This window comes from Rhizobium johnstonii 3841 (assembly GCF_000009265.1).
Classification (GTDB): Bacteria; Pseudomonadota; Alphaproteobacteria; order Rhizobiales; family Rhizobiaceae; genus Rhizobium; species Rhizobium acaciae.
This window is the reverse complement of the sequence record NC_008380.1, coordinates 4149817-4260397: the sequence shown is the minus strand read 5'-3', so window position 1 is coordinate 4260397 and position 110581 is coordinate 4149817. Positions and strand designations below refer to the sequence as shown.

The following is a 110581-nucleotide window of genomic DNA, read 5'->3' as shown; positions in this document are numbered from 1 at the left end:
CGCTTCACAATCAAACTTAAACTGAGCCTGGTGTTCGGTTTCATCGTTCTCCTGACCTGCGCCATGGCTGGTCTTTCGATCTACAATCTCTCGTCGCTGAACAGCGACATTTCGGTCATGGTTGCCGGTCCGGTTACCAACCTGCGCGATTCCGGCGATCTTTCCGACGCCGTGATGCGCTCCATTCGCGCCGAAAAGGACGCGATCATCAATACCGACGCCAGCAAGATCACCGGCTATGTCGACGAGATCTCGCAGCAGCGCGAGCTCATCAAGACGCTCCAGGGCCGCCTCGCCGCCTCCGACGATCCGGAGATCAAGACCGGCATGGCACAATTCGGCGAACTCTACGGCAAGTGGACGGCGCTGCAGGATCGTGTCGCCGATCTCGCCAAGCAGAACACGACGGAATCCAACGCCCAGGCCGGCATCATTTCGATGGGCGAAGGCCAGTTGGTGACGACCCAGCTGCTCGGCATTCTCACCAAGCTGAACGACACGGTGACCGGCAACGTCGCCGAAACCGACGCCGCCACCAACGATCAATATGCCCAGTCGCGCAATCTGCTTGTCATGATGACGATCGGCCTGATCATCGTCTCGTCGGCGGCGGCGATCTGGATCCTACTCAATATCTCGCGCGGCCTGAAGCGCGCCGTCAGTCTTGCCGATGCCGTCAGCATCGGCGATCTCGAACAGAACATCGAGCACAAGAGCAACGACGAAATCCGCGATCTCGTCCATTCGATGAGCCGGATGACGGCGAACCTGCGCAATACCGCGACGATCGCCAGCCAGATCTCGAACGGCGACCTGACGGTTTCTCCGAAGCCGCTGTCGGAGAAAGATACGCTGGGTATCGCGCTCGAGCAGATGGTCGAACGCCTGCGCGGCGTTGTCGCCGACGCCATCGCAGCCGCCGAGAATGTCTCGGCCGGCAGCCAGGAACTGTCGTCGAGCTCCGAACAGGTGTCGCAGGGCGCCACCGAACAGGCGGCTTCCGCCGAAGAAGCTTCGGCTTCGATGGAAGAGATGGCCGCCAATATCAAGCAGAATGCCGACAACGCTTCCCAGACCGAGAAGATCGCCCGCCAGTCGGCCAAGGATGCCGAAGCCAGCGGCGAAGCGGTGACGCGTGCCGTGCAGGCGATGCGGACCATCGCCGAAAAGATCGGCATCGTCCAGGAAATTGCCCGTCAGACCGATCTGCTGGCTCTCAACGCGGCCGTCGAAGCGGCACGTGCCGGCGAACACGGCAAGGGTTTTGCGGTCGTTGCCTCCGAGGTGCGCAAGCTGGCCGAACGCAGCCAGTCGGCCGCTGCCGAAATCAGCTCGATGTCGGGCGATACGGTCAAGGCGGCCCAGGAAGCCGGCGACATGCTTGGTCGCCTAGTGCCCGACATCCGCAAGACGGCGGAGCTTGTCTCCGAGATCAGTGCCGCTTGCCGCGAACAGGATGTCGGTGCGGCGCAGATCAACGAGGCGATCCAGCAGCTCGACAAGGTGACGCAGCAGAATGCCGGCGCCTCCGAGCAGATGTCCGCGACTTCGGAAGAACTCGCTTCTCAGGCTGAGGAACTTCAGACGTCGATCGCCTTCTTCAAGGTCGATACGGCGGGCGGGCGCCGCGAGCGCGCACCGGCCGCCAGGATGACGGTCCGCAGCCCGGCTCCTACCACCGCCCGCAAGCCTGCGCCCAAGAAGCCGGCAGCCAACAGCGTCGCCGGCCAGCAGGCGCGGGTGAAAGGCTTCGCTCTCGATCTCTCGATGGGCGGTCCCGATGATGGGGACGCCGAATTCAAGGAAAGCGCATGATCATGGCCACCACATCTCTGGAAGCGCAATTCGTGACCTTCAGCCTCGGCGAGGAGATTTTCGCCGTGCCGGTTGAAGTGGTACGGGAAATCCTCGACTATGCGGAAGCTTTCAAGATTCCGAATGGTCCCGACTATCTGCTCGGCCTGCGCGACGTGCGCGGGCAGGGCGTGCCGACGATCGACCTTCGATTGAAGCTCGGCATGACGAAGACCGTGCCGACGCCGCACACGCGGGTGCTTGTCCTCGACGTTCCTATGGAAAGCCGGCTGCTGACGCTCGGCCTCGTCGCCGACCGCGTCTTCGAGGTCACGCCGTTCCGGCGCGAGCAGATCGAGGCGGCGCCCGATATCGGCGTGCGCTGGCGCTCGGACTATATCGCCGGCGTCGTTCGCCGTGAGAACGGCTTCGTCGTCATCATCGATCTTGCACGCTTACTGTCGCGCGAGGACGCCTCGGTACTGCAATCGGCGGCCTGACCGCGCATCAACTCGGAGACCTGCATTCTATGAGTATGGCAGCAGCGGTGGAAACCCAATTGCCGGGTGACCGGATCAGCAAGCGCAATTTCGACAAGCTTGCCCGGTTCATCTACGACTATAGCGGCATCAAGATGCCGCCGACCAAGCTGACGATGCTCGAAGGGCGGTTGAGGCGCCGCCTTCGCGCAACCAACCACGGCACCTTCGACGATTATTGCGACTTCCTGTTCAATGAGGATGGCCTCGCCCAGGAAACCGTCTACCTGATCGACGTGGTGACGACGAACAAGACCGACTTCTTCCGCGAAGCCAAGCATTTCGACTATCTGCAGAGCGTGGCGTTGCCGGCGATCTCCAATAGCGGCGTGCGGACCATCCGCACCTGGAGTTCGGCTTGCTCGACGGGGGCGGAACCCTACACGATGGCGATGGTGCTGGCGGAATTTACCGAAGGCCGCAACGACGTCTCCTACAGTGTACTGGCGACGGATCTTTCCACCGACGTGCTGCAGACGGCGCGCCGCGGCATCTATCCGGAGGACTTGATCGCACCCGTGCCGCGCGACCTGCAGCGCAAATACGTGCTGACGGCCAAGCAGCCGGGTCGGCGGGAGGTGCGCATCACGCCGAAACTGCGTAGCAAGATCGGCTTTGCCCGTATGAACCTGATGGACGAGAAATACGCGATCGGCGAACCGATGCACGTCATCTTCTGCCGCAACGTGCTAATCTACTTCGACAAGCAGACCCAGGCCGGTGTGCTCAACCGCCTCTGCGCCTGCCTGGCCAAGGGCGGCTACATGTTCATCGGTCACTCCGAATCGATCACCGGCTTCGATCTGCCGTTGAAGCAGGTCTCGAATACGGTGTTTCAGCGTATCTAAAGCGCATCGCGTCATCCCAAAACCGCTGCGCACTTCTGGACGGCATGCATTAGGGGCACTCATGGCTAAGAAAATTCGCGTTCTCATCATCGACGATTCCGCCAGCATCCGCCAGACGCTGACGCATGTGCTGGAGCAGGATCCCGATATCGAGATCATGGCGGTCGCATCCGACCCGTTCATGGCGGCGCGGAAGTTGCAGGAAGAGATCCCCGATGTCATCACGCTCGACGTCGAGATGCCGCGCATGGATGGCATCACCTTCCTGCGCAAGCTGATGTCGCAGCGGCCGATCCCTGTCGTGATGTGTTCGTCGCTGACGGAGGCGGGATCGGAAACGCTGCTCCAGGCGCTGGAGGCCGGTGCCGTTGACGTCATCCTGAAGTCGAAGATCGGCGCCGCCGACAGCCTTTCCGACGACGCGATGCGTATTCGCGAAGTCGTCAAGAGCGCTTCGCATGCACGGCTTTCCAACGTCCGCCGCGCCGCCGGAACCATCCGCTCGGCCTCAGTGGAAGGGCCGGCCAAGAAGCTGACGGCGGATGTGATGCTGCCGCCGCCGACGGGGCGGGCCATGGCGAAGACGACGGAGATGGTCGTCTGCGTCGGCGCCTCCACCGGCGGCACGGAAGCGCTGCGCGAGTTCCTGGAGGAACTGCCGGCCAATGCACCTGGCATGGTGATCGTCCAGCATATGCCGGAGAAATTCACCGCCGCCTTCGCCAAGCGGCTGAACGGGCTCTGCGAGGTTGAGGTCAAGGAAGCCGTCGATGGCGATCCGGTGCTGCGCGGCCATGTGCTGATCGCGCCAGGCGACAAGCACATGCTGCTCGAGCGCCAGGGTGCGCGCTACTATGTGAGCGTCAAGACCGGGCCGCTGGTGTCGCGCCACCGGCCTTCCGTCGACGTGCTCTTCCGCTCGGCGGCGCGCTCGGCCGGCTCGAACGCCATGGGAATCATCATGACCGGCATGGGCGATGACGGCGCGCGCGGCATGCTGGAAATGCATCAGGCCGGCGCCTACACGGTGGCGCAGGACGAGGCGAGTTCTGTTGTTTTCGGCATGCCGAAGGAGGCGATCGCCAAAGGCGGCGTCGATCGGATCCTGCCGCTCGACCAGATCGCCCGCGAAGTACTGATAACGCAGCAGAAGTTTTAAATCGGTTTCAACGGAACCGACTGAAGCCGGCGGTATCGCAGGATGCCGCCGGCTTTTGATCATAGCCGTGCAGGTTCGGTATTCAGGCGAGATAACCGCCGTCGATCGTCAGGCTGGCGCCGGTGACGAAGGCGGCCTCGGCACTGGCGAGATAGGCGGCGAGGCCGGCGATCTCGCGGTCCTCACCCAGGCGGCCAAGCGCCATCAGCGGCTTGAGGCGCTCATGATCGTCCTCATTGGGGTTCATGTCGGTCGCCGTCGGGCCGGGCTGGACGTTGTTGATGGTGATGCCGCGTGGGCCGAGATCGCGGGCGAGGCCGCGGGTCATCGAGGCGATCGCGCCCTTCGTCATGCTGTAGACCGCGGAGGTCGGAAAGCCGCTGCGATCGGCGGTGACGCTGCCGATGGTGATGATGCGGCCGCCTTCCTTCATATGTCTTGCCGCTGCCTGGATGCCGACGAAGGCAGCGCGGACATTAACGGCGAACATCCGGTCGAAATCTTCGAGCGAATAGTCGTCGAGCGGGTTGAGGATGAGAATCCCGGCATTGCTGACGAGAATGTCGAGACCGCCAAAGGTCTCGGCTGTCAGCGCGACGGCATCCTGTACGGCTTTCGCATCGGCACTGTCGGCCCGGATCGCCAGCGCCCTGCCGCCGGCAGCCTCCAATTCGGCGACGATCGCCTTCGCCTTGTGCTCCGAGCTGGAATAGGTGAAGGCAACGGCGGCGCCGTCAGCGGCGAGCCTTCGGACGATGGCGGCACCGATGCCGCGCGAGCCGCCGGTGACGAGGGCGATCTTGGTGGAATGGGGTTGAGACATGTAGGTTTCCTTTGTTTTGGATTGATCAGTCTAGAATTGCCCATGGAAAGGCCACTTCGGAGTTGTCCCTTCGTCAGCGGAGGCTTCTGATCGCCATGCGTGCGATACCGCGGAGCGTCGCAGGTGGGGCGCCGTTTCGGGCGCTGACTTTCATGCCCGACAGGGCAGCGCCGAGAAACGGAATGGCGTCGGCGATATCGATATCTGTTGCGAGATCTCCGGTCCTGCGAGCCTCACCGAGAAGGCTCTCGATCGCCGCGTGAAGCGCGTGGCCGGCGCTGTCGGTAAGAGCTGCGACCTCGGCATCGGTGCGGCCGAATTCACAGATGGCGCTGACACCGAGGCAGCCGCGCCGCGCCTCGGCAGCGGGACGCGAGGCGAAGGCGACAAGAGCGCCTTCCAGCGCCTCGATCGGCCGGCCTTCCCGGCGAAGATCCGCGATGATCTTGTCGATGCTCTCCACATTGTAGCGCTTCAGCGCTTCCAGATAGAGGCCGCGCTTGTCGCCGAAGGTGTCGTACATGCTTTGCCGGCTGATCTTCATCGCCGTCAGCAATTCCTCGGTCGAGGTGCCTTCATAGCCGTGCTCGGAAAATACGCCGATGGCGGCATGAAGGGCGGTGTCGCGATCGAATTCCTTGTGTCGTGCCATGACGAGGCTTCTACTCTTATTGGACTGATCTGTCCAGAATAAAATTAATGGTTTCTGGCGCCGCAGGGCAGCCATGCGTGCCTCCCCTTGAAATTTCCCTGATTTTGTGGTCTTGAGGCCGCCAATCTTCGCAGTGCTGCCTGTCATGCATGTTCAGGGACAATTCCCGCCCCTGGCAGCGCGCGCGCCCCGTATCAGTCCCAAGGAAAAATGCGCCGATGGCCCGTTCAGCTCTTCTCAATGTCATGGTTCAGGCTGCCCTCAAGGCAGGAAAGTCGCTGGGACGTGATTTCGGCGAAGTGCAGAACCTGCAGGTTTCCGTGAAGGGACCGGGCGATTTCGTTTCCACCGCCGACCGCAAGGCCGAAAAGATCGTCAGGGAAGAGCTGCTCAAGGCGCGTCCGACCTATGGCTTCCTCGGTGAGGAAAGCGAGGAAATCAACGGCACCGACGGCGCGCATCGCTGGATCGTCGACCCGCTCGACGGCACGACCAACTTTTTGCACGGCATCCCGGCCTTCGCGGTCTCGATCGCGCTCGAACGCAATGGCGAGATCGTTGCCGCCGTCGTCTTCAATCCGGCGACCGACGAACTCTATACCGCCGAGCGCGGCGGCGGCGCCTTCCTCAACGACCGGCGCCTGCGCGTCGCCGCGCGTCGGGCGCTGTCGGATAGCGTCATCGGCTGTGGCGTGCCGGCGCTCGGCAAGCGCAATCACGGCAAGTTCCTGGTCGAGCTTCGCCACGTGATGGGCGAAGTGGCGGGCATCCGGCGCCTGGGCTCGCCGACCCTCGACCTCGCCTATGTCGCGGCCGGGCGTTTCGACGGTTTCTGGGAGGCCGAGCTTGCGCCGTGGGACATGGCGGCCGGCATCCTGCTCATCCGCGAAGCCGGCGGTTTCGCCACCGACTGGGACGGTGGCGCAACGATGCTGGAGAGCGGCGCGATCGTCGCCGGCAACGAGATTATCCACAAGGCGCTGATCGAAGTCGTCAAGCGGCCGGTTCCCGCCAAGTGACCGAACGAAAATCTGGCTGTTGTAAAGTCACGGTTTTCGCCCCGGCATACTTCAATTCGGCACAATGTTGCTCTAGTCTCCGCCAGCAATGACTCCGGAGGCAGCGACCCTATGGAAAATGTGAATGTGGCGGAGATCGGCTCCACCGAAAAGACGGCGGGCATTTATGCCAACAGGCTTTCGAGCCCCATGCCCTTCCTCTGGACGATGCTGCTTTTCCTCGTCATCGTCGGTTTTATCGCCGCTATCCTCTTCCGCCAGACGCAGACCGCCTTCATGCACAATCCGGGCCTCAACGGCCTGATCGTCGGCGTTCTCGCGGTCGGAATCATCCTTGTTTTCAACCATGTACTGGCGCTTCGCCCCGAGGTGCGCTGGTTTAATTCCTTCCGCGCCGCCGGCAGCGTCGACAAGGTCAACCGCAATCCGCGGCTGCTTGCGCCAATGCGGGCGCTGCTCGGCAGCCGCAAGTCCGCAGTGTCGCTGTCGACGACGGCGCTGCGCTCGATCCTCGATTCGATTGCCAGCCGCCTCGACGAATCGCGCGACGTTTCACGCTACCTGATCGGCCTCTTAGTCTTCCTCGGCCTGCTCGGCACCTTCTGGGGCCTCATCGGCACGATTGGTTCGATCAGCATTGTCATCCAGTCGCTCGATGCCGGCTCGAACGGCACCGGGGACGTGCTCTCGGCGCTGAAGGAAGGGCTTTCCACGCCGCTTTCGGGCATGGGCCAGGCCTTCTCTTCCTCGTTGCTCGGCCTTTCCGGCTCGCTCATTCTCGGCTTCCTCGACCTGCAGGCAGGCCGCGCGCAAAACCGCTTCTATATGGAACTGGAAAACTGGCTCTCCTCGGTCACGGATGTCGGCTCCGATCATCTTGCCCCCGCTCTCGACGCTGTTTCCGGCGCTTCGTCGGACGACATGCGCGCGCTCTCCGATTATCTGCGCAAGGTCTCTGAAGAGGGTGGTGCGGGCAGCCAGCGCTCCGTCGCCGCCATGGCAAGCCTTGCCGAGGGTATTCAGGGCCTCGTCAAGAACATGCGCAACGAGCAGCAGATGCTGCGCGACTGGATCGAGGCACAGCAGGACGAGGCCAAGGCGATGCGTCGCACGCTCGACCGGCTTGCCGAACGCATCGGCGTGCAGGAGCGCGCAGGAGAGAGGGGCGAGCGCGTGCGCGACCGCGCCGGCCAGGCAGAAAAGAGCGAGGGCAAGTAAGCCATGGCTCTAGCCCGCAACCGGCGCCGCGAACGCACGGTGGATTATTGGCCGGGTTTCGTCGACGCGCTGTCGACGCTGCTCATCTCCATTATGTTCCTGCTGACGGTCTTCGTCGTCGGGCAGTTCATCCTCAGCCGCGAGATCACCGGACGCGATGAGGTGCTCAGTCGCCTCAACAGCCAGATCAACGAATTGACACAGCTTCTCGCGCTCGAAAAGGGCAGCAACCAGGATCTCCAGGATTCGGTCGCCAATCTGCAGGCTTCGCTTGCCAGCGCCGAAGGTGACCGTTCGCGGCTGCAGGCGCTGCTGAATGCCGGTTCGGGCGGTCAGGATGCGGCGCAGAAGCGGATCGGCTCGATGACGCAGGAGCTCGACGAGCAGAAGCAGGTGAGCGAACGGGCGCTCAGCCAGGTCGAACTGCTGAACCAGCAGATCGCAGCGCTTCGCAGACAGATTGCCGCGGTCGAAGCAGCCCTTCAGGCGTCGGAGGAGAAAGACCGGGTCTCGCAGACCAAGATCGCCGACCTCGGCAGCCGCCTCAACGTGGCGCTCGCCGCGCGCGTACAGGAGCTGAACCGCTACCGGTCCGACTTCTTCGGTCGTCTGCGCGAGATCCTATCGGACCGCGAGAATATCCGCATCGTCGGCGACCGGTTCGTCTTCCAGTCGGAAGTGCTGTTTCCCTCGGGCGGCGCCGATCTCAACCCGGAGGGGCAGACCGAGATGGCGAAGCTTGCCGCCGCCCTTCTCGATCTCGCCAAGGAAATTCCGCCGGAGATCAACTGGGTGCTGCGGGTCGACGGCCATACCGACAATGTGCCGCTTGGCGGGACGGGCCGCTATCGCGACAATTGGGAACTCTCCTCGGCACGTGCGATTTCGGTCGTCAAATTCCTGATTGCACAGGGCGTGCCGGCCGACCGGCTGGTTGCCGCCGGCTTCGGCGAGTTCCAACCGATCGCGCCTGGCGATACGCCGGATGCGCGCTCTACCAACCGCCGCATCGAGCTGAAGCTGACCGAGAAGTGATTAACTTGATATCGCCTGTCTCGCGTCCTTTAGTCGGCCGCCAAGAAAATCGCGCACGGCAGGGCTGTCGCTGAGGCCGATCGCTGTCATATAGGCACCGGCTGCCGCGGTATCATCGCCGGCCTGGGTCAGGAGAAAGGCACGCACCGCCCAGTACGGCTGGTAGCTTGCGATGTCGCGCGGATCGAGCTTGTCGAGCCGCTCCAGGCCGGCAGTGGCGCTCAAGGCCCTGCCGATCACCGCAGCCTGGCTGACGTGTGCACCCAGCGTCGGCTTCATCATCACCAGCGCTGCGTAGAGTGTCGTCAGCGCCTGCCAGTCGGTCGTTCCCGACAGCCGGCGCGCTGCATGCACGGACTGGATCGCTGCCTGGCACTGGAAGGGACCGAAACGGTCGAAGCTGCTGGCCTTGCGCAGCAGCGCATCCGCCTCGGCAATCATGATCGCGTTCCACGCGGTCGTATCCTGCTCGTCCAGCGGCACATATCGGCCGCTGTCGTCGCGCCGGGCGCTGCGGCGGGCTTCGCAGTGAAGCATCAGCGACAGCAGGCCAATCGCTTCCGGTTCGTCCGGCAGCACTGCCAGAAGCGCGCGGCCGAGCCAGATCGCCTCGCCGGCGAGTGAATGGCGCTCTTCCTCGCCGTCGAGACCGTCCCAGCCAAGACCGTAAGCCGCATAGATCGCCGAAAGCACCGCGGCGAGCCGCCCGGGCAAGGCGGGGCGAGGCGGGACGGCGAAGGGAATGCCGGCATCCCGGATCTTCACCTTGGCCCGCACCAGCCGCTGGCTCATCGCCTCTGGTGAGACGACGAACGATCGGGCGATGGTCTTTGCCTCGATGCCGAGAACGGTCTGCAACATCAGCGCCGTATGCACGGAGCTGTCGATGGCGGGATGGGTGCAGGCGAAGAGCAGTTTGAGCCGCTCATCGGGAAAGACGGCGTTGCCGGCCGCGTTCATGCGTTCCTCCGCCTCCTCGAAGGCGACCGATATCGTCGTTTGTGCATTGGCCTCGACAGTGCGGTGGCGGGCAGCCTGCATGAGGTTGCGGCGGGCAGCCACCAACAGCCAGGCCTCCGGATTGCCGGGAATGCCGCGTTCCGGCCAGACGCGAAGGGCCGAAGCCAGCGCTTCCGACAATGCATCCTCTGCCGCCGGCACGTCGCGCGAGCGGGCGGCGAGGAAGGCGATCAGTTTGCCGTAGGATTGACGCGCCACCTTTTCGGCAGCGCGTCCGGCATCGGGCGGCATGACCGCCTCACATCTGCAGACGCGGGCGCACCTCGACCGAACCCTTGTCGGAGATCGGAACACGGGTTGCCCATTCGAGCGCGGTGTCCATGTCGGGGACGTCGATCAGATAGAAGCCGCCGAGCTGTTCCTTGCCGTCCGGATAGGGGCCGTCCTGGACATCGTGGTCCTCGCCTTTGCGGCGCACGATCGTGCCGGTCTCCGGGCCTGTCAGCCCGGCGCCGCCAGTCATGATCCCGGCCTGAGCGAGCGCCTGGCTGTAGGCGACCCAGCCGTCGCGATAGACGGGATCGCCGCGGCGGGCGAAATCCTCGGCGGCTTCGCGAATGATAAGAGCATATTGCATGGAAAACTCCTGATCTCGTTGCTGACGTGGATCCGGGCGTGCCGATATCGGGGACAGACATCCCGAAAGCCGTGAAGCCCGGCGGAGCGGCGGAGCCGTTCCGAAACAATGAGGCGCGGCCACCGGTCGTTTCGACATGGCTTTCAAAAAATATGCGAAAAAGAAAAATGGCGCCGGAAATCGCAAGCAAGCGGGCCGGGCTCAAGGGCACCGGCGCTGCTTACGGGCGCGAAAGGGCAGGGCGGCAATCACGCCGCCGCTGCCGGTCTGCTCAGGACTCGGCCTTCGTCTGATCGACGATCTCGGCGCTTGGCGTGTTCTTCTTGATGGATTCGATGGCACTCATGGCGGACGCCTTCGCCTTGTAGCCCTCCGACGAGAACATGGCTTCCCCGTTCGATGCTTTGAAGCGGAAGCGGAACTCTCCGCCCTTATCCTTATAGACTTCGAATTTATACATAGATGTCTCCCGAAATCCCAAAACGCTGAATTGCAACCATCAGCTTAGCGGAAGCTAGATCAAAATGGCGAGCTTTTCCACTGCCTTAATCAGGATTGGGTTGCTTAGCGTCCAATTGTCACCGTTTCCATTGGGCGCAAGCGAATGAGGGCGCCAACGCCCATGCCCCAGAACAGGATGATTTCAGGCCGGGTCGGCCTAAAACCTGAATCCTGTTCTCAATCAAAGAGTAGAGCATGATGTCATCCGAAAACCGCTCACACTTTTCGGCATGATGCTCCGGCATCACTCCATCTGGATATTCGCGCCCTTGACGACCGGTCCCCATTTGGAGAGTTCGGCCTTCACATGGGCGGCGAGTTCCTCCGGCGTCGAGCCGACGATGGTGGCGCTGAATTCTTTCATCCGTTCCGCGACGGCTGGGTCGGCGAGCGCCTTTTTAGCCGAGGCGTTGAGGCGCGTCACGACCTCGCTCGGCGTCTTGGCCGGGGCGAAAAGCGCGTTCCAGGTGTAGGTCTCGTAACCTGGAATCCCTGACTCGGCGACGGTCGGTACGTCGGGGAAGGAGGGCGCGCGCTCGGCCGTGGTCACCGCCAGCGCTCGCAAAGTGCCGGCCTTGATGTGGCTCGACGAGGAGGGCAGGTTGTCGAACATGATCGGCACCTGGTTGCCGATGACGTCGTTCAATGCCGGGCCGGCGCCCTTATAGGGGATGTGCTGCATGCTGACACCGGCCATGGACTTGAAGAGTTCGCCGGAAAGATGCAACGGCGTGCCGTTGCCCGATGAGGCGTAGCTGTATTTGTCGGGCTCGGCCTTCAGCAGGGCGACCAGTTCCTGCACGGTCTTTGCCGGTAGTTCCGGGTTGACGACCAGCACATTCGGTACGACAACGAGCAGCGAGATCGGTGCGAAATCCTTTTCGGCGTCATAAGGCGTCGATTTCAGGATCAGCGGATTGAGGGCGTGGGTCGCGACCGTGCCCATCAGGATGGTGTAGCCGTCCGGTTCGGCGCGGGCGACGTTACCAGCGCCGAGATTGCCGCCGGCGCCGGCGACGTTCTGGACGATCACCTGCTGGCCGAGATCCTCCGACATCTTCTGCGCGACGATGCGGGCGACGACATCGGTCGAGCCGCCGGCGGCGAAGGGCACGACCATGGTGATCGTGCGATCGGGAAAATCTGCAGCAGCGGCAGACGCGCCGACGGCAAGGGCCGCAAGCGCACCGAAACCGAGCGCAAGGCCCGTACGTCGCGTCATATCGAAAAGCGCCATTCCTATCTCCTCCCAAGGATTTCAGCAGTAATATCCCCACCCCGGGGAATGAAGAGGTTAGGGCAGGACGCGCGAAAGACAACCGCAGAGAAGCGCGGCGGGTTCAGACTTTAGTCGCTGTTGGCGGGAGAAGTGCACGCCGGCTATTTCGCGGCGGCGAGCACATCCTCATTGGCGGCGTCGAATTGCAGCCGCGCCAGCCGCGCATAGATGCCGCCGTGGCGGATCAGGCTCTGATGCGTGCCCTCCTCGACGACCCGGCCCTGGTCCATGACGAGAATGCGGTCGGCCTTCAGCACAGTTGCCAGGCGGTGGGCGATGACGAGCGTTGTGCGGCCGTCCACCAGGCCGTCGAGCGCCTTCTGCACCAGTGTTTCGCTTTCGGCGTCAAGCGCGGAGGTTGCCTCGTCGAGCAGTAGCACGGGGGCATTCTTCAGGATGGCGCGGGCAATGGCGATGCGTTGGCGCTGGCCGCCTGACAGAGTGATGCCGCGTTCGCCGACCTCGGTCTCATAACCCTGGTCCAGCCGAGCGATGAATTCGTCGGCCTGCGCGGCAAGGGCTGCGGCGCGGACCTCGTCACGCGAGGCGCCCGGACGGCCGAAGGCGATGTTGTCATGGATCGACGCGGCAAAGATGGTGACGTCCTGCGGCACGATGGCGATGCGTTGGCGCAGCTCGTCCGGCGTCGTCAGCTGCGCATCGACACCATCGATCTTCACGCTGCCCTGCTGCGGATCGTAGAAGCGCAGCAGCAGCGAAAAGACGGTGCTCTTGCCGGCACCGGAAGGGCCGACGATGGCGACGGTCTCACCTGGCGTGATCGCGAAGCTTAAGCCATGCAGCGCCGATTTGCCGGGGCGCGAGGGATAGGCAAAGTGCACGCCTGAGAATTCGACACGGCCGCGGCTGGGCGAAGGAAGCGGCTCAGGGCTGGCGGGAGCGGTGATCGGCGAGACCTCGTCGAGAATCTCGGTCAGCCGGTCTGCGGCACCGGCTGCCTGCGAGAGTTCACCCCAGACCTCCGACAGCGCGCCCAGCGAACCGGCGGAGATGACGGCATAGAGCAGGAACTGGCCGAGCGTGCCCGCCGAAAGCGTGCCGGCAAGCACGCTGTGGGCGCCGAACCAGAGCACGGCAACGACGCTGCCGAAGATCAGCGTGATGGCGATCCCGGTCAGCAGCGCGCGCGAGCGGATGGCGGCGCGGGCGGCCTCGTAGGCGGATTCGACGGCGGTGCCGTAACGCGTCGCTGCGGCATCCTCGCCGTTGAAGGCCTGGACGGTGCGGGTCGCGGCGATCGTCTCGTTGGCGAAGGCGGAAGCATCGGCGAGCGTATCCTGCGCGGCGCGTGAGCGCTTGCGCACCGAGCGGCCGAAGGCGACGAGCGGGAAGACGATGAGCGGGATCGCTCCGATGACGAGGCTCGAAAGCTTCGGCGAGGTGACGATCATCATGCCCATGGCGCCGATACAGAGGATGAGGTTCCTCAGCGCCACCGAGGCGGTGGCGCCGACGGCGGACTTGATCTGCGTCGTATCGGCGGTCAGCCGCGAGACGATCTCACCGGATTGATTGACGTCGAAAAAGGAGGGCGACAGCCGGGTCACATGCGAAAAGACATCGCGGCGAAGATCGGCGACAATGCGCTCGCCGATGGTGATGACGAAATAATAGCGCAGCGCGCTGGCGACCGCGAGCACGATGGCCATGACCATCAGCATGGCGAAGTAGCTGTTGATGAAGCGGCCGTCGGACTGGGTGAAGCCGTGATCGATCATGCGACGCACGGCGAGCGGCAGCGCCAGCGAGGTGATGGCGGCAAGCGCCAGCGACATCAGCGCACCGGCCACCAGGCCGCGATAACGCATGACATAGGGCGTCAGCCTGCCGAGCGGTCGTAGCGATCGCTTCTTGTTTTCCTCAGCCCGTGCCTGCTCTGCCAAATCGTCTCCGATCGCCCGCAGGACCCGCGCAATGCGGCCTGTTGGCTCTTGTTATCTAGGCGTCCTTCATGTATAGGCACCGCATCCTAATGGGAAGCCGTAGCCATCCGACTGCGGCTTCATTTATTCAATCGGTTCGTTGGCCGCAACTGCATGCGGCAAATTGAACTCCGGTATCGCAGGAAGATTGTTATGAAGGCAGGCATCCATCCCGAATATCACATGATCAAGGTGGTCATGACCGATGGCACTGAGTACGAAACCCGCTCGACCTGGGGTTCGGAAGGCGCTGTCATGAACCTCGAAATTGATTCCAAGTCGCATCCGGCCTGGACCGGCGGCAACCAGCAGCTCATGGACCGCGGTGGCCGCGTCTCCAAGTTCAACAAGCGCTTCGGCGGTCTCGGCCTCTAATCGCTTTTGCTCGACGGAATTCGAAGAGCCCGGTTTCGCCGGGCTTTTTTGCGTTCGCAATGGCTTACAGCACCGCGCGTCTTTTCAGACGCGCAAAGGACGCTGTAGGATGCCGGTGTTATGCGGCAAACAAAAAACCGGCCGCGTAAGACGCAGCCGGTTTGTATTCGAATTCTTGCGGATCCGGTCAGTTGTTGCCGAAGGCAGTCTGCAGCAGGGAAAGCTGGGCCTGAACGCTGTTCTGATTATCATGAACGATCACTGCTTCGGACGGGCGGTAGATCTCGCGGTCGAGCAGGGCAATGCGGTTCTGCAGACGCAGCGAGCGTTCGACGAGGTCGCGGAAGGATTCCGGCAAGTCGCCCCAGCCGGGTGCGGCGCGGTCGACGTTGAAGCCGTCGAGGCGAACCTTGTTCTTTTCGGCCAGCACCTGGTCACGTGACATTTCGCCATTGTTGACGGCGCGCTGCAACAGCAGCCAGGAAGCCATCTGCATCAGGCGGGTGGTGAGACGCATCGATTCCGCGGCGTAGAGAACCGAGGCCATCCGCGGCAGAACCTTGGAAGCGGCGCGGCCCTGACCGTCGAGATAGGCGGCAGTCTCTTCGACCAGCGACATGCCTTCCGCATAAAGTGCCTTGAACTGCGAGGATGCAGCGGCGCGGCCTGCAAAACTGATCGTGTTCAATCCAACTTCCGACATCGCTATAGTCCCTGTTCGCACGCAGCTACATATATTCAGGTAACGCCGGCACCGACGGAAAAGTTTCCGGGCCCGGTCTTTATGACTTTAAGATGGTATCATTAGCCCAAATGCGCAAGCCGTTTCTTAAGAAAGGGTTAATCTCCACAGTTTCGTGGAAGTGCGCCGGCCATAGGAAAAAGAAGAGCCGCAAACGCGGCTCTCAAGGTAAAACAGGGAGAAAAATCAGACCAATTCACCGCTTGGAAAACTGTCTGAGATCCAGAGGAAATCCGGATGAATACAGTAATACCTTATAAAGCTTAATATTTTATTAACATTGTGCCGAATTAAGACTTGAGGCGGGCTATTTTAGCGGCCTATAGCCTTGTTTTTCGGTGGTTTTATCGGATCACGAGCGGAAGAAGCTTTCCGCCGCCTGCCGCCCGGAGGCTTTGCGGGCGGCCTCGGCCTCGAGACGGGCGATCTCCGTCTTCAGCAATTCCACCCGCGCCTTCAATTCGTCGACCGAAAGCATGGAGAGATCGGCGCCGATCTCGTGGGCGACTTTCTTCTGCGGCCGGTCATCATCGATGAAGCTCATGGTTCTTCCTCCGTTCGCTGCCTAACCAAACTTTACAGCAGGATCGTCGCTTTCGGGAGACTTTCCGGTTTCGGGAGGTTTGCCGGCGCCGCGATCGGCAAGCGACATGCTTTGCGGTGTCAGGATCGCCGAGGTGCCGGTCGGGATCGTCGTGTAGGCGTCGCGGTCGCTGGCGGGGACCGCGGCCCGGATGCGGCTCCTGATGATGGCATAAACGGTGATCAGCACATGGGCGATGGCGGTGACGAGGAAAAGCGCATGCGGCGTGATCGCCGACATGACGGGACCGCTGAGCGTCGGGCCGATCACCGTGCCGATGCCATAGAGCAGCAGCAAGCCGCCGGAGACCTTGACGAAATCCTCCGACGCCGCGAAGTCGTTCGCGTGGGCGACGGCAATCGGATAGAGCGTATTCGCCACTGCGCCGTAAAGGACGACGAGGCCGATCAGCAAGGCGGGAGACGTCGGGTGGAGCAGGAAGATCAGCAGGCCGGCAAGGGCGGCGATCCCCGACATGGCGGCAAGCACGTAACGCCGGTCGATGCGATCGGAAAGCCGGCCAGCCGGCAGTTGCATCACCGCCCCGGCGAAGATGGTGGCGCTCATCATGACGGCGATACTGGTGTCGGAGAGGCCGGCGCCGGCGCCGAAGACGGCGCCGAGCGTACCGTAGGCACCGTTGGCGATGCCGACGAGCAGGATGCCGAGGCAGGAGACCGGCGAGTTGCGATAGAGCGCCGGCAGATCAAGGCGGACCGCCTTCAGCGGCTGCGGCGAAGCGGCGGTCGACAGCGTCGTCGGCAGCATGGCGATGCAATAGAAGATGCCGCAGATCATGAACAGCACCGGTGTGCGCACATCCTCGAGCGGGATCATCATCTGGCCGCCGACGACGCCGATGAGTGTGATGCCGATATAGAGCGAGAAGATCATGCCGCGGCTCTCGTTGCTGGCACGCTCGTTCAGCCAGCTTTCAATGATCATCGACGTACCGGCGGTGGAGAAGCCGGTGACGGCGCGCAGGACCACCCACCAGACCGGATCGATGATGATGCCGCTGACCAGCGCAATGATGGCGATGATCGAGATGAACCCCGAAAAGGCACGCACGTGGCCGACGCGGCGCACAATCTTCGGCGCAATCAGGCAGCCGATGACGAAGCCCCCCGCCCACGAAGTGCCGAGCAGGCCGAGCGTCGTCGTTGCGTAGCCTTCGAGATTGCCGCGCACGGGAAGCAGGATGCCCTGCAGGCCGTTGCCCATGAAAAGGAAGAGCGTGCCAAAGAGCAGCGCAGCGACGGACAGCAGATTTCTCTTCATTTCCCCAGACTCGGTCTTAGCGATTTGCAATGAGATAAGGCAGGACCTGCTTCAGCCCAGCCTCAAGATGATTGATTGTGCCCCGGAATGTCTTTACGGCGTGTCGAGATCCTGTGTTCGCGCGGAAAAATGTCCGTCCTGTGACATTCCGAAAAACGGAAAAAATAAAGCATGACAAAGCTGATAGCCTTGCTGCTCATCCTTGCCATGGCGATACAGGTGATCAAGCCGCTTGGGTTTCCCGGCCTCAGGCGGCGGATGGATTTCTGGAAGCTCGCGCTGATCGCTTTCGCCGTCTGGGCAGTGGTTCTGCTTTCGCGCGATTTCCTGATGTAGCGCCGGATTACGTGTAACGCAGGGGTACGGTCGAGCTGCGACCGTCAGTCTTGCAAGCTAATTTCTCCGCGCATGACGGAAACGCAGTCTCCCGAGATGACGACATCGGTAACGATGCCGTTGGATTTCACGACATCAAGGGTGATGACGCTGCGGCGGCCCATTTCGACGCCCTGTTCGATGGTGATGCGGGCGTTCATATCGGCCTCCGGCGCAAGCGAGACGAGATAGGCGCCAAGCGCGGCTGAAGCGCTGCCCGTTGCCGGATCCTCGGGCACATTGTCGAGGGGCGCGAACATGCGGGCGCGAATATTCCATGGTCTTTCGGCGGTCCTCACATAGAGGAAGAGCGAGAAGTCGTGGCCGCTCGTCGTCTGGCGGCCGGCCGCTGCCTGGAATCCGGCAAGGTTCGGGCGGGCGGCGGCCAGCGCTTCGAGCCCGTTCAGCTCTGCGATGGCGAAGTTCAGCCCGACCGAGGCAAAGACCGGGGCATGGCTGGTGTCGACGATGACGCCTGGGTCGAGCGAGACGCAGCCGGCGATGGTTTGCGCGGCGATGGTGTCGCCGATCGTCAGCGGCTGCGGCGCGCGGATGGCGGCAGCAGAAACCTTTCCGCCGCTGCGTTTCAGGCTGACTTCGACGATGCCGGCCTTTTCCTCGAAACGCAGCTTATAGCCGACCGGCTTGCCGAAAATCTCCGCCTGCTGGCCGAGCACATAGGCGGTGCCGACATTCGGATGGCCGGCAAAGGGTATTTCCATCGTCGGGGTGAAGATGCGCACGCGGGCGGAATTTTGAGGGTCTTCCGGGGGCAGGACGAAGGTGACTTCGGAATAATTGAACTCGGTTGCGATCTTTTGCATCGCCGCATCGCTCAGGCCGCGCGCATCGGAGATGACGCCAAGCGGATTGCCCTCGAAGCGGGTGGAGGTGAAGACATCGACGGTGACGTAGGAGAGGGTGTTCATGGCAGCTCCTGTTGTGACAGGGCGCTATGAGTAATCACGGTTTTTCGCGGAACGAAGCGGTTTCTTGTCGCCGTGACAATGAGAGGCAGGAGAGAGGGATGGCAGGGGCGGCTACGCTGCGCTTGCCATCCCTGCCCAAGTCCTAAGCGTTAATACTCAGGCGGCCTTTTCCAGGTCCTTCTTCCAGTTGCCCTTGGCGGCGAGGCTGTTCATCTCGGCGCGGTGGGTGAATTCGCGCTGGCCGGCGGCGACATTTTCCTGCTTGCCGTTCCAGGCCTTGAGCGAGCTGTCCTGCAGGGCGCGACCGTAGGAGAAGGTGACGAACCAGGGCAGGTGGCCGATGGCATTGATCGCCGAAAGGTGGGCTGTCGCTTCTTCGGTCGTCTGGCCGCCGGAGAGGAAGGCGATGCCGGGAACGGCAGGCGGAACGGTCGCCTTCAGCACCTTGACGGTGCGTTCGGCAACTTCCGCGACCGAGGCCTTGCGGGCGTTCCTGCCGTCGATCACCATGTTCGGCTTCAGGATCATGCCTTCGAGATTGACGCGGGCGTCGGCGAGTTCCTCGAAGACGATGCGCAGCGTGAACTCGGTCACTTCGGCGCAGCGGTCGATATTATGGTCGCCCGGTTTGCCGTCCATCAGGCATTCCGGCTCGACGATCGGAACGATCCCGGCCTCCTGGCAGAGTGCGGCATAACGAGCAAGCGCCTGAGCGTTGGCGCGGACGGAACCGCGGGTCGGCAAGGTCGATGAGATGGCGATGACGCCGCGCCACTTGGCGAAGCGGGCGCCGGCTTCATAATATCTGGCAAGTCGCTCGCCGAGGCCATCGAGGCCTTCGGTGATGGTTTCAGCGGGATATTTAGCCATCGGCTTGGCGCCGGTATCGACCTTGATGCCTGGAATGGCGCCGGCTGCGCGGATGATATCGACGAACGGCGTGCCGTCCGCGGCCTTCTGGAACAACGTCTCTTCGAAGAGGATGACGCCGGAGATATATTTCTTCATCGCCTCGTCGGAGCGGAAGAGCATTTCGCGATAGTCGCGCCGGCTGGTTTCGGTCGATTCGAGATTGATCGCGTCGAAACGCTTCTTGATGGTGGAGGTCGATTCATCGGCGGCGAGCAACCCCCGGCCGCCCGTAACCATCTGCATTGCAATGTCTTCCAGTCGTTCGCTCATTTCGTTCTCTCCACAACAATAAACATCGGCATTTGAGGAATATAGAACGCGGATAACAGAAGTTTATAGGGAGGAAAATGGAAGGCTAAGTCATTGAAACGATTGAATTCAATTCAATCGTTTGAAAGTTGGGATTTTTTTCATCGTCTGGGCAAAAGACCGCGGAAGCAGCTTTTCTTCCGCGGTCTATCCACATGTAAAATCTGCGAAATCAGTCTTGCCGGTTACCTACAGCGTCCTTTGAATCGCTGCACCATCATGACCTTAAATCGGTTCCAATTTAAGGAATTATGCAGCAGCGGCGTTGAGGACGGCGACGCCGGGAAGCTCCTTGCCTTCCATCCATTCGAGGAAGGCGCCGCCGGCGGTCGAGACATAGGTGAAATCATCGGCAACGCCGGCGTGGTTGAGCGCCGAGACGGTATCGCCGCCGCCGGCAACGGAGGTGAGCTTGCCGGCTATAGTGCGCCCAGCGGCGTATTTTGCAGCAGCGACCGTCGCGGCATCAAAAGGTCCGATCTCGAAGGCGCCGAGCGGGCCGTTCCAGACCAGGGTTGCGGCGCGTTCGATCCAGGCGTTGATGGCCTCGACCGATTTCGGGCCGACATCGAGCACCATGGCATCGGCGGGAATGGCGTTGATATCGACCGTCTCATTGGCGGCACCCGCCTTGAACTCCCGGGCGATCACGCCATCCTCCGGCAGGATGATGGCGCAGCCGGCAGTGGCCGCCTCGATCATGATCTGCTTGGCGGTTTCGGCGAGATCATGTTCGCAGAGCGACTTGCCGACATTGGTGCCGCGGGCGGCGATGAAGGTATTGGCCATGCCACCACCGATGACGAGCGCATCGACCTTCTTCACGAGGTTCATCAACAGGTCGATCTTGGTGGAGACCTTGGCGCCGCCGACGATCGCGACGACAGGGCGAGCGGGATCACCGAGGCCCTTTTCCAGTGCTTCCAGCTCGGCCTGCATGGTGCGGCCGGCATAGGCCGGCAGGTGGTGGGCAAGCCCCTCGGTCGAAGCATGGGCGCGGTGGGCGGCCGAAAAGGCATCGTTGACATAGATGTCGCCGTTGGCGGCAAGCGCCTTGGTGAAGTCGGAGTCGTTGTTTTCCTCGCCCTTGTGGAAGCGGGTGTTTTCCAGAAGCAGGATATCGCCGTCATTCATCGCGGCGACGGCGGAGGCGGCGGCTTCGCCGATGCAGTCGGAGGCCGTCAGCACGGCATGATCAAGCACTTCCTCGACGGAAGGGGCGATCAGTGACAGCGACAGATCCGAAGAAGGGCCATCCTTCGGCCGGCCGAAATGGGCCAGCAGGATCACCTTGGCACCTTTTTCGGACAATTCGAGAATCGTCGGCGCCACACGCTCGATGCGCGTCACATCGGTGACCTTGCCGTCTTTCACCGGGACGTTGAGGTCGACGCGGACGAGAACGCGCTTACCGCGGATGTCGGAAAGATCGTCGAGGGTCTTGAAAGAAGGCATGGGGAGGATCCTGTCGTGGTTGGCGAAAGTTGCGCCGAACATAGCAAGGATCATTCGAGACGCAAGGCGTTCAGCGGCCGTTTTCGCGTGTGCCTTCGTCGCGTCCGACCGGCGCTTTCGGCGTACTTTCGGAGGCTGCGGTTTCCCGGTTCCGGCGTCCGTTCAACCGGTCGCGGATGCGCTGGATGATGTCCTTGAGATTGAGGAAGATCGGCAGCGTAATTGCCGGTTCGACCGCCTCAAGCGACATGCCGACGGAGGTGATGTGATCGTGCTCGTCGAGATCTCGGACGATGAGGATGATCGAGCCGAGGCGGACGCGGTCGGCATAGTCGGCCTTGCCGCCGAGACGCTGCCGCATCAATTCGGCGATCGTCAGGCCCTTTTCGGATTCGTTGAGCAGGCCGGGGCCATAGGCGGCGTCGAGATCGGCGGCGGGGCGGGCGGGAGAGAGCGCGAAGGCCCCGAAGAATTCGGCATCGTCGTCATCGACAGGCGCCCGGCTGGCAAAGAGCCGGTCGAGCAGGCGGGAATAGCTCGGCACGATGAAGAGATAGACGAGATCGTGCTCGCGCAGCCGCCCGGCATATTGATAGCGCATCGACTTGCCGTCGCGGATAACGAGCGACGGGGTCGCCCAGCGCGGAATGCGCTCGCCGCGCAGCACCGGGCTATCCTTGATGACGCGGTAGGAGAGCAGTTCGTGGTTGGCCGCGCCCGGCAGGTCGACCTCGACCTTGTCGACGGCGCCGATGCGCGGCGGAATGATCAGCCCGAGCTTCTTGGCGACGGGTTTGATCGTCCAGCCCTGGAGGAGCAGCGAGACCAGCACGATGATGAAGGCGGTGTTGAAATAGATCTGGCCGTTCTCAAGCCCGCCGAGGATCGGCATGATGGCAAGCAGGATGGAGACGGCGCCGCGCAGGCCGACCCAGGCAACGAAGCCGATTTCCTGCTGCGTGTAATCGAAGGGAAGCAGCGACAGCCAGATCGCCAACGGCCGGGCGACGAAGATCAGGAAGAGGGCGAGCAGGATGGCCGGCACGATGATGACAGGGAATTGCGACGGCGTGGCGAGCAGGCCGAGCACCAGGAACATGATGATCTGCGCCAGCCAGGTCATGCCGTCCTGGAAGCGCTTGATGGTGCCGATCGCCTGCATCTTGCGGTTTCCGGCGTAGATGCCGGCGACATAGACGGCGAGGAAGCCGCTGCCGCCAACCGCGCCGGTGAAGGAAAAGACGAGAAGAGCGAGCGCCAGCACGAAGATCGGCGTCAGGCCGCGATCGGTATCGAGCTTGCTGACGATCAGCACGATCATCATGCCGCCGAGCAGGCCGAGAATGACGCCGAGGCCCATCTGCTGCACGAACATGGCGAGCATGCCGATATTGATACCGGCATAACGCTCGCCGCTCGCCAGCACCTCGACGAGGGCGATGGTGAGGAAGATCGCCATCGGGTCGTTGGTGCCGGATTCGACTTCCAGCGTCGAGCGCACCTTGTCGCGGATGTTGATGCCGCCAATGCGCAACAGGAAGAAGACGGCGGCGGCATCCGTCGATGCGACGATCGAGCCGAGCAGCAGTCCTTCCAGCCAGGTGAAGTTCAAAAGCCACATGGCGGCGAAGGCAAAGAGCGAGGCGGTGATCAGCACGCCGACCGAGGCGAGCGCCAGAGAGGGCACGGCCGCCAGCCGGAAGGCCTGCATCGGCGTGCCGAAGCCGGAATCGAACAGGATGATGGCCAGCGCGATGGAGCCGAGAATATAGGCGAGGTAATTGTTGCTGAACTCGATGCCGAGGCCATCGACGCCGGCAGCAAGGCCGATCATCAGGAAGAGCAGCAGCAGGGGGGCGCCGAAGCGGAAGGCGAGCAGGCTCGAAAAAGCGGCTAGAAGCACGAGCGCCGTCGAAACCAGCACCACGATATAAAACGCTTCCATGCCCACCCCTTTCCATCGACTGCTTCGCGAACACAGCCGCCCCGGCCGATCCGCCTTTATTTAACCCCTCCGTCACGCGCGGCGATCCGTCAGTAAACGGCAAAACGTCAGAGAAGGGTAGGCCTTGCGGCTTAACCTCGTCGTGATGCTGCTTCATGCTGCTGAACGGCTGCCGGACGGCCAACCGACACGGAATGCTACGGGAGAAATTCTCTATAAAGAATGTATAGGAAAATCAGGCGAGAGCAGGGCAAAAAAGACAGGCACGGATTTTTCCTGCCGGTATCTGCGAATGGCAACAGAATTGGACACGCTCCCTTTCACGCGGCCCCGTTTGCCTTGTCCAATGACAGGAAGACTGGATTCCAGGCGCCGATGCGGAAAGCGGGGAAAATGAACGCTGAGATTTTTCGATAGCGGGTAGGAAAATGCCGGCCGCCCAGCGAGAGCAGCCGGCTGTCGTTTTGTGCCAGAAGCGGCCGGCCCTTGCTCTGCTATCCCAACACTGCCTGAAGTTTGATGATGGCGAGAAACAAGAGGCCAATGAACGCGGCAGCCCAGATGACCAGACGATTAGCCTTTGCCAGCACGGCAGGCCTGACGTCCCGCTTGGGGTGAAACCGTTGCCGCCGTTTGAGGGTGGTGTGGGACAAGCGTTTTTGTGCCTCTGCCATTTATCACCTCCACTTGGCTCATTTTAGCCATTGTGCAGCGTTGCGCATTTCCTCAACCTAGCACGCTTGCCCAGCGGATTGCCAACCCGTGCAGGGACGCCTATCGAATTCGAACCCGAGGCAGCTTAACTGCACCGCCGTCCTGTCCTGCGAACGGCGGCGCTTCTATAAGGCTTCAAAACCGGAAAAAATGCGGATCGGAGGTCAGTCTTCTGTATCCTCGCCCTCGTCGGTCAGATCCGCGACCGGGACCAGGAAAACGACGAACTCGTCCTCGATGGTCCGTTCGGGATCGTCGTCGAATTCATAGGCGTGCTCGACTTCGCTTGCTTCCTCGGTTGTTGCCTTGCGCAGGCTCAGGGCCGCTTTGCGGTCCCAAAGAGGCTTGCCTTCGGATTCCAGGACGGTCAGATCGTCGCGAAAGTCTTCCGCCTCGAAGAAATGCGTCGCTTCCTCGTGATTTTCCGAGCGAAAACTGGCAACGGCGCGGCCGGCGATTTCAACGGTAAAATAATCCATCCATCTCTCTCATTTTCATGCGGGCGACAGCGCTACCGCATGGGTATTGGCGTTCCGCGCCTGGCCGGCGGCCGATGCGGCGCGAGGAAACTGGGCATTTTGCAATGTCCAGCTGAGTTATCCTAACAGATCCCATCCCGACAATGGACGAAAAGATACCAGAGCAGGGAAGGCTGGTGTCGTTCGGAAGGCGTGGCAACAAAAAGCGGCCCGGTTTCCCGGGCCGCTTGCATGTCGATGCCTCGAGAGAGCTCAGATGAGCTTGGCGAAAGCGACTGCCGTGTCGGACATGCGGCTGGAGAAGCCCCACTCGTTGTCGTACCAGGACAGGACGCGCACGAAGTTGCCTTCCATGACCTTGGTCTGATCGGTTGCGAGGATCGAGGAGTGGCTGTCGTGGTTGAAGTCACGGGAGACGAGCGGCTCGTCGGTGTAGCCGAGGATGCCCTTCAGCTTGCCGTTGGCAGCGGCCATGACGGCTTCATTGATTTCGCCAACGGTGGTCGCCTTCTTGGCGACGAACTTGAAGTCGACGACCGAAACATTCGGGGTCGGAACGCGGATCGAGGTGCCGTCGAGTTTGCCTTTCAGATGCGGCAGAACGAGGCCGACTGCCTTGGCTGCACCAGTCGAGGTCGGGATCATCGAGAGGGCGGCCGCACGGGCGCGATACAGGTCCTTGTGCATCGTGTCGAGCGTCGGCTGGTCGCCGGTGTAGGAGTGGATGGTCGTCATGAAGCCGTGGTCGATGCCGACGGCGTCATCGAGAACCTTCACGACCGGCACCAGGCAGTTGGTGGTGCAGGACGCGTTGGAGATGACCAAGTGCTCCTTGGTGAGCTGGTCATGGTTGACGCCGAAGACGACCGTCAGGTCGGCACCATCGGCAGGTGCCGAGACGATGACGCGCTTGGCGCCGGCCGTCAGGTGGGCGGCAGCCTTGTCGCGGGCGGTGAAGATGCCGGTGCATTCCATCGCGATGTCGACGCCGAGTTCGCGGTGCGGGAGCGTTGCCGGATCCTTGATCGCTGTGACCTTGATCGGCTTGCCGTTGCCGACGATGATCGTGTCACCCTCGACCTTCACCGTTGCCGGGAAGCGGCCGTGGATCGAGTCGTAGCGCAGCAGGTGGGCGTTGGTTTCAACCGGGCCGAGATCGTTGATGGCGACGACTTCGATGTCGGTGCGGCCGGATTCGACGATGGCGCGAAGGACGTTGCGGCCGATGCGGCCGAAACCGTTGATGGCAACCTTGACTGTCATGTTCATTCACTCCCGATAGAGTAGGGCCCGATAGCGAGGGCCTGGAATTGAGGAGATGGAGAGCGCCTCAAGGCGCCCTCATTAAAGCTTTGCTTCGGCGGCCGCAACGACGGCGTCGGCGGTGATGCCGAAATGCTTGTAAACTTCCTTGACCGGGCCGGAAGCACCGAAGCTCTTCATGCCGATGAAGGTGCCTTCCGGTCCGATGAACGCATCCCAGCCTTCGCGAACGGCGGCTTCGACGGCGATCTTGACCGGCGAGTTGCCGAGGATTCCCTTGCGATAGGCTTCCGGCTGCTCGAAGAACAGTTCCGTGCAGGGAACCGACACGACGCGGACGGTGACGCCCTTGGCTTCGAGTGCCGTACGGGCTGCAACGGCGATTTCGACTTCGGAGCCGGAGGCGAAGATCGTCACCTTGGCGTCGGCATTGCCGGCGAGCACATAGGCGCCCTGTTCGCAAAGGTTCTTTTCGCTGTATTCGGTGCGGGCTGCGAGCAGGTTCTGACGCGTCAGAGCAAGGCCCGAGGGACGGTTGTGCGTCTTGATGGCGATCTGCCAGCATTCCGCCGTTTCCGTAGCGTCGGCCGGACGAAAGACCATCAGGTTCGGGATGGCGCGCAGACCGGCGAGCTGTTCGACCGGCTGGTGCGTCGGACCGTCTTCGCCGACGCCGATCGAGTCATGCGTCAGGACGTGAATGACGCGGATGCCCATCAGCGAAGCAAGGCGGATCGGCGGGCGGCAATAATCCGAGAAGATCAGGAAGCCGCCGCTATAGGGGATGAGGCCGCCATGCAGCGCAATGCCGTTCATGGCAGACGCCATGCCATGCTCGCGAATGCCCCAATGCATATAACGACCGGCGAAATCCGTCGGGGTGATCGAATGCATCTGGCTGGTCTTGGTGTTGTTCGACGGCGTCAGGTCGGCGGAGCCGCCGAGCGTTTCCGGCAGGAAGCCGTTGATGACCTCGAGCGCGTCTTCCGAAGCCTTGCGGGTCGCAACAGTCGGCTTGGTCTCGGCGAGCTTCTTTTTGTATGTGCTGATCGCGGCGTCGAAGCCTTCCGGCAACTCGCCTGCCATGCGGCGGGTGAACTCGGCCTTGGCCGGAGCCTTGGCGAGGCCGTCTTCCCAAGCCTTGACGAGCTCGACGGAGCGGGCGCCGGCTACACGCCAGCTGTCGAGCACGTCCGACGGGATGACGAAGGCTTCGGCTTCCCAGTTCAACGCCTTGCGGGTGGCCGCGATTTCCTCGGCGCCGAGTGGGTTGCCGTGGACCTTGTGCGTGCCCTGCTTGTTCGGGGCGCCGAAGCCGATGATCGTCTTGCAGGCGATGAAGGTCGGGCGGTCGGACTTGTGGGCAGCTTCGATCGCGGCGGCGATGGCAGCCTGATCGTGACCGTCGATCTCGATCGTGTTCCAGTGAACGGCCTTGAAGCGGGCGATTTGATCGGTGGAATCCGACAGCGACACGGCGCCGTCGATGGTGATCGAGTTATTGTCCCAGAACAGGATGAGCTTGTTGAGCTTCAGGTGGCCGGCGAGCGCGATGGCTTCGTGGCTGATGCCCTCCATCAGGCAGCCGTCGCCGCAGATCGCATAGGTATAGTGATCCTGGAGATCGGAGCCGAACTCCTCGCGCAGCTTGCGTTCGGCAATCGCCATGCCGACGGAATTGGCAATGCCCTGGCCGAGCGGACCCGTCGTCGTTTCGATGCCGGTCGCGTGACCGTATTCCGGATGGCCGGCGGTCTTCGAGCCGAGCTGACGGAACTGCTTCAGATCCTCGATCGTCATGTCAGGATAGCCGGTCAGATACAGCAGCGAATAGAGCAGCATCGAGCCATGGCCGGCCGACAGCACGAAGCGATCGCGGTTAGGCCAGTGCGGCTTCTTCGGATCGAACTTCAGATATTTGGTGAACAGGACCGTTGCCACGTCAGCCATGCCCATCGGCATGCCCGGGTGGCCGGAGTTCGCCTTTTCGACGGCGTCCATGGCGAGAAAACGGATCGCATTCGCCATCCGGTCGTGTTGTTCGGGAGAGGTCATGGCTTTTCCGCAAGTTCCGGGTGTCGGGGGATGGCCTCGAGCCTCCAAGACCATCGAGTGAAAGCGGCAGAGACATAGCAGTTGGGGCGGGCAAGTCAATAAATGGCAGGTCAAATCCGGGCGCGCAGCGGCGATTTTTGACATTTGATCGCGCGATTGTACAAATGACGAATCTGGTGTGGCGAGCCTATGTAAAACGCTCATCCACAGGATAGGCCGGTGGGCAAGTGACAGGATTTATTGACGGGCCGTCGGCGAGCTGCATATCCTTTTGAAATCGTAGGGTCGGCGCGGCGTGCCGATTCGCGGATCCTGCGCGGGAATCGGAAAGACATGATGCCCACAGGCAAAACCATGGAAGCAGCGCTCAACGAATTGAGACAGGCGATATCGAGCCTCGAAAACGCCGTCGACATGCGCGTCGAGCGGCAGCGCGAGCAGGGCGAGATCGAGGGCGAGGTGCGGCGTGTGCACGCCGATCGTTCGCGGCTCGCGCAGGAACTCGACCAGGCCGAATTCCGCGCCAACCGGCTCGAAGAGGTTAATCGCGAGGTGTCGCGGCGGCTGGTGACGGCCATGGAAACGATCCGCGCGGTTCTGGATCGCTGATAGAAAGAGTTTGGCATGGCGCAGGTGACGGTAACGATCGACGGCAAGGCCTATCGCATGGCCTGCGAGGAAGGCCAGGAGGATCACCTGACCGATCTCGCCACCCGCTTCGACCGCTATGTCGGCCATCTCAAGGATCAGTTCGGGGAAATCGGCGATCTCAGGATCACCGTCATGGCCGGCATCATGATCACGGACGAGATTGCCGAGCTGACGCGCCGCGTCGCCGGATTGGAATCCGAGCTGGAGTCGCTGCGCGGCAATCGCGATACGGTGCTTGCCGCGACCGCCCGGACCGAAGAAAATCTTGCGGCAGCGCTGAGCGAGGTGTCGAGCCGCATCCGCGGCATCACTGACAAGCTGAATGGCCGGTCCGCCCCCGAACTCAATTGATCTCAATTAAATAGGGGCCGCCTTCCGTCGCCACTGGCGCGCCGGCACAAACGACCTTATATATCGCCATGCGGTCTGCGCCTCTCGACAGGAACCACAATCCCTGGGGCCATACTCGATCCAAAGGGAGCTGTCCCTGGCCAGGCCCGTGGGCCTGGACACACGGCGCCCACCTACGTTTGTAGGCACCCAGGATCGTAAACATCCATCGGTGGTCGTGGATCGCACCCTTCCTTCCATTTTCAGCGAAGACGCCGGATGGCGGGCGAACGTGGGTTACCCGTTCGCCCTTCTTCAGCGCGTCCGTTACTTCTTCAGACCTGGAAGGGTGACCTGGAAGACCTGGAGCATGGTGTCGACGTCGGGACCGCCGTCCGCCTTGTAGGCGGCGCCCACCTGGAATCCATCCTGCGTCAAGAAGTCGTTGTCATTGGCGACGAACAGGAAGTAGTCGTCCGGCAGGTTCGGGTCGAGAACGCTCGCCAGACCCATGGCTTCCCATTTTTCCGACAGATTGTTCTTGTCGTTCGGCGCGCCGTTGTGCAGGCCGAAGCGGGCGAGGTCGGCCTTGTCGTTGAGGTCGATGAAGGGTGTCAGCGTCGCCGGCGTCAGCGAGGGATCGACGACGCCCTTCGGTGCGATCGGCTTGCCGTCATCGAAATCGCTGCCGGCGATGTCGGTCGCGGCGGAAATGTCGACGATGTCGACCTTGCGGTAGAGCGAGGTGTCGCCTTTCAGGCCCTGGCCGTTGCCGCTGTCACGGGCGAGCATCAGGAAAGTCTTGTCGGAAAGAGCGACGATTTCGCTCTCAGCGGCGATCGTCGTCTTGTCCTTGGCGTCCTTGAAGACCGGCAGCGGCACGACATATTCGTGCACCAGTTTCAGGTGATCGGGATCGGCGGCGTCATAGATCATGGCGCGGGTATTCTGGCGGGTCGAGCCGGAATCGCCGCCGTCCTGGCGGGCAGCCGATTGCAGCACAGCGATGATGAACTTACCATCAGGCGTCATCGCCATGCCTTCGAGACCCTGGTTGTTCTGGCGGCCGGTCTCCGGATCTTTCGGGTCCGGAGCGGAGGCGCCGGGACCGGGATTGTTGGAGGCAAAGCTCAACGCGCCCTTGCGCATCGGCAAAAGCGCCTTCGGCGGCTGGGTGGCAGAGAGCAGGTGGCCGTCAGCGGAGAAGTGATAGATATAAGGACCATATTCGTCGCTGACGAACATGGTGCCGTCGGCCATGCGGATGATGGCTTCATTGTCGAGCGCGATCTTGCCGTTCGTCGCCTGCGGCAGCGCGGGAAAACTACCGGCAGCAGGGCGGACGCCGGATTCCGGGTCGAGACCGGTCATGTCGCCGCCCTTGTCGTCGACGAAGAGTGTGGAATCGACGAGCTTTGCGTCGACGCCCGACTGTTCCTTGCCGGCCTCGGGTGCAGCACCCGGAGCGGTCGGCGTCAGGCCGATCGAGATGGTGTTCAGGCGTGGCCGGTAATCAACGGTGCCGAGGGCGTTGTAACCGCGGTCGGGCAACAGGTAGAGCGTGCCCCTGTAGCCGGCGCCGTCGCGGCTCCAGGCGGCGGGATCGATCGCCATGCCCGAGCCGGAACCGAAGGTCTCGCCGAATTTGTCACGCTGGTTGGCCGGAATGCGGCCGATGCCCACCAGGCCCTTGTTGACGAAGGTGAGGCCGCCGACGGTGGCGGAATTCTCGGCCATTGCGACAACTGGCACGGCGGCGGATGCCGCGAGAACCGCGGCGAATAGCCGCGCTGTGTAAAGTCTGACATTCTTCATGGAAATACCCTCTCGGTCAAAAGCGCTCTCGAAACGGCTTCCGCCCGCAGGCTGGACACCGCTTCAAATGACACCCCGGCCTGGATTCGATTTCCCGATGGCGCAACACGCCCTGGATTTCGTCGCCCCATATCCCCGGCAGACGGTCTATGACGGGATCGTGATATCTGGATGACACTTCTCAGCGAAAGCGTCATGCTGGAGATGAAGTCGGGCTTTCGCGTGTCCGCATTCCAGCTCGCTGCTCTATCCGACCGGGTAAGGCCCTTCGGCGAAGACCTCATCGTGGTAGCCCTTGGAGCCGACATTCAGCGCCAAAGGGCTTCGCCATTCCCTGTTGTCGCGCAGGCAATCGAGCACGAAACGGAAATCATATCGCGGCTGCCAGCCGAGTTCCCGCCTTGCGCGTTCGTTGACATAGACACGGTCGAGCGAAGGAAACATCTTCCAGCTGCGGGATGCGTAAAGGGCGCCTGCACCCGGGAACAGTCGTTCGACGACGTGAGGCGCGTCGCGCCGGATTGCGGCAAGATCGCTCGCCGAAAACGGCGTCGTGGCGGAGATGATGTAGCGGCCAAAGCCGATTGCCGGCGCCTTTTCGAGCGCCAGCAGATGGGCGCCGACCACGTCGCTGATATCGACGCGGCGGTGAAGAAGCTCGTTGGCCTGGGCGTTCTCTGCCGAATAGCCGTTGCGAATATCAGGATCGTCGTCATTTTCGGGAAAGAAACGCGCCGTCCTGAGAATGACAACCGGCAAGCCGGACTTGCGGGCGAAGAGTTCGCACAGACCTTCGGCGGCGAGTTTCGTCACGCCGTAAATGTTTTTCGCGACGGGAAGTACGTCCTCGGTCACCCATGCCGCCGGTTCGCCGGCAGCCGGCGTCAATGCTGCACCGAAGGTGCTGGTGGTGCTGGTGAAGACGAAGCTTGCAACGCCTGCGCCGACCGCTTCTTCGAGCAGGTTGAGCGTGCCGGCGGCATTGGTGTCGAGGAAATGGCGATTGTCGTGGGTTGCCACATGCGGTTTGTGCAGCGTTGCGGCATGGATGACGTGGCTGATGCCTGACATCGCCTGCCGGACGAAGGCGGGATCACTGATCGAGCCGACCATGTCGGTAAAAGCCGAGGGCTTGATATCGATGCCGCGCACCCACCGGCTTTCTGCCCTCAAGGTTCGCATCAGCGCTTCGCCGAGATGGCCGGCACTTCCCGTTACCAATATCGTCACCACATCGTCTCCTGACCGTTCGGCGGCGGACGCTATAAAGACTAAGGTTTCCAGACAACGCATAAATTATGCAGGGGAATGCAGGAAAGCTTGAGGCTCAGCCGATGGTCGTGACGAGGCGGCCGGTGCTGCCGTCGGAAAGCATGATCCGTTCCCAGGTCACGCGGCCGGCGGCGATCGGCAGCAGCGCATTGCCGTTGGCGCCGGTATCGAGGGTCAACGACGAGAGCCTGCCCTCATGCCAGCCGCGCTCCTCCAGCGACTGCTCGGCGGCGGCGATTTCGGCGGAGGCGTAGGAGAACAGAGAACGGCCGAGAAAGGCGCCGAGCGGCGCTCGCCACTCCGCCTGCCGCGGGCGAGAGGCGGAGAGCAGCCGGTGGGTGCGGTCGCAGATCAGATGCACCGGCCGGACGGAATCCTCGACCAGCCGCTTCAACGCCGCATCGGCTGCCGCATGTCGCGGCGCGGCGAAAATCCGTTCCAGCTTGGCAGCCTGTTCGCCCGACAGGGCGAGCTGATCGCGCTCCCAGCGTGAGACCGTCGCCTGGTTGACGCCGAGGAGTTCGGCGAGATGTTCCTGCTTCATGCTGCGCAGCAGCCGCATGCGGCGTATGCCGGCTCCCGATATCGTCATCTGCCTGATCCCGTGCGTTTTGGCCAGCATAAGGCTTCGGCTGGCCGGCCTGCAAGCTGTTGGGCGGCTGGATCATTATTCGGGCTGGCCCTCGAGGTCGCCCTTCAGCCGATCGAGGATCGACAGGGAATGACCGGCATAGGTGCTGATCCAGCGGTCATAAATGTGCTTGATCGGCAGGCTGTTCAGGTGGTTCCAGCGTTCGCGGCCTTCCTTCCTGGCGATGACCAGGTCAGCCTCCTCCAGTACCTTCAGATGCTGCATCACCGTACAGCGATCCATCTCCGGAAACATCTCGCAAAGGGTCCCCGTGGTTCGGGGGGCATCCTTGAGCAGATCGAGGATTTCGCGGCGGCGATGATGCGCCAGCGCCTTGAAAACGGGGTCGTCGGTTGATTCGCTTGACATGTTATATTTTTATAACATAATGGCACCAAGGACAATGGAACAGACACACTGGAGAAGAGGAGAAGTGTCATGTCTCTCGGAATCCGCATTTCCGGCCGTGTCGGCCGCCCCGTTGCAGAGGTGTTCGATGCCGTCGTCAACCCGAAGAAACTCAGCAGTTATTTCACCACGATCGGCGGAGCGAGCGCACCGCTCGTGAAGGGCACGACGGTGACCTGGTGGAAGGATGCGCCGGTCGAGGTCGTCGAACTGGTGCCGGAAAGCAGCATCGTACTGCGCTGGGATGGCGGCACCGGCGAAGACAAGACGACCTATAAGACGCTGGTGGAGATGAACTTCAAGCCGCTGGAAGACGGCGGCACGCTGGTGACCATCGCCGAGACCGGCTGGCGCGAAGACGATGCCGGCCGGCGCGGCACCTATCTCAACTGCGAAGGCTGGACGCAGATGCTTTGCTGCATGAAGGCCTTCGTCGAATACGGCATCAATCTGCGCGAAGGCATGTTCCTCAGCGAAATGAAGGGTGAGCCGGCCAGCGCGCCTGATGTTTGAACGAGTGCGTCGGTGTCAAGACGATCGGCGGCGCAATCGTCGCATTCGCCAATATCACCGAGACTTCGCTTGCCTGTCGCACTGCGGGTGCTAATTTCCGGATTCGATACTTCATTTCGGTTTCCAGGAGATTCATTATGCAGCTTGGCATGGTTGGTTTGGGCCGCATGGGCAATTATATGGTCCAGCGCTTGATGCGAGGCGGTCACGAATGCGTTGTCTACGACGCCAGGCCGGAAAGCGTTGCCGAGCTCGCAGGCCTCGGTGCGACCGGCAGTGCCTCGCTCGCAGATTTCGTCTCGAAGCTCGCCCATCCGCGCGCGATCTGGCTGATGCTGCCGGCAGCGATCGTCGACAAGGTGCTGGCGAGCCTGGTGCCGCTGCTTGAGAACGGCGATATCGTCATCGACGGCGGCAACTCCTATTATCATGACGATATCCGCCGCGGCGCCGACCTTATCACCAAGGGCATCCACTATGTCGATGTCGGCACAAGTGGCGGCGTCTTCGGCCTCGAGCGCGGTTATTGCCTGATGATCGGCGGCGAGAAGGGCATCGTCGAACACCTGTCCCCGATCTTCGCGACGCTGGCGCCCGGCGTCGGCAAGACCGAAGCCTCGCCGAACCGGAGCGCCGAAGCGGCTGCGGTCAGCACAGCGGAACAGGGTTACCTGCATTGCGGCCCGCATGGCGCCGGTCATTTCGTCAAGATGGTGCATAACGGCATCGAATACGGCCTTATGGCCGCCTATGCCGAAGGTATCAATATTCTGAAACATGCCAATATCGGCGCCGCCTCGCACGAGGCCGATGCGGAGACCGCGCCACTCGCCCATCCGGAATATTTCCAATATGATTTCAACCTGCAGGATGTCGCCGAAGTCTGGCGCCGCGGTAGCGTCATCACCTCCTGGCTGCTCGATCTCACGGCCGATGCGCTGCATGCCGATCCCGCACTTTCGAAATATGCCGGCCGCGTCTCGGACAGCGGCGAAGGCCGCTGGACGATCATGGCGGCAATCGACGAGAGCGTGCCGACGCCGGTGCTGAGCGCTGCGCTCTACGGTCGCTTCTCCTCGCGCGACAATGACGAATTCGCCAATAAGGTGCTGTCGGCGATGCGCGCGGGCTTCGGCGGCCACGTGGAAAAACCGGCCGCGAAATCCTGAAACAATTGAAAGCGCTACAGCGCCCGGCGGCTCTCGAAAAGACACGTGGCGCTGTAGCGCGCGCCGTCATAGCCGAGGCCGTCAGTCCCTGAATCGAGGCCCGAATTGGGACCCTGAATTTGGGATCGACGGTCCGGCTTCTCCGCCTGCCTTCCCGAATGATCTTCGTCTCCATCCTCCTTGCTGGCGGCAGCGGTCGAGGCTATCGATGCTGTCGAAAGACGTTGGCCTTGCATCGGCGGTCGGCGACCCATCGGAGGACGGCAATGAAGCGTGGCATGGCAGGGATCTCCAGGATCGTCCTATTCTGCATAGTGGCGCTGTCGGCGCTTTCTTCGGCAGTCTCGCCGGGTGTCGCGCAGACCCCGCCAGCCGCTCCTGTTACAGCAGGTCCGCCGGCCGAGGTGCGTCAGATGATGGAGCTGATGCAGACGCCTCAGGTCAAACAATGGATGTCGACGCAGATGACGGCGGCACCTGCGAGCGATGCGGCGGCCGGTGACCAGATTTCGGTGCTCTCAGGTCTGCTCCAGCATGCCCGCCGGCACGTCTCGATGGTCTCCGATGCGGCGATGATGCTGCCCTCGCAGGTCGGCCATGCTTCTTCGCTGTTTTTCGGCGAGATCGCCGCCGCCGGCTGGCCGCGCATGGTGGCGCAGTTTCTGGCGATTTTCCTGCTTGGCACCATCGTCGAGCGCATTGCCCGTTATGCCTTTCGCCGCCGCCGCCAGGCGGCGCAGATGGCGGGCATGCATCTCGCCCCGCGCGTCATCCCGGCGCTGATCTTCGCCATGGCGACGGCGCTTGCTCTTCTCAGCGTCAGCTGGCCGCCGGTCAGCCAGAGCATCGCGATCGTTTGCGTTGTCGCGCTCGTGGTCCAGCGCTTCACGATTTGCCTCGGCGGCGTGCTGGTCGATCTCATCGGGCTGGCGCGGGTGGAGGAAGAACGGCAGGGTAACACCGCTGCGATCATGCCGGTGCCGGCGGTTGCATTCTTCTGGTACCGGCGCTGTGCAACCTTCGTCATCTATTTCATTTTCGGCTGGGCGGTGATCCAGTCGATGGAGCCGCTCCGTTATTCCTCAAGCGTGCGGCTCCTCGTCGGCTATATTCTCGGCATCGGCCTGTTGCTGATTGCGATCGAGGCGGTCTGGTCTCGGCCGCACAAGGACGAGAAGCGCGGTCACGGGACATCCTGGTCGCTCACCGTCTATTTCCTCTTGCTCTGGAGCCTTTGGGTCGCAGGCTTCAACTGGCTGCTCTGGCTCGGCATTTACGTGCTGCTGCTGCCGCGCGTGCTTGCCGTCTCGACGATTGCGGTAAAATCGTTGCAGCAGACCGAAGCGAGCTTCCTTGCCACGCGCCGCATTGCAGCCGTGCTGCTCGACCGCGGCGTGCGGGCGCTGATCATTGCCGTTGCCGCCATCTGGCTTGGGCATATGCTCGGCGTCGGCGCCGATACGATGGCCGCCGGCGAAACGATGATCGACAAGATCGCGCGCGGCGTGATCGGCGGCATCGTCATCCTGCTTGCCGCCGATCTGCTCTGGCACGTCATCAAGGCCTATATCGACGGCAAGCTGTTCGAATCATCCGTGGATGGCGGAGCAACGGATGAGGAGAAGGCCAAACGCGCGCGGATACAGACGCTGTTGCCGATCTTCCGCAATATCCTTGCCGTCGTCATTGCCGTCATCGCCGTTCTGATGGTGCTCTCCGGCCTCGGTATCGAAATCGGGCCGCTGATCGCCGGCGCCGGCGTCGTCGGCGTCGCGGTCGGTTTCGGCGCGCAGACGATCGTCAAGGACGTCATCAGCGGCATGTTCTATCTCTGGGACGATGCCTTTCGCATCGGCGAATATATCGAAAGCGGCAGCCACAAGGGCGTGGTCGAGGCCTTCAGCCTGCGCTCGGTCAAGCTCAGGCACCATCGCGGGCCGCTGACGACGGTGCCGTTCGGCGAACTCGGCGCCGTGAAGAACCTCAATCGCGACTGGACGATCGACAAGATCAGCCTCAACGTCAAATACGACACCGATCTCGTCAAGGCGAAGAAGGTGATCAAGCAGATCGGCCAGACGCTGCTCGAAAATCCGGAATTCGGCCCTCATATCATCGAGACGCTGAAGATGAAGGGTGTCGAGCAGTTCGGCGAATTCGCCATCGAAATCCGGCTGTCGATGATGACGAAGCCCGGCGAGCAATTCGTCATCCGCCGCAATGCGCTGGCGATGATCCGCAATGCCTTCCAGGAAAACGGTATCGAATTCGCCGTGCCGACGGTGCAAGTAGCGGGCGACCGCGACGCGGAGGTGGATGCTGCCGTCGCGCGCTATGCCGCGCATGCGCGGGCGAGCGCCGAGCCGGCGGCATGAACCGCTTCACATCGCGCCGGCTGCTGCGATCAGCAGGCCGCCGATGATTGCCATGTTGGTTTTCCAGGTATTGATCGCGCTGTCGCGCGCCGTTCCCTGCATGTCCCAGAAGTTCAGCAGCATGGTGGTGGCGGCCAGCGTGAAGACGATGAGACCGAATGCCGCTGCCGCGACGAACAGGCCGAGCATCAGCAGGATGCCGGCGACGATCTGGAACAGGCTGCCCAAGATCAGCACCCATTTCGCAAAAGGAACGCCGCGGGCTTCGATCGCCTCGGTCAGCGGCACGATGACGAAAAAATGATGAATGCCGCCAGCGACATAGAGGCCGCCGAGCAGCAGGCGGCCGAGGGCAAGCATCACGAAGGCCGAACCATCCTGCATATCGAACCTTTCTCCCGCGTCTCAACTCTCCATCGAGCGCAAGGCTCTGCCGAAGCTTACGAAAATGCAATGTGCTGCGGCGCCCGCCTGCGCAAATTCGCCCCAATTGAGGATGATTGAGGCGCAGGCGGCGGGGCTGGGGTAGCGGCGGCATGGCTTCATAGAGCTTATATGCCTCTCATGTTACGTCATCTGAAATGATTCCCGCCAAGCTGGCAGGTGCAGCAGGGTACGAGAATGTCGGGGCACGGCAATTTGGAAGAGATGGAAGAAACGGGCGGGTTTTCTTTTGGCGGGCTATTCAGACGGTACAGAACGCCGCTGCTGGCAGCCGCGTCACTGGTGGTCTTCTGCCTCGTCGGTTACGCGATCATGCAGCTCACCAACGAGGTGCGCTATGACGACGTCGTCGGTGCGCTGGCCGCCACCAGGCCGAGCGCGATCCTGCTTGCGTTGTTCTTCACGGCGCTCAGTTTCCTCGCACTGATCTTCTATGATCTCAACGCCATCGAATACATCGGCAAGAAGCTGCCCTTTCCGCATGTGGCGCTGACGGCGTTCAGTGCCTATGCCGTCGGCAATACAGCCGGTTTCGGCGCGCTTTCGGGTGGTGCGATCCGCTACCGCGCCTATACCCGCCTCGGGCTCTCGCCGGAGGATATCGGCCGCATCATCGCCTTCGTCACGCTGTCCTTCGGTCTCGGGCTTGCGGGTGTCGCAGCAATCGCCCTCATCGTCATCGCCGACGAGATCGGCCCGCTGATCGGGGTCAGCGCCTTCCTCCTGCGGCTGATCGCCGGTTCGATCGTCGCCATTCTGGCCGCGGTGATGATCATCGGCCGTGACGGGCGCGTGCTCGATCTCGGGCCTGTGGCAATCCGCCTGCCGGATTCGCGCACATGGTCGCGGCAATTCCTCGTCACAGCCTTCGATATCGCCGCCTCGGCGTCGGTACTCTATGTGCTGCTGCCGCAGACGGCCATCGGCTGGCCGGTCTTCCTCGCCGTCTATGCGATCGCTGTCGGTCTCGGCGTGCTCAGTCACGTTCCGGCCGGGCTTGGCGTGTTCGAGACCGTGATCATCGCCTCGCTCGGCAGCGCGGTGAACATCGATGCCGTGCTCGGATCGCTGGTGCTCTACCGGCTGGTCTACCATGTGCTGCCGCTGCTGATCGCCGTGCTCGCGGTCTCGGCGGCGGAGCTGCGTCGTTTCGTCGATCATCCGGCCGCCTCCAGCATGCGGCGCATCGGCGGACGGCTGATGCCGCAGCTGCTGTCGGCTCTCGCACTGCTGCTCGGCGTCATGCTGGTGTTTTCAAGCGTCACGCCGACGCCGGACCAGAACCTCGAATTCCTCTCCAACTATCTGCCACTGCCGATGGTCGAAGGAGCGCATTTTCTCTCCAGCCTGCTGGGGCTGGCCCTCGTCGTCGCCGCGCGCGGTCTCGGCCAGCGGCTCGACGGCGCCTGGTGGGTGGCCGTGTTCTCGGCGCTTGCCGCGTTGACTTTGTCGCTGCTGAAGGCGATCGCGCTCGTCGAAGCCGCTTTTCTCGCCTTCCTCATCTTCGGGCTTTTCGCCAGCCGCCGGCTCTTTACCCGCCAGGCCTCGCTGCTCAACCAGGCGCTGACGGCGTCCTGGCTGATGGCGATCGCCGTGATCGTCGTCGGCGCCGTCGTCATCCTGCTCTTCGTCTATCGCGACGTTGAATACAGCAACCAGCTCTGGTGGCAGTTCGAATTCACCGCCGAGGCCCCGCGCGGGCTGCGCGCCGTCCTCGGCATCACCATCATCTCGTCGGCGATTGCCGTCTTCAGCCTGCTCCGGCCGGCGAGCTTCCGGCCGGAGCAGGCGACGGACGAGGCGCTGGCGCGTGCCGTCGAGATCGTCATGAAGCAGGGCAATGCCGACGCTAATCTGGTGCGCATGGGCGACAAGAGCATCATGTTCTCGGAAAACGGCGATGCCTTCATCATGTATGGCCGGCAGGGCCGCTCCTGGATCGCGCTGTTCGATCCGGTCGGCGACCATCGCGCCGTGCAGGAACTCGTCTGGCGTTTCGTCGAAGCGGCGCGTGCCGCCGGCTGCCGGGCCGTGTTCTACCAGATATCGCCGGCGCTGCTGTCCCATTGCGCCGATGCCGGCCTTCGCGCCTTCAAGCTCGGCGAACTGGCGGTGGCCGATCTCAGGACCTTCGAGATGAAGGGCGGCAAATGGGCGAACCTTCGCCAGACGGCAAGCCGCGCCCAGCGCGACGGGCTGGAATTCGCCGTCGTCGAACCGCAGGACCTGTCTTCGGTCATCGATGATCTAGCCGCCGTTTCCACGGCCTGGCTCGAGCATCACAATGCCAAGGAAAAGGGCTTCTCGCTCGGCGCCTTCGATTCCGATTATGTCTCCTCGCAGCCGGTCGGCATCCTGAAAAAGGACGGCAGGATCGTTGCTTTCGCCAATATCCTCGTGACCGAATCCAGACAGGAGGGCACGATCGATCTCATGCGCTTCTCGCCGGACGCGCCGAAGGGCTCGATGGACTTTCTCTTCGTGCAGATCATGGAATATCTGCGCGGGCAGGGTTTCACTCACTTCAATCTCGGCATGGCGCCTCTCTCCGGCATGTCGAAGCGCGAGGCGGCGCCCGTCTGGGACCGCATCGGCAGCACCGTCTTCGAACACGGCGAGCGCTTCTATAACTTCAAAGGCCTTCGGGCATTCAAATCCAAGTTTCATCCGCACTGGCAACCGCGCTATCTTGCGGTCTCAGGAGGGGGCAATCCGATGATCGCGTTGATGGATGCGACATTTCTGATTGGGGGCGGATTGAAAGGGGTAGTGAGAAAATGATCAGGACAATCCTTCTTGCCACGGCATGCGCCTGCATGCTTGCGGCCGCACCGGCTGGTGCCGCCGAGGAAACCACGCAGAGCTTCGAAACCGGGCTCATCCCATCGCCGCACATCTTCCTGCCGGAAGGGGAGGTTAAGGGCACGGTGATGCTGATCTCGGATGCCGCCGGCTGGGGCGACTATGAGAAGGGCGAAGCCGACAGGTTGGTCGCAGAAGGCGCCGTCGTCATCGGCGTCGACTTTCCATCCTATATCCAGGCGCTCAACCAGTATGACGTCAGCCTTAACGACGGCTGCGTCTATATGGTCTCGGACATCGAATCGCTAAGCCAGCAGGTGCAGCGCGCGACCGGCAACAACGCCTATCACCTGCCGATCGTCGCCGGCATCGGCGAGGGTGGGGCCTTGGCGCTGGCGATCGCCGCGCAAACGCCGGATGCGACGATCGGCCAGACACTTGCCGTTAATCCGGTCGCCGGCATTCCGCTTGCCAAGGAGCTTTGCACGCCGGCATCCAAGCAGGTGGTTGGCGAACGCACCGTCTATGGCCTCAGCGACGGCGTCCTGCCGGACCCGATCATTACCGTCTTCACGCCTGATGCCAACAAGGATGGCCGGGCGCATGCCGAGGCGCTGAAGAAGGCCCATGACGAGATCGAGATCCGCGATTCCACCGACGATGCGCAGACGGCGTTTGCCGATACGCTCGACGATCTCGTCACCGCCTCCGGCGCCTTCGGCAACCCGCTTGGCCTGCCGCTGGCGGTGCTCGAGGCAACGCCGGCCTTCGATACGATGGCGGTGATCTATTCCGGCGACGGCGGCTGGCGCGACATCGACAAGGAGGTCGGCGGCACGCTGCAGAAGGAAGGTATTCCCGTTGTCGGCGTCGATTCGCTCCACTATTTCTGGTCGGAGCGCAAGCCGGAGGAGACCGCCGCCGATCTTTCGAAGATCATCGATTTCTACCGCAAGCAGTGGAAGGTGAAGCATGTGCTGCTCGTCGGTTATTCCTTCGGTGCCGATGTCGTGCCCGCCACCTACCAACTCCTCAAGCCAGCCGAAAAATCGGCGGTGGCGCAAATGTCGCTGCTGTCGCTTTCGCACCAAGTCGACTACGTCATCTCTGTTCTCGGCTGGCTCGGCCAGAAGACGGAAGGGGCGGGAGGCGATCCTGTCGGCGATCTGAAGAACATCGATCCGAAGCTCGTGCAATGCATCTATGGCAAGGACGACGATGACGATGTCGCCTGTCCGGCGCTGAAGGATAGCGGCGCCGAGGTCATCGAACTGCCCGGCGACCATCATTTTGACGAGAATTACGACCTGCTCACGAAGACGATCATCGACGGCCTGAAGAAGCGGCTGCAGAACTAATGCATGTCGCCCAAAACTATGCAGCGGTTTGCACGACAGGCATCAACTAGGGACTTAAAGCGTTTGCGCCCGCAGGACGCGCTAACGCATCAGCGTTTCTTCGCTCCAGCCGAGGGCGGCGAGTTCGCTGCCGCGGAACCGGGCATCGTCGGCAACGATGAATTCGTCGAGTTGCGGCGGAGCGACGCTGGTGCCGGAGAGCATTGCATGCACCTGTCCGCGATGATGGGTCTGATGCTGGAAGAGGTGGCCGAGCACGTCCTCCATCCGCTCCTCTTGGATGCGGTCGCCGCGATGGAGGCTGATGGTCGAGGTGAGTCTCTCCGGCGTCAGGGCCTCGCAAAGCCCCGTCAGGCGCTGATCGACCTTCGCCTGCGCTTCCGCCAGCGAGGAAACGTCATCGAATGGTTCGTCGACCTCGAAGGCCTTGAGCCCGAGCGTGCCGCCTTCCAGACCGTCGACATAGAACCAGTCGACCGTGACGATGTGGTTCAAGGTTTCCTTGATCGAGGGAAAGAAGCTTGTCCGTGGCGCTTCGAATTCGCCAGGCTTTAGAGTCGCGCAGGCCTGAAGCAGGCGGCGGTTGGCAAGAGCGTTGTTATAGGCAAGTTTGCGGAATGGCCTGACAGGATCGAAGGTCGGCATCGGCGCATCTCCTCTTTAGGCGCTTTTGGCTATAGCGCCGGCGCCTTTTGAGGCGCGCAATGGGCGCTGTAACACCTTGAATTGCTTGCGTCAGTCCTTGCCGTCGAGATCGCCGTCCCGCCAGACGAGATGACGTGGCGAGACGGGAAGGGTTTCGATTTCATCGGCGATGAAATAGGGCGGGATGTCGAGTGCGGTCAGGGCATCGCGCGTTGCCGGCACCCATTTGAACTCGAGATAGTTGTCGCCGTCCTCGACCCGATGGATGATCCCGCCCGGCCGGAAGGGGAATTCCGGCGGGATGTCCATCAGATAATAGAAGCCGAGTTCGTGCCAGTCGCGCTGTTCGTAGTGGAAGAAATTCTCGACGATCCACAGCAGGCGATGGACGGTGACCTCAACGCCCAGTTCCTCCACCATCTCGCGCTTCAGCGTCTCTTCCGACGTTTCGCCGATCTCCGCCCGACCGCCCGGAAAAGTCCAGAAGGGCTCGTGTACAGCGCGGTGAACGAGCACATGGCCATTGCGAAAACCGAGACCGGCGATGCGATAGTTGAAACGCCGACCGCCTGCATTCAGGCGGATGTGAATGCGTTTGGACATGCCATTCTTATCCAAGATCGATCACGACGATTTCCGGCGGCACGCCGAAGCGGACGGGTGCAATGGAGCAGCCAAGGCCGCCGGAAACGATGATATTACGCTCCCCTTCAACGATATGGCCATAGGCGTAGCGATTGCCGTAGCGCGAGGGCACGATCGGCGAACGGCCGAGGAAACGGATCTGTCCGCCATGAGTGTGGCCCGATAGCGTCAGCGAGACGCGCTCGGGCACGCGCGGAAAGATATCGGGCTCATGAGCGAGCAGGATGACCGGCGCATCGTCCGTAATCTGCGCCATCGTTCCCTCGAGATCGTCAAGGCCGAGCATCTGCGTGCGGCCCCACTTCCGGCCCGGCAGCAGCGCCAGCTGATCTTCGAGGCCTGCCAGCCAGAAGCCGCGGCCATCCTTTTCGAGCCGAACGGTGCGGTTGCCGTAGACCGGGATTCCGACGTCGGCGAGGGCCTGATGTCCGAATGTTTCCATCCCGCCGTTCTTCTGGGCGGTCCTGTCCTCCCACCAATCGTGGTTGCCCATGACCGCATGGATACCGAGAGGAGCCTGCAAGGTTGCGAGCGCCTTCGACCATTGGCTCGAATGCACGTACTGCGTCACCATATTCATTCCGGCGGCATAATCGCCAAGCAGGACGGTGACATCGCCTTCGAGTTCATTTGCCCTGCGGCAGATCGCGGCAATGCGGCTTGCCGACATCCAGGGTTCGCAGGCATGGAGATCGGCGAGCGCGACGATGCGGAGCTTGAGCCCGGGCGCCCATCCCGGCGGCGTCAGCCGGTAGCGGGTGATGGCGAGCCGCGCGAGTGGTTCATAGGCGAAGGCATAACCACCGAGCGACATGACGCCTGCGACACTGCCGCCGAGAACCTTGAAAAATCCGCGGCGGGTGATCACTCAGTTGTCCTCCTGGAACAGCCGGAATTGCGCAGCCTCCATATCCTTGGGTGGTTGCATTCCCAGATGTTTCCACGCGATTGCGGTCAGAACACGGCCGCGTGGCGTGCGCTGAATGAAACCCTGCTGGATCATGTAGGGCTCGATGATGTCCTCGATTGCGTCACGCGGCTCGGAAAGGCCGGCGGCAATGGTTTCGATGCCGACCGGGCCGCCGCCGAAATTGACGGCGATCATGTTGAGGTAACGTTTGTCGAGCTGGTCGAAGCCGACATTGTCGACCAGCAGGCGGGTCAGCGCCTCGTCGGCGATCTCGCGGGTGACGGCTTCTGCCCTTGCCACCTCGGCAAAGTCACGCACGCGCCGCAGCAGCCGGCCGGCGATGCGCGGGGTGCCGCGGGCGCGTCTTGCGATCTCGCGAGCGCCCTCCTCGGTGATCGGCAGGTTCATCAGCCGCGCGCCACGGCGCACGATCAGTTCCAGCTCCTCGACGGTGTAGAAGCTCAGGCGCACCGGAATACCAAAGCGGTCACGCAGCGGCGTCGTCAACAGGCCGAGGCGGGTGGTGGCCGCCACCAGGGTGAATTTCGACAGGTCGATCTTCACCGAGCGAGCGGCAGGACCTTCCCCGATGATGAGATCGAGCTGGAAATCTTCCATGGCCGGATAGAGGATTTCCTCGACGGCGGGATTGAGGCGATGGATTTCGTCGATGAAGAGCACGTCGCGCTCCTCGAGATTGGTGAGCAGGGCAGCGAGATCGCCGGCCTTGGCGATGACGGGACCCGACGTCGAGCGAAAGTTGACGCCGAGCTCTTTGGCCATGATCTGCGCCAGCGTCGTCTTGCCGAGGCCGGGCGGACCGACGAAGAGCACATGGTCCAGCGCTTCGCCGCGGTTTTTCGCCGCCTCGATGAAGACCTTGAGATTGGCGCGCGCTTCCGCCTGGCCGGTGAACTCGTCCAGCGATTGCGGGCGCAAGGTGATATCCAGGTCTTCGCCCCGCTTTTCCGGCGATATCAGGCGGGCGGGTTCGCTCATGCTCTCATTCCGGTTTGAATCCTGTCACACCAATACACCAAAAAACGGCTGCCTCGACATCCCATCATCGGTTTTCCAGCCTTTCACCGCGCCAGTTCCTTCAACCCCAGCCTGATCAGCTTGGCGCTGTCAGCACCTTCGCCTGCCGTCTTCATTGCCGCGGCAATCGCATTTGCCGCCTGGTCGCGGGAATAGCCGAGGTTGGTCAGCGCGGAAACCGCATCGGCGACCGGTGCTGCCGCGACACCTTCGCCGAGTTCCTGCTTGAGGCCGATATTGATCGCCTCACCGGCAAAGGCCGGCGCCCGGTTCTTGAGTTCGGTGACGAGGCGCATCGCCACCTTGGGACCGACGCCCGGGGCACGGGAGACGGCGGTGCGATCCTGCAGGGCGATCGCATTCGCCAGTTCGCCTGGGGGCAGCGTCGAGAGCACGGCGAGCGCTACCTTGGCGCCGACGCCCTGAACGCTCTGGAGCAGGTTGAACCATTCCCGCTCCAGCGCGGTCATGAAACCGAAGAGCTTCAGCTGATCCTCGCGCACATAGGTCTCGATGAACAGCACGCAGGCCTCACCAGTCGAGCCTAGCTTGGATAGGGTGCGGGCCGAACAATGGGCGACGTAGCAGACGCCGTGCACATCGACGAGCACATAGTCTTCGCCGATCTCGTCTATGGTGCCTTTCAGCTTGCCGATCATGGGTCGCGGTCTCTCAAGGATGCGTTTCGGGAGAAATGATGTCTAACTCAGGGAAATAGGAGCGGTAGCGCGCGCCATCGCGCGTCAGAAGGCGATGCGATCGAACGAGGGCGTGCGCCCCGATGAAAAAATCCGGCAGAGTGCGCTCGCGCAGGCCGCCGCTTCTCCGGTACTGCGCATGTGCCATGCCGGCCCGGTAAGCGGCGGGAAACGGCAGGGCCTCGCGGATCAGGTTTAGCCGCGACAGGAGAAATGCAAGGGTTTCCTCGCGCGGGGTCATGCTTGCCAACTCCGCCCAGACGACCGGTGTCATGATGAATTGCGAATCCGGACGCAATATGCTCAACGCCCGCGCGGACCATTCCCTGAAAGGATTATCCGGCCCGAAAATATCGATGAAGATGTTCGTATCAACGAGGACCGAGGTCATCACGTGGTCCCCTCAACCATTCCATGAATTCATCGGTCGTCATGCCGCTGGTGTCGAAGGTTCCGCTCATACTGCCGAGCCAGGATTCAAAATCGTCCTGTGATGGCTCTATCCTGCTGGATAGAACAACGAGGCGGGCACCTTTTTCATCGGCAACGAAATCCACCTCGGATCCGGGGCCGATCTTCAAACGGTCTCGGATGTCCTTGGGAATGGTCACCTGGCCTTTTTCCGTCACGCGCATGGTAATACCTCCGAGGTATTACTTATCATCGAATGGGAACAAGTCAAGAACGGATTAGCCGGCCAGCGCCTGCCGCATTCGGTTACTGCCGCGATTATGCGCATGGCAGATGGCGATCGCCAGGGCGTCGGCGGCGTCGTTACCCTTGAATTCGACCTTCGGCATCAGGATCTTCAACATCATGTGGATCTGCTGCTTTTCGCCGTGGCCGACGCCGATGACAGCCTTCTTCACGGCGTTCGGGGCATATTCGGAGACCGGCAGCCCGGCGCGCGCCGGCACCAGCATGGCGATGCCGCGGGCCTGGCCGAGCTTCAGGGTCGCCACCGCATCCTTGTTGACGAAGGTCTGTTCGACGGCGGCCTCATCCGGCTTATAGCTGTGGACGATCTCCGCCAGGCCGTCATGCAATTGGCAAAGACGGGAGGCAAGGTCCATGTCGCCATCAGAGGTCACGGTTCCGGATGCCACAAACCGCAGGGAATTGCCTGATGTCTCGATGATTCCCCAGCCGGTGCGGCGAAGCCCGGGATCGATGCCGACGATGCGAATCGTATTTTGCATGGTTCAACCTATAGCGATTGCGAAATAACTGCCATTGATATGTGAACAAAACAAAAACGTTCCCGGATTTCGGCCCCGCCATTTACCGCGAATTAAAACAGATGCCCGAATTCTAGTCATCGAATACGAGAGGGCTTCTTTTCGCGAAGATTTAAGCCCCCGATGTTGTGTTTATAGGTCAGTTGATCAGGCATGCGCTGCGTGCCCGCGCTTGGCAGGCGCGTTCAGAAGGGGTTCGTCGTACATGGCTCGGAGATTTCAATCCCTGTCCTTTAAGGTCATCGCCACATTCATTCTGCTGACCGTGCTGTCGATCGCGGTCATCGATGTGCTTGCCTATTTCGCCAGCAGCCGCATTTCCGACGAGCAGGCGCTGAAGGCCAAGGAAAGCGTGCTGATCTTTCGCGGCGACATGCTGCAGGACCAGCTGACGCAGCTTGAAAACCAGGCCAACTCCATCGCGCGCATCGAGGCGCTGCAGATGTCGATCACCAATCTGAAGAGCGGCTGGAAGACCATCGAGAAGACCGCGGGTGATGCCCGTGCCGAGCTGAAGAAGGTTTTCATAGCAGGCAACCCCAACCCCGCCGACCAGCGCGAGAAGCTCATCAAGCCGGAAGGGCCGAGCGGCTTTTATTATTCGAGCCACGAGAAGACGCAGGGCGAAGTCGCCCGCGACCTCGAGGATACCGCCTTCAGCGATCTGCTGATCGTCGATCTCGAGGGCACCGTGCTCTATTCCTATAAGAAGGAAGACGATTTCGCCGAAAATCTGAAGTCGGACGCCTGGAAGGCGACTGGCGCCGGCATCGCTTTCGCCAAGGCGATCGAGAATACAGCCAAGGCGACCGATGACGCCGCGCCGACAGGCTTTTCCGGCCTTCGCGTCGATGCCGGAAGCGGCAAGTCGGCGATCTTCTATGCCGTGCCGATCGTCAAGCTTGGGGCGGCCAAGGGCATCATCCTCTTCAAGGTGCGCGACGAGATCGTCACCGGCATCCTCGCCAAGGGCATCATCCAGGGTAGCACGGCGCGGGCGGCGATTGTCTCCGACGATGGTTCCGCAGTCGGCCTGGACGGAAGCGGCAAGCTTGCGACGCTCGATGCGACGCCTTTCACCTTCATCAAGAGCGCGCTTGCCAGTTCGGCGATGACGGTTGCCGATTTCGGCCGGGCGGATGGTGCGGCTCGTGCCTATGTCCGCGGTATCGACTATCGCGGCGACCGCTTCCTCGTGGTCGAGAGTGTGCTCTTGAGCGAGCTCAATGCCGGCTCGATCGAGATCGCCACCCTGCTGACGATGATCGGTATCGGCGTGCTCGTCGTCATGGCGATCACGACCGGGCTCGTCACCAATTTGCTGTTTTCGCCGCTTGCACGGCTTGCCGGCGTCACCCGCGAGGTCGCCGACGGCAAGCTCGACAGCGAGATCGGCAGCCTGAACCGCAAGGACGAGATCGGCACGATGGCCAACGCGCTCGACCGCTTTCGCCACTCGCTGATCGAAAGCCGCGAGCTCGAAGCCGCCAGCGAAGAGACCCGCATGCAGGCCGAGCAGGACCGCCAGCAGAATTTGGCCGAGCGTGAGGCCGAAGCGAAAACGCTGCAGCAGGTGGTCGAGGCGATTGACGAGGGCCTGCATCATCTGGCGAGCGGCGATCTCGCCTATCAGATCGATACCCGCTTCCCGAACGAGCTTGAAAGCCTGCGCGTCAATTTCAACGAGGCGCTGGCGACGCTCAGCGAAACCATGACGGCCATCGGCGGCAACTCGATGGCGGTGCGCGCCGGCTCCGAGGAGATGCGCACCGGCGCCGACGAACTTGCCGGGCGCACCGAGCGCCAGGCCGGCTCGATCACCGAGACGGCGAATGCGATCAGCGCCATCACACAGTCGGTCCGCCGGCAGATCGAGCGGGCCGAACAGGCCGAGCGCATCGCCCGCGACGCCAAGAAGGAGACGACCGGCTCAGGCCAGATCATGCGCGAGACCATCGCGGCGATGGAGGCAATCCAGGCCTCGTCGCGCCAGATCAACACGATCATCTCCGTCATCGACGACATCGCCTTCCAGACCAACCTCCTGGCGCTCAATGCCGGCGTCGAGGCGGCGCGCGCCGGTGAATCCGGCAAGGGCTTCGCCGTCGTCGCCATGGAAGTGCGCGAGTTGGCCCAGCGTTCGTCGAGTGCGGCCAAGGAGATCTCCAGCCTGCTGCAGAAGTCGACGCATGAGGTCGAAAGCGGCGTTACGCTTGTGGAAAAAGCGGGCGTCGCCCTGACGGGCATCGGCGCCCATGTCGAGGCGATCAACGGGCAGATCAACGAGATCATGAGTGCGACCCGCGAGGAGGCCAATACGCTGCGCGAGATCAATAGCGCCGTTGCCGAACTCGACGCGATTACGCAGCAGAACGCCTCGATGGTCGAAGAGACGACGGCGGCGATCCACCGGCTGGCGACGGAAGCCCTGGAAATGGACCGCCAGCTCGGCAATTTCACGCTGCCGCCCGGCCACCACCAGCCGAGCGCCGAGGTGCATGCGCTGCGCCGTCACCGATAAACGATCGCTTCTGACCTTGCAGAAAGGTCGCGCTCGCGCGGCCTTTTTGTTTGCGCGCATGGTTTGGAATGGCGCGGGCGCGAACCTACATAGACGGCATCGTTCAACTGCCCGGCAGGTTTCCCATGGTTCCCTTCTCCATACTCGACCTTTCCCCCGTTGCCGAAGGCAGCACCGTGCGCCAGTCCCTCGAGTCCTCGGCGCGGATGGCTGTAAAGGCCGAGGAATTCGGTTACAAGCGCTTCTGGCTTGCCGAACATCACGGCATGCCGGGGATCGCCAGCGCTGCCACATCAGTCGTCATCGGCCATGTCGGAGCTGCGACAAAGCGCATCCGCATCGGCTCCGGCGGCATCATGCTGCCCAATCATTCGCCGCTCGTCATCGCCGAGCAGTTCGGCACGCTGGAGGCGCTCTTCCCCGGCCGCATCGATCTCGGCCTCGGGCGCGCGCCGGGAACGGACATGCGCACGGCACAGGCGCTGCGGCGCAATCTCGAGGCCGGTGCAAACAGCTTTCCGAACGACGTGGTGGAACTGCAGCAACTTCTCGATACGCCGGTTGATAACCAGGCGATCCTCGCGGTTCCCGGCAATGGTTCACATATCCCGATCTGGCTGCTCGGCTCCAGCCTCTACAGCGCCCAGCTTGCCGGCATGCTGGGCCTTCCCTATGCCTTCGCTTCGCATTTCGCGCCCGACATGCTGCTCGATGCAATCGCGATCTACCGCGACCGCTTCCAACCCTCGGCGACGCTCGACAAACCCCATGTGATGGTCGGCGTCATGGGCGCGGTGGCGGCGACGGACGAGGAGGCTCGCTACCATTTCACTTCCGCAGAGCAGCAGTTCGTCAATCTGCGCCGCAATGTCCGCGGCCCGTTCCCACGTCCGGTGGCCGATATGGCGGACTTCTGGTCGCCGATGGAAAAGATGAATGTCGAACACACGCTGCGTTATGCCGTGGTCGGCTCGCCGAAGACGGCGGAGGCGAAACTGACGGAGTTTCTACAGGAAACGCAGGCCGACGAGGTGATCATCTCGATGCCGATCCACGACATCGAGGCACGGCTGACATCGGTGGAACTATTCGCGGGGCTAGGAAATTTCATGCGAGCCGCCGCTTAGGATCTACGCAAGGCGCACTCCGACGGCGCCATCTTTCCGGCAAGAAAAAACCCGGCGTTGCAGCCGGGTTTTTATTTGACACCTGCCTGAGGAGATCAGGCCGAGAGCTTCGCCAGCACTTCTTCCGAGACTTCGAAGTTGGAATAGACGTTCTGCACGTCGTCATCGTCTTCCAGGCTGTCGATGAGTTTCAGCAGCGACTGAGCTTTTTCCTCGTCTACCGGCACGTTGTTCTGCGCACGCCAGACGGCCTTGACGGTTTCGGCTTCGCCGAGGCTCGATTCCAGCGCTTTTGCCACTTCGCCGAGGGCTTCGAAGGCGCAGGTAATGTAGTGGCCGTCTTCGTCGGACTCGACGTCGTCGGCGCCGGCTTCGATCGCGGCTTCCATCACCTTGTCGCCATCGCCGACGGAAAGCTTGTAGGTGATTTCGCCGACATGGTCGAAGGAGAAGGAAACGGAGCCGGTTTCGCCAAGAGCGCCGCCGGCCTTGGTGAAGCTCGAGCGGACGTTGGAGGCAGTGCGGTTGCGATTGTCGGTCAGCGCCTCGACGATGATCGCCGTGCCGCCGGGGCCGTAGCCCTCATAGCGGACTTCATCATAGTTTTCGCCGTCCGCACCGGCTGCCTTCTTGATGGCGCGGTCGATATTGTCCTTCGGCATGGACTGGGCCTTGGCGTTCTGGATCGCCAGGCGAAGGCGGGCGTTCATCGTCGGGTCGGGCAGGCCGGCCTTGGCGGCAACGGTGATTTCGCGCGCAAGCTTGGAGAACATTTTCGACCGCACGGCATCCTGACGGCCTTTGCGGTGCATGATGTTTTTAAACTGTGAATGGCCAGCCATGGCACCCCTGTTCACGTCTCATTGTTCGGAATGGGCCGCCTTATAAGAGCGAAACGACACCCGTTCAAGGAAAAAGCACTTCGGAACAAAGGCGAGGGGATGACGTTTCAACCGAACTCCATCCAACGGAAAGGAACGATCATGGCAAGTCTCAGTGAGGCGCAGGAACATCCAGCACGTCAGCTCTGGGATCAGGTCAACGATGTTCATGCCGGCATGCTCGGAATTTCCGGACTGGACATGCACATGCAGCCGATGGCGCCGCATGCCGATCCCACCACCAACACCATCTGGTTCTACACCAAGACCGACGCCGACATCGTACGCGCCATCAAGCCCGGCAGCCGCGCGCATTTCTGCGTTATCGGCAAGGATCACGACTATCACGCCTGCCTTGCCGGTGTGATCGAGGTGCATCCTGACCCCTCCAAGATCGAGGAATATTGGAGCTCGATCGTCGCGGCCTGGTATGACGGCGGCAAGAAGGACCCCAAGCTCACCATGCTGTCCCTCCATGTCGACGATGCCGAGATCTGGGTTTCCACGGGCAACAAGCTGAAATTCGGCTGGGAGATCGCCAAGGCCAATCTCGACGACGACAAGATGCCGGATGTCGGCATCAAGCGCCATCTGCAGTTCGCTTGACGCGCAAAGCTCCTGCATAATTCCTTAAATCGGAATCGATTTAAGGACAAAATTATGCAGCAATTGAAAGTGCTACAGCGTCCTTTGCGCGTCTGAAAAGACGCGCGGCGCTGTAGAAGGAAAACCGCCGGGCCTTTTTACTGCACACCCTTCAACACATAGATCAGCGGCTTTTTCGGCAGCGTGCGCATCGAGACGGTGATGCTGTCATCGGGCGCATGGGCGACGTCGAAATCCTTGCCGAACATCGAGACGAAGGCTTCGACCGGCGGGCCGCGCCGGTGCATCGGCAGGATCAGCGACGAGCGCAGCCGCTTGATGACGCGGCTCATGCTGTCGGCGCCCATGGTCAGGCCGCCATCGACGGGGACCATGACGATGTCGAGCCGGCCGATCTCGGTATAATGGGTATCCGTCAGCTCGTAGTGCAGGTGGCCGAGATGGCCGATGCAGAGGCCGGCGATCTCGAAGATGAAGATGGAATTGCCGTTCTCATGCGCGCCGCCGAGGCCGTAGCTGAAGCGGATATCCGTGGGGACGTTGCGGATATAAGCATCGCCGACGACGAGATTGATATCGGCCTTCTCGCCCGGAATGTCGCTCCACCCATGCAGCACATGCTTGATGCCGGGATCGGGGGTCAGGGTATAGTGGGTCGTGTGAGCCTTGTTCATGGTCACGACATCGGGCGGCGTTGCCGGCCTGTACCAGCCATTATAGTCGGTTGCGATAACGATGCCGCCGGGCGTATCGATCTCGAAGGTCGAATGGCCGAGGAAGGTCAGTTTGACATCCTCGCCCTCGGAGACGGCAGGCACCAGCGGCGAGGCGCCGGAAAAGCTTGCGAAGGTCACCTTGGGGATGGATTGCGCGATCGCCTGGCACTGGCTGACCGGTGGCCGCTGCTCTTGCGCCCCGGCAAGATTCGGCGCGGCGAAGGCCGCAAGGCATGCGATAGCGAGGACAAGATATCGCGGCTTCATGCCACCCCTCCGGCGCTCTATCACCCTTAAATCGGCGCATAATCCTTTCCGAAAATCGATTCCGATTTTCGGGGTTATGCGCGAGTGGCGGGGAGGATGCGGCATGAGGCCGCAGGGGTCCAGACGGCGGGTTCTCACAATTGCGTGTTGAACGGCGCCCGTCGCCTGTTACCGCCAGAACTCCGGCACCGTTTCGGCCAGCCGGGGTCCGAGCCGGAGCGGCGCGATCTTTTCGGCAAGTCCGGTCGTATCCGAGATCTCCACGCCGACACCGCAGATCGTCGCGGGGCCGTTGGCGGCTTCCATGCGGCCCTTCGGCATCTTGGAGATGAAGCGGTTAAGCGGCTCCTCCTTGTCCATGCCGAGGGAGGAGTCGTAGTCGCCGCACATGCCGGCATCCGACATATAGGCGGTGCCGCCGTTCAGGATCTGCGCGTCGGCGGTCGGCACATGCGTGTGGGTGCCGACGACGAAGCTGGCGCGGCCGTCGACGAAATGGCCGAAACATTGCTTCTCGCTGGTCGCCTCCGCATGGAAATCGAAGATGATCGCATCGGCCTGTTCCTTCAGCGGGCAGGCGTCGAGGATGACCTCCGCCGATTTGAAGGGGTCGTCGAGTTCGGGATGCATGAACACCCGGCCCATGACGTTGGCGACGAGCACACGCGCGCCGTTCCTGGCATAGAAAAGGCCGGAGCCGCGGCCGGGCGTGCCTTGCGGGTAGTTGGCGGGGCGCAGGAACTGATCGTGGCGGCCGGCAAAAGCGACGGCTTCCTTCTGGTCCCAAACGTGATTGCCGGTCGTCACCACATCGGCGCCGGCATTGATCGTTTCTAGAAAGATGTCCTCGGTGATGCCGAAGCCGCCGGCGGCGTTCTCGCCGTTGACGATGACGAAATCGAGCTTGAGGTCGGAAACCAGGCCGGGGAGGCGGTCCCACACCGCCGTGCGTCCCGTCTTGCCGACCATGTCACCCAGAAAAAGCAGCCGCATTCCCTATCCAATCCAAGAGGCAAAAAAGCGAAGGCCGCTTTCTGTCAGGATGGCATCCAGGCTTATGTCGTGCGGCTCGTCGGGCACATGTGCCACTTCCTGGCAGTCGAATGCAATGCCGATCAGCTTCGGATGCAGGCCTTTTTGCCTTAGCCGGCTGATGGCGCGGTCGTAGTGGCCGGCGCCGTAGCCGATGCGGTGGCCGCGGGCATCGAAGGCCGAAAGCGGCACCAGCATGATTTCGGGATCAAGAATAGCGGCATCCGCGCTGGGGCCGACCGTGCCGAAACCGGTATCGACGAGGGGCGCACCTTCCGCCAGCTCGCGAAAGACGATCGTCTGCCGATCGAGGATCGCCGGCACGCAGAGCCGCGCGCCGCGCACGGCAAAGCGCGCCATCAGCGGCCTGAGATCGGGTTCCGAACGGATCGGCAGGAAGCCGGAGACGATCGTATCCAGCGCAAAACCGACGGCCTCACCGGCATGGTCGGCCATTGCTAGGCTTTTGGAAGCGCGTTTCTCGGCGGGGATGGCGTCGCGTGCGGACAGCCGTTCGTTGCGCAGCTGCGCTTTCAATTCTTTCGCGGTCATTGGATCTGCCGGTTCTGAGAGATTTACCCGAGCATAGACGGCGGGATGTCCGATGCAAATGCCGGATGCGACAGTATCACCTCCATTTCACGCTTCGGCCGCCGGCAGCAGCGGTCGTCAGACGACGATGCTTGTCGGTATTGTCGCCGTGGCGATGGAGAATCCTGCCATATTGGCCCCGGCCTGCCGGTCCTGCTGTCGCAACTCGCGCATCGCCTTTTCGAGCACTTGCTTGAGTTCGCGCACGACCGCCTTGAACTCTTCCATCGTTTCGCGATCATCGGCTGAAATGCCTGAAAATTTCGGGGCATCCTCGGCGACGCTTGCATAGGCGTTGCGGGCGTTGGCGGCGGCGTCCGGTTCCTGCGAGCCGGTCTCGCCGGCCGCAGTTTCTCCTGAAGTAGCCGTCAGCGCAGCAGCGGCCCCGCTTGTTGCGACGGCCGCAGCGCCCGTGGTTGCATCCACCGGAACAGCCGTTGCCGGGCTGCCGGTCGCGACTGATGATGCGAATTCGGAGGCGGCGGTGCCGACCTTGCGCGCCAGTTCGGCGGCCAGCCGGGCGACCACCTCAGGTGCCATGTTGGAGCTGCGCAGCATCTCCAACTGCTGTTTTGCCTCTTCGAGCTTGCGTTGCGCCTTCGCCTTGGCCTCGTCTCCCGAGTTTGCCAAGGTCTGGCGCATCTGCTGCAGCGCCTGGGTGGCGCGCTGCAGCTTCAGCACACCCTGATCGGTCTCGCTTCCAGCGGCTGTAATGGCTGCCGTCGAAGACGCGCCGCGCAAGATGATGGAGGCAGACGTGGTTGCGACCTGCATGAACAATCCCCGTTTTTAATTCGAGGCCCCGATTGCGATTCGGGCGCATTCTGCAACGTCAGACTTGCGTGGACCTGTGTCTTGGGGATTTAGGCAGCGCAGCGGCCAGCCGCTGCATCGTCTCCTCGAACAGAGGCGCGCCGCCGGGCGCCCAGCCGAGCGCACGGATTTTCGCAGTGTTCATGGGATTGAGTGCGGCGCTATCGGCAGGGGCCGGCAGCGCGTGCCGACAGCCCGTCTCGCGGCGGATGGGTGAAAGGATATCGCGCGTGTCGACTGACATGTCCGAGACGTTGAAGACCTCGCCGGAGATGCGGGTGCTTTCCGTCTCCAGCATCAGTCTCACCGCCCGACCGAGGTCGCGGCCATGGACTTCCGTTCCCACGCGGGCGGCAACCGGCCGGCCGGCGAGGTAATCGGCGATGAGGCCGTCCCATTTGTTCGGCGAGAGATCTCCATAGACGCCGGTCGCCCTCAGGCTTACGCCGGCAAAGCCCGGCGTGGAGAGATGGGCAAGCGCGCGTTCGGCATCGAGCTTGACCTGGCCGTAGAGTGTTTCGGGCTTGGCCAGCATCGTCTCCGCCAGTTCGGTTGCCTCGGGATGTTCGCCATAGGCGGCGCGGCTGGACAGGAAGACGCAGCGGCGCGTGCCGGCGCGTTTGGCGGCTTCGAAAAGCCGGACGGTGCCGTCGAGGTTCAACCTGTGGAAGGTCTTCGGATCGTCGCCCTCGCCGCCGCGATATTTGCCCGGAACATGACTGAAAGCGGCGTGGACGAAGAAATAGGCGTCATCGAAGACATCGATCTGATCCTTGTCGGGACCGAGCGAAAGCGCTGCGAACTCGACCGGGCGGGAGAAGAGGCGGGGCAGCGGCGCGCGGCGCCCGCCGACGATCACCTGATATCCGGCGGCCAGCAGTTCCTCGACGACATACCGGCCGACGAGACCCGTTCCACCCGATACCAGTACCTTCATGCTGCCCCTTCCGGATTGTCCAGCGCCGTGATCTCAGGCACGTCGTCGCCATCGTGGAAACGGTGCCACAAATCGATCAAAGGTTGTAGTCGCGCTGCCTTGGGATGATCCTTTTCCCACGGTTTTTCATACTGGTAGTGCAGGATCGAAATGCTCTTCCAGTCCCAAAGCTCCGGCATGGTGAACCATACATATTGCAGCAAGTTGAAATAAACCGGCAGGCCGTGCCAATCCGGGAAGAACGTCTCGAGAAAGGTCTGATCGGTGCGCCGCCAGAAGGCGTTCGGCCTGTCGAGCCTTTCGAGCATGTGCCGGAACGTGTCATGCGAGGGCGTGGCGACGAAGACGCCGGAATTCATCCGGCGGAAGTCGGCGAGGTTTTCGTAGACATTGGGGGCGGCGGAAAATTCCGGGTAGAGGAAGAGCCTGTCGACGTTCTTCAGCACAAGGGCGTCGGCGTCGATGAAGACGCAGCGCTGGTATTCGACGAGCTGCCAGAGCCTGAGCTTGCAGAAATTGTCGAGCGGCGAATGGAAATCCGGCTTGCGGCCCTTGGTGAAAGGAGCTGTCGAATGGAGCTGACCGCGGGCGTGACGCTCGTTGAAGGCGGCAGAGAGCGGCAGGTGCTCGACCTCGATCAAGCGGCAGCCGAGCGCTTTCAGGGGCAAAAGGGTGGCAGCATCGACGCCGCCGGTGTGGAGAATGACGATATCGGCCCTAGTTCCGGTTCGGTGCAGGGAGCGGGCGAGCGCGGTCGCGCCCATGGCGTAATCGGCATTGGTGACCAGTGTGACATAGGCGAAGACGGAGGAGGGGCTCATCGGATTCGGCTGCCCCGATATATCTTGCTCCGGCGAAGGAGAGATGGCAAAGCGTTGCTACACGTCTCTTCTCCCCAGCGGGGGTCCGAAGGACGGGTCGAGACCCGTGGCTCGACCCCGGTCGGTGCCGGCAGGCGGTTGAGGGGGTGAGCGACGACAGGAGCGAGTGCTCTGAGCGCAAGCGAAGGGCAATGAACGGCGTGCCGTGCGGCCCCCTCATCCGACCCTACGGGCCACCTTCTCCCCGCTGGGGAGAAGAGGGAGCAAGCCACGACCTTCTTAGCCTTCGTCATCTCTCAGCACTCACGACACCGACTTCAGCCGCTTGCCTTCCGGATCGTGATTGATCGTCGCGGCAATGTCCTTGGTCCAGGCGGAGACGGCCGGAACGCGCGAGCGGTCGACGCGATAGGCGAATTTCTTCGCGACGTCGACGATCTCGCCGAGCAGGCCGGCTTCCAGCGTGATCGGTTCGAGGCCGAGATCGCGGAATTTTTCGTTGCGGACGATCAGCTCGTTCTCCGCGGCCTCCTTGCGCGGGTTGGGCAGCCAGGCAATCTTGGCGCCGCTCATCCTGGCGATCATCTCGGCGAGGTCGCGCACCCGGTGGGTTTCCGTCATCTGGTTGAAGATCTCGACGCGGGCGCCGCGGGCCGGAGGGTTTTTCAGCGCCAGCTCGATGCAGCGCACCGAATCCTGGATGTGGATGAAGGCGCGGGTCTGGCCGCCGGTGCCGTGCACCGTCAGCGGATAGCCGATCGCCGCCTGGATGAGGAAGCGGTTCAGCACCGTGCCATAATCGCCGTCATAGTCGAAACGGTTGATCAGTTGCGTGTGGCGGCGCGTCTGCTCGGTATGCGTGCCCCAGACGATGCCCTGGTGCAGATCGGTGATCCTCAGGCCATCATTCCTCGCGTAGAACTGGAAGAGAAGCTGATCCAGGCACTTGGTCATATGATAGATCGAGCCGGGATTGGAAGGATAGAGGATCTCCTGGCTGACAGTCTCGCCGCCTGCGGTTTCGATGCCGACCGGCAGGTAACCTTCGGGAATCGCCGCGCCGACCGTCGAATAGCCATAGACGCCCATGGTGCCGAGATGGATGAGATGGGTATCGAGATTGAGCTCCGTCAACGCGTTCAGCAGGTTGTGCGTGGCGCTGACATTGTTGTTGACCGTGTAGTTCTTGTGGCGGTCGCTCTTCATCGAATAGGGCGCGGCCCGCTGCTCGGCGAAGTGGATGACGGCATCCGGCCGATGTTCGGAAAGCCAGTTCTTCAGGAGTTCGTAATCCTTGGCGAGATCGATCAGATTGAAGTGGATGCGGCGCCCGGTTTCGGCATGCCAGATGCGGGTGCGCTCCTGGATCGAATCCATCGGGGTCAGCGACTGCACGCCAAGTTCCGTGTCGATCCAGCGGCGCGAGAGATTGTCGAGAATATGGATGTCGTGCCCGGCATCGGAGAGATGCAGCGACGTTGGCCAACCAATGAAACCGTCTCCGCCCATAACCGCAATCTTCATCGCATCGTCTCCTGATTGGTCGCTCATTATCGGGAATAGTTAGGAATTGTGACAATCATTCAATGCTTGCCTGTCTGGAAGCGTTGCGCCAAACAGGGCACCTGAGTTTGGAGAAAATTATGACGGAACGCCCTTTTTCCATTTCGGGAGAGCTGACGGAGGCCGGACACCGGCTCGTCCAGCGGGTCTATTATGAAGATACGGACTTCTCCGGCCTGGTCTATCACGCCCGCTACCTGCATTTCCTGGAGCGCGGCCGCACCGATTATCTGCGCTGCCTTGGCGTCGAGCAGCGCGAACTCGTCAGCGCCGACGAGGAGGGGCTGGTTTTCGTCGTCCACCGCATGGAGATCGACTTCAAGAGCCCGGCGCGCATGGACGATGTGCTGACGATCCTGACGCATACGGAAAAAGCCGGCGGCGCCAAGATGGTGCTCAATCAGCAGATCCGCTCGGGCGAGACGCTGCTGATCGCCGCCAAGGTGATCATCGCCGTCATCAACGCCCGGGGGCGGCCGAGGCGGCTGCCGGAAACACTGGCGGTGAAATTCCTGGAAGGCAGCCAGCCGCTGTAGTCAAAATCGCTTGAAATTCAGGTCTTGTCAGAACTTGAGTTTTATGTGAAGGAATTCCCGCGCCGCAGGATGAGCGCTCTTTCGGCAGCCGGACCTTGCTCCGGTCAAGTAATCCATGGAACGAAATCTTCCAAACACAGGCTTACTGTCACAGTCCGGCACTAACGATCTATTAACCATAATAGTGTCTTACTGGGAAAGTCGGAGTTTGTGCGGTGCACGCCTTCCTTTGACCAAATTTGACGGCAAGAAGGCGGAAGATGAGCTTGGAAGTTTGACCAGGGCTTTGGGCGGCGGCCGCCGGACACTTCTTGCGAGATCAGTTTGTGCCGCCCGGTCCAGCACCGGGCGTTTGGATTCGGGGATTTTGGACCAATGGAACAAGTAGGATTGGCAGCAGCAACGACGGACGTCAGCCTCTGGTCGCTTTTCATGCAGGCCGGCATCGTCGTCAAGCTCGTCATGCTCGGGCTCATCGCAGCCTCGGTGTGGACGTGGGCGATCGTCATCGACAAATACCTGGCCTATGGCCGCGCACGGCGCCAGTTCGACAAGTTCGAACAGGTGTTCTGGTCGGGCCAGTCGCTGGAAGAACTCTACCGCTCGCTGTCGGAACGCAACAATACCGGGCTCGCGGCGATCTTCGTGGCCGCCATGCGTGAATGGAAGAAATCCTTCGAACGCGGCGCCCGCTCGCCGATCGGCTTGCAGATGCGTATCGACCGCGCGATGGACGTGACGCTCGCCCGTGAGACCGAATTTCTCGGCGCCCGCCTGGGATCGCTCGCGACCATCGGCTCGGCCGGGCCGTTCATCGGTCTGTTCGGCACGGTCGTCGGCATCATGACCTCGTTCCAGGCGATTGCCGGTTCGAAGTCGACCAACCTTGCGGTTGTCGCGCCCGGTATCGCCGAAGCGCTGCTTGCCACCGCGATCGGCCTCGTCGCCGCTATCCCGGCGGTCATCGCCTACAACAAGTTCTCTGCCGATGCCGGCAAGCTCTCGGGTCGCATGGAAGGTTTCGCGGATGAATTCTCCGCCATACTTTCGCGCCAGATCGACGAGAAACTGCAGCCTCGCGCTGCAGCTCAGTAACCAACGGAGTATTCTGACATGGGTATGGCTGTTGGAGGCAATGGCGGCGGAGGTGGCGGACGCCGTCGTCGCGGCGGTCGAAACAGGGCCGTGATTTCCGAAATCAACGTGACGCCGCTCGTCGACGTCATGCTGGTGCTTTTGATCATCTTCATGGTCGCGGCACCGATGATGACTGTCGGCGTGCCGATCGACCTGCCGGAAACGCAGGCCAAGGCGCTGAATTCCGAGACGCAGCCGATCACCATCTCCGTCAAGAATGACGGCGAGGTGTTCCTGCAGGAAACACCGATCCCGGCCGCAGAGATCGCCGCAAAGCTCGAGGCGATCGCCACTACCGGCTATAACGAACGTATCTTCGTGCGCGGCGACGCGACCGCGCCTTACGGCGTCATCGCCGATGTCATGGCCCGTATTCAGGGTGCAGGCTTCAAGAATATCGGCCTCGTGACGCAGCAGAAGAAGGACCAATAGCGCGCAAAATGAAGGCCAGTGTCATCACATCTGCTGTTTTGCACGGCCTGGTGCTCACCTGGGCGATGGTGTCGCTCGGCGCCCCGGAATCCTTCAAGGTAGAGGATTTCGAGGCGATGCCGGTCGATCTGGTGCCGGTGGAATCCATTACCCAGATGCAGCAGGGCGACAAGAAGGCTCCGAAGAAGGAGACTTCCGCGCCCGTGCCGACGACGCGGCCGCCGATCGCGCAACCGGCTGAGAACGCCGGCGACAACAATGTCGACCTGAAGACGCCGCCGGTGCCGAACGCCAAGCCGAGCAATAGCGAAGCTGCTGCGGCGAATTCGAGCGACAAGCCGCTGCCGAAGACTGATCCCAAGCCGAACGACGTCAAGGAGATCGTCAAGGAGGAAACGGAAGTCGAGCAGCCAAAGGAAGTCGCTTCCATTCCGCCGCCGAAGCCCGTCGAGGTGACGCCGCCGAAGCCGGAAGAAAAACCGACGGAAGAACAGGCCAAGCCTGAGGAGCCGCCGAAGCCGGACGCCGAGGCGCTGCCGGATAATGTGCCGACCCCAGTCGCCAAGCCACAGGTAAAGCCACCGGAACCGCAGAAGCCCGCCGAAAAGCCGCCGGAAAAGACCCCCGAGCAGCCGAAGACCGCCGACGTGCCGACCGACAAGAAGAAGGCGGACAAGAAGCAGGAAACGGCGAAATCCGCTTCATCGATGAAGAGCGACTTCAATGCCGACGAGATTTCGATCTTGCTGAACAAGACCGATCCTTCCGCCGGCGGCGCCAAGCGCTCGACGCAGGAAGCATCGCTGGGGGCTAAGAAGAGCAACGGTGGTTCCAAGCTCAGCCAGAGCGAAGAAGATGCGGTGCGCGGCTTGATCGAGGGCAATTGGCTTGTCACCCCGGGGATGGAAGGCCTTTCCGGCATGGTCATCAAGGTGCATATGAAACTCGACAAGGATGGTAATATTATTGGTCAGCCAGAAGTCGAGTCATCGGGCGGAAGTAGCAGCGATGCCACACGCCGTGCGTTGGAAGGCGGGGCCTATAGAGCTGTCATGAAGTCCGCCCCCTTCTCGATGCTTCCGAAGGACAAGTATGAGGCTTGGAATGAGTTCGACCTGAATTTCGATCCGAGTTCTATGGGAATCTAGATGCTGACGGATCTGTCCCATGGCAACAAGTCTTTTGCAGCCGCCATCATGCTTGGAGCAATTCTGGCTTGTGCGCCTGAGGCGTTGGCACAGTCGGTCGACGCGGCGACCTCCCAGAAGTCAGCCATGGATTTACAGCACGCAATTGCTTCCTCCTTCAATGTTCCTCCCGGGCAGGCGAGGGGCGGCAGAGTTGTGATCACCGTCCATCTGCGGCTCGACAAGAATGGGGCGATCGTTGGTTCACCCGAGGTAACGGCCTCGGGCGGCAACGAAGCTGCTCGAGAAGGCCTGTCGGCTGCGGCTCTCCGGGCGGTACAGCGCTCGTCGCCATTCCCGATGCCCCCGAAAGAAAAATACGAATCCTGGAACGAAGTCGTCCCGCACTTTGAATCCGGCGATCCGACTCCATAGATGCTGAAAGGCTGTTTGGTATGACAAAGTGTTCCTTTTTCCGCGCCATTTTGGTTGCAGTCGGTCTGATGACCGCTGCCGTCTTTGCAACGCCGGCCAACGCGCTGGTCACCCTCGACATCCGAAAAGGCAATGTCCAGCCGATGCCGATTGCGGTGACTGACTTCCAGGGCGACATAGGCGCGCAGGTCTCGCAAGTCATCGCCGCCGACCTGCAGCGTTCCGGCCTGTTTGCCCCGATCAACAAGACGGCCTTTATTGAAAAGATCTCCAATCCTGATGCCGCGCCGCGGTTCGAGGACTGGAAGGTCATCAATGCACAGGCGCTGGTCACCGGCCGGGTTAGCAAGGAAGCGGATGGCCGTCTTCGCGCCGAATTCCGGCTGTGGGACCCGTTCGCCGGACAGCAGATGACCGGTCAGCAGTTCTACACGCAGCCGGAGAACTGGCGCCGTGTGGCTCACATCATCGCCGATGCGATCTACAAGCAGATCACGGGCGAAGAGGGTTATTTCGACACCCGCGTCGTCTTCGTCTCCGAATCCGGCACCAAGCAGCAGCGCAAGCGCCAGCTGGCGATCATGGATCAGGATGGCTTCAACGTGCGCATGCTGACGGATGGCAGCGATCTCGTGCTGACGCCGCGCTTCTCGCCGAGCCGGCAGGAAGTGACCTACATGTCCTTTGCCAACCAGCAGCCGCGAGTCTATCTGCTGCAGCTCGAAACCGGGCAGCGCGAGGTCGTCGGCAATTTCCCCGGCATGACATTCTCGCCGCGCTTTTCGCCTGATGGTCAGAAGGTGATCATGAGCCTGCAGCAGGATGCCAATTCCAACATCTATACGATGGACCTGCGCTCGCGCACGACGACCCGGTTGACCTCGACGGCGGCGATCGACACGTCGCCCTCCTATTCGCCTGACGGCGCACGCGTCAGCTTCGAAAGCGACCGCGGCGGAAAGCCGCAGATCTACGTGATGAACGCCGATGGCTCCGGCCAGACCCGTATTTCCTTCGGCGACGGTTCCTATTCGACGCCGGTCTGGTCGCCGCGCGGCGATCTTATCGCCTTCACCAAACAGGCCGGCGGCAAGTTCTCGATCGGCGTGATGAAGCCGGATGGTTCCGGCGAGCGCATCCTGACGACCGGCTTCCATAATGAGGGCCCGACCTGGGCGCCGAACGGCCGCGTGCTGATGTTCTTCCGCCAGGCGGCGGGGTCGGGCGGTCCGCAGCTCTATTCGATCGATCTGACCGGTTACAACGAGCAGCTTGTGAAGACGCCGACCTACGGCTCCGACCCCGCTTGGTCGCCGCTTATGGAGTAGGCGATGCGCTGCTGCCTTCTTGTCGCCCCAAAGTCATGGAACCGAGCGGCCAAGGGACAAAGTAGCAAATTGTTAACCATAATCTTTGAGGGGCGGTTAACCGAGTGCGGTTACTGTCCGGAAACCCTGATGAAATCGCAAGGAGACCGGCCATGAGCCGAATTCATACCCCGGCAATGAGCCGCATGCAGAATTTCGCCCGCAACCCCGTCATGATCGCGCTTATCGCGGGCCTCGCGCTCGCAAGCTGCGCCAAGAAGAACGTACCGAACAGCGCCGGCGATCTCGGCCTCGGCGCCGGTGCTGGCGCGGCAACGCCGGGCTCGGCCCAGGACTTCACGGTCAATGTCGGCGACCGCATCTTCTTCGACACCGACTCCTCGTCGATCCGTGCCGATGCTTCGCAGACGCTCGACCGTCAGGCCCAGTGGCTCGGCCGCTACCCGAACTACCAGATCACCGTCGAAGGCCATGCCGACGAACGCGGCACGCGCGAATATAACCTCGCGCTCGGCGCCCGCCGTGCGGCTGCCGCCAAGGACTATCTCGCTTCGCGCGGCGTTCCGGCGCAGCGCCTGAAGACGATTTCCTACGGCAAGGAACGTCCGGTCGCCGTCTGCGACGATATTTCCTGCTGGTCGCAGAACCGCCGCGCGGTTACCGTGCTTGGCGGCGCCGGCATGTAATTGCCGAGCAACAATTCGCTTTTTCGAAAGGCGGTCCCCTCAGGGCCGCCTTTTCTTTTTGACCACACTTTGGCCAGACTCCGTTGCTTTTTGAAAGCAATTGGAAAAATCTCCTGTTCGTGCCATCGAGGTGCGAAGAATCACTGGGACAGGACGATACATATGAAGAAACTTGTCGTGGCAGGCATGCTGTGCCTCGCGGCTGTGACCGGAAGCGAACGGGCGGCCTATTCCGCCTCGTTCTTCGGGCTACATCTCGGCGGCCGATCCGCGGAAAACCAGGCGGCGCCGCCCGTCGTCAAGGTGCAGAGCGGCGATGCAGAGGTCCGTGTGCAGCAGCTCGAAGAGCAACTGCGGCAGTTGAACGGCCGGATCGAGGAGATGAGCTTTCAGCTTCTGCAGATGCAGGAGACGATCCGCAAGCAGCAGGAAGACAATGAATTCCGCTTCCAGCAGCTCGAAAAGACCGGCGCCGGCGGTGCCGTCAAGGCCCCTGTCAAGAAGAGCGAGACCGATGCCGCTCCGGCAGCCTCCGGCGGCGACGATATTGCCAAGGTGATCCAAGCACCGCAGGGAGCCGAAACGGCTCCCTCCACAAGCGTGCCTGAGAATAGCGGCCTCGGCCAGCCGCCGAAGGAGCTCGGCTCGATCGATTTCGATCAGAACGGCAATCCGATCGGCGGAAGCGTCGACGAAAATGCCACGATCGGTTCCGGGCCGATTCCCGATGCCAGCCCCAAAACGCCGCAGCAGACCGCCTCGCTCGGCAGCGAGGCCGACCAGTACAAAGCCGCCTATGGCCACGTGCTATCGGGCGATTACAGTACGGCCGAACTGGAATTCACGCAGTACATCACCCGCTACCCGAGCAGCGCGCGGGCGGCGGACGCCAATTTCTGGCTCGGCGAAGCGCTCTATTCGCAGGGCAAGTACAATGAGGCGGCCAAGACCTTCCTCAATGCGCATCAGAAATACGGCACATCGGAAAAGGCGCCGGAAATGCTGCTGAAGCTCGGCATGTCGCTTGCGGCCCTCGACAATAACGAGACGGCCTGTGCGACGCTGCGCGAAGTGTCGAAGCGTTATCCAAAGGCTTCGCGTGCCGTCATAAGCAAGGTTGCGAGCGAGCAGAAGCGCCTCTCCTGCTAAGGTCTTCCGCAATGTCTCCGGAAGCCGCATCGCCTCAACTGACGATCCTCCAGTTTCTAACGTCGCTTCAAAGCCCCGCGCGCATTCTCGCCGCGATATCAGGCGGCAGCGATTCCACCGGCCTGCTTCTTCTGCTCGATGAAGCCGTGAAGGCCGCGCCCCATCTCAAGATTTCCCTTTGTGCTGCAACCGTCGATCATGCGTTGCGCGCCGGCTCCGCAGACGAGGCGCGTGACGTCGCAGCCCTCTGCGCATCGCTCGGCATTCCCCACACCACCATGATCTGGGAGGGCGACAAGCCGAAGACCGGCATCATGGCGGCGGCCCGCGAGGCACGCTATGGCCTGCTGGAAACCGCCGCCGAAAGTTTCGAAGCCGATCTCATCGTCACTGGCCATACGTTCGACGACCAGCGCGAAACACTGCAGATGCGTGGGATGCGAACGGAGCAGATTTCGACCGGCATTGCGGATGCGGTCCTCTTCAACCGGCGCTTCTGGATTTTACGGCCGCTTCTCTTTTCCAGCCGGGCAGATATCCGAGCCTTCCTGAAGGAGCGGGGCGTGCCGTGGATCGACGATCCCAGCAACGAGGATATCAAGTACGAGCGCGTGCGGATGCGCCGGCAGCTTTCGGACGATGCAGGCATGGAGAAGGACATCGGCGCGGCCTGGGAGGAGCGGCTGGCCCTGTCGTCCAGAGGAGCCGAATGGCTGGATCGTCACTTCCGGCTTCACGGCGGCCTGCTCGGGCAGGTGATACCTGATGGGCTGCGGCAGGATCGCGCAGTCCTCGACTATGTACTCGCCCGTCTGGCAGCCGTTTGCGGTGGGCAGCCATTCGTGCCGGGCAGGGCGCAGATGGAGCGGGTTCTTACATTTGCCACCGGCACCGGGCTTGGGCGAATGACCGCCGGCAGGGTGGTGTTCGATCTCAGGCGCGACGGGCTTTATCTGGCGCGAGAGAGCCGGGGGATATTGCCCTTGGTTCTGCAGCCGGGAGAGGCTGGGGTTTGGGACGGCAGGTTTTATGCGCGCAATGGTTTGTCCACATCGATAGTGGTCGAGGCCGCTACTCTATACGCCCCCTCATTCCTGTGCTTGTCACAGGAATCCAGCGCGTCCAAGTCCTTGGGCGCGAAAGACACTTCACGCTTTATTGGGTCAATCACCGCGCAGACGCGCGGTGGCTGGATTCCTGTGACAAGCACAGGAATGAGGGAGCGTATGCATCACCTTCCCAAGGCGGCATGGAAGCGCGCTGTCGCCTCCGCGCCGGCTTTAACCTCCGAAGAGGCCCCTTTATTTGAGGAATCCGCTCGCATGGTCGAGCTGACACCCTATTTCGCACCCTTCGACCGCTTTTTGACACGATTTGACTTCATCTTTGCCAATAGGCTTTCGGCGGTTTTCGCGACGGCGCCCTATGCGAGGCTGCCTTTAAGAAGTATTGACGGAAAAACCATCTGACTTAGGGGATCGCCTTGGCAATCGCACGGCGCAACCCTATGTTAGAAACGAATAAGACGGTCGCCATGAGGCGGCTGTTCCATGCTGGGGAGTTCAATGAACCCTAACTTACGTAATTTCGCCTTGTGGGCGATCATAGCGCTTCTGCTGATCGCCCTTTTCAGTATGTTTCAGACGGCGCCGGCGCAAACGGGCTCCCGCGAAATCCCTTATTCGCAGTTTCTGCGTGAGGTCGATGCGGGCCGTGTGAAGGACGTCGTGGTCACGGGCAACCGTCTCTCCGGAAGCTATGTTGAAAATGGCACCACCTTCCAGACCTATTCGCCTGTGATCGACGACAGTCTGCTCGATCGCCTGCAGTCGAAGAATGTCCTGGTTTCCGCCCGTCCTGAAACGGACGGCTCTTCGGGTTTCCTCAGCTATCTCGGCACGCTTTTGCCGATGCTTCTGATTCTCGGCGTCTGGCTGTTCTTCATGCGGCAGATGCAGGGCGGCTCGCGCGGCGCGATGGGCTTCGGCAAATCCAAGGCCAAGCTGCTCACCGAAGCGCATGGCCGCGTGACGTTCGAAGACGTTGCCGGTGTTGACGAGGCCAAGCAGGATCTCGAGGAAATCGTCGAATTCCTGCGTGATCCGCAGAAGTTCCAGCGTCTCGGCGGCAAGATCCCGCGCGGCGTGCTGCTCGTCGGTCCTCCGGGCACCGGCAAGACGCTGCTCGCCCGCTCGGTTGCCGGCGAAGCCAACGTGCCCTTCTTCACAATTTCGGGCTCTGACTTCGTCGAGATGTTCGTCGGCGTCGGTGCAAGCCGTGTGCGCGATATGTTCGAGCAGGCGAAGAAGAATGCGCCCTGCATCATCTTCATCGACGAAATCGATGCCGTCGGCCGTCATCGCGGCGCCGGTCTCGGCGGCGGCAATGACGAACGCGAGCAGACGCTGAACCAGCTGCTGGTCGAAATGGACGGCTTCGAGGCGAATGAAGGCGTGATCCTGATCGCGGCCACCAACCGTCCCGACGTTCTTGACCCGGCGCTGCTGCGTCCCGGCCGTTTCGACCGTCAGGTCGTGGTGCCGAATCCCGACATCGTCGGCCGCGAGCGTATCCTCAAGGTGCACGCCCGCAACGTTCCGCTGGCGCCGAATGTCGATCTCAAGATCCTCGCCCGCGGTACGCCCGGTTTTTCCGGCGCCGACCTGATGAACCTCGTCAACGAAGCCGCCCTCATGGCCGCCCGCCGCAACAAGCGCGTCGTCACCATGCAGGAATTCGAGGACGCCAAGGACAAGATCATGATGGGCGCCGAGCGCCGTTCCTCGGCGATGACCGAGGCGGAAAAGAAGCTCACCGCTTACCATGAGGCCGGACACGCCATGACCGCGCTCAATGTCGCCGTCGCCGATCCGCTGCACAAGGCGACGATCATTCCGCGCGGCCGTGCACTCGGCATGGTCATGCAGCTTCCCGAGGGCGACCGCTACTCGATGAGCTACAAGTGGATGGTCTCGCGCCTCTGCATCATGATGGGCGGCCGCGTTGCCGAAGAGCTCACCTTCGGCAAGGAAAACATCACTTCGGGTGCCTCCTCCGACATCGAGCAGGCCACGAAGCTTGCCCGCGCCATGGTCACGCAGTGGGGCTTTTCCGATCAGCTCGGTCAGGTCGCCTATGGCGAGAACCAGCAGGAAGTCTTCCTCGGCCACTCGGTTTCGCAGTCGAAGAATGTTTCGGAAGCAACCGCGCAGAAGATCGACAATGAAGTGCGCCGCCTGATCGATGAAGCCTATACGCAGGCCCGCAAGATCCTGACGGAAAAGCATGACGAGTTCGTCGTGCTTGCCGAAGGTCTGCTCGAATACGAGACGCTGACCGGCGAAGAGATCAAGGCGCTGATCCGCGGCGAAAAGCCTTCCCGCGATCTCGGTGATGATTCGCCGCCAAGCCGCGGCTCAGCCGTTCCGAAGGCCGGCGCACGGCCTGCCACCAAGGGTGACGAGCCCGAAGGCGGCCTCGAACCGCAGCCGCATTGAACCGCGGCACTACCTTGAACAAGGCCGGATTTCCGAAGTGGGAGATCCGGCCTTTTCCATTGGTAACGGGATATAATCATTTTTCTTGCTAATTTACGTGCCGTTCGCCGCATTTTGTGGCATTCCGCTGAATTGAGGCAAGCATGAATCAGGCTCCTGGATTGACGACATTCCACTGAAGCCGGATTCGCTTGGAACGGTGCGCTGCCTTGAATGGCGCGCGGAAAGCACAGGAGTGCAGATGAAAAGACGCTATTTCGGTACCGACGGCATTCGCGGCCAATCCAACGTCTTCCCGATGACGCCGGATCTCGCCATGCGGGTCGGCATTGCCGCCGGTACGATCTTCCGCCGCGGCAATCACCGCCATCGCGTCGTCATCGGCAAGGATACGCGCCTTTCCGGCTATATGCTGGAGAATGCCATGGTCGCGGGCTTCACGGCCGCCGGTCTCGACGCCTTTATTCTCGGCCCGATCCCGACGCCGGCTGTTGCCATGCTGACGCGCTCGCTGCGTGCCGATCTCGGCGTGATGATCTCGGCGTCGCACAATCCTTACGAGGATAACGGCATCAAGCTCTTCGGCCCCGACGGCTACAAGCTGTCCGACGACATCGAGGCCGAGATCGAGGATCTACTCGAAAGAGACCTGAATGCGCAGCTTGCCAAGTCCGACGATATCGGCCGCGCCAAGCGTGTCGACGGCGTGCATGACCGCTATATCGAACATGCCAAGCGCACGCTGCCGCGCGACGTGACGCTGCAGGGCCTGAGGATCGCCATCGATTGCGCCAATGGGGCTGCCTATAAGGTGGCGCCGGCCGTGCTCTGGGAACTCGGCGCCGAGGTCGTCACGATCGGCAACGAGCCGAACGGCACCAACATCAATCTCAATTGCGGCTCCACCAGCCCCGTCGCGCTGCAGAAGAAGGTCGACGAGGTGCGCGCCGATATCGGCATCGCCCTCGATGGCGATGCGGATCGCGTCATCATCGTCGACGAGAACGGCTCGATCGTCGATGGAGACCAGCTGATGGCCGTGATCGCCGAAAGCTGGGCCGAGAGCCAGCAGCTGCGCGGCAATGGTATCGTTGCGACCGTCATGTCCAATCTCGGCCTCGAGCGTTTCCTCGATGACAAGGGCCTCGGCCTTGCCCGGACGAAGGTCGGTGACCGTTACGTCGTCGAGCATATGCGCCAGCATAATTACAATGTCGGCGGCGAGCAGTCCGGCCACATCGTGCTTTCGGATTACGGCACGACCGGCGACGGTCTCGTCGCGGCGCTGCAGATCCTGGCCGCAGTCAAGCGCACCGGACGGACCGTCAGCGAGGTCTGCCGTCGCTTCGAGCCGGTGCCGCAGCTCCTGCGCAATGTCCGCATCAGCGGTGGCAAGCCGCTGGAAGATATCCAGGTGCAGAAGGCGATCGCCGATGCCGAAGCCGAGCTTGCCAGGAACGGCCGCCTCGTCATCCGCCCCTCGGGCACCGAGCCGCTGATCCGCGTCATGGCCGAGGGTGACGACCGCGCCCAGATCGAGCGCATCGTCAACGAATTGATCGGCACGATCTCGAACGTCCGGACTGCCGCCTGATTTTTTCGGGGCGAGATGTCAAAAGCCGGACCGCAAGTGCCGGCTTTTTCGCTATTGGCGCCTTCGGATCGACTTCCCGCCGGAACCGTTTCTGCCCTTCCGAAGACAACATGTCAGTGATTTGCCAGCTTGGCTTCCGGTAGGGAGCAAGCCTCGCAGCTGCAGCATGTCGGGGCGCAGTGGGCACTGAGACGGCATCCACGGAAATTTGCCGATGTCTTGGTGACCGCGGCGTCAACCTCCACATGCGGATGCTATACGGCGGCGTTTGCATTCAAAGGAAATATCATGAAAAAATTGGTGCGCCTGCTGCTGACGATCGCTCTCGCATTCGTCGTCTTTACCGGTTTCCGCTGGTATCGCTACATCACCAACACCGACAGCCCTTACGATGAAATTGGCACCACGCTCAACAATGCCATGCCAGGCCCGATTAATGCCTGGGGCTGTGCCAAGCTCAAAACGAACTTTGGCACCTCCTTGCCGCCGTACGGCTGCGCCGCCGAAAACGCGACACAATGGAAGTAACGACAGGATTCGCCGAGTGGAGCCGACCGACTTGATGGCGAAGGAAACCAACTTACAGCGCCGCCCGTCTTTTCAGACGGGCAAAAGACGCTGTAACACTTTGGTTGCTGCATAATTTTATCCTTAAATCTATTCCGATTTAAGGAATTATGCAGGGGCGATTGGGCGGGGCGGGGTTCTTGACTTTGCGGCTGGCAATCTTCGGCAAGTCCGGGGCTGCCAGCCTTTGGCCGAATTTCACCACATCAAGTAACTTGCCCGCCAATCTCTCTCTTAACGTTTCTTCCCATTTATAGTTAAGCAGCTTTTAACGTTTCCAATTCATTATCCATACGAAGCGTACCAGATTGGCGGCGATTCAGCCTGCCGACGCAACGGGATTTTGGAGTGGGATCCATGAAAAGAAGCTTGTCCGGCATCTTCGCCGCATTGTTGATCGCGACAAACGCCTATTCCGCGGACCTGGCCCCCGCCGAGCCTATCCCGGAGCAGCCGCCTGAGGTGACGGTCACCGAAGCGACCGGCTGGTACCTGCGTGGCGATGTCGGCTATGCCTTCACCGATCTGCGCGGTGCCCGCTATTTCCAGGGCAGCAACGCCACGGAGGTCGATTTCGACGACGCCGATCTGGATGATACGTGGACCGTCGGCGGTGGTGTCGGCTATCAGATCAACAGCTATCTGCGCACCGATCTGACTTTCGACTACATGACTGAGGCGGATTTCAATGGCTCAACGGTCGGGCAGTGCGGCTTCCCGCTGGTGGACTGCACCTCGAGCGACCGCTCTTCGCTGACAGCCTATACGCTGCTCGCCAACGCCTATGTCGATCTCGGCACCTACGGCTACGTCACGCCCTATGTCGGCGCCGGTATCGGCGGTTCCTACGTAAAGTGGAAGAACCTCAGCAACGTCGCCTGCGCCGATGACGGTAGCTTCTGCGACGACGAGGTCAGCCACGGCGGCAAGGGCAACTGGCGCTTCACCTACGCCCTGATGGCCGGCGCTTCGATCGACGTGACCTGCAACATCAAGGCGGATGTCGGCTATCGTTACCTGCATATCGATGGCGGCAACATGTTCGGCTATGCCGACAATGGCGGCCCGGGCCGCGACAAGGGTCTGAGCGCCCACGAAGCTCGCGTCGGCGCCCGCTATCTCTTCGGCGGCTGCGCTCAGGCAAGCTACGAACCGCCGCCGGAAATCCCGCTGCAGCAGCCTGTCTACAAGTAAGCCCGATCTCCCTGACACCAGAAGCCGCCCCCAACCGGGCGGCTTTTCGTATTGCGGCCCTACCGCTCTGCGTCAAAATATGTTCCCCCCGCGACACTTCGATCTTGACTATGACGCGCCGGATCCATACACACGGCGGCGGGACACCCTTCCCCAACGAAGGGCTTTCTATCTGAGAGGATAGCATCATGGCGAAGACCGCAAAGCCGGACATCCGTCCGCACAATACCCATTTTTCTTCTGGCCCCTGCTCGAAGCGCCCCGGTTGGTCGCTCGAAGCCCTTTCCGACGCGGCCCTTGGCCGTTCGCACCGCGCGAAGGTCGGCAAGGCCAAGCTCAAGCAGGCCATCGACCTTACCCGTGAAATTCTCGAGGTGCCGGCGGATTACCGCATCGGCATCGTTCCTGCGTCCGACACCGGCGCCGTTGAAATGGCGCTCTGGTCGCTGCTCGGCGAACGCGGCGTCGACATGCTCGCCTGGGAAAGCTTCGGCGCAGGCTGGGTCACCGATGTCGTCAAGCAGCTGAAGCTCAAGGATGTGCGCAAGCTCGAAGCCGGTTACGGCGAGCTTCCCGATCTCTCCGCCGTCGATTTCGACCGCGACGTCGTCTTCACCTGGAACGGCACCACCTCGGGCGTGCGCGTGCCGAATGCCGATTTCATCCCTGATAACCGCAAGGGCCTGACGATCTGCGACGCCACCTCGGCGGCTTTCGCGCAGGCACTCGATTTCGCCAAGCTCGACGTCGTCACCTTCTCCTGGCAGAAGGTTCTGGGCGGCGAGGGTGCCCATGGCGTCATCATTCTTTCGCCGCGCGCCGTCGAGCGTCTGGTCACCTACACGCCGGCCTGGCCGCTGCCGAAGATCTTCCGCATGACCTCGGGCGGCAAGCTGACGGAAGGCATCTTCCAGGGCGAAACGATCAACACCCCGTCGATGCTCTGCGTCGAGGACTATATCGATGCGCTTGTCTGGGCGAAGGGTCTCGGCGGCCTCAAGGGGCTGATCGCGCGTGCCGATGCCAATGCCAAGGTCATCCACGATTTCGTGGCAGGAAACGACTGGATCGCCAATCTCGCCGTCAAGGCTGAGACGGCCTCCAACACCTCGGTCTGCCTGAAGATCGTCGACAAGGACATCGCAGCCCTTGACGACGACGGCCAGGCGAATTTCGCCAAGGGCCTGGTCGGCCTGCTGGAAAAGGAAGGTGTCGCTTATGACGTCGGCCACTACCGCGACGCCCCGTCGGGCCTGCGCATTTGGGCCGGCGCCACGATCGAGGCATCCGACATGCAGAAGCTGATGCCCTGGCTTTCCTGGGCCTTCGAAACACAGAAGGCGCAGCTTAATCAGGCCGCCGCCTGAGGTGATCGCATCCGGCTCCGCCACAGGGCGGAGCCAGCATTCCTGATTCATTCATCGCTGAACACTTTTGAAGGAGGCCCTCATGGCACCTCGCGTTCTCGTATCCGACGAATTGTCGGAAACCGCCGTCCAGATTTTTCGCGATCGCGGCGTCGAAGTCGATTTCGAACCGCAGCTCGGCAAGGACAAAGACCGTCTGCTCGAAGTCATCGGCAAGTATGATGGCCTCGCCATCCGCTCCGCCACCAAGGTGACGGAAAAGATCATCGAGGGGGCGACGAACCTCAAGGTCGTCGGCCGTGCCGGCATCGGCGTCGACAATGTCGATATCCCGGCCGCCTCGCGCCGCGGCATCATCGTCATGAACACGCCCTTCGGCAACTCGATCACGACAGCCGAACATGCGATCGCGCTGATGTTCGCCGTCGCCCGCCAGCTTCCGGCAGCCGATACTTCGACGCAGGCCGGCAAGTGGGAGAAGTCGAAGTTCATGGGCGTCGAGATCACCGGCAAGACGCTCGGCGTCATCGGCGCCGGTAATATCGGTTCGATCGTCTGCGCCCGGGCCATCGGCCTGAAGATGCACGTCGTCGCCTACGATCCGTTCCTTTCCAAGGAGCGCGCCGAAGAGATGGGCGTCACCAAGGTCGAACTGGAAGAGCTTTTCGCCCGCGCCGACTTCATCACGCTGCATGTGCCGATGACCGACAAGACGCGGGGTATCCTCAACAAGGAAGCGCTGGCGAAGACCAAGCCCGGCGTGCGCATCATCAACTGCGCCCGTGGCGGCCTGGTCGATGAAGCAGCCCTTGCCGAAGCGATCAAGTCGGGCCATGTCGCGGGCGCTGCCTTCGATGTGTTCGAGGTCGAGCCGGCCAAGGAAAGCCCGCTCTTCGGCCTGCCGAACGTCGTCTGCACGCCGCATCTCGGCGCCTCGACGACCGAGGCTCAGGAGAACGTCGCTTTGCAGGTCGCCGAACAGATGGCGGATTACCTTGTCAATGGTGCGGTCTCCAACGCCATCAACATGCCGTCGATCACGGCTGAGGAAGCGCCGATCCTGAAGCCCTTCATCCGGCTTGCCGACGTTCTTGGCGCCTTTGTCGGCCAGGTCACCGAAGAGCCGATCAAGGAAATCGAGATCCTCTATGACGGCCTCACCGCCAACATGAATACGCGGGCACTGACGAGTGCAGTGCTCGCCGGCCTCATCCGCCCGCAGGTCTCCGACGTCAACATGGTTTCGGCGCCGATCATGATCAAGGAAAAAGGTGTCGTGCTCTCCGAGGTCAAGCGCGACAAGACAGGCGTCTTCGACGGCTATATCAAGCTGACGGTCACCACCGACAGCATGACGCGCTCTGTCGCCGGCACGGTGTTTTCGGATGGCAAGCCGCGTTTCATCCAGATCAAGGGCATCAATCTCGATGCCGATGTCGGCTCGCACATGATCTATATTACCAATACCGACGTCCCTGGCATGATCGGCTTCATCGGCACGACGCTTGGTGCTGCCGGCGTCAACATCGCCAACTTCCAGCTCGGTCGTGACAAGCAGGGCGGCGACGCCATCGCGCTGCTCTATGTCGACGGCAAAGTTGATGACGCCGTGCTTGCTGAGTTGACCGCCCACCAGGCGGTTCGCCAGGCAAAGCCGCTGACCTTCAATATCGACTGAGTTTTTCCTCCCAAGGAAATGAAAAACCCGGCGCTGGAAACGGCGCCGGGTTTTTGCTGTGTCAGGAGCAAGTGAATCTCACAGCGCGTCGCGCTTTAAGTCTTTATTTCACGCATGTCGTGGTCCCAAAGCCGCTGCACACTTTTGGGCGACATGCATTAGTGGTGCCGTCGTTTCCGGCGGAGGATTTTGCCGAAACGGGCGACATCGTCTTCAGCCTTCGTGCGGTGGAGGAAGGCGAGCCTGCTGCCGTCGAGACCCTGGAAGAATTCGTCCCAGGAAATCTCTTCCTGCGTTTCAGAGGAAAAATCGACGCGGACGGTTTCGCTGTCCGGTGCGTTCTTGATCCGGGCGGGATGGCCGCCGCGCTCCTCGATCCAGTGTCTGATCCTGCTGTAATCCGTCGTCGTGCCGAACCTGCCCATGAAACCCTCCTCAGCAATTCGATTGCGACTTCGATGCCCAAGAACGTACGATCGAGCGAATTGTTCCATGGTGCCTCAAATATTCTATCGAGGACCGAGATCGCGATGGCAAGTCGCCGCTTTTGCACATTCTGAAGGCGAAAGCCTAAAGTTTAACCCTGAGTATGATTCTGATTTTATTTAACTTTTCCCAGTATATCCCTGTTATCGGCATCAACCGCACGCGAATTTCCATGGCCCCCTTGCAGAAGACCGAGCAGACCGAAGCACCGAATGACGACTTCCGGTCATTGTTTGCAACGCATCCGTCGCCGATGTGGGTCTATGATCCGATATCGCTGCGCTTTCTCATCGTCAACGAGGCGGCGGCAGCACTTTACGGCTATGGGGCGGACGAATACCGGCGCATGACGATTCTGGATATCCGCCCCGAGCATGAGCGGGAACGGATGATCGACGCCGTCAGCTGCCGTACCGACATGGAAAAGGCGGAACGCTGGGTTCACCTCAAGGCGAGCGGCGAGACCTTCGAAGTGCTGACCTATGGCCGAGAAGTGCGTTTCGAGGGCCGGGCCGCAATCCTGGCGATCGTGCAGGACCGCACCGAGGTCAACGCCGCCAGACGCCAGATGAGCGATACGCGCTCGCTTCTCGACAGCATCGTCGACAACCTGCCGGTCGGCGTCTTCGTCAAGGACATGGAAGCGGACGGGCTTTACGTTCTCTTCAACGAGGCCTGCGGCGACATCGTCGGCATGAGGGCGGAGCACGTGGTCGGCCAAACCGACCGGGCGCTGTTTCCTCCCAGTCAGACAGACGCCTTTCGCGAGCAGGATCGCCGGGCCTTCGAAGCCGATACGGCAATCAGCTTCGAGGAGACGATGCTGCGCGCCGATGGCGTGCCGCGCATCTTGCGCACCGTCAAACGCGCTCTGCCGACGCCCGAGGGCCATGCGCCGCGTTATCTGCTCGGCATCTCGCAGGACGTGACGGAGGAGCGGACCGTCGAGGCAAAGCTTGCTCATCTCGCCATGCACGATTCGCTCACAGGCCTGCCGAACCGGGCGGCATTTTCCAACCATATCAACCAGCGGGCAGTCGAAGCGACCGCCGACAGCGCGATCGCGCTGCTTTATATCGACGTCGATCACTTCAAGAATATCAACGACAGCAAGGGACATGCCGCCGGCGACGCGCTGCTTTGCCAGGTGTCGGAGCGGCTGCTGCAACTGGCGGAGGAGGGCGATCTCGTCGCCCGTCTCGGCGGCGACGAATTCGCCGTCGTGCTGGAACTCGACGAACCGGAGCGGGCCGGGCGTTTTGCGCAGCGGCTGCTCAAGGCGCTGAGCCGTGCCTTCGATCTCGACGGCGCCCGGGAGCATGTCACCTGCAGTATCGGCATCGCCTTGGCGCCCGATCATGCCGGCGATGCGGATGTGCTGATGCGGCACGCGGATCTGGCGCTCTATGCCGCCAAGGAGAGCGGACGCTCGACCTATCGCTTCTACGAGACGGAGATGCGGCTTGCCGCCGAGCGCCGGCACGTGATGACCGCCGAGCTGTGGGAGGCGCTGGAGAAGCGCCAGTTCGAGCTGCATTACCAGCCGATCGTGCAGCTCGACAATGACGGCATCGGCGGCTTCGAGGCGCTGATCCGCTGGCGCCATCCCAAACGCGGGCTGGTGGCGCCGATGGAATTCATTCCGCTCGCCGAGGAAACCGGCCTCATCGTTCCGATCGGCGACTGGGTGATCCGGGAAGCCTGCCGCGCGGCTGCCGGCTGGCCCGCCCATCTGAGGATCGCCGTCAATCTCTCCGTCAGCCAGTTTCGGCATGCAAACCTGCTTTCGACCGTGGTCGCGGCGCTCGACGAGACCGGCCTCAATGCCGACCGGCTTGAAATCGAAATCACCGAATCCGTATTCCTGACCGATGCCGACCAAAGCCTGCCGCGGCTGCGTGCATTGAAGGAACTCGGCCTCCGCATCGCCATCGACGACTTCGGCACCGGCTACTCGTCGCTGAGTTATCTCCGATCCTGCCCCTTCGACAAGATCAAGCTCGACCGCAGTTTCGTTTCGGGCATCGAGACGGATGCCGGCAATCTCGCCATCGTGCGCGCCGTCGTCGGCATCGGCTCCGGCTTCAACGCGACGACGCTGGCCGAAGGGATCGAGACGGAAGAGCAGTTGCAGAAGCTGCGCGCCGAGGGTTTCAGTGAGGTGCAGGGCTATTTGCTCGGCCGGCCGATGCCGCAGCACGAGGCGGAGGCGCTGATCCACGGCCGCGCGCTGAAGGCCGCTTCGTCTCGCAGATAGAGCGCTTGCGCCGGATGCCATCAAGCATTCGTCATTTTGAGAAAGCCGGCCGAAGCGGCATAATTGTCGTGGGCTGGAAAGGAGGATGTCTATGAAACGCTATTCATTATCGATGATCGGACTGGCGCTCGTAACCGCCATCATCGCCAATCCGAGCATCGCATTCGCCTGCAACAAGCTGATCGGCACTTGAGCCGCACCCCCCGCTCCAAGGCGCGGCTTCGGCTGCGCCCTTCTTTGTGGGAATGCGAAACTATCGGGTGCCGAAGGCCGCCCCTTGCGCCCAAGGGCAATCCTTTCTATATCGGTGCCTCATCGAGAGACGGCGGCCGATCCCGCCGGAGATCAGCAATCCGCCGCAATTGCAGCGCAAGGGCGGATCGTGACCCAAGCAGAATTGGCACCATCGTTGAACACACTGGATTTTGACAAGAAGCCGGAAGAGACCCGCGTCGTCGTCGCCATGTCGGGCGGCGTCGATTCATCCGTCGTCGCCGGCCTTCTCAAACAGCAGGGTTATGATGTGCTCGGCATCACGCTGCAGCTTTACGATCATGGCGCAGCCGTTCACCGCGCCGGCTCCTGCTGCGCCGGCCAGGATATCGACGATGCGCGCCGCGTCTGCGAAACGCTCGGCATTCCGCATTACGTGCTCGATTACGAAAAGCGCTTTCGCGAGACGGTGATCAACCCCTTCGCCGAAAGCTATGTGGCGGGCGAAACGCCGATCCCTTGCGTTTCCTGCAACCAGACCGTCAAATTCGCCGATCTTCTGGCGACCGCCAAGGAGCTTGGCGCCGATGCGCTGGCGACCGGCCATTATATCCGCTCGGGACGGAATCCTTCGCCTGAGAATCCCGGCCGCCGCGCGCTTTTCCGCCCGGCCGATGCCGACCGCGACCAGAGCTATTTCCTCTTCGCCACGACGCAGGAACAGATCGATTATCTCCGCTTTCCCCTGGGCGGCCTGCCGAAGGCCGAAACCCGCAGGCTGGCCGAAGAGATGGGCCTTGTCGTCGCCAAGAAGGCCGACAGCCAGGACATCTGCTTCGTGCCGCAGGGCAAATATTCCGATGTCATCACCAAGCTGAAGCCGAATGCGGCGCTCGCCGGCGAGATCGTCCATCTCGATGGCCGCGTGCTCGGCACCCATGAGGGCATCCTGCACTTCACGATCGGCCAGCGCCGCGGCATCGGCATCGCCACCGGCGAGCCGCTCTACGTCGTCTTTCTCGACGCCCGCTCGCGCCGCGTTATCGTCGGACCGAAGGAGGCGCTGGAAACGCACCGCGTCTACCTGCGCGACGTCAACTGGCTGGGCGACGAGACGCTTGCGGAAGCCGCCGCCGGCAAGGGCTTTGCCTGCTACGCCAAGGTCCGCTCGACAAGGGCGCCGGCGCCCGCCGTCCTGCATATCGATGCAACAGGCACCTATGTCGACCTGACGGTCGGCGAGGCGGGTATCGCGCCCGGCCAGGCCTGCGCGCTCTACTCGGCGCCCGGCGACAACGCCCGCGTCTTCGGTGGCGGTTTCATCGAACGCTCCGAGCGCGAACCTTCGGCGGAAGCCTGCCTGAAGGCCCTTTTGGCCAGCCCGGTCGCTGCCTGAAACCCATAGGTAACGACGGCCGGCAAAGCCCACCGTTTTTCTCGATCATGCGCTTGACACAAAGCCGAAGCGCACCTTATAAGCCGCTCATCCCACGAACCGGCATCGCTTCGCGAGCGGGTATCGTTGACCAGTGGCGGAGTAGCTCAGTAGGTCAGAGCAGAGGAATCATAATCCTTGTGTCGGGGGTTCAAATCCCTCCTCCGCTACCATCAAGACAGACGACAAGTCTGGTCCGGTGATTGCAGACAGCCATCCTTTGATCTCGTAATTGTAGGCGCCGCCCGGTTTTCTCGGGTGAACGATGATCCGCGAAATCACCTCCCTGAAAGCCTTTGCCATCTCCATCGTTGGCTCTGCCCCTCGCTCCTTGAGGATATCGGCCAGGCTTTCCACATCCTCCGGAAACTTCGTCAATGCCTTCGGCTTGATTTCGATCACATTAGTGGGCGGCTCCTGTGCGGCAAGTTCTGCTTTTAGCAGGCTGCGCTCGGCTTTGAGCTTGGCCATGATCGACGAGACATCGTCATCATCGATCGTCCCCTTAGCCACCTGTTCCAAAACGCGGGCAATCTGCTCCTGAACGTTGACCAGTGCGGCTTCCTTCGTCCCGCGGCTGTTGCGGCGCTCAGTGGCAAGTCGCTTGCTCTCGGCTTTGTATTCTTCGACATAGGCGTCGATGTAGGTTGTGGTCGCAAACATCCCCCGAAGCCGGTCGACGACGTCGCGCTCGATCTTTTCCACATAGTAGCGAGCACCGTTCGGGCAGCTCGCCGATTCTTTGTTCGTGCTACACTGGACGCGGGGGCCGCTGCGGTCAGCTCCGATCGTCGAGAGGCTACCGCCACACGCGGAGCATCGCAGAAGGCCAGATAGCAAGCGTTTACTTTTCGGATGTGTGTGAGCCTGAGTGCCGGTGCGCTCGTCCTTGCGCACTTTCACTTCCTGGAAAAGGTCATCGGTGATTATTCGAAGGTGACCGGCGTCGACGGTCTCGACAGCCGAGCGCTCATTCGGGCGCGATACCCGCCTGCCGGTCGAAGGGTCCTTCACCATGTGAACGCGGTTCCAGACGAGCTGGCCGACATAGAGCGGGTTTCGGAGAATACCGTTCCCCCGAATTCCATTCCCGTTGATCGTCGAGGCATTCCACTGCTGGCCGCGCGGAGCGGGTACGCCTTCTTTGTTCAGCGCCGCCGCGATCAGTCGAGCGCTGTAGCCTGCCGCATACATGTCGAAAATCCTGCGGATGATGCAAGCTTCTTCCTCGACAATCTCCAGTTCGCCCTTTCGCCCGTCGATCGGTCGATATCCGTAAGCCTTGCCCCCAGGATTACGACCAGAGCGCACAACGCCTGTCATGCCTCGCTTTACCTTGCGAGCACCTTCCTCTCGCTGCATTTGCCCGACAATGCCGTACATACCGATCTGAACGGTATCCATGAGGCCGCCGTTGACGCATTGCATTTCGATGTTGCGAAACTTCAGCACCTTGTGGACATGCGCCAGGTCGGCGATATCGCGCGACACACGATCGGTGGATTCGGTAATTAGAATTTCGAAATCGCCGCGCTCCGCGGCCGTCATCATATCCGCAAGGCCGGGCCGTCCGAACATCGACGCGCCCGACTTCGCCCGGTCGGAGAACTGTTTTACCACGTCAGCGCCCAGCCGCGCCGCGAAGTCGCGGCACAGGCTGAATTGATCCTCGACCGACTTGTCGTTTTGCAAATCGGTCGAGTAGCGAGCGTAGATCACCGCGCGTTTCATTGTTTTGTCGCCTGCTTTTCTTCTGAGAGGTTCTCATTAGCGGGCTTTGGTGGGACTGCGTCAAGCCGCGCCCGCCTCCTGGCGAGCGCCTTGACCAGTTCGATGAGGGGGCTTTCTGCCGCCATCGGCTATTTCCCCCCGCTATCCACAGGCTCTGGCTCTTCACCGAGGAGCGACCGGAGGAAGACCCGCAACGCGTGTTCGCTGCCGATCGTGCAGTTGGCGATGCTGTCGAAGACGTTTTCGTCGCGCAGTGCGATCTCTGCTTTCGCTCGGATGTCGTCCAGTGAACGGCACGGCTCTTTCAGCATTGCCGTTTCAGCGGCCTCCTTCGCTTGCCAGAGCTCGTCATGGTCGCTGCGAACATCCAGAGTCACTTCGTTGCTGAATTTCCTGTCGGCCTCGCGCCAGTCTTGGATGGCCTGAGAGATCGAACGGCTCGGTTGGCTGCTCGACGTCGTGGTGCCAGCTATAATTCGAGCAACGGTCATCGCATAGTCGTTGACCGCTGACATAAATCCGAGAACCAGACCCTTCGGAACCTGCTTCTGGATCATGTCAACCGTGATGCAGCCAAGCAGGGTGGCGTTCCCGGTGGTGGGATGCTTGCCTATGTATTTCAGGAATTCTTCAGCGATCTGGCGGCCGGTGTCGTAGTCCTGCGTATAATTGCTTGGTTCGGAATAAGGACCGGCTGTCACCACGTTCCAATGATCTACACCGCCGCGTTCCGCTTTAGTCTTTAACCGCATGAAAGAAAGGTCGATCGCATGGTGGGGAGACTTAAGCATCGGCGCGCTCCTCCAGTTCCCGCCGTGACACGTAGGCGCCGGGAACGTCAAAGTGGTTGATGCCCTTGGCAAGATACGCGACATGGAAATGCGCAATGTTGACGAGGCTGCTGACGCGATCAAGCGGGATATTTCGCGCGCCATCAGGAAGCCGATAATCGACGTCCTCGACCAGCAGGTTGCGGATGGTATCTAGCAGCCGTTCAAGGTCGGTAAGCTCATAAACTAGGTCGTTCGGTTCAAAGGTTTCAATCGGCTTCATCGGATCGTCTCCCCTTCACCGGCGGCATAAAATGCATCATGGACCCGCTTCGCCCGGAAGGTGACGTCGTTCCAGGCAAAGCTGAGAGTTTCAAGCTGGTGTTTAGTCAGCATGATCATCAGCGCTTCGTTGCCCCTGGTCTCCATGGGTACCAGTTGATCGTCGAGAAGGTCGGCAAGGATGTCGGCCATATAGTTGAGGCAGCAAATCTCGTGCTCGAGATTTCTGAAGGCGCCGATGAGCTCGGCGTCAGTAGGCGGTACTTTCGGCATAGCTTCGCCAGCGGCCGTTTTCATGTGCGGCATGATCGTATCTCCAGTGATGTTTGGGAGATCGGCGCGAAATTGCGCCGGTCGCTGGTTAGTTGCAGTTCCGGAAGTTGCGGACCGCGGTCTTGAGGCGCCGGCGAGCGTTGGCCTCATTCTTCTTGGCGTAGACGAGGTTCTGATAGGCGGCGTGGGTGTCGCTCATCATTGCTTTCCACTCGTCGCTGTCACGCTCGACGCGGTCGACGCTGTGCATTTCCTTCCAGTCGGCGTAGGCCTCGCGCAGCACCTGCTTCTTCGTGCCGGCATTTGCTTCGTAGGCGTCGAGTTCGATCGCGCTGTCTGCCACGGCCACCATCAGGTGGATTTTGCGGGCGGTAAGGGCGATTGAAGACGTCGCACTTTTTGTGCTATGACTTCCCATGTCCAAATCTCCAAAGGTGTGGACGTTGATTTCCGCTTCCAGGCGGCAGTCGTTTCTGCAGAGGCGGGGATAGGTCGCCAAACTTTGTCCCCGCCTGCTGCTACTTTCCGGCCGGAGCCGGCATTTCTCCGCGTTTCACACGATCCATTTTCTCCCGAATGCAGCGGATAATTTCGCTGTTTTGAGAGTTTCCGTTCCGTGCGGCCTCGGTCTCTACGAAGGATTTTATCTCTTCGGGCAGCCTCACCATTAATTTGGTAAATGCCGATTTCACGTTTTCCTCCGTCGTTAAGGTTAATATGTCATAGTGCTACCATTGCCGTCAATGCCGATGTAGCACTATGACATCATTAATTTAGAAATGTTGATTGGAGGCCGGCTATGGCCAAGAGCACGATTTCGAAAGACCCGGTTTCCGAGCAAGATAAGTTCATGCTGCGCCTGCCGGCCGGTATGCGCGATGCCATCCGAGAGGAGGCGGACGCCAATGGCCGCAGCATGAATGCTGAAATTGTCCACCGCCTCGAAAATTCGCTTGATCCCAGTTTTTTTGGATCCGAGTTCACAAGGGTCAGTCAGAATTACGAAGCGTCGACGTCCACAGTGAACCATTTCCTTCAGATGCTTGCCAAGAAGAATGTGCTGTACGTAGCGCTGGACGCTGAGGGTGTTCCAATTTCCTGGCCCGAAGTAATGACCAACCTGAACGCAATTGCGTCTGCCCTTAAGGAGCCAATTGAAAAAATCGACGCTGCGGTATTCACGCCCCAGGTGTCGTCGTCGCGAATCAGAGAAGACGCATGGTTCGCTCTCCTCGATTTCTTTCGAAAGCAACGGGGAGATTCGGACGACGAAAGCTGAGGCGCGGGGAGAGGTACGCAGATAGTGCGTACCGCTGTCCCACTCGCTCGACCTCGCCTTAGCAACAGGCGGTGCGACGGTTGCCATAGCTTCGCCGGCGCCTGGAATCAGTCGTTTCATCTCGGGTACCCCTCACATCCAGCACAATCGCGGCTGACCTGAAATAATGTCCTCAGGGCGGAAAACGTTCCAAAAGCCGTTTGAAAACAGTGTTTTATGGTTAATTTTTGCATAAGTCGCGCCGAACCATCTTGAAACGGCCCTCGATAAGCGGATGAGTGAAAAACTGGTCGGTGACGGCCTTGCATTCTCTGGTGAACACTTCAAAGACCTTCGTCACGTCTTTCTTCCAATACACCGCGTAGGTCGATCCCTCTGCCTCGGCACGATCGTTGCGGACCATGCCTGCTGGCCTGGGCGCGATAGGAGACTGACGCATCACGGCGTCAATCGTCTGTTCAGACAGACCAAACATGCCCCAGATGCGCTTGCGCAGGTGGACGATGCTCTCAGAGTTGGCAGGGCGTGCGCTCAAGACGGTCTGCGCGGTCTCGATGCGCTCGACCTTGGCGTCAATCAGGTTTAGTCGCCTGTCGCGCGCCGCATCCCGCTGTTCGGCATCTGCCAGCATCCGAAAGGCCTGGGCGAAGGCTTCGGCTGTTGTCGGGATCTGCGCCGGCTCGTTCTTGTGCTCCTGCCAATAGTCAACGAGGCGGGCTGTGAACTCCGGGGAGAGCTGCGCGACAACCACATAGCTGTCGCGCTCGTTGACGAGATATACCTCAACGGGACGCGATCCAGCGCCTTCATGAGAGGTTTCCACCGACGGTGTGAACCTGACCACGTCCTTTTCGGCGAGCCGCTCGATGGTTCGCTTGACGCTGTCGTGGCGGGTATCGAGGAGATCCGCGATCTCACGGCTCGACATGGCGGCAGGTCTGGAAGTGAGCTGTTGCATGTGCACTCCATCGGAAAGATGGGTGCATCATAATGAATGATTTTTCAGTCGTCAATTGTCGATGACTGAAATTTCAGTCATATAATGCTTATCTCACGTTGGATGCTTGTTACAATGGCGAAGATTGAAATCGATTCTCCTTCGCCAGAGCTGTAAGTGTTTTCCATTCCAATCGTCGCGGATGGAATTGCGTACGATCGGTAGACCGGGTCTTTTGATTTCGGCACTAGGCGGAAGCCCCCATCGGTTTCCTCGACAACACGAGCGAACCATTCATCCAACTTCTGAGAAGCCAAGGAGCGCTCGACTATTACAATTTGCCCATTTCGTAGATCGTACTGATCTCCGAAGCCGCTGGCGGCTATCAAGATATCGCCCTTAAAGATTCCGATGTTTTCTAGTGAGTGGTCGAGAAGCCGATAAGGCAAGACACTGAACTTCGGAAGACGAGGGTCTGTCGCAACCGGGTACTGCCGTTCCTCCAGGGTCTTATCCAATGCCCACTCTAGGTTTCTCTCAAATGAGCGGTACTCGAGGGGTATGCGGGCGCGAAAGACACCGCTCTCAAGATCTCGGACCGCTGGCATTAAGCTCAGGTCGCGAAATGGCTGTTTGGTATTTTTCGATGCCGTTGCGATTTCTGTGTCGCCGCCGACAAGATAGCTGAGTGAGCATTGCAAAGGGCCGGTTAGCTTCTGAATAGTGTCCAATCTCGGGCTAGCTGAATTTCCGGCCAGAATATCTTGAACAGCAGATCTGCCGAGGCCAGCCTCCAGGGAGACGGCCGCAGCACTTTTCCTAACGACTTCAAGGCGGTGCCTTATGCGGTCTGCGAGCGTGTCGGTTTCTTTTTCCATGACTGGAATATCAAACGGATCGAATGAAAAATCCAGAACGAAAAATCAGTCGCCAGCTTGAAGATGAATGATTTATCAGTTAACCTTAACGCATGGAAAACGAACTTCGCTTCACTTTGCTCGAAACAGCGTCCGCTTTCGCTAAGGCGTGCGGATGCGCGCTATCAACGGTTTCCCGCCGCGTTAAAAACGACGCGGCGTTTTTTTCGCGTATCAAAGACACTTCCAAAACATTCACGGCACGCACCTTTGATGAGGTCATGTTTTGGTTTGCAGAAAATTGGCCCGCCGAAAAGCAGATGCCTCTCGGCCTGATGAAATGGATGGCTGAGACTGGCCACCAACGGGCGGAGGTCGCATGACCGCGACACTCGAAGAGCAAGCCGCTGCCTGGGAAATCTACCGTCTGGCGAAGGTGAAGGCCGATAGCTCCCTTAATTTTCAGGACGGGCGCGCCGCGGCATTAGCTTGGCACGTGTTCATCGCGCTCTTCACAGGCCAGCCGGCGCGGGCGTCGGACCTGATACCTCACCGAAAGGTGGCGATCTTCCGCGGCAACATGTCCGCAGTTTCGGAGGGACGCCCATCCCATGAACGATGAGCTCGATGTGCAATGCCTTCCATACATGCCTCTGCAGATCGAGCGTCTTCGGAGGTCCAAGGCGTGGCTCCGCTGCAAACGGAATCCTGAGATCGCCTTCTATATGGTGAACCTCTGGATGCGGGCCTGGCACGAGGTACCGGCCGGCAGCATCGAGGACGACGACGACGTTTTGGCCGATGCCGCCATGTGTTCGCCGGAGAAGTGGGAAGAACTGAAGGATGACATCCTCAAGGGCTGGGATCGACGCGACGGGCGCGTCTGGCACAGCACTGTCATAGAGATTGCCACAGAGGCAGTCGGCAAGCTTCGCATGAACAAATCGCGCACTGCGGCAGCTCGCGAGGCGCGAGAACTTCAACGTCAGTCTTCTGTGGCAGAAACCGTGACAGAGAATGTCACTAACTCTGTAACAGAGCACGAAGGGAAGGGAAGGGAAGAGAAGGGAATAGAAGATAAAACAACATCTGACGATGTTGTTGCCGTCGCCCCTTCGATTTCTCAGGATTTTGCCTTCGAAGCGCAGTCGATCAGGCTGACCGCAGCTAATCTGGAGCAGTGGCGGAAGGCATTCCCGCATGTCGCGCTTGAGGCGGAGCTTTGGGCCCTGGACGAATGGGCGGGCACCAAGGGCAACAAGTGGTTCACTGCCGTCAGTGGGGCTTTGGCGAAAAAAGAACGAGCGGCGGTCGATCGCGTCAGCACTGCAGCAGCAGTTCGCGATCGAGGAGGCGGCCAACGGCGGGCTGATCCACGAATATGAAAACCGTCGATCAGATCCTTCGCGAAAACGGCATCCAGCTTAGGCGCGCCGCCGCCGGCAACCAAAAAACAACCTGCCCGAAATGCTCGTCAACCCGGCGCAACAAGCGTGAGCCTTGTCTCTCAGTCCGGATCGATGCTGAAGGCGTCCAGTTCAACTGTCACCATTGCGGCTTCCATGGAGGCGATTTCCTTGACCAACATTCTCGGCCCGGTGGGCGCACTGGCATTTCAAAACCGGCAGATCGACCCTCAGGTCGCCGTTCTTTCCGGAGCCTATACGGGTAAGGCTGTCACTGGCGCTGACGGTGTCACCACAGTTGAACCAGATGCTGCCGGCAACATCGTCGTCTTTCCGTTCATCGACGGCGGCCGGCCGGTCGGTGAGAAATACCGGGCGCCAGGGAAGAAGTTCTGGCAGCGTAAGGGCGGCCGGAAAACATTCTGGAACGCGGACTGCATGGATGATCCTGCGCTTGAGGAAGGGCACAAGGCGCTGATCATCACCGAGGGTGAGATCGACGGACTGACGGCGATCGACTGCGGATTCCATACGACGGTCAGCGTCCCGGACGGCGCGCCGCCTGTCAGGGACGGCGAGGATCCGGACCAGCTCGACGACGCTATTCCCGACGATGACAGCCGCGGGAAATTCGAGTTCGTCTACAACAACCGCCACCGGATCAAGCGCATCAAGCGGTTCATTCTGGCGGTCGACAACGATCCTCCCGGGCGCAGGCTGGCCGCAGAGTTGGTCAGGAGGCTGGGTGCAGCTCGATGCTCGTTCTTGACCTATCCAGAGGGCTGCAAAGACCTGAACGATGTGAAGATGCGGCATGGACCGGATGCGGTCGTTCGCGTCATCACGGAAGCAAAGCCGTATCCCGTCAAGGGGATCTATCTGCTCTCGGATTACCCGGAGCTCGACGAGCCGGCGACCTACTCGACAGGATGGCCGGACCTCGACGAGTATCTCCGCGTCTGGCTGGGCGAACTGATGGTGGTCACCGGCATTCCGGGCCACGGCAAATCCACGTGGACCATGAACCTTTGCGTCAACCTCGCCCGCAAGCACGGCTGGCGCGTCGGCGTTGCGTCGTTCGAAATCCCGACGGTGCCGGCGCTGCGCTTCAAGCTCCGGCTGGCTGCGTCGGGGCTCGGCACCAAGCAATGGACACGCGACGACGTGGCGGAAGCGGACGTCTTCATCCAGCAGCACTTCGTCTTCATCGATGCCGATCCGACTGGAGAGGCTGACGACGACATGACGCTGGAATGGCTTCTCGATCGCGCAGCGGACGCCGTCATGCGGCATTCGATCAAAGTGCTGGTCATCGATCCATGGAACGAGGTTGAGCACTATCGGCCGAAGGGTGAAAGCGAGACGCAGTACATAAATCGGGCGCTCCGCCAGATCCGTAAGTTTGCGCTTAGATATGGGGTGCTGGCGATCGTCGTCGCACATCCGACCAAGGAACTCGGCAAGGGCGGCGAATCCAGGACACCGACCCTGTACGACATCGAGGGGTCCGCAGCCTGGTACAACAAACCCGACCACGGCGTCGTCATCGATGTCCCTGATCCTGATCTTCACGAAACGGTGGTTTGGGTGAAGAAGGCCCGCTTTTCATGGTCAGGCCGCAAGGGGGACGTGACGCTGGAATACCTGCCGGAAACAGAGGGCTATCGGTCCCTGAACGGCTTTGCCCCGCTTTGGAAGTCTACCCACGGCGAGCAGGATTACCGGACAGCGAAACCACCGAGGTCCAACTCCTATCAAGGGAAGGACCAACATTGACGGCATCGTGGAACAGCAATTCATCTACGCACGAAGGTTTGAGCATGATGTGTGCAAAAGTCACGGTATTGATCGACCGCCTCTGCGGCCGGGCCTATCAGATTTGCGACGTCCTCTGGCTTCAACTGCGGCAAAGGCCAGCCAGGCACTTGACTTTGATCTCGGTAATTCGTGATGGCCTTGCCAAGCGCCTGTACATGCGTGTCGATTGTTGCAATGAGGCGATCGGTGTTGACGATGTTAAGGGAAAACTGGTCTCGAACAGGTTGCAGAATTGTATAGAGGCGACCAATAGCTTCGAGACAGTTCTCCATGCCTCGCCACTGCGTGCTCGTCCCCTCCAAAATCATTTGCTTGCCTGCCCGCAGGATCGCAGATTCTTCCTGAAGTGCCGTGCTGGCAACGATCACGCGCTCGCAGAGCAAATCAAGGGGCCGAAGCAGTCTTTTTGTTTCCTGCCTTTGCTGTCGGATCAGCACGAACAATGTGGCCAAGGTGACTGCAGCCCCCACCCAACCGCTCGAAGCTCCAAGCCAGCCTTGCAGCGTGCATTGCTCTTTCGAGCACGCCGCCCATCCAGCCGGCGTCTGCATGCCGGGAAGCAGCCACATAGCGATCACGAAGGCAACAAGTGCCAAAGCGGATACGACGACAACGCAGAAGTTCTTGTCGGACACGTTCATCCCCCTACACGGATCGAGAAGGCACGATTCGCGGTCGGGTATCAAGCAGCCAAACATGAGGGCTACACACTCAGGGAGATAGGGAGTTGAATCACGAAATGTCATCCGCGTTCAACGTGAATGAAACGGCGTTCCGCGAACTGCGAAATGGTGAAGGAGGTAGACGATGGAATCCGCCGCCAGAGACCTGGTACGGGATAAAGGCGGCGCCTGGTGCGCAACGCTGTCCCTCAATGAGAGATGGGCAGGACCGAAAGGGCGAGAGCATCATCGAGCGCAACCTTCGCAATGAGGGATTTGAGGCTTTCATGCCCAGCTACCGAATAGAGGTCCAGCATCATCGACAACGCCACTGGATCGAGCGTCGTTTCCCGACTTTCGTTGGATACCTGTTCGTCAACATCGGTCCAGACGATTTCCGAACAGTCGAGGAGGTGACGGGGGTAAGCAAGATCCTGCGCTTCACGCGGTCCAACGACGAAGGGTCTATGCCATTTGCATTCCCTCAGGAGACGATCGACCGGCTGCGTTACATCGCTTGGGAGCAGGAGCAGATATTTCTGGCTGCCCGAGCCCGCCGGCAGCGAGAGGAAGAGATCGAAGAGGAGCAACGCCGCCGCGGGAAACCGGTGAATGCCAGCAGCCGCAGGATTCGCCGGGCCCAGTTCACCGAGCTGGGCGGTGGCTTGTCTTTCAGTCTTTCTTCGGCATCATCACGAGCGTTCATAACCGAAACGCTGCAAACTCTTGGGAATATCGCCAACAAGCTTGATTAATCATAACTATCTGGTAATGTTTGCGCACTGATTTGTGGATGTACAGTGCGCAAACGGCGCCGGTCCACGCGGACAAGCAGCAATCCGCGCGATGGAAGAAATGCGTTCAGTCGTTAGACCAACTGACCTTTTTGAACGCAACAGCCCGATCAGAGTCTGCCATCGAGAGTGTCGTCCTTCCAACGTTGAAGGACATCCGGCTTCTCGATCCACGCTTTCACCTCGCCATCGTTGTCTATGGCGGCGGCAGTAAACAAGTGTGCGAGAGCGCCAACGACTTCACCCTTGTTGAATCCACCAGTCTTGTAGAGATCCAAAAACTCGCCGAGCAGTGCGTCGAGCTGCCTATGCTGAGTGCTACTGATGTCGAACGCCACAGCCAGACCCCTTCAAGCTAGTTTTCGAAGGGTTTTCGGCAGAAAGCTTTCAAACTTTGCTTCCCAATTATTTCCCGATCCGTTGAACCAGACGCAGATTACTGCGCCGCTATCTTTAAAGCTGTTGACCGTCATATCTGGACCACCAGATTTCAAGATGACCCGGTCTCCCACTTGAAACTCTCCAACGTTCCCGCTCATATTTCCTCCATCTCAAATTTAGGTTTTAAATCCGAATCCAGTTGCACTCTTCAGTAGCTTTCTATCTGCATTTTAAGCAAGAGGGTTTTACTCGACCCCCTTCAGCGTTTCGCTAAGGCTATCAAGCTGCAAATAACGGTAGGGCGTCACCGCCGCGGGGCTGTTAGCGCTGTGTTTTGATCGCGCTGATAAAGTGTTGGGACGTCACGTTGATGATCCGTCCGGGATGGGCCGGAGAATTGGGATCAGCTACCAAAGCAATGCTGGTTCCATCCTGCAGGACCTGCGTGGTCATTGCCGCGCTATCCTGCAACTTGATCAAGGGGTGCTCATAACTCTCAACGATGCCCCAGAACATAATTTCATCGCCTGCCTCTATCAATCGAAACTCGTAGTTTTCGCCCACTTCAAACATCTCGAACCTCCCAGGGATAAGCGCGCGCAATAGAACTCGCTCAGGCGCCCGTCAAAGGCAAGACACCAGAGCGAAACTATTGCTCTCCCCTAGAAATCACTCCCGCCAAACGGATACTCCAATGGACCCTTCGATTGCTCCCGCCTCGCGTGCCGCCGCGGTGACACCGAACGATACCGCCATTGTCGGTGCGCGCGCGCTCTATATCGGCACGGCGGGCGATGTTGCCATCGCGCCTCGTCGGGATATGGACCCGGTCATCTTCAAGAGCGTGCCGGCCGGGACGATCCTGCCGGTTCACGCCGCCATCGTGGCGCTGACCGGGACCACGGCCTCCAACATCATCGCGTTGTTCTAGATGGACGACGGCAAGAACGTCCCGCTGAACGAGATCGGGATACTGGGTAGCGCCGCCAAGGTGTCGCAGCCAACCTTCATCACCACCTATCCAGCCGATCAGAAGGCAGGGGACCATGACAGGCAGACCAACGAAATTCACCACGGCACTTGCCGACATCATCTGCGAACGGATCGCTGACGGCGAAAGCCTCCGATCGATCTGCAGGGATGACGCCATGCCCGCCAAGTCGACGGTGTTGGCCTGGCTGGCTGATGACGACAAGACCGCTTTTCGGACCAAGTATGCACAGGCGCGAGAGATCCAGGCCGACGGCTTCGTCGACGAGATGGTCGAGATTGCCGATGACGGCACGAACGACTGGATGGAGAAGAAGAACGCCGACGGCGAAACGACCGGCTGGCAGGAGAACGGGGAAGCCATCAGGCGCTCGCAACTCCGGATCGGAACCCGGCAGTGGATTGCCGAGAAGCTGAAGCCGAAAAAGTATGGCGCCAAGGTTGAGCTGGAACACGGCGTGACCGGCGAGGTGTCGCAGCTGCTGGAAGCTATCAATGGCAAGACCCGCGGACTTCCAAACGGCAGTTGAACAGTTTTCGGACTGGCGCTGGCGTCTGAACAACCTCTACTGGATCACGGACAAGGAAGGCAAACGGGTCCGGTTCGAAATGAACTGGGCTCAGATGACCTTCTTCGAGCAGATGCATTATCTGAATGTGCTGCTGAAAGCCCGCCAGCTCGGCCTGACGACGTTCATCCAGATCTTCATGCTGGATGCCTGCGTTTTCAATCGGGACATTCGAGCCGGTACCATCGCTCACACGCTGGGCGATGCGCAGACCATCTTTCGGGACAAGGTGAAGTACCCTTACGACAACCTGCCCGAAGGCATCCGCGAGGCGGTGCCGATCGTCAGGGATAACCAGACTGAACTGCTTCTGGGGAATAACTCAAGCATCCGTGTCGGCACCTCGCTCCGATCGGGCACTCTGCAATACCTCCATATCTCGGAATATGGGAAACTCTGCGCGAAGTACCCGGACAAGGCGAGGGAGGTCCGGACCGGCGCGCTGAACACCGTGCAGGCCGGCCAGCTCGTTTTCGTCGAGAGCACTGCCGAAGGGCAGGAGGGGCACTTCTACACCCTTTGCGAAGACGCCCAGGTGAAGCAGCGCCAGTCGTCGAAGCTGACGGAGCTCGACTTCAAATTCCATTTCTTCCCGTGGTGGAAGGAGCCGCAGTATTCGATCGCGCCCGAGGGCGTCATCATCACCGAAGCGTTCGCGAAGTACTTCCGGACCTTGGCTGATCAAGGCATCGAACTGACGGACGGGCAAAAGGCCTGGTACGTCAAGAAAGCTGAAACGCAGCTGGGCGACATGAAGCGCGAATATCCGTCGTCGCCGGCGGAAGCGTTCGAAGCCAGCGTAGAGGGCGCATACTATTCGGATCAGATGGCCGTGGCCGATGCCGAGGAGCGCATAGGCATCTACCCGCATGTGCCGGGCTATCCGGTTCATACGATATCCGACATCGGCATGGACGACACCAACAGCGTCTGGCTCTTCCAGGTGCTCCCGAGCCGCGTCCGGATGATCGGCTACTTCGAACACACCGGCACCGGCATGGATGGCATGCTCGATGAACTGGAGCGGCGGGCGAACGAGTACGGCTATGTCTATGGCGTGCACAACATGCCTCACGACATTCGCGTCAGAGAGTGGACCCGCGGCGGTCTAACGCGCATCGAGGTGATGCTGGCGGAGGTCAAGGCGAGGAACCTGGGCACGGTGCGCAAGATCGAGCGCGCTTACGTCCACGACCGGATCAACGGCACGCGGCGCATCCTGGCCAAGATCGAGTTCGACCAGGCGGGATGCACCCAAGGCATCAAGTGCCTGCGGAACTACCGAAAAGAATGGGATGAGGATCTGAGCGTTTTCCGCGACGTACCCCTGCACAACTGGGCATCCCACGGCGCCGACGCTTTCGGCGGGCTTGCAATCATCTTCACCGGATTGGCGGCCGAACCGCTCAAGCCTGAACCAAAGCCGCTGCGGACGTTCCAGACCATGACGTTCAACGATTTCGTGAACTCCACACCGACCCAGAGCGAGCACGTTTGATGGACGACGAAGCCACGACATTGCCGGGCGGTGAGAAGTACGACCTGGCAAAGGTTGGCGCGCACTGGCAGCAGGAGCTTGAGCGCGGACAGCGATACTTCAAATCCTGGATCGATCGCTGCACCAAGATTGAGAAGATTTACCTTCAGCAGGCTGACCAGGCGAATGCGGCCAAGCGCCGGTTCCCGATGCTCTGGGCGAATATCTCGGTTCTGCAGCCAGCCGTCTATGCCCGTGTCCCGCAGCCCGTCGTCGAGCGCCGCTTCAAGGACTCTCAGCCCGTAGCCCGCATGGCTTCCGAGCTCGTCGAGCGCAATCTTGCGTTCACGGCCGACGACGCGGATCTGGATTCCCTGATGCGGGCGGTGCGCGACGACTTCCTGCTCTGCGCCCGTGGCACGGTCTGGCTGCGGTATGAAGCAGATTTCGAGCCGCTCGACATAGGCGTTGAGCCTTCGAATGCTCCGGCTCTGGACATGCAGGGCGATGATGGCAGCCCGACGGCTGAGCAGATCACCGATGAACGGGTCTGCATGGACTATGTCCACTGGTCCGACTTCCTGCATTCGCCGGCTCGCCGCTGGAAGGACGTAACGTGGGTGGCACGCCGCGTGCCCATGACAGACGAGGAATTCGACAAGCGCTTTCCGGAGGGGCGGGCAAGCCTGGCAGCAAACGGCGCCGGCTCCAATCACGGGACCAACCAGACGGAACGCGCTCAGAACGAGGGCAAGACGTACGTCTGGGAAATCTGGTGCAAGAGCGAGAACTACACCGTCTGGATCGCCGAGGGATCGCCTATAGCTCTGGAGGTCTCGGAACCGCCGCTGAAGTTGACGCGGTTCTTTCCGTGCCCGCGTCCGGCGTTCGGAACACTGTCCACCAGCTCGCTAATTCCTGTCCCGGACTACGTCTATTACCAGCAGCAGTGCGACGAAATCGACATGCTGACCAAGCGCGTCAACAAGCTGACCGATCAGTTGCGCCTGAAGGTGTTCTATCCATCGGGTGACGGTTCGGTATCGCCGGCGATCGAGAAGGCGATGCGGCCTGACAACGACACGGTCATGGTGCCGATCCCGGAATGGGCCGCCTTCACTGACAAGGGCGGATCGAACGCTATCGTCACCCTGCCGATCGACGAGGTTCAAAAGGTCATCGTGGCGTGCATCGAGGTGCGCAAGCAGCTGGTCGAGGACGTCTATCAGATCACCGGGATCAGCGACATCGTCCGCGGCGACACCCAGGCGTCGGAGACGGCGACGGCCCAGCGGATCAAGAGCCAGTGGGGTTCTATCCGCATCCGCGACCGCCAGGCCGAACTGGCACGGTTTGCACGGGATATCGTCAACCTCGCCGGCGAAATCATCTGCGACCAGTTCCAGCCGGAGACGCTGATGCTTGTCAGCGGCATCCAGCTTCCGACCGCGGCGCAGAAGCAGCAGGTCCAGATGCAGATGCAACAGCAGCAGATGGCGCAGCAGCAGGCGGCAATGCGCGCCCAGCAGATGGGCCAGCCGGCGCCGCCGCCGCAACCGCCTCAGTTGCCGCCGGAGGTCCAGAAGATGATGGAGCAGCCGACCATCGACGAGGTCGTGCAACTGCTCCGCAATGACAGCGTGCGGGGTTTCAGGATCGACATCGAGACGGATTCGACGATCGAGCCGGACGAGGATGCCGAGAAGCAAAGGCGCATGGAATTCGTGCAGATGGTCGGCGGATTCATGCAGCAGGCGGGCGCCATCGCGCAACAGACGCCAATGCTGGTGCCTGTCATGGTCGAGACGCTGCTGTTTGCCGCACGTGGTTTCAGGGCAGGGCGTCAGCTCGAAAATACACTGGAGCAGGTCGGCGCGCAGCTTTCGCAGTCCGCGACCGCTCCCAAGCCTCCGCCAGAGCCCACGCCCGAGCAGATGATCAATCTGAAAACGGCGCAGGTGAAGGCCGGCGCCGAGGAAAAGAAGGCGCAGCTCAGCGTCGCCCAGGCGCAAATCGAGCATCAGACCACGGTGGAGCAGGCGCGCAGCGCCATGGCCGCCGAGGCGCTGCAGCAGTTCCAGCAACAGCCGCCAGCCTACCAGTAAATATTTAGGGGTCAGACCATGAGAGAACGCTTTTGCAGGATCTGCGGCGGTTGGCACCAACTCGATAAATGGCCGCACAACTGCATGCCGGCTGAGAACCCGGCGCAGTCCGATCTGCCGGCGCCGCATTTCGTCAGCGACAACATCGATATCCAGTCGATGCATGACGGCCAGCACTACACGTCGAAGGCCAAGCTGCGTTCGTCCTACCGGGCGGCTGGCGTGGTCGAGATCGGCAACGAAAAGCCACAGCCGATCGAGACGCCAAAGACGGATCGCAACGAGATCCGGAACGAACTGCGGCGAGTTCACGCCGAATATAACGCCTGAACGGGCATCAATCCCCGAAATAGGAAACATCCGACATGGAAGACCTGATTAACGAGGCCGGCAACGGCAGCGAAGACCTCGGCACGTCCACCGAAAAGCCGATCAGCATCCGCGACAGCCTCAGGGCTGCGATCGACAGCGCCGACGGTAACGTCTCGGCGTCCAGCAGCACGGATCGGCAGCGCGACGAACACGGCCGCTTTGCCCCGAAGGAGACAGACAAGGGAACCCCGGCCGCTGCGGCAGTGCCGAAGCCTGTAGATGCACCAGCAGCAGCCAACGCCGCCGCAGCAGCCCCACAGACGCCAGCCGTGGCGCCCGAACAGCAGCCAGTCGCAACTACGCACCGTGTGCCCCCTGGCTGGTCGGCTGAGGCAAAGGCGCAGTTCGGGACTCTGCCGCCCGAGGTGCAGGCCGCCGTCGCCAAGCGAGAGCAGGAGGTCGACAACGGATTCCGTGTTCTGCAGGACTACAAGGGCCTGGAGGAGTTCACGCCTATCGTCAGGCAGGCCGGCACGACACATGCCGATGTCATGCGGAAGGCGATCGACTGGGAACAGTCGCTCATTCGCGACCCGGTCAACACAGTCATTCACGTCGCCAGGATGGCCGGCGTCAATCTTCAGGCCCTTGTAGCCGGGCAGCAGGACCAGATCCTGCAGCGCCGGCCGCAACAGGCCCAGCAACAGCCAACGCCTCAGCCCGTCAACGTCGAGGCCACGGTTGAACAAGTACTTCGGAAACGAGACACTGAAACTCAGGTCAATGCCTTCATTTCCGACCCAGCAAATGTGCACGCCGAAGCAGTTCTCGACGACATGGTCGCCCTTATCAGCGCAGGGCGCGCATCGTCGCTCAAGGATGCTTACGACTCGGCCTGCTGGATGCGCCCCGATATTCGTCAGCAGCTGATCAGCCAGGCTGCACCGGCGACCACAGTCCAAGACCAGACGTCCCAAAAGGCAGCAGCGGCAGATCAGGCCCGCCGCGCCTCGCGATCGATTTCCGGCTCTTCCGCACCTGGACCAACCCAGGGCGCCGGCGCCGGCCAACCAACCTCAATCCGCGACTCGCTCCGCAGTGCATTGCACGCCGCGAACGGTCGCGTTTGATCCAAAAGGAAAGTGATCCATGCCCGTTTCCCCCAACCTCTCTGAAATCGTGACCACGACGCTGCGCAACCGCAGCGGCACGGTCGCCGACGACGTGACGAAGAACAACGGTCTTCTCTCTCGTCTGAACAGCCGCGGCCGCAAGAAGCCCATCTCCGGCGGCCGCACCATCGTTCAGGAACTGCAGTACCAGGAAAACAACACCTTCAAGCGCTATTCCGGCTACGATATCCTCAACGTCCAGCCCTCCGACGTCATCACCGCTGCCGAATACGACCTCAAGCAGGCCGCGGTCGCCGTCTCCATGTCGGGCCTCGAACAGCTGCAGAATTCCGGCGAGGATGCGGTCCTCGATCTGCTTGAGCAGCGCATCGAGAATGCCGAAACGACGCTGAAGAACAATATCGCGCTCGACTGCTATTCCGATGGCACGGCCGATGGCGGGCGTCAGATCGGCGGCCTGCAACTCTTGATCTCGACCTCGCCGACCTCAGGCACCGTCGGCGGCATCTCGCGCGCCACCTGGGGCTTCTGGCGGAACCAGAAGTTCTCGGCCTCGGCCGACGGCGGTGCGGCCGCCACGAATGCCAACATCCAGAGCTACATGAACCGGCTCTATATGTCCTGCGTTCGCGGCTCCGATGCGCCTGACCTTGTCGTCGCCGACAACAACTTCTTCCGCCTCTACTGGGAATCGCTGCAGGCGATCCAGCGCATCACCTCGGCGGACAAAGGCATGGCCGGCTTCCAGTCGCTCCAATACATGGGCGCCGACGTGATCTTCGACGGCGGCTTCGGCGGCGGTGCGCCGCTCAACCAGATGTTCTTCCTGAACACCAAGTACCTGTTCTATCGCCCGCATCGCGACCGCGACATGGCTCCGATCGGCGACGAACGCATGAACACCAACCAGGACGCCTTCGTGCAGCTCATGGGCTTCGCCGGCAACCTCACGATGAACAACGCCTTCCTGCAGGGCGTGTTGTTCGCCTGATCGTCAACGAAAGGATCAACTCCAATGACCATCGCAATTTCTCAGACCGATCGTCTTGGCGCGAACCCGTTCGTCGTCGAAGGCCCGATCGTTTCCGGCTCCGGTATTCCGGGTCCGAACTTCTCCCTCGGCGCTGTCGCCGGCGGGGACCGCGAATCCGAATGGGTCTATTGCCAGCTGGTGCTGGCCTCGCAGACGACCCTTCAGCCCGGTCAGTGGTTCCAGTGGACCCGGGATTATGTCGCCTCGCTGCTGTCCACGGCCGCCGCCGTCGTCGGCAATCGTTGCGGCGTCTTCGCCGGGGCAAGCCAGGCGCCGACGCAGTCCGGTGGACCGGCACAGGCCATCATTCTTGCGGCCGGCACCTATTACGTCTGGCTGCAGCGCAATGGCCAGGCTCCGGCACTCGTCACCACTGCGACGGCGGCGCTTGTCGTCGCGGAAACCACTGCGACGGCGGGTCTGGCAACTGCACCGGCATCGCCGACGGCATCGAGCAAGGCCATCCAGGGTGTCAACTTCGCGGCGGCCAACCAGACCTTCACGGCGACCACGGTCAACGGCTCCAACCTACTGACCGCACTCGGAAACGTCAGCCCCGCAGGAGGCCCGTTCATCGGCGCCGCCATCTCGGGCACCGGCATTCCGGGTGCCACCACAATCAGCGGGATCACCTACACCCCCTCGGGCACGATCCAGAGCATCACCATGTCCGCCAACGCAACGGCCAATGGCACCGCCATCACGGTCACCGCGACTGGCGTGCTCGAAGCCACGCTGATGCGTCCGTACCTGTCGAAGGTGAACTAAGGAGGCTGAAATGTCCCTGATGAATGAACTTCACAAGAAAATCGCTGCCGACCGCAAGGCCGGCCGCGACATCTCCCCGGTGATCGAGGAATTGCTTCTGATGATCGCCGAGAAGGTCGAGCAGCCGGCCGCCAAGAAGGCAGCCCCCGCAAAATCGACCGACACCAGCAAGTGATCAACGGCGGGCGCTTCGGCGCCCGTTTCCTTTCCCCGCCATCAACAGCGAGACAGCACCATGGCCGACAGCAATACCGGAATTTATGCCTCCTTCAGCCTCGAGCCGGTCGAACAGACCTTTCTGACGGAGAAGGAAGGGCGCCCGATCTTCGCCGACAAGGAATTCGTCCGGATCTTCATCGCCGGCGACAAGCACACCGAGGTTTATCGGGAGGTGACGGAGAACGACAAACTCCGCTTTTCCGACTCCTACAAGCGCTTCAAGGAAGGCGCGGAGGCTCGCGAGCAGCTTGTCGGCACTCCACTGGCGCAATGGGCTTTTCTGAAGCCCAGTCAGATCAAGGAACTGGAAGCGATCAACATCTATACCGTCGAGCAGCTCGCCGCACTCTCCGACACTGCGAAGCAGAAGATCGGCATGGGTGCCAACGAGCTCGTCGCCGCTGCGCAGGGCTATCTTGCATCCGCCCAGGACTCCCGGGCCGCTTCGGCATTTGCCGCTGAGAACGAGCGTCTCAAGGACGAAGTTGGCCGCCTGCAGGATCAGATGAAGGAAATGGCCACTCGTTTCGAAGCGGTAGAAAAAGAACGCCAAGGTGGCCGCGGCCGCGCAGCAGCCTAAGCCGGAGATCCGCGCATGTCGATTTTGACGATAATCCAGAACGTATGCGCGGAAATCGATCTTGATCCGCCGACGGCCGTCGTGTCGTCGGCTGACCCGCAGATAAGGCAGTTGCAGATCCTGTCCTATCGCGCCGGCCGCGATCTGCTGAAGGATCATGATTGGTCGGTGCTGATGACGACGCGGAATTTCACAGCGACCGGAGCAATCCCAGAGCCAACGGAGCCGCCGGCGGATTTTCAGCGCTACGTCGCCAATTCGGTGATCTGGAACACGTCGCGCCTCTGGCAGCTCAACGGCCCTGTCGAGCCGCAGACATGGGAGCGGAACACCATCCTCAATTCCAACCCTGTCCCGCAGATCTACCGGATGCTTGGCGGCAAGCTGGCGTTCTTCCCGAACGATGTCGGCGAAACGCTTCGCTACGAGTACGTTTCCAAGTATTGGATCGCGGTCATGGGCGGCCCGACCTATGCCGAAAATTGGGCGAACGACACCGACATGGCGCGTTTCCCGGAAGACCTCCTTGAGCTTTCGCTGATCTGGCGTTGGAAGCGGGCAAAGGGGCTGGACTACGGCGAAGAGCTCGAAAACTTCGAGCGGGCCAAGGAAGCGGCCGTCGGTGCCGATCGCGCCGCGCAGCCGATCAGTCTGTCGATGCCCAACCGCGGCGAAGTCCCCGAAAACTACTGGCCAGGCATAATTACCGTATGACCAGAAAACCCGTTCCCCCAAATGGGCGCACCGGCCGCGTGTCTCCCAGCAAAGACTGGATCGCGCCGATCGGCGGCTGGCGAACCGACGTTGAGATGGCCGACATGCCAAAAGAGGCGGCGTTTCAGCTCGACAACTTCTTTCCCGAGGCGAACCGCGTGCGGGCCCGCTATGGCCATGGCGCTTTCGCAACTGGTCTCGGCGCGCCTGTTCAGACGGTCATTCCGTATGTCGGCGTGAGCAACAGGCTCTTCGCTGCGGCGGGCAGCAAGATTTTCGACGTGACTTCCGGCGGCGTGGTAGGGGCTGCAGCGGTGTCGGGGCTGTCCAGCGCCCGCTGGTCGGTCCAGCAGTATACCAACCCGGCCGGCCAGGAATATCTGCGACTCGTCAATGGGCTGGATCTGCCGCTCCTCTACAACGGAACGACCTGGACGAATAACATTCTGGTTGGCACGGCAACGCTCGCGACGCAGAACGTTGCGGTCAAGGCAGTGCAGTATACGCTCAGCTTCTTCGGAACGGGCTCGGTGACTCTCTCAGGGGCTTTTGCAGGCGTTCTGAACGGTACCGGGGTTGGAAACCGCGTCACGCTGACATTCACGCCTGTCGCTGGCACGCTGACGCTGACGGTCGCCGGCTCTGTCACCAATGCGCAGTTGGAAACGGGCGCCGTCGCCACGCCTTATGTTTCGTCGACGATGATCACCGGCATTCCAGATCCGTCGCTGCTGATCGCGATCACGGCCTATCGCTCGCGGCTCTGGTTCATCGAGAAGAACTCGACCAACGTCTGGTATCTCGCAACGGATGCCGTCAGCGGCACGGCGACGGTTCTGCCGGTCGGCGGCAACATGAAGTATGGCGGCACGCTGATCGCCATTGGTGTCTGGACGATCCCGGTATCCACCGGGCTGCAGCAGTGCCTGGTGCTGATGTCGTCCGAAGGCGAGGTGATCGTCTATCAGGGCTCCGATCCTTCGAGCTCGACTAACTGGGGACTTATCGGGACGTTCAAGCTTGGCCGGCCGCTGGGAACCGAAAGGTGCTTCCTTTCAGTCGGCGCCGATCTCGCGATCATGACCACCGACGGCATCGTGCCGATCACGAAAGCCGTGCAGCTTGATCGAGGGGCAACCAGCCTTGGGGCGATTACCGCAAAGATTGGCCCGACCTGGCGCGAGACAGTCGCGACTGCCGGCACCACGTCGGACGAATGGCAACTGGCGAGCTTTCCGGCACGGCAGATGGCTATCGTCAACCTGCCGTCTTCGCTGGGGCCATATCAATATGTCATGAACACCGAAACCGGCGCCTGGTGCCGCTTCGTCGGACTTGCTGCCTCCTGCTGGGGCAACTGGCAGGACCGGCTGTTCTTCGGCGCTGCCGACGGGACGGTTTACGAAGCTGAAGTAGGGGCCAATGACAACGGCGCGGCGATCGATGCTCTCATGGTGGGAGCGTGGAACCGCTACGGCGAGGACATGGCATCCAAGTTCTCGAAGCTAATCGGGGTGACGGCGCAGATCGGCGTCTCGACGCTGATGTATGCCGGCATGTCGTTCGACTACCAGACGAAGATACCCACGGCGCTCCTGTCGACGGTCGAGAACAATGCGTCCGCGAAGTGGGGCTCGGCGATCTGGGGCGTGTCGAAATTCCCCGGTCTGTCGATCGTCCGAAAGTTTGCTTCAGCGGGCGGCGCGGGTTCAGCGCTAGCGCCGACGATCCGGGCGTTGATTTCCGGCGCGTCTGGTTCGGTGTCCGAAGCCGCAGTCATCGGCGGGTCGGTTCTCTATGAAAAAGGATCCCCGATTTGATCGTCTCCGAGCCCCGCGAAGATATCGCGGCATGGGTCGGGGGCAAGATCGGGGTAGCCTTCCATCCGCCGTTCACAGCCATGGCTCAGGTCCAGGGCGGCCGGATCATCGCGGCTTATGTCTTCAACGTCTGGACGGAGCATGACGTCGAGGTCTCGCTTGCTGCCGATCGGCTTTCCGCAACCTTGATGCGGGCTGTCTTCCGATATGTCGTCGACCAGCTTGGATGCCGCCGAGCGACATTCAGGACACGTGCCGACAACATTGCTGCTCAGCAGGCGCTCGAAAGGCTCGGCGCGCGCCTGGAAGGCCGGCAGACGGCTTACTTCGGCGACTGTGACGCGCTGCTCTATGGAATCTTGAAAGAGGACTTCCCCTATGGTCTCCACGCCTAAGGCGCCGAAAGCGCCCGACCCGACACAGACCGCGGCGGCGCAGACAGCGACGAACGTGGATACCGCTATTGCCAACGCTGGCCTCAGCCATACAAACCAGTACACGCCCGACGGCTCGCTGGAATACAAGGTCAGCGGCTATCAGACGATGAAGGACCAGAACGGCAAGACCTACCAGTTGCCGACCTATTCTGCGTACCAGACTTACTCTCCGCAAAACCAGGCGATTTATGACCAGACCCAGCAGACGCAGCTTGGTCTGTCGAAGCTGGCGAATGAGCAAACCGGCAAGATTTCCGGCATCCTCGGCACCAATGTCGATCTCAGCGCCGGCAATGTGGACAAATACGCCAACGACCATTGGCAGGGCGGGTTCAACAACCAGTGGGATCGCGACCAGGCGAGCCTCGACCAGAGCTTGGCCGACAAGGGAATCTCGATGGGCTCGGAGGCCTATAACAACGCGCTGCGTGACTTCTCGACGCGCAAGCAGGCTGCATCGGATCAATTCCTTGGCGACATGTATTCGAATGCGCAGAACTCGATCCTGACCGAGCGAAACCAGCCGCTGAACGAGATTTCGGCGCTGATGTCCGGCTCTCAGGTCAATCAGCCGAACTACGTCAACGCGCCGACGACGCAGCTTCCGACCGTCGACCAGGCTGGGCTGATCAACGAAAACTACAATCAGCAGATGGGTGCCTACAATTCGCAGGTGTCGAAGTCCAATGCTGCGATGGGTGGTCTGTTCGGCCTCGGCTCTTCGCTGCTTGGCGGATGGGCCATGGGGTCCGACCGACGCCTGAAGGAAGACATCAAACGGGTCGGCACTCTGGACAACGGCCTGCCGGTTTACGTCTTCCGTTACAAGAAGGGCGGCCCGACACAGATCGGGCTCATGTCCGACGATGTGCGCGAGGTTCACCCGGAATCGGTGTTCGAGGATGCCGAAGGGTTTGACCGCGTCGATTACGAAAAGGCGGTGGTGTGATGGGTTTCATCTTCGGCGGCGATACCGGCCAATCGCAGGAAAGCGTTACCGATGCCCGCAAGCGCCTAGCTGCGGCCATGCTCCAGCAGGGGGCCAACACGAGCCCCATACAGTCGCCATGGGAAGGCGCTGCCCGCATGGCTCAGGCGCTCATGGGCGGTCTCGCCATCCGCAAACAGGGCGAAGCAGAACAGGCTGGCATGGCCGAAGGGATGGCAGCGCTGACCGGACAGCATACCCCGCCTGAGAAGCCGGCCGGTTTCCTGTCGTCCATCTTCGGCGGCAACAAGGCGGGCGATCCTGGCGCGACCGGTTCTTCCATGCCGAAGGTTGATGCCGGCGGCAATATCCCTGTCGCGACCGCGCCGGACGATGTGCGGAACCTCATCGCTGCCAACGTGCCGCCGGAGATGCAGGGGTATGCGACGAACCTGATCGGCAAGGAAAGCTCGTTCAATCCGAACGCCGTCTCTCCGACGGGCGCAACCGGCTTGGCACAGTTCACCAGAGGGACAGGCAGCCAGTATGGGCTCGTCTCCGATCGAGGGGACATGCGCAAAGATCCCGTGGCAAATCTGAAGGCTCTTGTGGCGCTGACGAACGACAACCGCGCAGGGCTGACAAATGCGCTCGGCCGTGCTCCGTCCGATGGAGAGCTTGCGCTTGCTCATCAGCAGGGCTTGCAGGGCGCGATCAACCTGCTCTCCGGCAAGTCGGTTCCTGGCAATAATCTCGCCGTGAACAACGTCGATCCGAGCATGGATCCGCGCACCGCGGCGAACAAGATCATGGCCTTCTATGGCGGCTCCGGTGGTCAGCAAGCCGCCGGCATGCCATCGGCGCAGCCGATCCAGCCTCCGCCAGTTAATCCTCCTGCACCCCCTCCGCAGCCAGGCTATGTCGATCCGATGATCGCGCCGAATGCTGCGCCTCCCATGCCACAGCAGACCGCTGCCCCCGGCGAAGTCGCAAGCCTTGATCCGTCGATCGGCATTCCAATGCCCGGTGCTGCAGGGCAAATGCGGGCATCCGATCCCGCACAGCCCATGCCGCCGCAGGGAGCCCCGCAGGCTGCGTTGTCGCCTTTGCCATCATCCACGGTCGGCCCGACGCCGAACGTCGCCGGCGTGCCACCTGTAGGCCAGCAGATCCCGTCCGAGTTTCAGAACAGCCCGCAGCTCATGAACGCCGATCCGAACAGTGGCATCATGCCGGTGTTGCTTGGCGGCTCTCCTGCATCTCCAGAGCAGGTTGCGCAGGCGCAGCAGTCGGGGCAAGCGCGTCTTGCCCAGGCACTCGGCAGTGCATCGCCCCAGCAGGCGGCGAACCCGATGGCTAACCCGCGCGCGCAAGCCCTCGTCAAGGTGCTCAGCAACCCGAATGTTCCGACGCCCATGAAGGCCATGGCGGCGCAGTCGCTGCAGACGCTGATGAAACCTCCGGAGTACGGTTTCCAGACGCTGCCGGATGGAACCGTTCTGCGTAGTGACCCACGCACCGGGACAGTGCAGCCGATCTATCAGAGCACGCCGAAGCCGACAGAGGTGAACGGTCGCCTCGTTGGCGCCGACGGCAAGGTTATCGCCGATTTCAGCAACGGTCAGTGGGAGCGAATGAGTGACGGCACGCTCTACAACAAGAGCACCGGCGAAATCAGGCAAGCCCCTGGAGGCGCCGGCGGCGAGAAATTTTACGGCTCGACCGTCCCTTACTACGACAGGGATGGGAACCTGCGATATCGCCAGTTGGGTGACAAGGGCGGTGGCAAGGATCTGGATTTCGGGCCCGGAGCAACGGCGGCGCCGACGACGCGCACCGTCGACACTGGAACGGAACTGATCACCCTCGGCCCCGGTGGTCAGGAAGTGAAGCGGACCACAAAGGAGAATTATGAGGCATCGAAAGACGCCGCGCAGGGCAGCACTGAAGGCAAGGCTGCTGGCGAAGCAGTTTCGTCGCTTCCAGCGGATCTGATGCAGGCCGACCAGACGATCAAGAACATCAATGAGTTGCTGACCAGCAAGGGGCTAAATTCGATCGTCGGTTCGGTCGACCAGTTTCGGCCTTCCTGGACAATGGGGGCTGACGGTCGGGACGCTCTAACACGCCTCAAGCAGCTCCAAGGCGGTGCGTTCCTGCAAGCTTATGGGCTTCTCAAAGGCGGCGGCCAAATCACCGAAGTCGAAGGCGGCAAGGCTCAGGATGCAATGGCTCGCATGGATCGCTCGCTTGATGAGCCTCATTTCCGGGCTGCTCTGAAGGATTTCCGCGATGCCGTCGAGCAGGGCGTTGCCAAAATGAAGCAGCGGGCAAAGGTGGCAGCACCATCAACGCCTGCCGACCCGGCCGTTGTGCCGACTGATGTCCCGGGCGTCACCATTCGAAGGAGACAGTAAATGCCAACATACACTGTCGAGGTGAACGGCGAGACCTTCGATATCGATGCTCCCAATGATGACGCTGTGCGCGCTGCGGTGCGCCAGCTTCAGGGGCAACAGCCGGCCGCACCAACGCCGTCACAGCCGCTGAGCGCCGCCCCACAGCCCGAGAAATCGACGCTTGAGAAGGTGACAGGCAACATCAACTCGTTCGGTCAAGGCATCGTTGACATGGTCGGAATGGGCTATGCCGATGAGATCGGTGCCGGCATCGACTATGCGGGCTCCCATGTTCTGCCATGGCGCGACGCAAAGACCTACGATCAAGCTTTGGCGGATACGCGTGGAGAGCAGGAACAGGCTTACGAGGAGCATCCGGCAGCCAACATCGCAGGCAAGGTAACAGGCGCGCTATGGGGTGCCAGCCGCCTCGCCAAGGCTGGACTCTCTCCAACTGCCAACGCCATCAAAGCCGAGGCAGGGCTTGGGAGAGTAACCGCAGCCTCGGCCAAGGAAGGTGCGATTCTCGGCACCATCTCGGGTTTCGGAAACGGGGAGGGTGGCCTCGGAAATAGGTTGGTAAACGCGGGAGTTGGCGGCGGTTTGGGACTCGGGATCGGAGCCGTTGCGCCGGCAGCCGTTGCCGGCCTCACGCAGGTTGTCAAATCCGCTGCTGCGCCGCTCATTGCGCCGTTCGCACCTGACGGATATGTGCGCGATGCGCTTGCCACGGCCCTGAGGCGTGCCGGCCAGACCCCCGAAGGCATAACCAACAACATGCGTGCTGCTGCGGCTGACGGCCAGGACATGTTCAACGTCGCTGACGCCATGGGCTACACCGGTGAGCGGCTGATGTCGACTTCCGCCCGTGTTCCGCATGATAACCGGCAGCCGCTTGCTGAAGCTTTGATGGCGCGGCAGGCAGGGCAGGGCGAGCGGCTTGCGAACAATCTCGCGGAAGGCTTCGATACCTTTGATACGGCCGGGCGTCGGATCGCTGACCGCACGGCGCAGCGCACCGCGGAGGCAAACGAGCTCTACCCAGCCGCCCGCGCAAATGCGGGTCCGGTCAACGTCACGCCGGTTCTCGAAGAGATCGACAGGACAATCCGCCCCGGCGTTAATCAGGTGGTCAACCCCCGTGACCGCATTGCAAACGACTCGATCGAAGGCGCCTTAACTCGCGTTCGTTCCATGCTGTCGGATGGCAATTCCCAAGTGACCGACTTCGACACCTTGTTCAGGGCGAAGTTGGACCTGGATGACATGATCCAACGAGCAGAAGGACAAGGGGCCGGCAATCGTGCGCATTATCTGTCGCGCGTACAGGGGCTGGTCGACCAAGCGCTCGCCGATGCTTCCGAGGGATACGTGGGTGCCCGGGACGCATTTGCCAGCGCCTCGCGCCGGATCGATGCCGTTGACGCCGGCAGCGCAGCAAGCCGCATATCCCGCAGGGCTCAGGACACAATTCCAGAGTTCGAGGCGATGCCTCCTGGCGAACAGGTGGATTTCCGCGCCGGCTACATCGACCCGCTGATCGCCCGCTTGGAGGGAGCGTCTTCGTCCCCGACGACGAACAAGGCTCGAATGCTGCAGACGCCGAAATTTGAAGCCGAACTTCCTGCGTTCGCCGCTCCGGAGCGCGGAGGACAACTTGCGGACCGCATCGCCCGCGAACAGACCATGTTCCGGACAGCAAACGCGGCACTAGGCAATTCGAAGACGGCCGACAACCTAGCGGATGCCGCGGACATGAACCAGTTCGACCCGGCGGTTATCGGGCGTCTAGTGCGGGGCGACCCGATCGGCGCGATTACAACAGGTCTTTCGAAGGCCCTCGGAACCTTGACCGGGCAGCCGCCATCCGTTGTGGAGCGACTATCGCGCGTGCTGATGGAGACGAACCCAGACGTGGCGCTTGATGTATTGCGGGCAGGGACACAGCAGCTGTCGCGGAACGATCAGCTAAGGGCGCGGCTCGTGTCCGCGCTGGTGGAATCAGGAGCTGCCGGAGTTCCGAGACTTACTGCGCCATGAGTCAGGGATCTTGTTGCCGGTGATCTCGATCGCCCAGGCAACAACGCATCCGCCTATGCCAGCGCCGAGCGAAAGCGATACCCAGTCGATCGAGCGAGTGAACAGGTTGAGCAGGAAAATTCCTAATACGACAGCGAACGTCGATTTCCACGGGCCGGGGCCGCGGTCGAGCTTCGGTTCATCTGGGTCGTGATCGATCTGCATCGGCAACCAATACTATAGCCAATGAGGCCCCGCAATCCGCGGGGCCTTCTCTTTTCGGAGAAGGTGAATGCCCAGAAACCCATCAACCGGCGTCTATTCCAAGCCCGCCGGCACGACACCTTCCGTCGGCCAGGTCATCGACCCGGCGCCGTGGAACGCACTGACCACCGACCTCGGCAACGAAATCACCAATTCGCTGCCGCGCGACGGCTCGGCGCCGATGGTGTCGCCCTTGAAACTCGCCGCCGGCACCGTTTCGGCTCCTGGCATCGGGTTTTCATCCGTCCCGCAGACCGGACTTTATCTCAAGGGTGGCGGCCTGCTGGGTTTCACGCAGAACGGTGTGGATATCTCATTCGGTCGCGCATCTGTCTATGCGGCCAAGTCGGGCGATTACACGGCTCTTGCAACGGATGACAATGCCGTGCTGCGGTTCACTGCGGCGGCAACGCTCACCCTTACGGCTGCGGCTACCCTTGCTGCCAACTGGCAAATTACCGTGATCGCTGATGGCGGGGATGTGACGATTGATCCCAACGGGTCGGAAACGATCGACGGCGCGACAACGCTTTTCGTTCCAAACGGTGGTTGGGCCAATCTCTTCTGTAGCGGCTCGGCGTTCTTCACCAACAAGACGGCGGCTCAAGCCTTTGCCATCGCAAATATGAAATGGCGCTCTCGCTTCATCGGGGAAGTTGTTTTCGCAAACACTGCAGTAACTGGAGCCGAGATGCCACCATCCACGACAACGGACACGGTGTGGATAGAGCTGACGATGGGCCTGACGGGCGTCGGCGCCTTCAACAATGGGAAGCTGACGACAGAGAGTGTTTCGGGCTCGGCACCGCTGGTATTAGCCACTGCCGTAATCAGTTTTGCTGGCTCCCCAATGAATGGCCAGACTATTCGGCTGATCAATACCGAGTCCAGAATCCTTCGCCCGTCCGCATCGTCAGGCACGCTTCAAGACGATGCGTTTCAAGACCACGCGCACGGCGTCGTTGGATCGGACGGCGCTGGCGGCGGGGTTGCGATTATCAACAACGGTGCTGGCGGCTTCTCTCCGAACAACAAGACTGCCAATGCGTCGACTGCAGCGACCGGTGGCACGCCACGAATTGCTAACGAAACCCGCATGAAAAACATTGGCGTCAAAGCTTACATGAGGATTGCCTAATGCCCTACGCAGTTGGTTTGGATACGATGGGCACGGAAAACCCGATCGTCATAGAAGGTACTCCTGTCGAAGGGGAATACCTCGAGATTTCTTGGGACGACTATCTGGCAGGAATAAACTGCTTGGTTAGTGGGCAGCATGTTTGCGTGGTCAACGGCGTCCTCATCCTTGACTACGAGCCGCCGCCAGAGGTCATGCCATGATCCTGCGCTATCTCGCCTACTTCCCGGCGAACATTTGCCTCATCGGGTGCGCCTACGTGCTGTCGCCGTTCCTCGCCGCCTGGTCAATGAAACACGGCCCGGTTCTGCCGGGCCGGTGGCGATGGTTCTCAACGCTGAACGCCGATCTAGACGGCTATATCCCGCAACATGTCGCAGGCTTTGATCCAGCCGCCAAGGGCTTCAAACTCTGGTGGCAGCGGACCCGCTGGACATGGCGCAACCCGTGCAATGGCTGGCAATCAGAAGCCTTGGGCGTTGAGGACATCGCTAAGGCCTTCACCGTCAAACGCGATGTTCCGCTGGCATTTGGCTTCTATCTCAAGCTCTGGCTTGGCTGGAACCCGATAAAGCGCGGCGGGAACTACTATCCGTTCATGTTTCAGATCGCGCCGAAGCGCCGGTCGTAGTCACTTCTCACAATCTGGAGCCTCCCATGCTCGTCCATAACTGGCGCGAGGTGCTGAAACGCGCCTGGAGCGTCCGCCTCATGGCGCTTGCGCTCG

Annotated in this window: 116 protein-coding genes, 1 tRNA gene, 1 other RNA gene and 1 pseudogene (2 of these 119 running past the window's edge); 66 read left to right on the top strand and 53 right to left on the bottom strand. The window is 61.3% G+C overall.

Annotated elements, in window-relative coordinates; all coding sequences use genetic code 11:
- From RL_RS20800 to RL_RS20785, 4 genes are all read left to right on the top strand, one after another.
- On the top strand, positions 1 to 1815 hold the 3' portion of the coding sequence (locus RL_RS20800; protein ID WP_011653453.1) for a methyl-accepting chemotaxis protein. Its footprint begins 3 nt before the window's first position; only the last 1815 of its 1818 coding nucleotides appear in the window; its start codon lies beyond the left edge, outside the window; it ends in the stop codon at positions 1813 to 1815.
- Positions 1812 to 2294, top strand: coding sequence for a chemotaxis protein CheW (locus RL_RS20795; protein ID WP_011653452.1), 483 nt, complete (start codon positions 1812 to 1814; stop codon positions 2292 to 2294). Before RL_RS20800 ends, RL_RS20795 begins: the two co-directional genes overlap by 4 nt.
- A 29-nt stretch (positions 2295 to 2323) precedes the next feature.
- Positions 2324 to 3181, top strand: a complete 858-nt coding sequence (locus RL_RS20790; RefSeq protein ID WP_011653451.1) for a CheR family methyltransferase — start codon at positions 2324 to 2326, stop codon at positions 3179 to 3181.
- Positions 3182 to 3242: 61 nt separating this feature from the next.
- Complete coding sequence (locus RL_RS20785; RefSeq protein WP_011653450.1) at positions 3243 to 4340, top strand: protein-glutamate methylesterase/protein-glutamine glutaminase; 1098 nt, start codon at positions 3243 to 3245, stop codon at positions 4338 to 4340.
- A gap of 82 nt (positions 4341 to 4422) precedes the next feature.
- Here RL_RS20785 and RL_RS20780 read toward each other — a convergent pair whose 3' ends face one another.
- Both RL_RS20780 and RL_RS20775 read right to left on the bottom strand, forming a co-directional pair.
- Entirely contained in the window at positions 4423 to 5163 is a 741-nt protein-coding gene (locus RL_RS20780; protein WP_011653449.1) for a 3-oxoacyl-ACP reductase family protein, read from the bottom strand.
- Positions 5164 to 5236: 73 nt separating this feature from the next.
- On the bottom strand, positions 5237 to 5815 hold the full coding sequence (locus RL_RS20775) for a TetR/AcrR family transcriptional regulator (RefSeq protein WP_011653448.1): 579 nt from the start codon (positions 5813 to 5815) through the stop codon (positions 5237 to 5239).
- Between the two features lie 218 nt (positions 5816 to 6033).
- Here RL_RS20775 and RL_RS20770 point away from each other — a divergent pair, with 218 nt between their 5' ends.
- The 3 genes from RL_RS20770 (at position 6034) to RL_RS20760 (ending at position 9087) form a co-directional block, all read left to right on the top strand.
- Positions 6034 to 6834: an inositol monophosphatase family protein gene (locus RL_RS20770; protein ID WP_011653447.1), complete on the top strand. Its 801-nt coding sequence runs from the start codon at positions 6034 to 6036 to the stop codon at positions 6832 to 6834.
- A 111-nt stretch (positions 6835 to 6945) separates the two neighbouring features.
- A complete protein-coding gene (locus tag RL_RS20765) occupies positions 6946 to 8052 on the top strand; it encodes a MotA/TolQ/ExbB proton channel family protein (protein ID WP_011653446.1) in 1107 nt (368 codons plus the stop codon).
- A gap of 3 nt (positions 8053 to 8055) precedes the next feature.
- Complete coding sequence (locus RL_RS20760) at positions 8056 to 9087, top strand: peptidoglycan -binding protein (RefSeq protein ID WP_011653445.1); 1032 nt, start codon at positions 8056 to 8058, stop codon at positions 9085 to 9087.
- On the opposite strand, the gene RL_RS20755 is transcribed toward RL_RS20760, so the two are convergent.
- The 5 genes from RL_RS20755 to RL_RS20735 all read right to left on the bottom strand — a co-directional run bounded on the left by RL_RS20755 (position 9088) and on the right by RL_RS20735 (position 14368).
- On the bottom strand, positions 9088 to 10338 hold the full coding sequence (locus RL_RS20755) for an RNA polymerase sigma factor (RefSeq protein ID WP_011653444.1): 1251 nt from the start codon (positions 10336 to 10338) through the stop codon (positions 9088 to 9090). It lies immediately after the preceding gene.
- Between the two features lie 7 nt (positions 10339 to 10345).
- Positions 10346 to 10684 carry a YciI family protein gene (locus tag RL_RS20750; RefSeq protein WP_011653443.1) on the bottom strand — a complete coding sequence of 113 codons (339 nt, stop codon included), beginning with the start codon at positions 10682 to 10684 and terminating at the stop codon, positions 10346 to 10348.
- A 271-nt stretch (positions 10685 to 10955) separates the two neighbouring features.
- A complete protein-coding gene (locus RL_RS20745; RefSeq protein WP_003542808.1) occupies positions 10956 to 11144 on the bottom strand; it encodes a YegP family protein in 189 nt (62 codons plus the stop codon).
- A 285-nt stretch (positions 11145 to 11429) separates the two neighbouring features.
- Positions 11430 to 12422 (bottom strand): Bug family tripartite tricarboxylate transporter substrate binding protein, encoded by a 993-nt coding sequence (locus tag RL_RS20740; protein ID WP_011653442.1) that lies wholly within the window; start codon positions 12420 to 12422, stop codon positions 11430 to 11432.
- A 143-nt stretch (positions 12423 to 12565) separates the two neighbouring features.
- Entirely contained in the window at positions 12566 to 14368 is a 1803-nt protein-coding gene (locus RL_RS20735) for an ABC transporter transmembrane domain-containing protein (RefSeq protein WP_011653441.1), read from the bottom strand.
- 192 nt (positions 14369 to 14560) lie between these two features.
- Here RL_RS20735 and rpmE point away from each other — a divergent pair, with 192 nt between their 5' ends.
- Positions 14561 to 14782, top strand: a complete 222-nt coding sequence (rpmE, locus tag RL_RS20730) for a 50S ribosomal protein L31 (protein ID WP_003542805.1) — start codon at positions 14561 to 14563, stop codon at positions 14780 to 14782.
- Positions 14783 to 14969: 187 nt separating this feature from the next.
- Here the strand turns inward: rpmE and RL_RS20725 are convergent, their stop codons facing one another.
- From RL_RS20725 to RL_RS20715, 3 genes are all read right to left on the bottom strand, one after another.
- Positions 14970 to 15485 (bottom strand): DUF1465 family protein, encoded by a 516-nt coding sequence (locus RL_RS20725; protein ID WP_003542804.1) that lies wholly within the window; start codon positions 15483 to 15485, stop codon positions 14970 to 14972.
- 391 nt (positions 15486 to 15876) lie between these two features.
- Entirely contained in the window at positions 15877 to 16068 is a 192-nt protein-coding gene (locus tag RL_RS20720; protein ID WP_003542803.1) for a DUF1192 domain-containing protein, read from the bottom strand.
- 21 nt (positions 16069 to 16089) lie between these two features.
- On the bottom strand, positions 16090 to 17388 hold the full coding sequence (locus RL_RS20715; RefSeq protein ID WP_011653440.1) for an MFS transporter: 1299 nt from the start codon (positions 17386 to 17388) through the stop codon (positions 16090 to 16092).
- A gap of 171 nt (positions 17389 to 17559) precedes the next feature.
- On the opposite strand from RL_RS20715, the gene RL_RS40220 reads away from it, so the two are divergent.
- Positions 17560 to 17724, top strand: a complete 165-nt coding sequence (locus RL_RS40220; RefSeq protein WP_086935566.1) for a hypothetical protein — start codon at positions 17560 to 17562, stop codon at positions 17722 to 17724.
- Positions 17725 to 17768: 44 nt separating this feature from the next.
- On the opposite strand, the gene RL_RS20710 is transcribed toward RL_RS40220, so the two are convergent.
- The 8 genes from RL_RS20710 to tkt form a co-directional block, all read right to left on the bottom strand.
- Positions 17769 to 18692: a PhzF family phenazine biosynthesis protein gene (locus RL_RS20710; protein ID WP_011653439.1), complete on the bottom strand. Its 924-nt coding sequence runs from the start codon at positions 18690 to 18692 to the stop codon at positions 17769 to 17771.
- Between the two features lie 156 nt (positions 18693 to 18848).
- Positions 18849 to 19874, bottom strand: coding sequence for a class I fructose-bisphosphate aldolase (locus RL_RS20705; RefSeq protein ID WP_028742211.1), 1026 nt, complete (start codon positions 19872 to 19874; stop codon positions 18849 to 18851).
- A 288-nt stretch (positions 19875 to 20162) separates the two neighbouring features.
- Complete coding sequence (gene pgk, locus RL_RS20700) at positions 20163 to 21368, bottom strand: phosphoglycerate kinase (protein WP_011653437.1); 1206 nt, start codon at positions 21366 to 21368, stop codon at positions 20163 to 20165.
- A 70-nt stretch (positions 21369 to 21438) separates the two neighbouring features.
- The gene (locus RL_RS20695) at positions 21439 to 23313 is read right to left on the bottom strand and encodes a potassium/proton antiporter (protein WP_041936458.1); all 1875 of its coding nucleotides are present in this window, start codon (positions 23311 to 23313) and stop codon (positions 21439 to 21441) included.
- A 494-nt stretch (positions 23314 to 23807) separates the two neighbouring features.
- Complete coding sequence (locus tag RL_RS20685) at positions 23808 to 23987, bottom strand: hypothetical protein (protein WP_011653435.1); 180 nt, start codon at positions 23985 to 23987, stop codon at positions 23808 to 23810.
- Positions 23988 to 24191: 204 nt separating this feature from the next.
- Entirely contained in the window at positions 24192 to 24506 is a 315-nt protein-coding gene (locus RL_RS20680) for a hypothetical protein (RefSeq protein ID WP_003552580.1), read from the bottom strand.
- Between the two features lie 252 nt (positions 24507 to 24758).
- The gene (gene gap, locus RL_RS20675; RefSeq protein WP_011653434.1) at positions 24759 to 25769 is read right to left on the bottom strand and encodes a type I glyceraldehyde-3-phosphate dehydrogenase; all 1011 of its coding nucleotides are present in this window, start codon (positions 25767 to 25769) and stop codon (positions 24759 to 24761) included.
- An 81-nt stretch (positions 25770 to 25850) separates the two neighbouring features.
- Positions 25851 to 27824, bottom strand: coding sequence for a transketolase (gene tkt / locus RL_RS20670; protein ID WP_011653433.1), 1974 nt, complete (start codon positions 27822 to 27824; stop codon positions 25851 to 25853).
- A 333-nt stretch (positions 27825 to 28157) separates the two neighbouring features.
- Here tkt and RL_RS20665 point away from each other — a divergent pair, with 333 nt between their 5' ends.
- The 3 genes from RL_RS20665 (at position 28158) to ssrS (ending at position 29054) form a co-directional block, all read left to right on the top strand.
- Positions 28158 to 28433, top strand: coding sequence for a DUF4164 domain-containing protein (locus RL_RS20665; protein WP_012758879.1), 276 nt, complete (start codon positions 28158 to 28160; stop codon positions 28431 to 28433).
- 15 nt (positions 28434 to 28448) lie between these two features.
- Complete coding sequence (locus RL_RS20660; RefSeq protein ID WP_011653431.1) at positions 28449 to 28826, top strand: cell division protein ZapA; 378 nt, start codon at positions 28449 to 28451, stop codon at positions 28824 to 28826.
- Positions 28827 to 28895: 69 nt separating this feature from the next.
- Positions 28896 to 29054, top strand: a non-coding RNA gene (ssrS, locus tag RL_RS37055) — 6S RNA.
- A 78-nt stretch (positions 29055 to 29132) separates the two neighbouring features.
- Here the strand turns inward: ssrS and RL_RS20650 are convergent.
- The 4 genes from RL_RS20650 to RL_RS20635 form a co-directional block, all read right to left on the bottom strand.
- On the bottom strand, positions 29133 to 30620 hold the full coding sequence (locus RL_RS20650; RefSeq protein ID WP_011653430.1) for an esterase-like activity of phytase family protein: 1488 nt from the start codon (positions 30618 to 30620) through the stop codon (positions 29133 to 29135).
- A 246-nt stretch (positions 30621 to 30866) separates the two neighbouring features.
- The gene (locus RL_RS20645; protein WP_032992877.1) at positions 30867 to 31850 is read right to left on the bottom strand and encodes an NAD-dependent epimerase/dehydratase family protein; all 984 of its coding nucleotides are present in this window, start codon (positions 31848 to 31850) and stop codon (positions 30867 to 30869) included.
- A 97-nt stretch (positions 31851 to 31947) separates the two neighbouring features.
- Positions 31948 to 32484: a helix-turn-helix domain-containing protein gene (locus tag RL_RS20640; RefSeq protein WP_011653428.1), complete on the bottom strand. Its 537-nt coding sequence runs from the start codon at positions 32482 to 32484 to the stop codon at positions 31948 to 31950.
- A gap of 75 nt (positions 32485 to 32559) precedes the next feature.
- The gene (locus tag RL_RS20635; RefSeq protein WP_011653427.1) at positions 32560 to 32892 is read right to left on the bottom strand and encodes an ArsR/SmtB family transcription factor; all 333 of its coding nucleotides are present in this window, start codon (positions 32890 to 32892) and stop codon (positions 32560 to 32562) included.
- Positions 32893 to 32961: 69 nt separating this feature from the next.
- On the opposite strand from RL_RS20635, the gene RL_RS20630 reads away from it, so the two are divergent.
- The 3 genes from RL_RS20630 (at position 32962) to RL_RS20615 (ending at position 36988) form a co-directional block, all read left to right on the top strand.
- Positions 32962 to 33444 carry an SRPBCC domain-containing protein gene (locus tag RL_RS20630; RefSeq protein ID WP_011653426.1) on the top strand — a complete coding sequence of 161 codons (483 nt, stop codon included), beginning with the start codon at positions 32962 to 32964 and terminating at the stop codon, positions 33442 to 33444.
- Between the two features lie 137 nt (positions 33445 to 33581).
- Positions 33582 to 34613, top strand: a complete 1032-nt coding sequence (gnd, locus tag RL_RS20625) for a phosphogluconate dehydrogenase (NAD(+)-dependent, decarboxylating) (protein ID WP_011653425.1) — start codon at positions 33582 to 33584, stop codon at positions 34611 to 34613.
- 266 nt (positions 34614 to 34879) lie between these two features.
- On the top strand, positions 34880 to 36988 hold the full coding sequence (locus RL_RS20615) for a mechanosensitive ion channel family protein (protein ID WP_041936457.1): 2109 nt from the start codon (positions 34880 to 34882) through the stop codon (positions 36986 to 36988).
- A 6-nt stretch (positions 36989 to 36994) separates the two neighbouring features.
- Here the strand turns inward: RL_RS20615 and RL_RS20610 are convergent, their stop codons facing one another.
- Positions 36995 to 37372, bottom strand: a complete 378-nt coding sequence (locus tag RL_RS20610; protein WP_041936456.1) for a DoxX family protein — start codon at positions 37370 to 37372, stop codon at positions 36995 to 36997.
- Between the two features lie 237 nt (positions 37373 to 37609).
- Here RL_RS20610 and mprF point away from each other — a divergent pair, with 237 nt between their 5' ends.
- Together mprF and RL_RS20600 are read left to right on the top strand one after the other, a co-directional pair.
- A complete protein-coding gene (gene mprF, locus RL_RS20605) occupies positions 37610 to 40213 on the top strand; it encodes a bifunctional lysylphosphatidylglycerol flippase/synthetase MprF (RefSeq protein WP_011653422.1) in 2604 nt (867 codons plus the stop codon).
- Positions 40210 to 41592: a virulence factor family protein gene (locus RL_RS20600; RefSeq protein ID WP_011653421.1), complete on the top strand. Its 1383-nt coding sequence runs from the start codon at positions 40210 to 40212 to the stop codon at positions 41590 to 41592. Before mprF ends, RL_RS20600 begins: the two co-directional genes overlap by 4 nt.
- Positions 41593 to 41673: 81 nt before the next feature.
- Here RL_RS20600 and RL_RS20595 read toward each other — a convergent pair whose 3' ends face one another.
- The 8 genes from RL_RS20595 to ruvC all read right to left on the bottom strand — a co-directional run bounded on the left by RL_RS20595 (position 41674) and on the right by ruvC (position 46727).
- Positions 41674 to 42237 (bottom strand): DinB family protein, encoded by a 564-nt coding sequence (locus RL_RS20595; protein ID WP_011653420.1) that lies wholly within the window; start codon positions 42235 to 42237, stop codon positions 41674 to 41676.
- A 90-nt stretch (positions 42238 to 42327) separates the two neighbouring features.
- Positions 42328 to 42840 (bottom strand): NUDIX hydrolase, encoded by a 513-nt coding sequence (locus RL_RS20590; RefSeq protein ID WP_011653419.1) that lies wholly within the window; start codon positions 42838 to 42840, stop codon positions 42328 to 42330.
- A gap of 7 nt (positions 42841 to 42847) precedes the next feature.
- On the bottom strand, positions 42848 to 43750 hold the full coding sequence (locus RL_RS20585; RefSeq protein ID WP_011653418.1) for a metallophosphoesterase: 903 nt from the start codon (positions 43748 to 43750) through the stop codon (positions 42848 to 42850).
- A complete protein-coding gene (ruvB, locus tag RL_RS20580) occupies positions 43751 to 44791 on the bottom strand; it encodes a Holliday junction branch migration DNA helicase RuvB (RefSeq protein ID WP_003552548.1) in 1041 nt (346 codons plus the stop codon).
- Positions 44792 to 44874: 83 nt separating this feature from the next.
- Positions 44875 to 45489 (bottom strand): Holliday junction branch migration protein RuvA, encoded by a 615-nt coding sequence (ruvA, locus tag RL_RS20575; protein ID WP_011653417.1) that lies wholly within the window; start codon positions 45487 to 45489, stop codon positions 44875 to 44877.
- 13 nt (positions 45490 to 45502) lie between these two features.
- The gene (locus RL_RS20570; protein ID WP_011653416.1) at positions 45503 to 45919 is read right to left on the bottom strand and encodes a type II toxin-antitoxin system VapC family toxin; all 417 of its coding nucleotides are present in this window, start codon (positions 45917 to 45919) and stop codon (positions 45503 to 45505) included.
- A complete protein-coding gene (locus RL_RS20565; protein ID WP_011653415.1) occupies positions 45900 to 46163 on the bottom strand; it encodes an AbrB/MazE/SpoVT family DNA-binding domain-containing protein in 264 nt (87 codons plus the stop codon). The genes RL_RS20570 and RL_RS20565 overlap by 20 nt, the downstream gene beginning before the upstream one ends.
- Positions 46164 to 46217: 54 nt before the next feature.
- Positions 46218 to 46727: a crossover junction endodeoxyribonuclease RuvC gene (gene ruvC / locus RL_RS20560; RefSeq protein WP_003542749.1), complete on the bottom strand. Its 510-nt coding sequence runs from the start codon at positions 46725 to 46727 to the stop codon at positions 46218 to 46220.
- 244 nt (positions 46728 to 46971) lie between these two features.
- On the opposite strand from ruvC, the gene RL_RS20555 reads away from it, so the two are divergent.
- Together RL_RS20555 and RL_RS20550 are read left to right on the top strand one after the other, a co-directional pair.
- A complete protein-coding gene (locus tag RL_RS20555) occupies positions 46972 to 49287 on the top strand; it encodes a methyl-accepting chemotaxis protein (RefSeq protein WP_041936455.1) in 2316 nt (771 codons plus the stop codon).
- A 125-nt stretch (positions 49288 to 49412) separates the two neighbouring features.
- On the top strand, positions 49413 to 50414 hold the full coding sequence (locus RL_RS20550; RefSeq protein WP_011653413.1) for an LLM class flavin-dependent oxidoreductase: 1002 nt from the start codon (positions 49413 to 49415) through the stop codon (positions 50412 to 50414).
- 95 nt (positions 50415 to 50509) lie between these two features.
- Here RL_RS20550 and RL_RS20545 read toward each other — a convergent pair whose 3' ends face one another.
- Positions 50510 to 51256 carry a YebC/PmpR family DNA-binding transcriptional regulator gene (locus RL_RS20545; protein ID WP_011653412.1) on the bottom strand — a complete coding sequence of 249 codons (747 nt, stop codon included), beginning with the start codon at positions 51254 to 51256 and terminating at the stop codon, positions 50510 to 50512.
- 141 nt (positions 51257 to 51397) lie between these two features.
- Between RL_RS20545 and RL_RS20540 the strand changes: the two genes are divergently transcribed.
- The gene (locus RL_RS20540) at positions 51398 to 51901 is read left to right on the top strand and encodes a pyridoxamine 5'-phosphate oxidase family protein (RefSeq protein WP_012758860.1); all 504 of its coding nucleotides are present in this window, start codon (positions 51398 to 51400) and stop codon (positions 51899 to 51901) included.
- Positions 51902 to 52038: 137 nt separating this feature from the next.
- Here RL_RS20540 and RL_RS20535 read toward each other — a convergent pair whose 3' ends face one another.
- The 7 genes from RL_RS20535 to RL_RS20505 all read right to left on the bottom strand — a co-directional run bounded on the left by RL_RS20535 (position 52039) and on the right by RL_RS20505 (position 58602).
- On the bottom strand, positions 52039 to 52884 hold the full coding sequence (locus tag RL_RS20535) for an MBL fold metallo-hydrolase (protein ID WP_011653410.1): 846 nt from the start codon (positions 52882 to 52884) through the stop codon (positions 52039 to 52041).
- Positions 52885 to 53052: 168 nt separating this feature from the next.
- Positions 53053 to 53877 (bottom strand): TIGR00282 family metallophosphoesterase, encoded by an 825-nt coding sequence (locus tag RL_RS20530; RefSeq protein WP_011653409.1) that lies wholly within the window; start codon positions 53875 to 53877, stop codon positions 53053 to 53055.
- A 3-nt stretch (positions 53878 to 53880) separates the two neighbouring features.
- Complete coding sequence (locus RL_RS20525) at positions 53881 to 54468, bottom strand: 5-formyltetrahydrofolate cyclo-ligase (protein ID WP_011653408.1); 588 nt, start codon at positions 54466 to 54468, stop codon at positions 53881 to 53883.
- A gap of 117 nt (positions 54469 to 54585) precedes the next feature.
- Positions 54586 to 55281, bottom strand: coding sequence for a hypothetical protein (locus tag RL_RS20520; RefSeq protein WP_011653407.1), 696 nt, complete (start codon positions 55279 to 55281; stop codon positions 54586 to 54588).
- Between the two features lie 58 nt (positions 55282 to 55339).
- Positions 55340 to 56257, bottom strand: coding sequence for an NAD-dependent epimerase/dehydratase family protein (locus tag RL_RS20515; protein WP_011653406.1), 918 nt, complete (start codon positions 56255 to 56257; stop codon positions 55340 to 55342).
- Complete coding sequence (locus RL_RS20510) at positions 56254 to 57078, bottom strand: glycosyltransferase (protein WP_011653405.1); 825 nt, start codon at positions 57076 to 57078, stop codon at positions 56254 to 56256. Before RL_RS20510 ends, RL_RS20515 begins: the two co-directional genes overlap by 4 nt.
- Positions 57079 to 57381: 303 nt before the next feature.
- Positions 57382 to 58602 carry an NAD-dependent epimerase/dehydratase family protein gene (locus RL_RS20505; protein WP_011653404.1) on the bottom strand — a complete coding sequence of 407 codons (1221 nt, stop codon included), beginning with the start codon at positions 58600 to 58602 and terminating at the stop codon, positions 57382 to 57384.
- Between the two features lie 119 nt (positions 58603 to 58721).
- On the opposite strand from RL_RS20505, the gene ybgC reads away from it, so the two are divergent.
- From ybgC to serA, 15 genes are all read left to right on the top strand, one after another.
- Positions 58722 to 59177 carry a tol-pal system-associated acyl-CoA thioesterase gene (ybgC, locus tag RL_RS20500; RefSeq protein ID WP_011653403.1) on the top strand — a complete coding sequence of 152 codons (456 nt, stop codon included), beginning with the start codon at positions 58722 to 58724 and terminating at the stop codon, positions 59175 to 59177.
- A 375-nt stretch (positions 59178 to 59552) separates the two neighbouring features.
- Entirely contained in the window at positions 59553 to 60272 is a 720-nt protein-coding gene (gene tolQ, locus RL_RS20495) for a protein TolQ (RefSeq protein WP_003542733.1), read from the top strand.
- Between the two features lie 18 nt (positions 60273 to 60290).
- Positions 60291 to 60746 (top strand): protein TolR, encoded by a 456-nt coding sequence (tolR, locus tag RL_RS20490; RefSeq protein ID WP_003542730.1) that lies wholly within the window; start codon positions 60291 to 60293, stop codon positions 60744 to 60746.
- A gap of 8 nt (positions 60747 to 60754) precedes the next feature.
- Positions 60755 to 61894, top strand: coding sequence for a hypothetical protein (locus RL_RS20485; protein ID WP_011653402.1), 1140 nt, complete (start codon positions 60755 to 60757; stop codon positions 61892 to 61894).
- The gene (locus RL_RS20480) at positions 61895 to 62308 is read left to right on the top strand and encodes a TonB C-terminal domain-containing protein (protein WP_028742192.1); all 414 of its coding nucleotides are present in this window, start codon (positions 61895 to 61897) and stop codon (positions 62306 to 62308) included. It abuts the gene before it with no gap.
- Positions 62309 to 62328: 20 nt separating this feature from the next.
- The gene (tolB, locus tag RL_RS20475; protein WP_011653401.1) at positions 62329 to 63636 is read left to right on the top strand and encodes a Tol-Pal system beta propeller repeat protein TolB; all 1308 of its coding nucleotides are present in this window, start codon (positions 62329 to 62331) and stop codon (positions 63634 to 63636) included.
- Between the two features lie 152 nt (positions 63637 to 63788).
- The gene (gene pal / locus RL_RS20470) at positions 63789 to 64322 is read left to right on the top strand and encodes a peptidoglycan-associated lipoprotein Pal (RefSeq protein WP_003552503.1); all 534 of its coding nucleotides are present in this window, start codon (positions 63789 to 63791) and stop codon (positions 64320 to 64322) included.
- Between the two features lie 162 nt (positions 64323 to 64484).
- Positions 64485 to 65471: a tol-pal system protein YbgF gene (ybgF, locus tag RL_RS20465; RefSeq protein ID WP_011653400.1), complete on the top strand. Its 987-nt coding sequence runs from the start codon at positions 64485 to 64487 to the stop codon at positions 65469 to 65471.
- Positions 65472 to 65482: 11 nt separating this feature from the next.
- Positions 65483 to 66940: a tRNA lysidine(34) synthetase TilS gene (gene tilS / locus RL_RS20460; protein WP_011653399.1), complete on the top strand. Its 1458-nt coding sequence runs from the start codon at positions 65483 to 65485 to the stop codon at positions 66938 to 66940.
- Between the two features lie 96 nt (positions 66941 to 67036).
- Positions 67037 to 68968, top strand: a complete 1932-nt coding sequence (ftsH, locus tag RL_RS20455) for an ATP-dependent zinc metalloprotease FtsH (RefSeq protein ID WP_011653398.1) — start codon at positions 67037 to 67039, stop codon at positions 68966 to 68968.
- A 241-nt stretch (positions 68969 to 69209) separates the two neighbouring features.
- Positions 69210 to 70562, top strand: coding sequence for a phosphoglucosamine mutase (gene glmM, locus RL_RS20450; protein ID WP_011653397.1), 1353 nt, complete (start codon positions 69210 to 69212; stop codon positions 70560 to 70562).
- A gap of 288 nt (positions 70563 to 70850) precedes the next feature.
- Positions 70851 to 71090: a hypothetical protein gene (locus tag RL_RS20445; RefSeq protein ID WP_028742189.1), complete on the top strand. Its 240-nt coding sequence runs from the start codon at positions 70851 to 70853 to the stop codon at positions 71088 to 71090.
- A gap of 396 nt (positions 71091 to 71486) precedes the next feature.
- Entirely contained in the window at positions 71487 to 72323 is an 837-nt protein-coding gene (locus RL_RS20440) for an outer membrane protein (RefSeq protein ID WP_032982290.1), read from the top strand.
- A gap of 188 nt (positions 72324 to 72511) precedes the next feature.
- Entirely contained in the window at positions 72512 to 73690 is a 1179-nt protein-coding gene (locus RL_RS20435; protein WP_011653394.1) for a phosphoserine transaminase, read from the top strand.
- Positions 73691 to 73772: 82 nt separating this feature from the next.
- Positions 73773 to 75368 carry a phosphoglycerate dehydrogenase gene (gene serA, locus RL_RS20430; RefSeq protein WP_011653393.1) on the top strand — a complete coding sequence of 532 codons (1596 nt, stop codon included), beginning with the start codon at positions 73773 to 73775 and terminating at the stop codon, positions 75366 to 75368.
- Positions 75369 to 75526: 158 nt separating this feature from the next.
- On the opposite strand, the gene RL_RS20425 is transcribed toward serA, so the two are convergent.
- Complete coding sequence (locus RL_RS20425; RefSeq protein WP_011653392.1) at positions 75527 to 75793, bottom strand: hypothetical protein; 267 nt, start codon at positions 75791 to 75793, stop codon at positions 75527 to 75529.
- A 164-nt stretch (positions 75794 to 75957) separates the two neighbouring features.
- Between RL_RS20425 and RL_RS20420 the strand changes: the two genes are divergently transcribed.
- The 4 genes from RL_RS20420 (at position 75958) to RL_RS40650 (ending at position 80303) form a co-directional block, all read left to right on the top strand.
- Positions 75958 to 78111 (top strand): putative bifunctional diguanylate cyclase/phosphodiesterase, encoded by a 2154-nt coding sequence (locus tag RL_RS20420; RefSeq protein ID WP_011653391.1) that lies wholly within the window; start codon positions 75958 to 75960, stop codon positions 78109 to 78111.
- Between the two features lie 409 nt (positions 78112 to 78520).
- On the top strand, positions 78521 to 79720 hold the full coding sequence (gene mnmA, locus RL_RS20415) for a tRNA 2-thiouridine(34) synthase MnmA (RefSeq protein WP_028742186.1): 1200 nt from the start codon (positions 78521 to 78523) through the stop codon (positions 79718 to 79720).
- Positions 79721 to 79855: 135 nt separating this feature from the next.
- Positions 79856 to 79932 (top strand) — tRNA-Met (locus tag RL_RS20410).
- 92 nt (positions 79933 to 80024) lie between these two features.
- The gene (locus tag RL_RS40650) at positions 80025 to 80303 is read left to right on the top strand and encodes a hypothetical protein (RefSeq protein ID WP_244432344.1); all 279 of its coding nucleotides are present in this window, start codon (positions 80025 to 80027) and stop codon (positions 80301 to 80303) included.
- Between the two features lie 182 nt (positions 80304 to 80485).
- Here the strand turns inward: RL_RS40650 and RL_RS40645 are convergent.
- The 6 genes and pseudogenes from RL_RS40645 to RL_RS37755 form a co-directional block, all read right to left on the bottom strand.
- Positions 80486 to 81490 (bottom strand): annotated as a pseudogene (locus RL_RS40645) (recombinase family protein); the annotation flags it as partial.
- A 128-nt stretch (positions 81491 to 81618) separates the two neighbouring features.
- On the bottom strand, positions 81619 to 82281 hold the full coding sequence (locus RL_RS20400) for a hypothetical protein (RefSeq protein ID WP_011653388.1): 663 nt from the start codon (positions 82279 to 82281) through the stop codon (positions 81619 to 81621).
- Positions 82274 to 82543, bottom strand: a complete 270-nt coding sequence (locus RL_RS20395; RefSeq protein WP_011653387.1) for a hypothetical protein — start codon at positions 82541 to 82543, stop codon at positions 82274 to 82276. The genes RL_RS20400 and RL_RS20395 overlap by 8 nt, the downstream gene beginning before the upstream one ends.
- Positions 82540 to 82848, bottom strand: coding sequence for a hypothetical protein (locus tag RL_RS20390; protein ID WP_011653386.1), 309 nt, complete (start codon positions 82846 to 82848; stop codon positions 82540 to 82542). The genes RL_RS20395 and RL_RS20390 overlap by 4 nt, the downstream gene beginning before the upstream one ends.
- 55 nt (positions 82849 to 82903) lie before the next feature.
- Entirely contained in the window at positions 82904 to 83314 is a 411-nt protein-coding gene (locus RL_RS20385) for a hypothetical protein (protein WP_011653385.1), read from the bottom strand.
- A 19-nt stretch (positions 83315 to 83333) separates the two neighbouring features.
- A complete protein-coding gene (locus tag RL_RS37755) occupies positions 83334 to 83483 on the bottom strand; it encodes an Arc family DNA-binding protein (protein WP_086935565.1) in 150 nt (49 codons plus the stop codon).
- A 131-nt stretch (positions 83484 to 83614) separates the two neighbouring features.
- Here RL_RS37755 and RL_RS41015 point away from each other — a divergent pair, with 131 nt between their 5' ends.
- Complete coding sequence (locus tag RL_RS41015) at positions 83615 to 84094, top strand: Arc family DNA-binding protein (protein ID WP_011653384.1); 480 nt, start codon at positions 83615 to 83617, stop codon at positions 84092 to 84094.
- Between the two features lie 220 nt (positions 84095 to 84314).
- On the opposite strand, the gene RL_RS20375 is transcribed toward RL_RS41015, so the two are convergent.
- Both RL_RS20375 and RL_RS36935 read right to left on the bottom strand, forming a co-directional pair.
- The gene (locus tag RL_RS20375; RefSeq protein ID WP_011653383.1) at positions 84315 to 85052 is read right to left on the bottom strand and encodes a Rha family transcriptional regulator; all 738 of its coding nucleotides are present in this window, start codon (positions 85050 to 85052) and stop codon (positions 84315 to 84317) included.
- A 77-nt stretch (positions 85053 to 85129) separates the two neighbouring features.
- Positions 85130 to 85909, bottom strand: a complete 780-nt coding sequence (locus RL_RS36935; protein WP_011653382.1) for a helix-turn-helix domain-containing protein — start codon at positions 85907 to 85909, stop codon at positions 85130 to 85132.
- A gap of 92 nt (positions 85910 to 86001) precedes the next feature.
- On the opposite strand from RL_RS36935, the gene RL_RS20365 reads away from it, so the two are divergent.
- The 4 genes from RL_RS20365 (at position 86002) to RL_RS20350 (ending at position 89070) form a co-directional block, all read left to right on the top strand.
- A complete protein-coding gene (locus RL_RS20365; protein ID WP_011653381.1) occupies positions 86002 to 86271 on the top strand; it encodes a hypothetical protein in 270 nt (89 codons plus the stop codon).
- The gene (locus RL_RS20360) at positions 86268 to 86510 is read left to right on the top strand and encodes a hypothetical protein (protein ID WP_011653380.1); all 243 of its coding nucleotides are present in this window, start codon (positions 86268 to 86270) and stop codon (positions 86508 to 86510) included. Before RL_RS20365 ends, RL_RS20360 begins: the two co-directional genes overlap by 4 nt.
- The gene (locus RL_RS20355) at positions 86500 to 87273 is read left to right on the top strand and encodes a DUF1376 domain-containing protein (RefSeq protein WP_011653379.1); all 774 of its coding nucleotides are present in this window, start codon (positions 86500 to 86502) and stop codon (positions 87271 to 87273) included. Before RL_RS20360 ends, RL_RS20355 begins: the two co-directional genes overlap by 11 nt.
- Before the next feature lie 192 nt (positions 87274 to 87465).
- Positions 87466 to 89070: a bifunctional DNA primase/helicase gene (locus RL_RS20350; RefSeq protein ID WP_162039369.1), complete on the top strand. Its 1605-nt coding sequence runs from the start codon at positions 87466 to 87468 to the stop codon at positions 89068 to 89070.
- 20 nt (positions 89071 to 89090) lie between these two features.
- Here RL_RS20350 and RL_RS20345 read toward each other — a convergent pair whose 3' ends face one another.
- Positions 89091 to 89747, bottom strand: coding sequence for a hypothetical protein (locus RL_RS20345; RefSeq protein WP_129557803.1), 657 nt, complete (start codon positions 89745 to 89747; stop codon positions 89091 to 89093).
- A gap of 92 nt (positions 89748 to 89839) precedes the next feature.
- Between RL_RS20345 and RL_RS36930 the strand changes: the two genes are divergently transcribed.
- Positions 89840 to 90529 (top strand): transcription termination/antitermination NusG family protein, encoded by a 690-nt coding sequence (locus RL_RS36930; protein ID WP_129557802.1) that lies wholly within the window; start codon positions 89840 to 89842, stop codon positions 90527 to 90529.
- A 149-nt stretch (positions 90530 to 90678) separates the two neighbouring features.
- On the opposite strand, the gene RL_RS20335 is transcribed toward RL_RS36930, so the two are convergent.
- The 3 genes from RL_RS20335 to RL_RS20330 form a co-directional block, all read right to left on the bottom strand.
- Positions 90679 to 90906 (bottom strand): hypothetical protein, encoded by a 228-nt coding sequence (locus RL_RS20335; RefSeq protein WP_041936452.1) that lies wholly within the window; start codon positions 90904 to 90906, stop codon positions 90679 to 90681.
- Positions 90907 to 90918: 12 nt separating this feature from the next.
- Positions 90919 to 91107 (bottom strand): YodC family protein, encoded by a 189-nt coding sequence (locus RL_RS37750; RefSeq protein ID WP_086935563.1) that lies wholly within the window; start codon positions 91105 to 91107, stop codon positions 90919 to 90921.
- Positions 91108 to 91270: 163 nt separating this feature from the next.
- Positions 91271 to 91522 carry a hypothetical protein gene (locus RL_RS20330; RefSeq protein WP_041936451.1) on the bottom strand — a complete coding sequence of 84 codons (252 nt, stop codon included), beginning with the start codon at positions 91520 to 91522 and terminating at the stop codon, positions 91271 to 91273.
- A 121-nt stretch (positions 91523 to 91643) separates the two neighbouring features.
- On the opposite strand from RL_RS20330, the gene RL_RS20325 reads away from it, so the two are divergent.
- The 17 genes from RL_RS20325 to RL_RS20255 all read left to right on the top strand — a co-directional run bounded on the left by RL_RS20325 (position 91644) and on the right by RL_RS20255 (position 108473).
- Entirely contained in the window at positions 91644 to 91880 is a 237-nt protein-coding gene (locus RL_RS20325) for a spike base protein, RCAP_Rcc01079 family (RefSeq protein WP_018449515.1), read from the top strand.
- The gene (locus RL_RS37745; protein ID WP_086935562.1) at positions 91881 to 92060 is read left to right on the top strand and encodes a hypothetical protein; all 180 of its coding nucleotides are present in this window, start codon (positions 91881 to 91883) and stop codon (positions 92058 to 92060) included. It begins immediately after the preceding gene.
- Complete coding sequence (locus RL_RS20320; protein WP_011653372.1) at positions 91996 to 92469, top strand: hypothetical protein; 474 nt, start codon at positions 91996 to 91998, stop codon at positions 92467 to 92469. The genes RL_RS37745 and RL_RS20320 overlap by 65 nt, the downstream gene beginning before the upstream one ends.
- Positions 92435 to 94006, top strand: coding sequence for a hypothetical protein (locus tag RL_RS20315; protein WP_011653371.1), 1572 nt, complete (start codon positions 92435 to 92437; stop codon positions 94004 to 94006). Before RL_RS20320 ends, RL_RS20315 begins: the two co-directional genes overlap by 35 nt.
- Complete coding sequence (locus RL_RS20310; protein WP_041936450.1) at positions 94006 to 96090, top strand: hypothetical protein; 2085 nt, start codon at positions 94006 to 94008, stop codon at positions 96088 to 96090. Before RL_RS20315 ends, RL_RS20310 begins: the two co-directional genes overlap by 1 nt.
- Before the next feature lie 18 nt (positions 96091 to 96108).
- The gene (locus RL_RS20305) at positions 96109 to 96420 is read left to right on the top strand and encodes a hypothetical protein (protein ID WP_011653369.1); all 312 of its coding nucleotides are present in this window, start codon (positions 96109 to 96111) and stop codon (positions 96418 to 96420) included.
- A 35-nt stretch (positions 96421 to 96455) separates the two neighbouring features.
- On the top strand, positions 96456 to 97532 hold the full coding sequence (locus RL_RS20300; RefSeq protein WP_011653368.1) for a hypothetical protein: 1077 nt from the start codon (positions 96456 to 96458) through the stop codon (positions 97530 to 97532).
- A 19-nt stretch (positions 97533 to 97551) separates the two neighbouring features.
- Complete coding sequence (locus RL_RS20295) at positions 97552 to 98526, top strand: phage major capsid protein (protein WP_011653367.1); 975 nt, start codon at positions 97552 to 97554, stop codon at positions 98524 to 98526.
- A gap of 24 nt (positions 98527 to 98550) precedes the next feature.
- Entirely contained in the window at positions 98551 to 99336 is a 786-nt protein-coding gene (locus RL_RS20290) for a hypothetical protein (protein WP_011653366.1), read from the top strand.
- 10 nt (positions 99337 to 99346) lie between these two features.
- Positions 99347 to 99511: a hypothetical protein gene (locus RL_RS40215; protein ID WP_173364446.1), complete on the top strand. Its 165-nt coding sequence runs from the start codon at positions 99347 to 99349 to the stop codon at positions 99509 to 99511.
- A 60-nt stretch (positions 99512 to 99571) separates the two neighbouring features.
- The gene (locus RL_RS20285) at positions 99572 to 100135 is read left to right on the top strand and encodes a hypothetical protein (protein WP_011653365.1); all 564 of its coding nucleotides are present in this window, start codon (positions 99572 to 99574) and stop codon (positions 100133 to 100135) included.
- Between the two features lie 15 nt (positions 100136 to 100150).
- Positions 100151 to 100849: a hypothetical protein gene (locus RL_RS20280; RefSeq protein ID WP_011653364.1), complete on the top strand. Its 699-nt coding sequence runs from the start codon at positions 100151 to 100153 to the stop codon at positions 100847 to 100849.
- Positions 100846 to 102669 carry a hypothetical protein gene (locus RL_RS20275; protein WP_011653363.1) on the top strand — a complete coding sequence of 608 codons (1824 nt, stop codon included), beginning with the start codon at positions 100846 to 100848 and terminating at the stop codon, positions 102667 to 102669. Before RL_RS20280 ends, RL_RS20275 begins: the two co-directional genes overlap by 4 nt.
- Complete coding sequence (locus RL_RS20270) at positions 102666 to 103064, top strand: GNAT family N-acetyltransferase (RefSeq protein ID WP_011653362.1); 399 nt, start codon at positions 102666 to 102668, stop codon at positions 103062 to 103064. The genes RL_RS20275 and RL_RS20270 overlap by 4 nt, the downstream gene beginning before the upstream one ends.
- Positions 103048 to 104055: a tail fiber domain-containing protein gene (locus RL_RS20265; protein ID WP_011653361.1), complete on the top strand. Its 1008-nt coding sequence runs from the start codon at positions 103048 to 103050 to the stop codon at positions 104053 to 104055. The genes RL_RS20270 and RL_RS20265 overlap by 17 nt, the downstream gene beginning before the upstream one ends.
- Positions 104055 to 106451, top strand: a complete 2397-nt coding sequence (locus tag RL_RS20260) for a transglycosylase SLT domain-containing protein (RefSeq protein WP_041936449.1) — start codon at positions 104055 to 104057, stop codon at positions 106449 to 106451. The genes RL_RS20265 and RL_RS20260 overlap by 1 nt, the downstream gene beginning before the upstream one ends.
- Before the next feature lie 66 nt (positions 106452 to 106517).
- Positions 106518 to 108473 (top strand): hypothetical protein, encoded by a 1956-nt coding sequence (locus RL_RS20255; protein ID WP_244432343.1) that lies wholly within the window; start codon positions 106518 to 106520, stop codon positions 108471 to 108473.
- Here RL_RS20255 and RL_RS37740 read toward each other — a convergent pair.
- The gene (locus tag RL_RS37740) at positions 108435 to 108677 is read right to left on the bottom strand and encodes a hypothetical protein (protein ID WP_244432342.1); all 243 of its coding nucleotides are present in this window, start codon (positions 108675 to 108677) and stop codon (positions 108435 to 108437) included. The genes RL_RS20255 and RL_RS37740 overlap by 39 nt on opposite strands.
- 67 nt (positions 108678 to 108744) lie before the next feature.
- Here RL_RS37740 and RL_RS40635 point away from each other — a divergent pair, with 67 nt between their 5' ends.
- The 4 genes in view from RL_RS40635 to RL_RS20235 are tightly spaced (at most 26 nt apart) and all read left to right on the top strand, a layout consistent with a single transcriptional unit that may run on beyond the window.
- Entirely contained in the window at positions 108745 to 109854 is a 1110-nt protein-coding gene (locus RL_RS40635) for a hypothetical protein (RefSeq protein ID WP_011653357.1), read from the top strand.
- The gene (locus RL_RS20245; protein ID WP_011653356.1) at positions 109854 to 110057 is read left to right on the top strand and encodes a hypothetical protein; all 204 of its coding nucleotides are present in this window, start codon (positions 109854 to 109856) and stop codon (positions 110055 to 110057) included. The genes RL_RS40635 and RL_RS20245 overlap by 1 nt, the downstream gene beginning before the upstream one ends.
- The gene (locus tag RL_RS20240; RefSeq protein WP_011653355.1) at positions 110054 to 110485 is read left to right on the top strand and encodes a DUF7338 family protein; all 432 of its coding nucleotides are present in this window, start codon (positions 110054 to 110056) and stop codon (positions 110483 to 110485) included. Before RL_RS20245 ends, RL_RS20240 begins: the two co-directional genes overlap by 4 nt.
- 26 nt (positions 110486 to 110511) lie before the next feature.
- Positions 110512 to 110581 carry the beginning of a hypothetical protein gene (locus RL_RS20235; RefSeq protein ID WP_011653354.1) on the top strand. 185 nt of this gene lie beyond the right edge of the window, so only the first 70 of its 255 coding nucleotides appear in the window; it begins with the start codon at positions 110512 to 110514; its stop codon lies off the right edge, out of view.

What these genes read in the sequence shown, in the direction of transcription:
- RL_RS20295 (WP_011653367.1), top strand. Translation starts at nt 97,552, where the DNA reads ATGCCCGTTTCCCCCAACCTCTCTGAAATCGTGACCACGACGCTGCGC.
- RL_RS20640 (WP_011653428.1), bottom strand. Translation starts at nt 32,484, where the DNA reads ATGACGATATCGGGAGCCGGCATACGCCGCATGCGGCTGCTGCGCAGC.
- RL_RS20325 (WP_018449515.1), top strand. Translation starts at nt 91,644, where the DNA reads ATGGACCCTTCGATTGCTCCCGCCTCGCGTGCCGCCGCGGTGACACCG.
- RL_RS20260 (WP_041936449.1), top strand. Translation starts at nt 104,055, where the DNA reads ATGGGTTTCATCTTCGGCGGCGATACCGGCCAATCGCAGGAAAGCGTT.
- RL_RS20750 (WP_011653443.1), bottom strand. Translation starts at nt 10,684, where the DNA reads ATGCAATATGCTCTTATCATTCGCGAAGCCGCCGAGGATTTCGCCCGC.
- ruvC (WP_003542749.1), bottom strand. Translation starts at nt 46,727, where the DNA reads ATGCAAAATACGATTCGCATCGTCGGCATCGATCCCGGGCTTCGCCGC.
- RL_RS20440 (WP_032982290.1), top strand. Translation starts at nt 71,487, where the DNA reads ATGAAAAGAAGCTTGTCCGGCATCTTCGCCGCATTGTTGATCGCGACA.
- RL_RS20755 (WP_011653444.1), bottom strand. Translation starts at nt 10,338, where the DNA reads ATGCCGCCCGATGCCGGACGCGCTGCCGAAAAGGTGGCGCGTCAATCC.
- RL_RS20540 (WP_012758860.1), top strand. Translation starts at nt 51,398, where the DNA reads ATGGCAAGTCTCAGTGAGGCGCAGGAACATCCAGCACGTCAGCTCTGG.
- RL_RS20310 (WP_041936450.1), top strand. Translation starts at nt 94,006, where the DNA reads ATGGACGACGAAGCCACGACATTGCCGGGCGGTGAGAAGTACGACCTG.
- RL_RS20710 (WP_011653439.1), bottom strand. Translation starts at nt 18,692, where the DNA reads ATGAACACCCTCTCCTACGTCACCGTCGATGTCTTCACCTCCACCCGC.
- RL_RS20240 (WP_011653355.1), top strand. Translation starts at nt 110,054, where the DNA reads ATGATCCTGCGCTATCTCGCCTACTTCCCGGCGAACATTTGCCTCATC.
- RL_RS20785 (WP_011653450.1), top strand. Translation starts at nt 3,243, where the DNA reads ATGGCTAAGAAAATTCGCGTTCTCATCATCGACGATTCCGCCAGCATC.
- RL_RS20510 (WP_011653405.1), bottom strand. Translation starts at nt 57,078, where the DNA reads ATGAGCCCCTCCTCCGTCTTCGCCTATGTCACACTGGTCACCAATGCC.
- RL_RS20665 (WP_012758879.1), top strand. Translation starts at nt 28,158, where the DNA reads ATGATGCCCACAGGCAAAACCATGGAAGCAGCGCTCAACGAATTGAGA.
- tilS (WP_011653399.1), top strand. Translation starts at nt 65,483, where the DNA reads ATGTCTCCGGAAGCCGCATCGCCTCAACTGACGATCCTCCAGTTTCTA.
- RL_RS20280 (WP_011653364.1), top strand. Translation starts at nt 100,151, where the DNA reads ATGTCGATTTTGACGATAATCCAGAACGTATGCGCGGAAATCGATCTT.
- RL_RS20760 (WP_011653445.1), top strand. Translation starts at nt 8,056, where the DNA reads ATGGCTCTAGCCCGCAACCGGCGCCGCGAACGCACGGTGGATTATTGG.
- RL_RS20355 (WP_011653379.1), top strand. Translation starts at nt 86,500, where the DNA reads ATGAACGATGAGCTCGATGTGCAATGCCTTCCATACATGCCTCTGCAG.
- RL_RS40650 (WP_244432344.1), top strand. Translation starts at nt 80,025, where the DNA reads ATGATCCGCGAAATCACCTCCCTGAAAGCCTTTGCCATCTCCATCGTT.
- ruvA (WP_011653417.1), bottom strand. Translation starts at nt 45,489, where the DNA reads ATGATCGGCAAGCTGAAAGGCACCATAGACGAGATCGGCGAAGACTAT.
- RL_RS20590 (WP_011653419.1), bottom strand. Translation starts at nt 42,840, where the DNA reads ATGTCCAAACGCATTCACATCCGCCTGAATGCAGGCGGTCGGCGTTTC.
- RL_RS20290 (WP_011653366.1), top strand. Translation starts at nt 98,551, where the DNA reads ATGACCATCGCAATTTCTCAGACCGATCGTCTTGGCGCGAACCCGTTC.
- RL_RS20680 (WP_003552580.1), bottom strand. Translation starts at nt 24,506, where the DNA reads ATGGATTATTTTACCGTTGAAATCGCCGGCCGCGCCGTTGCCAGTTTT.
- RL_RS20395 (WP_011653387.1), bottom strand. Translation starts at nt 82,543, where the DNA reads ATGAAGCCGATTGAAACCTTTGAACCGAACGACCTAGTTTATGAGCTT.
- RL_RS20390 (WP_011653386.1), bottom strand. Translation starts at nt 82,848, where the DNA reads ATGCCGCACATGAAAACGGCCGCTGGCGAAGCTATGCCGAAAGTACCG.
- RL_RS20765 (WP_011653446.1), top strand. Translation starts at nt 6,946, where the DNA reads ATGGAAAATGTGAATGTGGCGGAGATCGGCTCCACCGAAAAGACGGCG.
- RL_RS20320 (WP_011653372.1), top strand. Translation starts at nt 91,996, where the DNA reads ATGACAGGCAGACCAACGAAATTCACCACGGCACTTGCCGACATCATC.
- RL_RS40635 (WP_011653357.1), top strand. Translation starts at nt 108,745, where the DNA reads ATGCCCAGAAACCCATCAACCGGCGTCTATTCCAAGCCCGCCGGCACG.
- RL_RS20520 (WP_011653407.1), bottom strand. Translation starts at nt 55,281, where the DNA reads ATGCAGGTCGCAACCACGTCTGCCTCCATCATCTTGCGCGGCGCGTCT.
- mprF (WP_011653422.1), top strand. Translation starts at nt 37,610, where the DNA reads ATGTCGGGGCACGGCAATTTGGAAGAGATGGAAGAAACGGGCGGGTTT.
- serA (WP_011653393.1), top strand. Translation starts at nt 73,773, where the DNA reads ATGGCACCTCGCGTTCTCGTATCCGACGAATTGTCGGAAACCGCCGTC.
- RL_RS20285 (WP_011653365.1), top strand. Translation starts at nt 99,572, where the DNA reads ATGGCCGACAGCAATACCGGAATTTATGCCTCCTTCAGCCTCGAGCCG.
- RL_RS20630 (WP_011653426.1), top strand. Translation starts at nt 32,962, where the DNA reads ATGTCTCTCGGAATCCGCATTTCCGGCCGTGTCGGCCGCCCCGTTGCA.
- RL_RS20775 (WP_011653448.1), bottom strand. Translation starts at nt 5,815, where the DNA reads ATGGCACGACACAAGGAATTCGATCGCGACACCGCCCTTCATGCCGCC.
- RL_RS20595 (WP_011653420.1), bottom strand. Translation starts at nt 42,237, where the DNA reads ATGCCGACCTTCGATCCTGTCAGGCCATTCCGCAAACTTGCCTATAAC.
- ybgF (WP_011653400.1), top strand. Translation starts at nt 64,485, where the DNA reads ATGAAGAAACTTGTCGTGGCAGGCATGCTGTGCCTCGCGGCTGTGACC.
- RL_RS20445 (WP_028742189.1), top strand. Translation starts at nt 70,851, where the DNA reads ATGAAAAAATTGGTGCGCCTGCTGCTGACGATCGCTCTCGCATTCGTC.
- RL_RS20715 (WP_011653440.1), bottom strand. Translation starts at nt 17,388, where the DNA reads ATGAAGAGAAATCTGCTGTCCGTCGCTGCGCTGCTCTTTGGCACGCTC.
- RL_RS20305 (WP_011653369.1), top strand. Translation starts at nt 96,109, where the DNA reads ATGAGAGAACGCTTTTGCAGGATCTGCGGCGGTTGGCACCAACTCGAT.
- RL_RS20650 (WP_011653430.1), bottom strand. Translation starts at nt 30,620, where the DNA reads ATGAAGAATGTCAGACTTTACACAGCGCGGCTATTCGCCGCGGTTCTC.
- RL_RS20790 (WP_011653451.1), top strand. Translation starts at nt 2,324, where the DNA reads ATGAGTATGGCAGCAGCGGTGGAAACCCAATTGCCGGGTGACCGGATC.
- RL_RS37740 (WP_244432342.1), bottom strand. Translation starts at nt 108,677, where the DNA reads ATGCAGATCGATCACGACCCAGATGAACCGAAGCTCGACCGCGGCCCC.
- ftsH (WP_011653398.1), top strand. Translation starts at nt 67,037, where the DNA reads ATGAACCCTAACTTACGTAATTTCGCCTTGTGGGCGATCATAGCGCTT.
- RL_RS20300 (WP_011653368.1), top strand. Translation starts at nt 96,456, where the DNA reads ATGGAAGACCTGATTAACGAGGCCGGCAACGGCAGCGAAGACCTCGGC.
- RL_RS20525 (WP_011653408.1), bottom strand. Translation starts at nt 54,468, where the DNA reads ATGACCGCGAAAGAATTGAAAGCGCAGCTGCGCAACGAACGGCTGTCC.
- RL_RS20615 (WP_041936457.1), top strand. Translation starts at nt 34,880, where the DNA reads ATGAAGCGTGGCATGGCAGGGATCTCCAGGATCGTCCTATTCTGCATA.
- gap (WP_011653434.1), bottom strand. Translation starts at nt 25,769, where the DNA reads ATGACAGTCAAGGTTGCCATCAACGGTTTCGGCCGCATCGGCCGCAAC.
- RL_RS20375 (WP_011653383.1), bottom strand. Translation starts at nt 85,052, where the DNA reads ATGCAACAGCTCACTTCCAGACCTGCCGCCATGTCGAGCCGTGAGATC.
- RL_RS41015 (WP_011653384.1), top strand. Translation starts at nt 83,615, where the DNA reads ATGGCCAAGAGCACGATTTCGAAAGACCCGGTTTCCGAGCAAGATAAG.
- glmM (WP_011653397.1), top strand. Translation starts at nt 69,210, where the DNA reads ATGAAAAGACGCTATTTCGGTACCGACGGCATTCGCGGCCAATCCAAC.
- RL_RS40215 (WP_173364446.1), top strand. Translation starts at nt 99,347, where the DNA reads ATGTCCCTGATGAATGAACTTCACAAGAAAATCGCTGCCGACCGCAAG.
- ruvB (WP_003552548.1), bottom strand. Translation starts at nt 44,791, where the DNA reads ATGAGCGAACCCGCCCGCCTGATATCGCCGGAAAAGCGGGGCGAAGAC.
- RL_RS36935 (WP_011653382.1), bottom strand. Translation starts at nt 85,909, where the DNA reads ATGGAAAAAGAAACCGACACGCTCGCAGACCGCATAAGGCACCGCCTT.
- RL_RS20795 (WP_011653452.1), top strand. Translation starts at nt 1,812, where the DNA reads ATGATCATGGCCACCACATCTCTGGAAGCGCAATTCGTGACCTTCAGC.
- RL_RS37745 (WP_086935562.1), top strand. Translation starts at nt 91,881, where the DNA reads ATGGACGACGGCAAGAACGTCCCGCTGAACGAGATCGGGATACTGGGT.
- tolR (WP_003542730.1), top strand. Translation starts at nt 60,291, where the DNA reads ATGGGTATGGCTGTTGGAGGCAATGGCGGCGGAGGTGGCGGACGCCGT.
- RL_RS20480 (WP_028742192.1), top strand. Translation starts at nt 61,895, where the DNA reads ATGCTGACGGATCTGTCCCATGGCAACAAGTCTTTTGCAGCCGCCATC.
- RL_RS20745 (WP_003542808.1), bottom strand. Translation starts at nt 11,144, where the DNA reads ATGTATAAATTCGAAGTCTATAAGGATAAGGGCGGAGAGTTCCGCTTC.
- RL_RS20245 (WP_011653356.1), top strand. Translation starts at nt 109,854, where the DNA reads ATGCCCTACGCAGTTGGTTTGGATACGATGGGCACGGAAAACCCGATC.
- RL_RS20705 (WP_028742211.1), bottom strand. Translation starts at nt 19,874, where the DNA reads ATGAGCGAACGACTGGAAGACATTGCAATGCAGATGGTTACGGGCGGC.
- RL_RS37755 (WP_086935565.1), bottom strand. Translation starts at nt 83,483, where the DNA reads ATGGTGAGGCTGCCCGAAGAGATAAAATCCTTCGTAGAGACCGAGGCC.
- tkt (WP_011653433.1), bottom strand. Translation starts at nt 27,824, where the DNA reads ATGACCTCTCCCGAACAACACGACCGGATGGCGAATGCGATCCGTTTT.
- RL_RS20515 (WP_011653406.1), bottom strand. Translation starts at nt 56,257, where the DNA reads ATGAAGGTACTGGTATCGGGTGGAACGGGTCTCGTCGGCCGGTATGTC.
- rpmE (WP_003542805.1), top strand. Translation starts at nt 14,561, where the DNA reads ATGAAGGCAGGCATCCATCCCGAATATCACATGATCAAGGTGGTCATG.
- RL_RS20550 (WP_011653413.1), top strand. Translation starts at nt 49,413, where the DNA reads ATGGTTCCCTTCTCCATACTCGACCTTTCCCCCGTTGCCGAAGGCAGC.
- RL_RS20535 (WP_011653410.1), bottom strand. Translation starts at nt 52,884, where the DNA reads ATGAAGCCGCGATATCTTGTCCTCGCTATCGCATGCCTTGCGGCCTTC.
- RL_RS20330 (WP_041936451.1), bottom strand. Translation starts at nt 91,522, where the DNA reads ATGTTTGAAGTGGGCGAAAACTACGAGTTTCGATTGATAGAGGCAGGC.
- RL_RS20420 (WP_011653391.1), top strand. Translation starts at nt 75,958, where the DNA reads ATGATTCTGATTTTATTTAACTTTTCCCAGTATATCCCTGTTATCGGC.
- RL_RS40220 (WP_086935566.1), top strand. Translation starts at nt 17,560, where the DNA reads ATGACAAAGCTGATAGCCTTGCTGCTCATCCTTGCCATGGCGATACAG.
- pgk (WP_011653437.1), bottom strand. Translation starts at nt 21,368, where the DNA reads ATGCCTTCTTTCAAGACCCTCGACGATCTTTCCGACATCCGCGGTAAG.
- RL_RS20565 (WP_011653415.1), bottom strand. Translation starts at nt 46,163, where the DNA reads ATGCGCGTGACGGAAAAAGGCCAGGTGACCATTCCCAAGGACATCCGA.
- RL_RS20780 (WP_011653449.1), bottom strand. Translation starts at nt 5,163, where the DNA reads ATGTCTCAACCCCATTCCACCAAGATCGCCCTCGTCACCGGCGGCTCG.
- RL_RS20660 (WP_011653431.1), top strand. Translation starts at nt 28,449, where the DNA reads ATGGCGCAGGTGACGGTAACGATCGACGGCAAGGCCTATCGCATGGCC.
- RL_RS37750 (WP_086935563.1), bottom strand. Translation starts at nt 91,107, where the DNA reads ATGAGCGGGAACGTTGGAGAGTTTCAAGTGGGAGACCGGGTCATCTTG.
- RL_RS20695 (WP_041936458.1), bottom strand. Translation starts at nt 23,313, where the DNA reads ATGGAAGCGTTTTATATCGTGGTGCTGGTTTCGACGGCGCTCGTGCTT.
- tolQ (WP_003542733.1), top strand. Translation starts at nt 59,553, where the DNA reads ATGGAACAAGTAGGATTGGCAGCAGCAACGACGGACGTCAGCCTCTGG.
- RL_RS20720 (WP_003542803.1), bottom strand. Translation starts at nt 16,068, where the DNA reads ATGAGCTTCATCGATGATGACCGGCCGCAGAAGAAAGTCGCCCACGAG.
- RL_RS20425 (WP_011653392.1), bottom strand. Translation starts at nt 75,793, where the DNA reads ATGGGCAGGTTCGGCACGACGACGGATTACAGCAGGATCAGACACTGG.
- RL_RS20610 (WP_041936456.1), bottom strand. Translation starts at nt 37,372, where the DNA reads ATGCAGGATGGTTCGGCCTTCGTGATGCTTGCCCTCGGCCGCCTGCTG.
- RL_RS20555 (WP_041936455.1), top strand. Translation starts at nt 46,972, where the DNA reads ATGGCTCGGAGATTTCAATCCCTGTCCTTTAAGGTCATCGCCACATTC.
- RL_RS20400 (WP_011653388.1), bottom strand. Translation starts at nt 82,281, where the DNA reads ATGCTTAAGTCTCCCCACCATGCGATCGACCTTTCTTTCATGCGGTTA.
- RL_RS20530 (WP_011653409.1), bottom strand. Translation starts at nt 53,877, where the DNA reads ATGCGGCTGCTTTTTCTGGGTGACATGGTCGGCAAGACGGGACGCACG.
- RL_RS20685 (WP_011653435.1), bottom strand. Translation starts at nt 23,987, where the DNA reads ATGGCAGAGGCACAAAAACGCTTGTCCCACACCACCCTCAAACGGCGG.
- RL_RS20365 (WP_011653381.1), top strand. Translation starts at nt 86,002, where the DNA reads ATGGAAAACGAACTTCGCTTCACTTTGCTCGAAACAGCGTCCGCTTTC.
- RL_RS20570 (WP_011653416.1), bottom strand. Translation starts at nt 45,919, where the DNA reads ATGACCTCGGTCCTCGTTGATACGAACATCTTCATCGATATTTTCGGG.
- RL_RS20725 (WP_003542804.1), bottom strand. Translation starts at nt 15,485, where the DNA reads ATGTCGGAAGTTGGATTGAACACGATCAGTTTTGCAGGCCGCGCCGCT.
- RL_RS20435 (WP_011653394.1), top strand. Translation starts at nt 72,512, where the DNA reads ATGGCGAAGACCGCAAAGCCGGACATCCGTCCGCACAATACCCATTTT.
- RL_RS20505 (WP_011653404.1), bottom strand. Translation starts at nt 58,602, where the DNA reads ATGAAGATTGCGGTTATGGGCGGAGACGGTTTCATTGGTTGGCCAACG.
- tolB (WP_011653401.1), top strand. Translation starts at nt 62,329, where the DNA reads ATGACAAAGTGTTCCTTTTTCCGCGCCATTTTGGTTGCAGTCGGTCTG.
- RL_RS20485 (WP_011653402.1), top strand. Translation starts at nt 60,755, where the DNA reads ATGAAGGCCAGTGTCATCACATCTGCTGTTTTGCACGGCCTGGTGCTC.
- RL_RS20600 (WP_011653421.1), top strand. Translation starts at nt 40,210, where the DNA reads ATGATCAGGACAATCCTTCTTGCCACGGCATGCGCCTGCATGCTTGCG.
- RL_RS20545 (WP_011653412.1), bottom strand. Translation starts at nt 51,256, where the DNA reads ATGGCTGGCCATTCACAGTTTAAAAACATCATGCACCGCAAAGGCCGT.
- RL_RS20770 (WP_011653447.1), top strand. Translation starts at nt 6,034, where the DNA reads ATGGCCCGTTCAGCTCTTCTCAATGTCATGGTTCAGGCTGCCCTCAAG.
- RL_RS20635 (WP_011653427.1), bottom strand. Translation starts at nt 32,892, where the DNA reads ATGTCAAGCGAATCAACCGACGACCCCGTTTTCAAGGCGCTGGCGCAT.
- ybgC (WP_011653403.1), top strand. Translation starts at nt 58,722, where the DNA reads ATGACGGAACGCCCTTTTTCCATTTCGGGAGAGCTGACGGAGGCCGGA.
- RL_RS20740 (WP_011653442.1), bottom strand. Translation starts at nt 12,422, where the DNA reads ATGGCGCTTTTCGATATGACGCGACGTACGGGCCTTGCGCTCGGTTTC.
- RL_RS20275 (WP_011653363.1), top strand. Translation starts at nt 100,846, where the DNA reads ATGACCAGAAAACCCGTTCCCCCAAATGGGCGCACCGGCCGCGTGTCT.
- pal (WP_003552503.1), top strand. Translation starts at nt 63,789, where the DNA reads ATGAGCCGAATTCATACCCCGGCAATGAGCCGCATGCAGAATTTCGCC.
- RL_RS20360 (WP_011653380.1), top strand. Translation starts at nt 86,268, where the DNA reads ATGACCGCGACACTCGAAGAGCAAGCCGCTGCCTGGGAAATCTACCGT.
- RL_RS20315 (WP_011653371.1), top strand. Translation starts at nt 92,435, where the DNA reads ATGGCAAGACCCGCGGACTTCCAAACGGCAGTTGAACAGTTTTCGGAC.
- RL_RS20265 (WP_011653361.1), top strand. Translation starts at nt 103,048, where the DNA reads ATGGTCTCCACGCCTAAGGCGCCGAAAGCGCCCGACCCGACACAGACC.
- gnd (WP_011653425.1), top strand. Translation starts at nt 33,582, where the DNA reads ATGCAGCTTGGCATGGTTGGTTTGGGCCGCATGGGCAATTATATGGTC.